General features: G+C 66.2%; 106 protein-coding genes and 1 pseudogene. 76 read left to right on the top strand and 31 right to left on the bottom strand.

Annotation, left to right across the window (positions count from 1 at the left end; translation table 11 throughout):
* From AB7F11_RS17470 to AB7F11_RS17425, 10 genes and pseudogenes are all read left to right on the top strand, one after another.
* A pseudogene (locus AB7F11_RS17470) lies at positions 1-233 on the top strand (ABC transporter ATP-binding protein); the annotation flags it as partial.
* 42 nt (positions 234-275) lie between these two features.
* A complete protein-coding gene (gene nirB, locus AB7F11_RS17465; RefSeq protein WP_428288963.1) occupies positions 276-2,825 on the top strand; it encodes a nitrite reductase large subunit NirB in 2,550 nt (849 codons plus the stop codon).
* Complete coding sequence (nirD, locus tag AB7F11_RS17460; RefSeq protein ID WP_428288962.1) at positions 2,822-3,205, top strand: nitrite reductase small subunit NirD; 384 nt, start codon at positions 2,822-2,824, stop codon at positions 3,203-3,205. The genes nirB and nirD overlap by 4 nt, the downstream gene beginning before the upstream one ends.
* Entirely contained in the window at positions 3,202-6,051 is a 2,850-nt protein-coding gene (locus AB7F11_RS17455) for a molybdopterin-dependent oxidoreductase (protein WP_428288961.1), read from the top strand. Before nirD ends, AB7F11_RS17455 begins: the two co-directional genes overlap by 4 nt.
* A 47-nt stretch (positions 6,052-6,098) precedes the next feature.
* Positions 6,099-7,028, top strand: coding sequence for a DNA-binding protein YbiB (gene ybiB / locus AB7F11_RS17450; RefSeq protein WP_428288960.1), 930 nt, complete (start codon positions 6,099-6,101; stop codon positions 7,026-7,028).
* On the top strand, positions 7,012-7,797 hold the full coding sequence (cobA, locus tag AB7F11_RS17445; protein WP_428288959.1) for a uroporphyrinogen-III C-methyltransferase: 786 nt from the start codon (positions 7,012-7,014) through the stop codon (positions 7,795-7,797). Before ybiB ends, cobA begins: the two co-directional genes overlap by 17 nt.
* A 67-nt stretch (positions 7,798-7,864) precedes the next feature.
* Positions 7,865-8,992, top strand: a complete 1,128-nt coding sequence (locus tag AB7F11_RS17440) for a sterol desaturase family protein (RefSeq protein WP_428288958.1) — start codon at positions 7,865-7,867, stop codon at positions 8,990-8,992.
* Positions 8,993-9,004: 12 nt separating this feature from the next.
* A complete protein-coding gene (locus AB7F11_RS17435) occupies positions 9,005-10,204 on the top strand; it encodes an NAD(P)/FAD-dependent oxidoreductase (protein ID WP_428289017.1) in 1,200 nt (399 codons plus the stop codon).
* Between the two features lie 227 nt (positions 10,205-10,431).
* Complete coding sequence (gene rpsU, locus AB7F11_RS17430; protein ID WP_056273869.1) at positions 10,432-10,644, top strand: 30S ribosomal protein S21; 213 nt, start codon at positions 10,432-10,434, stop codon at positions 10,642-10,644.
* Positions 10,645-10,751: 107 nt separating this feature from the next.
* Positions 10,752-11,198 carry a GatB/YqeY domain-containing protein gene (locus tag AB7F11_RS17425; protein WP_428288957.1) on the top strand — a complete coding sequence of 149 codons (447 nt, stop codon included), beginning with the start codon at positions 10,752-10,754 and terminating at the stop codon, positions 11,196-11,198.
* Here the strand turns inward: AB7F11_RS17425 and AB7F11_RS17420 are convergent.
* On the bottom strand, positions 11,195-12,082 hold the full coding sequence (locus AB7F11_RS17420) for a DMT family transporter (protein ID WP_428288956.1): 888 nt from the start codon (positions 12,080-12,082) through the stop codon (positions 11,195-11,197). The genes AB7F11_RS17425 and AB7F11_RS17420 overlap by 4 nt on opposite strands.
* 4 nt (positions 12,083-12,086) lie before the next feature.
* On the bottom strand, positions 12,087-13,514 hold the full coding sequence (gene pmbA, locus AB7F11_RS17415; RefSeq protein ID WP_428288955.1) for a metalloprotease PmbA: 1,428 nt from the start codon (positions 13,512-13,514) through the stop codon (positions 12,087-12,089).
* A gap of 71 nt (positions 13,515-13,585) precedes the next feature.
* Here pmbA and yjgA point away from each other — a divergent pair, with 71 nt between their 5' ends.
* The 3 genes from yjgA to AB7F11_RS17400 are packed head-to-tail and all read left to right on the top strand — an operon-like array spanning position 13,586 to position 15,343.
* Positions 13,586-14,242 (top strand): ribosome biogenesis factor YjgA, encoded by a 657-nt coding sequence (gene yjgA, locus AB7F11_RS17410; protein WP_428288954.1) that lies wholly within the window; start codon positions 13,586-13,588, stop codon positions 14,240-14,242.
* Positions 14,239-14,844 carry a molybdopterin adenylyltransferase gene (gene mog / locus AB7F11_RS17405; RefSeq protein WP_428288953.1) on the top strand — a complete coding sequence of 202 codons (606 nt, stop codon included), beginning with the start codon at positions 14,239-14,241 and terminating at the stop codon, positions 14,842-14,844. Before yjgA ends, mog begins: the two co-directional genes overlap by 4 nt.
* A gap of 22 nt (positions 14,845-14,866) precedes the next feature.
* Complete coding sequence (locus AB7F11_RS17400) at positions 14,867-15,343, top strand: FKBP-type peptidyl-prolyl cis-trans isomerase (protein ID WP_428288952.1); 477 nt, start codon at positions 14,867-14,869, stop codon at positions 15,341-15,343.
* Positions 15,344-15,406: 63 nt separating this feature from the next.
* Here AB7F11_RS17400 and cysE read toward each other — a convergent pair whose 3' ends face one another.
* Positions 15,407-16,171 carry a serine O-acetyltransferase gene (gene cysE, locus AB7F11_RS17395; RefSeq protein ID WP_428288951.1) on the bottom strand — a complete coding sequence of 255 codons (765 nt, stop codon included), beginning with the start codon at positions 16,169-16,171 and terminating at the stop codon, positions 15,407-15,409.
* A 10-nt stretch (positions 16,172-16,181) separates the two neighbouring features.
* Positions 16,182-16,916, bottom strand: a complete 735-nt coding sequence (locus AB7F11_RS17390; RefSeq protein ID WP_428288950.1) for an RNA methyltransferase — start codon at positions 16,914-16,916, stop codon at positions 16,182-16,184.
* Between the two features lie 118 nt (positions 16,917-17,034).
* Here AB7F11_RS17390 and AB7F11_RS17385 point away from each other — a divergent pair, with 118 nt between their 5' ends.
* Positions 17,035-17,940, top strand: coding sequence for an inositol monophosphatase family protein (locus tag AB7F11_RS17385; protein WP_428288949.1), 906 nt, complete (start codon positions 17,035-17,037; stop codon positions 17,938-17,940).
* Between the two features lie 7 nt (positions 17,941-17,947).
* Here AB7F11_RS17385 and AB7F11_RS17380 read toward each other — a convergent pair whose 3' ends face one another.
* Positions 17,948-21,256, bottom strand: coding sequence for a PAS domain-containing protein (locus tag AB7F11_RS17380; protein WP_428299951.1), 3,309 nt, complete (start codon positions 21,254-21,256; stop codon positions 17,948-17,950).
* Positions 21,257-21,710: 454 nt separating this feature from the next.
* Here AB7F11_RS17380 and AB7F11_RS17375 point away from each other — a divergent pair, with 454 nt between their 5' ends.
* On the top strand, positions 21,711-22,844 hold the full coding sequence (locus AB7F11_RS17375; protein ID WP_428299949.1) for a zinc-binding metallopeptidase family protein: 1,134 nt from the start codon (positions 21,711-21,713) through the stop codon (positions 22,842-22,844).
* A gap of 45 nt (positions 22,845-22,889) precedes the next feature.
* On the opposite strand, the gene AB7F11_RS17370 is transcribed toward AB7F11_RS17375, so the two are convergent.
* Complete coding sequence (locus AB7F11_RS17370) at positions 22,890-23,765, bottom strand: EamA family transporter (protein ID WP_428288946.1); 876 nt, start codon at positions 23,763-23,765, stop codon at positions 22,890-22,892.
* A gap of 204 nt (positions 23,766-23,969) precedes the next feature.
* Here AB7F11_RS17370 and mutS point away from each other — a divergent pair, with 204 nt between their 5' ends.
* Genes mutS through AB7F11_RS17350 form a run of 4 tightly spaced genes read left to right on the top strand, consistent with a single transcriptional unit; the run spans position 23,970 to position 30,269 of the window.
* Positions 23,970-26,624, top strand: a complete 2,655-nt coding sequence (gene mutS, locus AB7F11_RS17365; RefSeq protein WP_428288945.1) for a DNA mismatch repair protein MutS — start codon at positions 23,970-23,972, stop codon at positions 26,622-26,624.
* The gene (locus AB7F11_RS17360; RefSeq protein ID WP_428288944.1) at positions 26,621-27,448 is read left to right on the top strand and encodes a peptidase; all 828 of its coding nucleotides are present in this window, start codon (positions 26,621-26,623) and stop codon (positions 27,446-27,448) included. Before mutS ends, AB7F11_RS17360 begins: the two co-directional genes overlap by 4 nt.
* Positions 27,449-27,457: 9 nt before the next feature.
* A complete protein-coding gene (locus tag AB7F11_RS17355; RefSeq protein WP_428288943.1) occupies positions 27,458-28,318 on the top strand; it encodes an alpha/beta hydrolase in 861 nt (286 codons plus the stop codon).
* A gap of 43 nt (positions 28,319-28,361) precedes the next feature.
* Positions 28,362-30,269: a PAS domain S-box protein gene (locus AB7F11_RS17350; protein ID WP_428288942.1), complete on the top strand. Its 1,908-nt coding sequence runs from the start codon at positions 28,362-28,364 to the stop codon at positions 30,267-30,269.
* Between the two features lie 4 nt (positions 30,270-30,273).
* On the opposite strand, the gene AB7F11_RS17345 is transcribed toward AB7F11_RS17350, so the two are convergent.
* From AB7F11_RS17345 to AB7F11_RS17335, 3 genes are read right to left on the bottom strand one after another with little or no spacing between them, the layout of a single operon-like run.
* Positions 30,274-31,506, bottom strand: coding sequence for an ABC transporter permease (locus AB7F11_RS17345; RefSeq protein ID WP_428288941.1), 1,233 nt, complete (start codon positions 31,504-31,506; stop codon positions 30,274-30,276).
* Positions 31,503-32,213 carry an ABC transporter ATP-binding protein gene (locus AB7F11_RS17340; protein ID WP_428288940.1) on the bottom strand — a complete coding sequence of 237 codons (711 nt, stop codon included), beginning with the start codon at positions 32,211-32,213 and terminating at the stop codon, positions 31,503-31,505. Before AB7F11_RS17340 ends, AB7F11_RS17345 begins: the two co-directional genes overlap by 4 nt.
* A 21-nt stretch (positions 32,214-32,234) precedes the next feature.
* Positions 32,235-33,551 carry an efflux RND transporter periplasmic adaptor subunit gene (locus AB7F11_RS17335; RefSeq protein ID WP_428288939.1) on the bottom strand — a complete coding sequence of 439 codons (1,317 nt, stop codon included), beginning with the start codon at positions 33,549-33,551 and terminating at the stop codon, positions 32,235-32,237.
* On the opposite strand from AB7F11_RS17335, the gene AB7F11_RS17330 reads away from it, so the two are divergent.
* From AB7F11_RS17330 to yjjJ, 5 genes are all read left to right on the top strand, one after another.
* Positions 33,550-34,134, top strand: a complete 585-nt coding sequence (locus AB7F11_RS17330) for a DUF2306 domain-containing protein (protein ID WP_428299948.1) — start codon at positions 33,550-33,552, stop codon at positions 34,132-34,134. The genes AB7F11_RS17335 and AB7F11_RS17330 overlap by 2 nt on opposite strands.
* 47 nt (positions 34,135-34,181) lie before the next feature.
* Positions 34,182-34,481 carry a 2TM domain-containing protein gene (locus AB7F11_RS17325; RefSeq protein ID WP_428288937.1) on the top strand — a complete coding sequence of 100 codons (300 nt, stop codon included), beginning with the start codon at positions 34,182-34,184 and terminating at the stop codon, positions 34,479-34,481.
* A gap of 35 nt (positions 34,482-34,516) precedes the next feature.
* The gene (locus tag AB7F11_RS17320) at positions 34,517-35,548 is read left to right on the top strand and encodes a sensor histidine kinase (protein ID WP_428299947.1); all 1,032 of its coding nucleotides are present in this window, start codon (positions 34,517-34,519) and stop codon (positions 35,546-35,548) included.
* 4 nt (positions 35,549-35,552) lie between these two features.
* Positions 35,553-36,344, top strand: a complete 792-nt coding sequence (locus AB7F11_RS17315) for a LytR/AlgR family response regulator transcription factor (RefSeq protein ID WP_428291617.1) — start codon at positions 35,553-35,555, stop codon at positions 36,342-36,344.
* An 87-nt stretch (positions 36,345-36,431) separates the two neighbouring features.
* Positions 36,432-37,733, top strand: coding sequence for a type II toxin-antitoxin system HipA family toxin YjjJ (gene yjjJ, locus AB7F11_RS17310; protein WP_428291618.1), 1,302 nt, complete (start codon positions 36,432-36,434; stop codon positions 37,731-37,733).
* A gap of 12 nt (positions 37,734-37,745) precedes the next feature.
* On the opposite strand, the gene AB7F11_RS17305 is transcribed toward yjjJ, so the two are convergent.
* Positions 37,746-38,147 (bottom strand): hypothetical protein, encoded by a 402-nt coding sequence (locus AB7F11_RS17305; RefSeq protein ID WP_428291619.1) that lies wholly within the window; start codon positions 38,145-38,147, stop codon positions 37,746-37,748.
* 142 nt (positions 38,148-38,289) lie between these two features.
* Here AB7F11_RS17305 and AB7F11_RS17300 point away from each other — a divergent pair, with 142 nt between their 5' ends.
* On the top strand, positions 38,290-38,916 hold the full coding sequence (locus tag AB7F11_RS17300) for a DUF924 family protein (protein WP_428291620.1): 627 nt from the start codon (positions 38,290-38,292) through the stop codon (positions 38,914-38,916).
* Between the two features lie 143 nt (positions 38,917-39,059).
* Complete coding sequence (locus AB7F11_RS17295; RefSeq protein WP_428291621.1) at positions 39,060-40,877, top strand: choice-of-anchor I family protein; 1,818 nt, start codon at positions 39,060-39,062, stop codon at positions 40,875-40,877.
* Between the two features lie 315 nt (positions 40,878-41,192).
* Here the strand turns inward: AB7F11_RS17295 and AB7F11_RS17290 are convergent, their stop codons facing one another.
* Complete coding sequence (locus AB7F11_RS17290) at positions 41,193-42,446, bottom strand: DUF2157 domain-containing protein (protein WP_428291622.1); 1,254 nt, start codon at positions 42,444-42,446, stop codon at positions 41,193-41,195.
* Positions 42,447-42,751: 305 nt separating this feature from the next.
* Here AB7F11_RS17290 and AB7F11_RS17285 point away from each other — a divergent pair, with 305 nt between their 5' ends.
* The 6 genes from AB7F11_RS17285 (at position 42,752) to AB7F11_RS17260 (ending at position 47,383) form a co-directional block, all read left to right on the top strand.
* The gene (locus AB7F11_RS17285) at positions 42,752-44,584 is read left to right on the top strand and encodes a glutamine--tRNA ligase/YqeY domain fusion protein (protein WP_428291623.1); all 1,833 of its coding nucleotides are present in this window, start codon (positions 42,752-42,754) and stop codon (positions 44,582-44,584) included.
* 26 nt (positions 44,585-44,610) lie between these two features.
* Positions 44,611-44,973, top strand: a complete 363-nt coding sequence (locus AB7F11_RS17280; protein WP_428299945.1) for a restriction endonuclease — start codon at positions 44,611-44,613, stop codon at positions 44,971-44,973.
* 147 nt (positions 44,974-45,120) lie between these two features.
* Positions 45,121-45,678, top strand: a complete 558-nt coding sequence (locus AB7F11_RS17275; RefSeq protein ID WP_428299944.1) for a hypothetical protein — start codon at positions 45,121-45,123, stop codon at positions 45,676-45,678.
* 23 nt (positions 45,679-45,701) lie between these two features.
* Positions 45,702-46,109, top strand: coding sequence for a phage holin family protein (locus AB7F11_RS17270; RefSeq protein ID WP_428288930.1), 408 nt, complete (start codon positions 45,702-45,704; stop codon positions 46,107-46,109).
* A gap of 55 nt (positions 46,110-46,164) precedes the next feature.
* Positions 46,165-46,677, top strand: coding sequence for a helix-turn-helix domain-containing protein (locus AB7F11_RS17265; protein WP_428288929.1), 513 nt, complete (start codon positions 46,165-46,167; stop codon positions 46,675-46,677).
* Positions 46,667-47,383 carry a nucleotidyl transferase AbiEii/AbiGii toxin family protein gene (locus tag AB7F11_RS17260; protein ID WP_428288928.1) on the top strand — a complete coding sequence of 239 codons (717 nt, stop codon included), beginning with the start codon at positions 46,667-46,669 and terminating at the stop codon, positions 47,381-47,383. The genes AB7F11_RS17265 and AB7F11_RS17260 overlap by 11 nt, the downstream gene beginning before the upstream one ends.
* Here AB7F11_RS17260 and AB7F11_RS17255 read toward each other — a convergent pair.
* The gene (locus tag AB7F11_RS17255) at positions 47,375-48,406 is read right to left on the bottom strand and encodes a phosphotransferase enzyme family protein (RefSeq protein ID WP_428288927.1); all 1,032 of its coding nucleotides are present in this window, start codon (positions 48,404-48,406) and stop codon (positions 47,375-47,377) included. The genes AB7F11_RS17260 and AB7F11_RS17255 overlap by 9 nt on opposite strands.
* Positions 48,407-48,479: 73 nt before the next feature.
* Here AB7F11_RS17255 and AB7F11_RS17250 point away from each other — a divergent pair, with 73 nt between their 5' ends.
* Positions 48,480-48,806, top strand: a complete 327-nt coding sequence (locus AB7F11_RS17250) for a hypothetical protein (protein WP_428288926.1) — start codon at positions 48,480-48,482, stop codon at positions 48,804-48,806.
* 9 nt (positions 48,807-48,815) lie between these two features.
* Here the strand turns inward: AB7F11_RS17250 and pcp are convergent, their stop codons facing one another.
* Together pcp and AB7F11_RS17240 are read right to left on the bottom strand one after the other, a co-directional pair.
* On the bottom strand, positions 48,816-49,454 hold the full coding sequence (pcp, locus tag AB7F11_RS17245; protein WP_428288936.1) for a pyroglutamyl-peptidase I: 639 nt from the start codon (positions 49,452-49,454) through the stop codon (positions 48,816-48,818).
* A gap of 13 nt (positions 49,455-49,467) precedes the next feature.
* On the bottom strand, positions 49,468-50,325 hold the full coding sequence (locus AB7F11_RS17240; RefSeq protein WP_428300795.1) for a DUF3014 domain-containing protein: 858 nt from the start codon (positions 50,323-50,325) through the stop codon (positions 49,468-49,470).
* 161 nt (positions 50,326-50,486) lie between these two features.
* Between AB7F11_RS17240 and AB7F11_RS17235 the strand changes: the two genes are divergently transcribed.
* On the top strand, positions 50,487-50,960 hold the full coding sequence (locus AB7F11_RS17235; protein ID WP_428288924.1) for an SRPBCC family protein: 474 nt from the start codon (positions 50,487-50,489) through the stop codon (positions 50,958-50,960).
* Here the strand turns inward: AB7F11_RS17235 and AB7F11_RS17230 are convergent.
* Positions 50,923-51,744 carry a tRNA-uridine aminocarboxypropyltransferase gene (locus tag AB7F11_RS17230; protein WP_428288923.1) on the bottom strand — a complete coding sequence of 274 codons (822 nt, stop codon included), beginning with the start codon at positions 51,742-51,744 and terminating at the stop codon, positions 50,923-50,925. The genes AB7F11_RS17235 and AB7F11_RS17230 overlap by 38 nt on opposite strands.
* Positions 51,745-51,931: 187 nt before the next feature.
* Between AB7F11_RS17230 and AB7F11_RS17225 the strand changes: the two genes are divergently transcribed.
* The 7 genes from AB7F11_RS17225 to AB7F11_RS17195 all read left to right on the top strand — a co-directional run bounded on the left by AB7F11_RS17225 (position 51,932) and on the right by AB7F11_RS17195 (position 55,955).
* Complete coding sequence (locus AB7F11_RS17225) at positions 51,932-52,300, top strand: hypothetical protein (protein ID WP_428288922.1); 369 nt, start codon at positions 51,932-51,934, stop codon at positions 52,298-52,300.
* 134 nt (positions 52,301-52,434) lie between these two features.
* Positions 52,435-53,655: a hypothetical protein gene (locus AB7F11_RS17220; RefSeq protein ID WP_428299943.1), complete on the top strand. Its 1,221-nt coding sequence runs from the start codon at positions 52,435-52,437 to the stop codon at positions 53,653-53,655.
* Positions 53,656-53,725: 70 nt separating this feature from the next.
* The gene (locus tag AB7F11_RS17215) at positions 53,726-54,217 is read left to right on the top strand and encodes a TerB family tellurite resistance protein (RefSeq protein WP_428288920.1); all 492 of its coding nucleotides are present in this window, start codon (positions 53,726-53,728) and stop codon (positions 54,215-54,217) included.
* A 110-nt stretch (positions 54,218-54,327) separates the two neighbouring features.
* On the top strand, positions 54,328-54,771 hold the full coding sequence (locus tag AB7F11_RS17210; RefSeq protein WP_428288919.1) for an RcnB family protein: 444 nt from the start codon (positions 54,328-54,330) through the stop codon (positions 54,769-54,771).
* 66 nt (positions 54,772-54,837) lie between these two features.
* Positions 54,838-55,434: a thioredoxin fold domain-containing protein gene (locus AB7F11_RS17205; protein WP_428288918.1), complete on the top strand. Its 597-nt coding sequence runs from the start codon at positions 54,838-54,840 to the stop codon at positions 55,432-55,434.
* Positions 55,435-55,522: 88 nt separating this feature from the next.
* A complete protein-coding gene (locus AB7F11_RS17200; RefSeq protein WP_428288917.1) occupies positions 55,523-55,663 on the top strand; it encodes a hypothetical protein in 141 nt (46 codons plus the stop codon).
* A gap of 10 nt (positions 55,664-55,673) precedes the next feature.
* Entirely contained in the window at positions 55,674-55,955 is a 282-nt protein-coding gene (locus AB7F11_RS17195) for a DUF427 domain-containing protein (protein WP_428288916.1), read from the top strand.
* 30 nt (positions 55,956-55,985) lie between these two features.
* Here the strand turns inward: AB7F11_RS17195 and ylqF are convergent, their stop codons facing one another.
* Entirely contained in the window at positions 55,986-56,927 is a 942-nt protein-coding gene (gene ylqF / locus AB7F11_RS17190; RefSeq protein WP_428288915.1) for a ribosome biogenesis GTPase YlqF, read from the bottom strand.
* 92 nt (positions 56,928-57,019) lie between these two features.
* Between ylqF and AB7F11_RS17185 the strand changes: the two genes are divergently transcribed.
* The gene (locus tag AB7F11_RS17185) at positions 57,020-57,490 is read left to right on the top strand and encodes an SRPBCC family protein (protein WP_428288914.1); all 471 of its coding nucleotides are present in this window, start codon (positions 57,020-57,022) and stop codon (positions 57,488-57,490) included.
* Between the two features lie 10 nt (positions 57,491-57,500).
* On the opposite strand, the gene AB7F11_RS17180 is transcribed toward AB7F11_RS17185, so the two are convergent.
* The 3 genes from AB7F11_RS17180 to AB7F11_RS17170 are packed head-to-tail and all read right to left on the bottom strand — an operon-like array spanning position 57,501 to position 61,069.
* On the bottom strand, positions 57,501-58,397 hold the full coding sequence (locus AB7F11_RS17180) for a dienelactone hydrolase family protein (RefSeq protein WP_428288913.1): 897 nt from the start codon (positions 58,395-58,397) through the stop codon (positions 57,501-57,503).
* A gap of 53 nt (positions 58,398-58,450) precedes the next feature.
* Positions 58,451-60,034, bottom strand: a complete 1,584-nt coding sequence (gshA, locus tag AB7F11_RS17175; RefSeq protein ID WP_428288912.1) for a glutamate--cysteine ligase — start codon at positions 60,032-60,034, stop codon at positions 58,451-58,453.
* 33 nt (positions 60,035-60,067) lie between these two features.
* Positions 60,068-61,069 (bottom strand): tRNA dihydrouridine synthase, encoded by a 1,002-nt coding sequence (locus tag AB7F11_RS17170; protein ID WP_428288911.1) that lies wholly within the window; start codon positions 61,067-61,069, stop codon positions 60,068-60,070.
* A gap of 63 nt (positions 61,070-61,132) precedes the next feature.
* Here AB7F11_RS17170 and AB7F11_RS17165 point away from each other — a divergent pair, with 63 nt between their 5' ends.
* The 6 genes from AB7F11_RS17165 to AB7F11_RS17140 all read left to right on the top strand — a co-directional run bounded on the left by AB7F11_RS17165 (position 61,133) and on the right by AB7F11_RS17140 (position 65,346).
* Positions 61,133-61,621, top strand: coding sequence for a HugZ family protein (locus tag AB7F11_RS17165; protein ID WP_428288910.1), 489 nt, complete (start codon positions 61,133-61,135; stop codon positions 61,619-61,621).
* Positions 61,618-62,274: an RluA family pseudouridine synthase gene (locus tag AB7F11_RS17160; protein ID WP_428288909.1), complete on the top strand. Its 657-nt coding sequence runs from the start codon at positions 61,618-61,620 to the stop codon at positions 62,272-62,274. Before AB7F11_RS17165 ends, AB7F11_RS17160 begins: the two co-directional genes overlap by 4 nt.
* Positions 62,275-62,283: 9 nt before the next feature.
* Positions 62,284-63,060 carry an SDR family NAD(P)-dependent oxidoreductase gene (locus AB7F11_RS17155; protein ID WP_428288908.1) on the top strand — a complete coding sequence of 259 codons (777 nt, stop codon included), beginning with the start codon at positions 62,284-62,286 and terminating at the stop codon, positions 63,058-63,060.
* A 12-nt stretch (positions 63,061-63,072) separates the two neighbouring features.
* Complete coding sequence (locus AB7F11_RS17150) at positions 63,073-63,648, top strand: histidine phosphatase family protein (RefSeq protein WP_428288907.1); 576 nt, start codon at positions 63,073-63,075, stop codon at positions 63,646-63,648.
* Between the two features lie 81 nt (positions 63,649-63,729).
* Positions 63,730-64,914 carry a beta-ketothiolase BktB gene (gene bktB, locus AB7F11_RS17145; RefSeq protein ID WP_428288906.1) on the top strand — a complete coding sequence of 395 codons (1,185 nt, stop codon included), beginning with the start codon at positions 63,730-63,732 and terminating at the stop codon, positions 64,912-64,914.
* Between the two features lie 42 nt (positions 64,915-64,956).
* Positions 64,957-65,346 carry a hypothetical protein gene (locus AB7F11_RS17140; RefSeq protein WP_428288905.1) on the top strand — a complete coding sequence of 130 codons (390 nt, stop codon included), beginning with the start codon at positions 64,957-64,959 and terminating at the stop codon, positions 65,344-65,346.
* Positions 65,347-65,367: 21 nt separating this feature from the next.
* On the opposite strand, the gene AB7F11_RS17135 is transcribed toward AB7F11_RS17140, so the two are convergent.
* Entirely contained in the window at positions 65,368-66,108 is a 741-nt protein-coding gene (locus tag AB7F11_RS17135; RefSeq protein WP_428288904.1) for a 2OG-Fe dioxygenase family protein, read from the bottom strand.
* 121 nt (positions 66,109-66,229) lie between these two features.
* Between AB7F11_RS17135 and AB7F11_RS17130 the strand changes: the two genes are divergently transcribed.
* Positions 66,230-66,739 carry a bacteriohemerythrin gene (locus tag AB7F11_RS17130; RefSeq protein WP_428288903.1) on the top strand — a complete coding sequence of 170 codons (510 nt, stop codon included), beginning with the start codon at positions 66,230-66,232 and terminating at the stop codon, positions 66,737-66,739.
* Positions 66,672-67,475, top strand: a complete 804-nt coding sequence (locus AB7F11_RS17125) for a DUF2189 domain-containing protein (protein WP_428288902.1) — start codon at positions 66,672-66,674, stop codon at positions 67,473-67,475. The genes AB7F11_RS17130 and AB7F11_RS17125 overlap by 68 nt, the downstream gene beginning before the upstream one ends.
* A 5-nt stretch (positions 67,476-67,480) precedes the next feature.
* Here AB7F11_RS17125 and AB7F11_RS17120 read toward each other — a convergent pair whose 3' ends face one another.
* Genes AB7F11_RS17120 through AB7F11_RS17110 form a run of 3 tightly spaced genes read right to left on the bottom strand, consistent with a single transcriptional unit; the run spans position 67,481 to position 70,470 of the window.
* Positions 67,481-68,479 carry an MDR family oxidoreductase gene (locus tag AB7F11_RS17120; protein ID WP_428288901.1) on the bottom strand — a complete coding sequence of 333 codons (999 nt, stop codon included), beginning with the start codon at positions 68,477-68,479 and terminating at the stop codon, positions 67,481-67,483.
* Positions 68,480-68,489: 10 nt separating this feature from the next.
* On the bottom strand, positions 68,490-68,723 hold the full coding sequence (locus AB7F11_RS17115; RefSeq protein ID WP_428288900.1) for a hypothetical protein: 234 nt from the start codon (positions 68,721-68,723) through the stop codon (positions 68,490-68,492).
* A 4-nt stretch (positions 68,724-68,727) separates the two neighbouring features.
* A complete protein-coding gene (locus AB7F11_RS17110) occupies positions 68,728-70,470 on the bottom strand; it encodes a long-chain fatty acid--CoA ligase (RefSeq protein WP_428288899.1) in 1,743 nt (580 codons plus the stop codon).
* 304 nt (positions 70,471-70,774) lie between these two features.
* Here AB7F11_RS17110 and AB7F11_RS17105 point away from each other — a divergent pair, with 304 nt between their 5' ends.
* The 12 genes from AB7F11_RS17105 to AB7F11_RS17050 all read left to right on the top strand — a co-directional run bounded on the left by AB7F11_RS17105 (position 70,775) and on the right by AB7F11_RS17050 (position 82,896).
* On the top strand, positions 70,775-71,806 hold the full coding sequence (locus AB7F11_RS17105; RefSeq protein WP_428288898.1) for an amino acid ABC transporter substrate-binding protein: 1,032 nt from the start codon (positions 70,775-70,777) through the stop codon (positions 71,804-71,806).
* A gap of 93 nt (positions 71,807-71,899) precedes the next feature.
* Positions 71,900-73,078, top strand: coding sequence for an amino acid ABC transporter permease (locus AB7F11_RS17100; RefSeq protein ID WP_428288897.1), 1,179 nt, complete (start codon positions 71,900-71,902; stop codon positions 73,076-73,078).
* A gap of 4 nt (positions 73,079-73,082) precedes the next feature.
* On the top strand, positions 73,083-74,186 hold the full coding sequence (locus AB7F11_RS17095; RefSeq protein ID WP_428288896.1) for an amino acid ABC transporter permease: 1,104 nt from the start codon (positions 73,083-73,085) through the stop codon (positions 74,184-74,186).
* Between the two features lie 13 nt (positions 74,187-74,199).
* On the top strand, positions 74,200-74,943 hold the full coding sequence (locus AB7F11_RS17090; RefSeq protein WP_428288895.1) for an amino acid ABC transporter ATP-binding protein: 744 nt from the start codon (positions 74,200-74,202) through the stop codon (positions 74,941-74,943).
* Positions 74,944-74,985: 42 nt separating this feature from the next.
* Positions 74,986-76,074 carry a glycerophosphodiester phosphodiesterase gene (locus AB7F11_RS17085; RefSeq protein ID WP_428288894.1) on the top strand — a complete coding sequence of 363 codons (1,089 nt, stop codon included), beginning with the start codon at positions 74,986-74,988 and terminating at the stop codon, positions 76,072-76,074.
* A gap of 101 nt (positions 76,075-76,175) precedes the next feature.
* Complete coding sequence (locus AB7F11_RS17080) at positions 76,176-76,922, top strand: DUF1223 domain-containing protein (RefSeq protein ID WP_428288893.1); 747 nt, start codon at positions 76,176-76,178, stop codon at positions 76,920-76,922.
* 48 nt (positions 76,923-76,970) lie between these two features.
* Positions 76,971-77,327, top strand: a complete 357-nt coding sequence (locus tag AB7F11_RS17075) for a hypothetical protein (protein ID WP_428300794.1) — start codon at positions 76,971-76,973, stop codon at positions 77,325-77,327.
* Positions 77,328-77,406: 79 nt separating this feature from the next.
* Positions 77,407-78,804 carry a hypothetical protein gene (locus AB7F11_RS17070; RefSeq protein ID WP_428288891.1) on the top strand — a complete coding sequence of 466 codons (1,398 nt, stop codon included), beginning with the start codon at positions 77,407-77,409 and terminating at the stop codon, positions 78,802-78,804.
* 13 nt (positions 78,805-78,817) lie between these two features.
* Entirely contained in the window at positions 78,818-80,206 is a 1,389-nt protein-coding gene (locus AB7F11_RS17065; protein ID WP_428288935.1) for a multicopper oxidase family protein, read from the top strand.
* A 13-nt stretch (positions 80,207-80,219) separates the two neighbouring features.
* Positions 80,220-80,735: a cupredoxin domain-containing protein gene (locus AB7F11_RS17060; protein WP_428288890.1), complete on the top strand. Its 516-nt coding sequence runs from the start codon at positions 80,220-80,222 to the stop codon at positions 80,733-80,735.
* Positions 80,736-80,756: 21 nt separating this feature from the next.
* On the top strand, positions 80,757-81,485 hold the full coding sequence (locus AB7F11_RS17055) for a copper-binding protein (protein ID WP_428288889.1): 729 nt from the start codon (positions 80,757-80,759) through the stop codon (positions 81,483-81,485).
* Between the two features lie 85 nt (positions 81,486-81,570).
* Entirely contained in the window at positions 81,571-82,896 is a 1,326-nt protein-coding gene (locus AB7F11_RS17050; RefSeq protein WP_428288888.1) for a TAXI family TRAP transporter solute-binding subunit, read from the top strand.
* Here AB7F11_RS17050 and AB7F11_RS17045 read toward each other — a convergent pair.
* The 3 genes from AB7F11_RS17045 to ettA all read right to left on the bottom strand — a co-directional run bounded on the left by AB7F11_RS17045 (position 82,893) and on the right by ettA (position 87,458).
* The gene (locus tag AB7F11_RS17045; RefSeq protein WP_428288887.1) at positions 82,893-85,016 is read right to left on the bottom strand and encodes a DUF1631 family protein; all 2,124 of its coding nucleotides are present in this window, start codon (positions 85,014-85,016) and stop codon (positions 82,893-82,895) included. The genes AB7F11_RS17050 and AB7F11_RS17045 overlap by 4 nt on opposite strands.
* 117 nt (positions 85,017-85,133) lie before the next feature.
* On the bottom strand, positions 85,134-85,679 hold the full coding sequence (locus tag AB7F11_RS17040; RefSeq protein ID WP_428288886.1) for a DUF1415 domain-containing protein: 546 nt from the start codon (positions 85,677-85,679) through the stop codon (positions 85,134-85,136).
* A 117-nt stretch (positions 85,680-85,796) separates the two neighbouring features.
* The gene (ettA, locus tag AB7F11_RS17035; RefSeq protein WP_428288885.1) at positions 85,797-87,458 is read right to left on the bottom strand and encodes an energy-dependent translational throttle protein EttA; all 1,662 of its coding nucleotides are present in this window, start codon (positions 87,456-87,458) and stop codon (positions 85,797-85,799) included.
* A 255-nt stretch (positions 87,459-87,713) separates the two neighbouring features.
* Between ettA and AB7F11_RS17030 the strand changes: the two genes are divergently transcribed.
* The 3 genes from AB7F11_RS17030 to AB7F11_RS17020 all read left to right on the top strand — a co-directional run bounded on the left by AB7F11_RS17030 (position 87,714) and on the right by AB7F11_RS17020 (position 91,283).
* Complete coding sequence (locus AB7F11_RS17030; RefSeq protein WP_428288884.1) at positions 87,714-89,471, top strand: DEAD/DEAH box helicase; 1,758 nt, start codon at positions 87,714-87,716, stop codon at positions 89,469-89,471.
* A 98-nt stretch (positions 89,472-89,569) separates the two neighbouring features.
* Entirely contained in the window at positions 89,570-90,568 is a 999-nt protein-coding gene (locus tag AB7F11_RS17025) for an endonuclease/exonuclease/phosphatase family protein (protein ID WP_428288934.1), read from the top strand.
* 64 nt (positions 90,569-90,632) lie between these two features.
* Positions 90,633-91,283: a hypothetical protein gene (locus tag AB7F11_RS17020; RefSeq protein WP_428288883.1), complete on the top strand. Its 651-nt coding sequence runs from the start codon at positions 90,633-90,635 to the stop codon at positions 91,281-91,283.
* Positions 91,284-91,331: 48 nt separating this feature from the next.
* Here the strand turns inward: AB7F11_RS17020 and cphA (AB7F11_RS17015) are convergent, their stop codons facing one another.
* Both cphA (AB7F11_RS17015) and cphA (AB7F11_RS17010) read right to left on the bottom strand, forming a co-directional pair.
* Positions 91,332-93,953, bottom strand: a complete 2,622-nt coding sequence (cphA, locus tag AB7F11_RS17015; RefSeq protein ID WP_428288882.1) for a cyanophycin synthetase — start codon at positions 93,951-93,953, stop codon at positions 91,332-91,334.
* Between the two features lie 35 nt (positions 93,954-93,988).
* On the bottom strand, positions 93,989-96,214 hold the full coding sequence (cphA, locus tag AB7F11_RS17010; protein ID WP_428288881.1) for a cyanophycin synthetase: 2,226 nt from the start codon (positions 96,212-96,214) through the stop codon (positions 93,989-93,991).
* 164 nt (positions 96,215-96,378) lie between these two features.
* On the opposite strand from cphA (AB7F11_RS17010), the gene AB7F11_RS17005 reads away from it, so the two are divergent.
* Both AB7F11_RS17005 and AB7F11_RS17000 read left to right on the top strand, forming a co-directional pair.
* Positions 96,379-98,658, top strand: coding sequence for an ABC transporter transmembrane domain-containing protein (locus tag AB7F11_RS17005; RefSeq protein ID WP_428288880.1), 2,280 nt, complete (start codon positions 96,379-96,381; stop codon positions 98,656-98,658).
* Positions 98,655-99,137, top strand: a complete 483-nt coding sequence (locus AB7F11_RS17000; protein ID WP_428288879.1) for a DUF1854 domain-containing protein — start codon at positions 98,655-98,657, stop codon at positions 99,135-99,137. Before AB7F11_RS17005 ends, AB7F11_RS17000 begins: the two co-directional genes overlap by 4 nt.
* Positions 99,138-99,147: 10 nt before the next feature.
* Here the strand turns inward: AB7F11_RS17000 and AB7F11_RS16995 are convergent, their stop codons facing one another.
* Positions 99,148-99,531 (bottom strand): hypothetical protein, encoded by a 384-nt coding sequence (locus tag AB7F11_RS16995; RefSeq protein ID WP_428288878.1) that lies wholly within the window; start codon positions 99,529-99,531, stop codon positions 99,148-99,150.
* Between the two features lie 83 nt (positions 99,532-99,614).
* On the opposite strand from AB7F11_RS16995, the gene AB7F11_RS16990 reads away from it, so the two are divergent.
* The 7 genes from AB7F11_RS16990 to AB7F11_RS16960 all read left to right on the top strand — a co-directional run bounded on the left by AB7F11_RS16990 (position 99,615) and on the right by AB7F11_RS16960 (position 105,744).
* Positions 99,615-100,277, top strand: coding sequence for a response regulator transcription factor (locus AB7F11_RS16990; protein WP_428288877.1), 663 nt, complete (start codon positions 99,615-99,617; stop codon positions 100,275-100,277).
* Positions 100,274-101,617, top strand: coding sequence for an ATP-binding protein (locus AB7F11_RS16985; protein ID WP_428288876.1), 1,344 nt, complete (start codon positions 100,274-100,276; stop codon positions 101,615-101,617). Before AB7F11_RS16990 ends, AB7F11_RS16985 begins: the two co-directional genes overlap by 4 nt.
* Before the next feature lie 99 nt (positions 101,618-101,716).
* Entirely contained in the window at positions 101,717-102,649 is a 933-nt protein-coding gene (locus tag AB7F11_RS16980; RefSeq protein ID WP_428288875.1) for a LysR family transcriptional regulator, read from the top strand.
* A gap of 103 nt (positions 102,650-102,752) precedes the next feature.
* Positions 102,753-103,541, top strand: a complete 789-nt coding sequence (locus tag AB7F11_RS16975) for a hypothetical protein (protein ID WP_428288874.1) — start codon at positions 102,753-102,755, stop codon at positions 103,539-103,541.
* Positions 103,542-103,602: 61 nt separating this feature from the next.
* Positions 103,603-104,169 carry an RNA polymerase sigma factor gene (locus AB7F11_RS16970; RefSeq protein WP_428288873.1) on the top strand — a complete coding sequence of 189 codons (567 nt, stop codon included), beginning with the start codon at positions 103,603-103,605 and terminating at the stop codon, positions 104,167-104,169.
* Positions 104,166-104,936: an ankyrin repeat domain-containing protein gene (locus AB7F11_RS16965; protein ID WP_428288872.1), complete on the top strand. Its 771-nt coding sequence runs from the start codon at positions 104,166-104,168 to the stop codon at positions 104,934-104,936. Before AB7F11_RS16970 ends, AB7F11_RS16965 begins: the two co-directional genes overlap by 4 nt.
* Positions 104,937-104,958: 22 nt before the next feature.
* Positions 104,959-105,744 (top strand): SDR family NAD(P)-dependent oxidoreductase, encoded by a 786-nt coding sequence (locus tag AB7F11_RS16960; RefSeq protein WP_428288871.1) that lies wholly within the window; start codon positions 104,959-104,961, stop codon positions 105,742-105,744.
* Between the two features lie 249 nt (positions 105,745-105,993).
* Here the strand turns inward: AB7F11_RS16960 and AB7F11_RS16955 are convergent, their stop codons facing one another.
* The gene (locus AB7F11_RS16955) at positions 105,994-107,229 is read right to left on the bottom strand and encodes an MFS transporter (protein ID WP_428288870.1); all 1,236 of its coding nucleotides are present in this window, start codon (positions 107,227-107,229) and stop codon (positions 105,994-105,996) included.
* Positions 107,219-107,683, bottom strand: a complete 465-nt coding sequence (locus tag AB7F11_RS16950; protein WP_428288869.1) for a MarR family winged helix-turn-helix transcriptional regulator — start codon at positions 107,681-107,683, stop codon at positions 107,219-107,221. The genes AB7F11_RS16955 and AB7F11_RS16950 overlap by 11 nt, the downstream gene beginning before the upstream one ends.
* Positions 107,684-107,732: 49 nt before the next feature.
* Here AB7F11_RS16950 and AB7F11_RS16945 point away from each other — a divergent pair, with 49 nt between their 5' ends.
* The gene (locus tag AB7F11_RS16945) at positions 107,733-108,275 is read left to right on the top strand and encodes a PaaI family thioesterase (RefSeq protein ID WP_428288868.1); all 543 of its coding nucleotides are present in this window, start codon (positions 107,733-107,735) and stop codon (positions 108,273-108,275) included.
* Between the two features lie 5 nt (positions 108,276-108,280).
* Positions 108,281-108,646 (top strand): lactoylglutathione lyase (gene gloA, locus AB7F11_RS16940; RefSeq protein WP_428299940.1); only part of this gene is annotated, 366 nt, incomplete at its 3' end.

Below are 108,646 nucleotides of genomic sequence, written 5' to 3'. Positions count from 1 at the left end.
GGGCCCGCAGCCAGGTCACGGCCATGATGGTCACGCACGACGTGGACGAGGCCATCCTGCTGGCCGACCGCGTGGTGATGATGACCAACGGCCCGCGCGCGAAGATCGGCAAGATCATGGACGTGCCGCTGCCTCGCCCACGCACCCGCGAGGCGCTGCTGAGCCACCCGCGCTACTACGAGTTGCGCGAAGAGCTGATCGGCTTTCTCGAAGACTGCGGTCGCCAGCACTGAACGGCGCCGCCCTCGGACCCCATCCCCACCAGGACGCTCACCATGAAAAAGATGAAGCTCGTCATGATCGGCAACGGCATGGCCGGCGTGCGCACGCTCGAAGAGCTGCTCAAGATTGCGCCCGACCTGTACGACATCACCGTCTTCGGCGCCGAGCCGCACCCCAACTACAACCGCATCCTGCTCTCGCCGGTGCTGGCGGGCGAACAGACATTGGATGAGATCGTGCTCAACGACTGGGCCTGGTACAGCGACAACGGCATCACCCTGCACGCAGGCAAGACCGTGACCACCGTGGACCGTGTCAGGCGCATCGTGCGCGCCGACGACGGCCAGGGTGGCGTGATCGAAGCGCCGTACGACCGCCTCATCCTGGCCACCGGCTCCAACCCCTTCATGCTGCCGGTTCCAGGCAAGGACCTGGCAGGCGTGCTGGCCTACCGCGACATCGCCGACACGCAGGCCATGATTGACGCCGCTGCGCAGTACAAGCATGCGGTCGTCATCGGCGGCGGCCTGCTGGGACTGGAAGCGGCCAATGGTCTGATGAAACGCGGTATGACCGTGAGCGTGGTGCATGTCGCCCCCTGGCTCATGGAGCGCCAGCTCGACGACGTGGCGGGCAAGCTGCTGCAACAGTCGCTGGAGCAGCGTGGCATGAAATTTCTCATCGGTGCACAGACCGAGGCCCTGCTGCCTGCTGTTCGCCCGGAGCCTGGCGAAGGGCTTACCGATCCGTTGGCGCAAGGGCTTCGACAAGCTCAGCCCGAGCGGGTGATGGCTCAGCCCGAGCGGGTGGGGAGCATCCGCTTCAAGGACGGCACCGAGCTGCCGGCCGACCTCGTGGTGATGGCGGTGGGCATCCGTCCAAACACGGCGCTTGCGGAATCCATGAACCTGCACGTGAACAAGGGCATCGTCGTCAGCGACACCTTGCAGACCGTGACCGACCCGCGCATCTACGCGGTGGGTGAATGCGCTGCTCACCGCGGCATTGCCTATGGCCTGGTGGCACCTTTGTTCGAGCAGGGCAAGGTGCTGGCCACGCACCTGGCCGAGTTCGGCATCGGCCGATACGTCGGTTCGCTCACGTCGACCAAACTCAAGGTCACGGGCATCGACCTCTTCAGCGCCGGCGACTTCATGGGTGGCGAGCACACCGAAGAGATCGTGATGAGCGACCCCTCGGGTGGCGTGTACAAGAAGCTCGTCATCAAGGACGACAAGCTCGTGGGTGCCTGCCTCTATGGCGACACCGTCGATGGCAGCTGGTACTTCAAGTTGCTGCGCGATGGGCGCAGCGTGGCCGACATCCGCGACCGGCTGATGTTCGGAGAGTCCAACATCGGCGACGTGGGCCACCAGGGCCACAGCAAGGCCGCAGCCATGGCCGACACCGACGAAGTCTGTGGCTGCAACGGCGTGACCAAGGGCAGCATCTGCAAAGCCATCAAGGACAAGGGGCTGTTCACCCTGGAAGAGGTGCGCAAGCACACCAAGGCCAGCGCGTCCTGCGGTTCCTGCACCGGCCTGGTGGAACAGATCCTGATGTTCACCGCCGGTGGGGACTATTCCGCCACGCCCAAACTGAAGGCCATGTGCGCCTGCACCGACCACGGCCACCAGGCCGTGCGCGACGCCATCCGGGAAAGCCGGCTGCTGAGCATCGGCGAGGTGTTTCAAGGCCTGGGCTGGCGCACGCCCAACGGCTGTGCCACCTGCCGTCCCGCCGTCAACTACTACCTCATCAGCACCTGGCCCAAAGAAGCCAAGGACGATCCGCAGAGCCGCTTTATCAACGAGCGCGCGCACGCGAACATCCAGAAGGACGGGACCTACAGCGTGATCCCGCGCATGTGGGGCGGCGAAACCACCGCCGACGAGCTGCGACGCATCGCCGACGCGGTGGACAAGTACCAGATCCCCACCGTGAAGGTGACGGGCGGCCAGCGCATCGACCTGCTGGGCGTGAAGAAAGAAGACCTGCAGGCGGTGTGGAGGGACATCGGCATGCCCAGCGGCCATGCCTACGCCAAAGCGCTGCGCACGGTGAAGACCTGCGTGGGCAGCGAGTGGTGCCGCATGGGCACGCAGGACAGCACCCAGATGGGCAAGGACCTGGAGCGCGCGATGTGGCGCATGTACGCACCCCACAAGGTGAAGTTCGCGGTGAGCGGCTGCCCGCGCAACTGCGCAGAGGCGGGCATCAAGGACGTGGGCATCATTGGCGTGGACTCGGGCTGGGAGATGTACGTGGCCGGCAACGGCGGTATCAAGACCGAGGTGGCCCAGTTTTTCACCAAGCTCAAGACCGCTGAAGAAGTGCTGGAATACACCGGTGCGTTCATGCAGCTCTATCGCCTGGAAGGCTGGTACCTGGAGCGCACGGTGCACTATGTGAACCGTGTCGGCCTCGACCACGTGAAGAAGAAGATCCTGGACGACCACGAGGGACGAAAGGCGCTGTGGGAACAACTGCAGTTCGCGCTTGACGGCGAGCCGGACCCCTGGTTCGAGCACCAGAAAGCAGCGGTGGACACGCGCCAGTTCATCCCGATCAGGGCGGTGGCTCTTGAAGGGAGCGCAGCATGAACCGCTGGATCGCCATCGCCCGCGTGGACGACATTCCGGTGCTGGGTTCGCGCTGCGTCGAGCGCGAACACGGCCTGGATGTGGCGGTGTTCCGCAACGACCAGAACGAGGTGTTTGCCTTGCTCGACCGCTGCCCGCACAAGGGTGGTCCCCTGAGCCAGGGCATCGTGTTTGGCACCCACGTGGCGTGCCCCATGCACAACTGGACGATCGGCCTGGACAGCGGGTGCGCCAGAGAGCCCGACGAAGGCTGCACGCCGAAGTTCGCCGTCAAGGTCGAAGACGGTGTGGTGCACCTGGACGCCCAGGAACTGGCCAGCCACGCCACCGATCTCACCCGCCCCCTCGCGGGCCCCGCTCGACGAACCGAAGCCGCATGATCCCGACCACCACCCGCTCAACCTGCCCTTACTGCGGCGTGGGCTGCGGGGTGCTGATCGACAGCGTGGGCAGCCAGATCACCGCTGTACGCGGCGACCCGCAGCATCCGGCGAACTTTGGCCGACTCTGCACCAAGGGCCAGACGCTGCACCTCACCGCGTCGCCCGCTGTCACGCAGCAGGCGCGCCTGCTGCAACCGATGAGGCGCCTGCGACGCGGTGCGCCTGCGCAGCCCGTGACATGGGACGCGGCGCTGGACCTTGCGACCGATCGTTTTTCGACAGCCATCGCCACCCACGGTCCCGACGCGGTTGGCTTCTATGTCAGCGGCCAGCTGCTCACCGAGGACTACTACGCCTTCAACAAGTTGGCCAAGGGCCTGATCGGCACCAACAACATCGACACCAATTCGCGCCTGTGCATGAGCAGCGCGGTGGCTGGCTACAAGCTCACGCTTGGGGCCGACGCGCCACCGGCCTGCTACGACGATGTGAACCATGCGCAATGCCTTTTCATCGTCGGCAGCAACGCGGCGTTCGCCCATCCCGTGTTGTTTCGCCGGATCGAGGAAGCCAAGGCGAAGAACCCGGCGATGAAGGTGATCGTGGCCGACCCGCGCCGCACCGACACCGCCGGCTTTGCCGACCTGTTTCTACCGCTGCAACCCGGCAGCGACGTGATGCTGTTCCACGGTCTGCTTCACATCATGCTGTGGGAGAGCTGGATCGACCACGCGTACATCGCTGCCCATACCACCGGTTTCGATGCGCTCAAGGCGCTGGTGCGTGAATACACGCCCGAGCGTGTGGCACAGGCCTGCGGACTCAGCAGGGAAGACCTGTTTACCGCCGCGCGGTGGTTTGCCACATCGTCCGCCACGCTGAGCCTGTATTGCCAGGGCCTGAACCAGAGCAGCAGCGGTACAGCCAAGAATGCCACGTTGATCAACCTGCACCTGGCCACCGGCCAGATCGGCAAACCCGGTGCCGGTCCGTTCAGCCTGACCGGTCAGCCCAACGCCATGGGCGGGCGCGAGGTCGGCGGCCTGGCCAACCTGCTGAGCGCCCACCGCGACCTGTCCAACCCACAGCACCGCGCCGAAGTGGCCGCGCTCTGGGGCGTGCCCGCCGTGCCAGAGAAGCCCGGCAAGACCGCCGTGGAAATGTTCCAGGCCGCCGCCGACGGCGAGATCAAGGCTCTGTGGATCGCCTGCACCAACCCGGCGCAATCCATGCCCGACCAGGCCACCGTGCGCCGCGCACTGCAGCGCGCCGAGTTCATCGTGGTGCAAGAGGCCTACGCCACCGCCGCCACCTGCGACTTCGCCGATCTGCTGCTCCCCGCCACCACGTGGGGCGAGAAGGACGGCACCGTGACCAACAGCGAACGCCGCATCAGCCGCGTGCGACCGGCCGTGCCCGCGCCCGGCCAGGCACGGCACGACTGGCGCATTGCGGTCGATTTTGCAAGGCGCCTCGAGCGCAGGCTTCCCGTTCGGGCTGAGCCTGTCGAAGCCCCTGCCAACGAAGGCCATGAAAAGGCTTCGACAGGCTCAGCCCGAGCGGATACGTCACTCTTTTCTTGCGACACGCCCGAATCCATCTGGCTCGAACACCGCGAATCGACGCGCGGACGCGATCTCGACATCACCGGCCTCTCGTACGCGATGCTCGAACAACAAGGCCCGCAGCAATGGCCCATCCGGCCGGGTGAGGCAGAGGGAAAACAGCGTCTCTACGAAGACGGCGTCTTCCCCACGCCCGATGGCAAGGCGCGCTTTGCGGCCCTGCCCTTCGTGCCGCTGGCCGAGCCCCGCGAATCGCGCTACCCGTTCTCGCTCACCACCGGGCGCCTGCGCGACCAGTGGCACGGCATGACACGAACCGGCACACTGGGCCGGCTGTTCGGCCACGTGGCAGAGCCTGCCGTGCAATTGAACCCGCAGGACATGGAACGCAGGGGCCTCCATGAGGGCGACCTGGTGCACGTGACCAGCAAGCGCGGCTCCATCCTGGTGCCGGTGCAGGGTTCGGACGACATAGGCCTTTCGCAGGCTTTCATGGCCATGCACTGGGGTTCGGAATTCCTGAGCGGCATCAGCAGCACGGGCGAGGTGCTCGCGGGCGTGAACGCGCTCACCACCTCGGCGCATTGCCCCACGTCGAAACAACCCGAGCTCAAGCACGCAGCGGTGAAGGTGCTCAAGGCCGAACTGCCATGGGCGCTGCTGGCGGTGGCCTGGTTGCCCGAGGCACAGGCGCTGAACGCGCGCGAGGGACTGCGAGCCCTGATGGCGCGGTTTCCCTACGCATCCTGTGTGCCCTTCGGCAGGGAGCGCACCGGCGTGCTGTTTCGCGCCGCCGCGCACCAAGCGCCCGAGCCTGCCCTGGTCGAGCACATCGAAGCCCTGCTGGGCCTGGCCACCGCCGACGCGCTGCGCTACGCCGACCGGCGCCTGGGCCAGCGCCGCACCGCGCGTCTGGTGCGCGGCGGCGAGTCCACCCGGCTCGAAGGTTTCGTGCTCGCAGGCGACACGCGCGCCGAGGTCTGGATCAAGCCCCTACTGCAGGACGAGATGCCTGCCGCCGCCTACGGCCGCCTCCTCCTCATGCCAGGTGCCAAGGCGCCCGTGGCCATCGAGCGCAAGGGCCGGCAGATCTGCACGTGCTTCAACGTGACGGAAGACGCCATCCGCGGCCGCCTCCAGACATGCGAAGGGAGCGAGGCCGAGCGCCTGGCGGCCCTGCAGGACGGGCTGAAATGCGGCACCAACTGCGGGTCCTGCGTGCCAGAACTCAAACGCATGGTCCGCGAGACCTTGCCCACGTCCGCAACGGTCATATAACGCGAAGTCATCAAACTTCCCGGACAATTCGCGAAACAACGACACCCATGGGTATCAGCCACTACATCAAGGACATCGGCCGCGGCAAGGAAGGCGCCCGCTCGCTCACCCGCGAGCAGGCCGCCGACCTGCTGGGCCAGGTGCTGGATGGCGCGGTGAGCGATCTGGAGGTCGGCGGCTTCTGCCTTGCGATGCGGATCAAGGGCGAAACGCCGCAGGAAATGGCCGGCTTCCTGGACGCGGCCCACGCGCGGCTGCTGCGCCTGCCTGACATCGGCCCCGCCACGGTCGTGCTGCCCAGCTACAACGGCGCGCGCAAGCTGCCGGTGCTCACGCCGCTGCTGGCCCTGCTGCTGGCGCGCCAGGGCGCCGCCGTGCTGGTGCATGGCACCGCCACCGAAGACAAGCGCGTGCCCGTGGACCAGGTGTTCGCCGAACTCGGCATCAAGCCCGCGAGGCAGGTGGCTGCGCTTCCGGCCGGCGAACTCGCCTTCGTGCCCACCGAGGTGCTCTCGGTCAGCCTCAAGCGGCTGCTTGACGTGCGCCGCGCGGTCGGCCTTCGCAACCCGGCGCACAGTCTCGTCAAGCTCATGAACCCTTGCGCGGGCCAGGCCTTCATCGTCGGCAGCTACACCCACCCCGAGTACGCGAGCTCCATGGCCGCCACCTGGACGCTCACTGGCGCCCACGCGCTGCTGCTGCGTGGCACCGAGGGCGAGCCGGTGGCCGACGCGCGCCGCACGCCGCGCATGGAGGTGTTCCGCGACGGTCGGCGCTCCGAGGTGCAGACAGCGCACGAGGGTCCCCTGGCGCACCTGCCTTCGCTCCCCTCCACGGACGCCATTCAAACGGCCGCGTACATCCGCGCCGTGCTCGACGGCACACAGCCCGTGCCCACGCCCATTGCCTTGCAGGTGGAACACATCTTGCGAGAGCTACACCACCATGAATCCGCAGCCCATGCCATCGCCGTCTGAGTTCCTTCCCGGCACCGTCTCGCTCGTCGGCGCCGGACCGGGCGACCCTGAGTTGCTCACGCTCAAGGCCGTCAAGGCCATTTCTGCGGCCACGGTGCTGCTGGTCGACGACCTGGTGAGCGAAGGCGTGCTGGCCCACGCTCGCCCGAACGCACGCATCGTGCACGTCGGCAAACGCGGCGGCTGCAAAAGCACGCCGCAGGCCTTCATCGAGAAACTCATGGTCATGGCAGCGCGCGAGGGCGAAGTGGTGGTGCGCCTCAAGGGTGGTGATCCGTTCATCTTCGGGCGTGGCGGCGAAGAGGTGGAACACCTGCGCGAAGCCGGCATCGAGGTGCAGGTGGTCAACGGCATCACCGCCGGCCTGGCAGGCCTCAGCTCGCTCGGCGTGCCGCTCACGCACCGCGAACACGCGCACGGCGTGGTGTTCGTGACCGGCCACGCCAAGCCCGGCGACAAGGGCACCGACTGGCAGGCCCTGGCCACCACGGCGCGCGATGCGAAGCTCACACTCGTGATCTACATGGGCGTGGCCAGCGCCGCGCAGATCCAGCAGGACCTGCTCACCGGGCTGCCCGCCGACACGCCGCTGGCCGTGATCCAGCACGCCACGCTGCCCCAACAGCGACACGCCGTCACCAGCCTGGGGCAACTGCGCGCCACCATCGAGCGCGAAGATCTGGGCAGCCCGGCGGTGATCGTGGTGGGCGACGTGGTCAGCGGCATTGCCGCCCTGCAAGTACCCCTGCCGATCATCCGAAGCGCCTGAAACGGCCATCCTGTGCCCGCTACACTGCGGCACCCGCGCCCGTCGGCGCCAGGGGGGAGCGAGCGGCATGCTCAAAAAACTGAACGATTTCACCGAGAGCCATGGCACCCTGCGGCCCGGCCGAGGCCTGGTCACCGGCGTGATTGCGCTGACCCTGGCCATCCTGTGTTTCCTGGGCGTGATGGCCTTTCATTTTCCGCAGTACCTGACCACGCCCGAGTTGCGCAAGCAATATGACGTGGCGCTGATGCGCCAGCTGCTGTTCGGCGCCCTGGTGGCTGCTGGCGGCCTGAGCCTGGTGAACGTGCTGTTCAACCGGGCGCGCTGGCTCTCGGCCTTCGCCTTCGCGCTGGTCCTGCTCAGCGCGCTGCTGGGTGGGCACCAGGTCGAAGTGGATCCGAACTTCCCCGAACACACACCGTACATCGGCATGGACTGGTTCATCCTCGACCTGCTGGGTTCTGCGCTGGTCTTCATCTTCGTCGAGAAGCTGTTCGCCCTGCGCAAGGACCAGCCGGTGTTCCGCCCCGAGTGGCAGACCGACTTCCATCACTTCATCGTCAACCACATGGTGATCGGCTTCATGCTGCTGGCCACCAATCTGCTGGTGCACAACCTCTTTGGCTGGGTGCCGGTGGACGGCGTGCGCGGCTGGATCGCGGCGCTGCCATTCTGGGCCGCGCTGCCGCTCATCATCCTGGTGGCCGACCTCGCCCAATACTGGACACACCGCGCCTACCACGAGGTACCACTGCTGTGGCGCCTGCACGCGGTGCACCACAGCACCAAGCACATGGACTGGATGGCTGGCTCGCGCCAGCACATCCTGGAGACCATCATCACGCGAACGCTGGTGCTCGGCCCGATCTACCTGCTGGGCTTCTCCAAGGAAGTGATCGACGCCTACATCATCGTGGTGGGCTTCCAGGCCGTGTTCAATCACGCCAACGTGAGCGTGCGCCTGGGACCACTGCGCTACCTCATCGTCACACCCAACTTCCACCACTGGCACCACAGCCAGGATCAGGAGGCGCTGGACAGGAACTACGCGGCGCACTACGCCTTCCTGGACCACCTTTTCGGCACCGCCGTCAACAGCCCCAAGGTCTGGCCAGAGCGTTACGGCGTACTCGGCGACTACGTGCCCAAGGGATTCCTGCGGCAGCTCGCCTTTCCGTTCACCTGGAAGGGCTGACAGGTGAGCGACATGTGGGACGCCGTGGTGATCGGTGCGGGTGCCGCCGGGCTTTTCTGCGCCGGCATCGCGGGCCAGCGCGGCCTGCGCGTGCTGGTGCTCGACCACAGCGAGAAGGTGGCTGAAAAGGTCCGCATCTCGGGCGGTGGCCGGGCGAATTTCACCAACCGCGACCTTGACCCGCAGGCGCCTCACAAGCACTTCATCAGCGCCAACCCCCACTTCTGCCGTTCGGCGCTTTCGCGTTACACACCGGCCGACTTCATCGCGCTCGTACAGCGCCACGGCATCGCCTTTCACGAGAAACACAAGGGCCAGCTCTTCTGTGACCGATCCGCCGAAGACCTGATTCAGATGCTGCTGCGTGAATCTGAAGCCGGCGGCGTGCAGCGCTGGCAGCCCTGTGGCGTGAAGGCCATGCGGGTCGCAGGCGACGGCACTTTCGAGCTCGACACCGACCAGGGTGTGGTGAAAAGCCGCGCGGTGGTGGTGGCCACCGGCGGCCTGTCCATCCCCAAGATCGGCGCCACCGACTTCGGCTACCGCATCGCAAAGCAGTTTGGTCTGAAGTCGGTGGAAACACGCCCAGGCCTGGTGCCCATGACTTTCGATGGCGACGGCTGGGCACCCTACGGCGGGCTTGCGGGACTGGCGCTGCCCGTGCGCATCGAGACCGGCGACAAGAAGAGCCGAACGGCTTTCCTCGAGGACCTGCTGTTCACCCACCGGGGCCTGTCTGGCCCGGCTGTGCTGCAGATCTCCAGCTACTGGCGCGAGGGCGCTCCCATCCGCCTGAACCTGGCGCCCGAAGCCGACCTGCCCGCCGCGCTGGCGCGCGCCAAGGCCACCTCCCGCAAGCTGCTGTCCAACGAACTCGCCGCACTGGTGCCCAGCCGCCTGGCCGAAGCCTGGGTGCAGCAGGACGCCGACTGGCAGCGCCCCGTGGCCGAGGCCTCCGACAAGGCGCTGGCCCGGCTGGCGGAGCGACTCTCACGCTGGGAGATCACACCCACCGGCACCGAGGGCTACAAGAAGGCCGAAGTCACGCTGGGCGGCGTGGATACACGCGAACTGTCCTCGCAGAGCCTGGAATCGAAGCAGCCGGGTCTGTACTTCATTGGCGAGGTGGTGGACGTGACCGGCTGGCTGGGTGGCTACAACTTCCAGTGGGCCTGGTCCAGCGCCCATGCCTGCGCACAGGCCCTGCCCTGATCGCCCCAGCCGCGCTGCGCCAACGGGCGGCGTCCCGTTGGCGGGCGAGGCGCCCCGATGATCTGCACAATCTTGCCTGGTGCCCAGGAATGGCTATAATGCTAGGCTTTGCTGGCAAATCCCCGTCGGCCAATACCAGTTAATGACGGGACATTTTTGCGGAAACGACGCTCGGGCCCGATCTTCCCGACCATCCTCTTCCCGCGCATTCTGGACAACCTTCGCCCATGACGACCATCCGTGTAAAAGACAACGAGCCCTTCGACGTCGCCCTGCGCCGTTTCAAGCGCACCATCGAAAAACTCGGCCTGCTGACCGATCTGCGCGCCCGCGAGTTCTACGAAAAGCCCACTGCCGAGCGCAAGCGCAAGAAGGCCGCTGCCGTCAAGCGCCACTACAAGCGCGTGCGCTCCATGCAGTTGCCCAAGAAGCTGTACTGAGCCAGCGCCACCGGGGCAACCCGGTCGCCCGAAAGCCCGCTGGAGGACGCTCGAGCGGGCTTTTTTGTTGGCCCCACTTCCTCCCGAATCACCACCCGGAGCACCCCATGAGCCTGAAAGAACAGATCACCGAAGACATGAAGGCCGCCATGCGCGCCAAGGACAGCGAGCGTCTGGGCACCATCCGCCTGCTCACCGCTGCCATGAAGCAGAAGGAAGTGGACGAGCGCGTGGAGCTGGACGACGCGATGGTCGTCGCCATCGTGGACAAGCTGGTCAAGCAGCGCAAGGACAGCATCGAAGCTTTCACCAAGGCCGCTCGCCAGGACCTGGTGGACAAGGAGACCGCCGAGATGAAGGTGCTGCAGGCCTACCTGCCGGCGCGACTTTCGGCCGAAGCAGTGGCTGCGGAGGTGCAAGCCATCGTGGTTGAACTGGGTGCCAAGGGCCCGGGCGACATGGGCAAGGTCATGGGGGTGGTGAAAGCGCGTCTGGCCGGCAAGGCCGACATGGGCCAGGTGTCGGCAGCCGTGAAGGCCGCGCTGGCCGGCTAGGAAAGAATCATCGCGGTGCCAGCCACCGCGAGCCCGGCACCGAGCCAGGCGCCCATCGCCGGACGCCGCCGGTATACGATCCAAAGCACTGGCAGGATCAGGATCGGCGTCACCGAGGACAGCACGGCCACCAGCCCGGCCTGGCCGTGCTTCATGGCCTGCAGGATCAGCGTCATGCCCAGCGCCATGGCCACGGCAGCGCTGCCGAAAATCAGGGCCGCGTCCTTCATGCGCACGGGCGCCAGCGATCGGGCACCGGCCCAGCCAGTGGCAAACAGGAGACCGTGAGCCACCAGCGCCATGCTCATTCGCATGGCCGAGCCAGCCACCGCGTCGATGCCGGTGGTCATGAGCGGTTTGAGCATGAGCGTGGCCACCGACTGGCACAGCGCGGCCAGCAGCCCCAGGACAACGCCCACAGCCAGCCGGCCGCGCGTCTGTTCCCAGCCATGCTGCTCGTCGCCACGGCGGCCCCACACGATGGCCAGCATCACCCCACCCACCAGCAAACCGCTGCCCGCCAGCGCCCAGCCCCACAGGCTCTCACCCAGGAATAGCCAGGCCAGCACCGCAGAGAACAGGGCGTGGGTGGCAAACAGCACGCCGGAGCGGCGTGGCCCCAGGCGGTTCATGCAGGCAAATAGCGCGGTGTCGCCGATAAAGATGCCGATCAAGCCGGAAGCCGCGAGCAGGCCAAAGGCCGACGCATCCAGCGTGCGCCAGCCACCGGTGACCAGTGCAATGAGCCAGAGGATGAGACTGGCAAAGAGCATCCGCCAGCGGCTGAAGGTAAACGCTCCGAGGCGCTGCGAAGCGGGTGCCGAGAACAGCGCCGCCACGGCCCAGCACGCGGCAGCGAGCAAGGCCAGGGCTTCAGGGCGCAAGAAATCAGCTCCCTGCGATCTTCATGCGGTTCACAAGGATCGAGCCAGTTGTCTTGGCTCCGTAGTTGTAAGCGTCCGCACCGACTGCCTCGATGCCCAGCAGCATGTCCTTCAGGTTGCCAGCGATGGTGATCTCGTGCACCGGGTAGGCGATCTCGCCGTTCTCCACCCAGTAGCCGGAGGCGCCGCGCGAGTAGTCGCCGGTCACGTAGTTGACGCCCTGGCCCATGAGCTCGGTGACAAAAAGGCCTCGCCCCAGCTTTCTGAGCATGGCACGCAAATCATCGCCCGGCTGCGTGAGACGGCTCTTGAGCGTGAGGTTGTGCGAGCCGCCAGCGTTGCCGGTGGTGCGCAGGCCCAGCTTGCGTGCCGAGTAGGTGGACAGGAAATAGCCCTGCACGCGGCCGGCCGACACCACTTTGCGCTTCGAGGTGCGCACGCCTTCATCGTCGAACGGCGAGCTGCCCTTGCCGTTGCGCACGTGCGGGTCCTCCTCGATGTCGAGGTGCCTGGCAAGCACCCGCTTGCCCATGCTGTCGTGCAGGAAGGTGGTGTTGCGGTAGAGCGCACCGCCGCTGGTGGCCTGCACGTAACTGCCCAGCAGGCCGGCAGCCAGGGGTGATTCGAACAGCACCGGGCATTCGGTGGTGGCGATCTTGCGGCCGTTCAGGCGCGCCAGCGTGCGTTCGGCGGCGTAGCGGCCCACCGCTTCGGGCGTGGCCAGGTCCTGGGGTGCGCGCATGGAGCTGTACCAGTAGTCGCGCTGCATGTTCGAGCCCTTGCCCGCGATGGGCGCCACCGAAAGGCTGTGGCGCGAGCTGGCGTAACCGCCGCTGAAGATACCGGCCTTGCCGCGTTCGCCGCCGCGCAGGTGCGCCGCAAAGAAATGCGACTGCTGTGCCGACACGCCAGCGCCTTCGCTGTTGTTGATCTTTTTGCTGGTGGAGAAAGCGGCGGCCTCGCAGGCCAGGGCGATGCGTGCGGCGTCTTCCGAGTTCAGCGACCAGGGGTGAAAGAGGTCGAGATCGGTGTAGGTGTCCGCCACGTCCTGGGCATCGGGCAGGCCGGCCATGGGGTCTTCTGCGGTGAAGCGCGCGATGTCGTAAGCGGCCTGCACCGTCTGGCGGATGGCCGCAGCGGAAAAGTCGGAGGTGGAGGCGTTGCCGCGCTTGTGGCCCAGGTAGACCGTGACGCCGAGTGACTTGTCGCGGTTGCGCTCCACGTTTTCCAGTTCGCCCTTGCGCACCGACACGCTCAGGCCTGCGCCTTCGGAGACCTCGGCCGCCGCATCGGCCGCGCCGAGCTGTTTCGCGTGCGAAAGCGCCAGGTCGATCAGTTCCTCGAACTGGCTGCGGGCGTACTGGAATCCGGGAAGGGGGTTGCGAGGATCGGCTGCCGGGCCGGAACCGAGGGCTTGGGAGGGTTTTTTCATGTCGACGGCTATGATACTTGCCGCCCCTCCTGGCCGCTGCCATTCGAGCAGATGCCCATTTCACGAACCACATGTCCCGCAAACCCACCAAAGGCTATTTCGTCCGTGGCCAGTTCGTCGCTCTCGGCAGCGAACTGGACCAGGAGCTCAAGCGCGAGCTCAAGGGTTCGGCGGAGATGAGCAAGACCGACCTCAAGAAATACAGTGACCGCCTGCAGCAACTGGGCGAGAGCCTGCTGACCCTGCGCACGGACCTCATGCAGAAGCTCGATCTGTCCGAGAAGCTGCAAGACGCCGTGGCCGAGGCCAGGCGCATCACCAACTTCGAAGGCCGACGCCGCCAGATGCAATACATCGGCAAGCTCATGCGGGGTGTGGACGAAGACACGCTGGCTGCCGTGGAGGCCGCGCTCGACGAACAGAACAAGGGCTCGGCCAAGGGCACGCTCTCGCTGCACCTGGCCGAGCAGTGGCGCGATCGCCTGATCGCCGACGACGAGGCACTCACGCAATGGCTGCAGCTCGACGCTGGCGCCGACGTGCAGCAACTGCGAGCGTTGATCCGCCAGGCGCGCAAAGACGCACAGGCCACGCAGGCGCAGGAGCGTCCCGGCGAAGCCGTGCGTCACGGCAAGGCTTACCGCGAGATCTTCCAGACCGTCAAGGCGGCACTGAACCAGGACGCCGGCCATCCGGCCGGCTCCACCGAGAACGAAGAACATCCATGACCGACACAGCATCCAGCGGCTCCGATCCGGTGCGCATCGGCATCGTCTCCATCAGCGATCGCGCCAGCAGTGGCGTGTATGAAGACAAGGGCCTGCCCGCGCTGCAAGACTGGCTCACGCGGGCGCTGAAGAATCCCGTCGCCTTTGAGCCGCGCCTGATTCCCGACGAAGCCGAGCGCATCAGCGCCACGCTGATCGAGCTGGTGAACGCTGGCTGTGCGCTGGTGCTCACCACCGGCGGCACCGGCCCCGCCCTGCGCGATGTGACCCCCGAGGCCACGCTGGCCGTGGCGCACAAGGAGATGCCCGGGTTTGGCGAACAGATGCGCCAGATCAGCCTGACCTTCGTGCCCACCGCCATCCTCTCGCGCCAGGTCGCCGTGGTGCGCGAGCGCAGCCTCATCATCAACCTGCCTGGCCAGCCCAAGGCCATCGCCGAAACGCTGGAAGGCCTGAAGAACGCCGATGGCACGCAGAAGGTCAACGGCATCTTTGCCGCCGTACCCTATTGCATCGACCTCATCGGCGGGCCCTACCTCGAAACGAACGACGAAGTCTGCAAAGCCTTCCGTCCCAAATCTGCCATGCGCCCCGCGCGCTGAAACTTTCATTCCAGAGAACGCCATGAAGATCGCCAAGGACACCATCGTCACCCTCACCTTCCGCGCCACCGATGCCAGAGGCAAGGTGCTCGAAGACGGCAAGACCCCACGCGCCTACCTGCACGGCGGCTATGGCAACACGCTGCCCGGCGTGGAAATGGCGCTCGAAGGCCAGGAAAAGGGGTTTGCCACCACCGTGAAGCTGCTCCCTTCGCTGGCCTTCGGCGACCGCGACGAAAGCCTGGTGACCACCATCTCCAAGAAGAACTTCCCGCCGGGCGTGAAGGTGGGTGGCCAGCTTGAAGGCAGCAACGAGCAGGGCGAGCGCCAGGTGTTCACGGTGACCAAGATCAAAGGCGACACCGTTTACCTGGACGGCAACCACCCCTTGGCGGGTGAAGAGCTCACCTTCTCGCTGAAGGTGATGGATGTGAAGGCCGCCTCAGCCGAGGAAATCTCGCATGGCCACGCGCATGGTGATCACGGTCATCATCACTGACCACCACGTCCGATCGCCCTGAGCCTGTCGAAAGGGGCTTCGACAGGCTCAGCCCGAACGGACTTACTTGCCCACCAGCTGGTTGAGCTTTTCAGCCTCGAAGCACTCCTTGAGCGCCGCATCGCTCGGCACGCAATCCCCGTCGCGAGCCCCGGCCAGCTTCTCGATCGCCTGCCACAGCAACGCGATCTGGTGTTCCTGGCTGGCGGTGCTGTCGATCAGGCCACGCATGGCCTGCGACAGAGGATCGTCTTCCTGCGTGATGCCATAGGCCTGGAACTTGGGGTCGGTCACATCGGCGCTTTCGCCGGTCTTGCTCGGAATGATGCGTGCCGGAATGCCCACCGCCGTGGCGCCCGCTGGCACGGGCTTGATCACCACCGCGTTGCTGCCAATCTTGGCACCATCGCCCACCAGGAAACCGCCCAGGACCTTCGCGCCGGCACTCACCACCACGTCCTTGCCCAGGGTGGGGTGGCGCTTGGTGCCCTTGTAGAGCGAGGTGCCCCCCAGCGTGACGCCCTGGTAGATGGTGCAGCCATCGCCAATTTCAGCGGTCTCCCCGACCACCACACCCATGGCGTGATCGAAGAACACACGCTCGCCCAGCCTGGCGCCCGGATGGATCTCGATGCCGGTGAACCAGCGCGAGAGGTGCGAGATGAAGCGGCCCGCCCATTTGAAGCCGTGCGTCCAGCACCAGTGCGCCGGGCGGTGCAGCCACACGGCGTGCAATCCGGGATAGCAGGTGATCACCTCCCAGGTGCCGCGCGCGGCTGGGTCGCGGTCAAGGATGCACTGGATGTCGGATCGGATGCGGGCAAACATGGCGCCGAGTCTAGCCCTTGCCACGTTCGGTGGCTTGCAGCATGGCTTTGGCGACACCTCGAAGAATGTGGATTTCCTCTTCGCTCGGTGCAGCGCGGTTGAAAAGCTGGTTCAGCCGTGGCATGAGCTTCTTGGGCGCCTGCGGGTCGAGAAAGTCCACCGCCACCAGGGCACGTTCCAGGTGTTCGAGCATGCCGGCAAGTGCTCTCGCGTCGGCATGCGGCCGCTCGGCCACCACCACCGGCGCAGCAAAACCACCCAGCGCCAGGCGCCAGTCGTAGGCAATGAGCTGCACCGCAGCGGCCAGGTTGAGCGAGCCGAAACCGGGCGCGGTGGGGATGGACAGCGCCACATGGCAACGGTAGACGTCCTCGTTGCGCATGCCGAATCGCTCGGAGCCGAACAGGAAGGCCACGCCCCCGGGGGGATCGCCCGCGCTCAGCAGGCCGGTGAAATGCTCACGCGGGGCGAGCGTGGGTGGGCCGAAGTCGCGCGGGGTCATGGCAGTGGCGCAAAGATGGCTCATGCCGTCCAGCGCCTCGTCGAGCGTGTCCACGATGCGGGCCTTGGCCAGCACGTCGTTGGCACCACTGGCGCGCTGGATGGTCTCTTCTCGGCGCAACACGTTGGCCCAGCGTGGCTGCACCAGAACCAGGTCGTCGAAACCCATGACCTTCATGGCGCGGGCCACGCCGCCCACATTGCCGGCGTGACTGGTCTGGATGAGAACAAAACGGGTGCGCATGCAGCAAGGGCCTGGGACGGTAAAATCCCGGCTATTGTCGCCGCCCGCATCGCCGGGCCTTCCCTCCCGCTCATCCCCTGTCGCGCCCGCCTTCGCGGTGCGCCGAGGTACACAATTCATGTCGTCCACACTCCACCCCATGCTCAACGTGGCCATCAAGGCCGCACGCACCGCTGGCACCCTCATCAACCGCGCCGCGCTGGACGTGGAGTCGGTCCGGGTCTCGGTCAAACAGACCAACGATTTCGTGACCGAGGTCGATCAGGCCGCCGAGGCCGCGATCATCGACACCCTGCTCACCGCCTATCCCGACCACGCCATCTGGGCCGAAGAATCGGGCAAGCGGCCGGGCAAGCACGGCGGCGCAGACCATGTCTGGATCATCGACCCGCTGGACGGCACCACCAACTTCATTCATGGCTTTCCGGTCTACTGCGTGAGCATTGCACTCATGGTGGGCAACCGGATCGAACAGGCCGTGGTCTACGACCCTTCGCGCAACGACCTCTTCTGCGCCACCCGTGGGCGCGGCGCGTACATGAACGACCGCCGCGTGCGCGTGGCCAAGCGCACCACGCTGCGCGACTGCCTGCTCTCCACTGGGTTTCCCTTCCGCCCGGGCGACTCCTTCCAGACCTACCTGCAACTGTTTGGCGATGTGATGCCGCGCGTGGCCGGCCTGCGCCGCCCCGGCTCAGCTGCGCTCGATCTGGCCTACGTGGCCGCCGGATTCACCGACGGCTTCTTTGAAACCGGCCTGTCTCCCTGGGACGTGGCCGCTGGCGCGCTGCTGGTCACCGAAGCGGGGGGGCTGGTGGGCAACTTCACTGGCGAGTCCGACTTCCTCGAACAGAAAGAATGCCTCGCTGCCAACCCCAAGATCTACGGCCAGCTCGTCGGCCTGACGGGCAAATACAGCAAATTCGCTAGCGCAGGAGACAAGGCCGCTGTGCGCCAGGCCAGGAAGGACGCCGCCAACGCGGCACCGGAACAGCAAAGCGCCAGCGAAGACCCGGCTGCCTGAGCGCGGTTCAGGCCTGCGGCAACCGGAAAAAGAACGTGGCGCCCTGGCCGGGCGCCGATTCGGCCCAGATGCGGCCGCCATGGCGCTCGATGATGCGCGCCACAATCGCCAGCCCCACGCCCATGCCCGGCACCTCACTGCCGGGGTGCAACCGCTGGAACAGGCCAAACAGTTTTTCCGCGTGTGCCATGTCGAAGCCCATGCCGTTGTCCCGAACGAAATAGGCGCGCTGGTTCGCGTCGAAACCCGCCACCACATGGGGGATCGGCTGGTGGTGCGAGTACTTCAGCGCGTTGTCCATCAGATTGGAGAAAACCTGGCGCAACAGCGTCGCATCACCCATCGCATGGGGCAACGTCCCCACATCGATGCGGGCCTGTGGCACCTGGGGTGACAGCGCCTCGGACACCGATAGCGCCAGTTCCCGCATATCCACTGGCACGGCGTCCAGCTCCACGCGGACCACGCGCAGCAGTTCCAGCATGTCGGTGAGCATCTGCCCCATGTTGCGGGCGGAGCGGGCGATGCGCTGGAACATATCGCGCCCCTGGGCACTCAGGCGATCGGCCTCCTCCTCCAGCACGATGGCCGCGAAACCATTGACCGAGCGCAGCGGCGCGCGCAGGTCGTGCGCGATGGAATATGAAATGGCTTCCATGTCGCGCATCGAGCGCTCGAGCGCGGCGGTTCGCTCGCTCACGCGTTGCTCCAGGCTCGCATTCAGGGCGCGCACCTGCTCCTGGGCGGCCACACGTTCCGAGATGTCGATGTGCGTACCCGACATGAACAGCGCGCGCTCCTGGTCGTCACGCTGGTGCACGCGCCCCCGGGTGTTGACCCAGACCCAGTGCCCGAGCTTGTGGCGCATCCGGATGTCGCATTCGTAGTAAGGCAGTTGCCCGGCGAGATGGCGGTCCCGGATGTCGTCCGCTCGCCGCAGGTCGTCGGGGTGCACCAGTGCCTCCCAGGTCTCGTAGCGCATAGGCTGCAGTTCCCGCAAGGTGTAGCCCAGCATTTCGGCCCAGCGCTCGTTCACCGTCAGCGTGTGTTCGACCAGGTTGGTTTCCCAGATGCCGGGGCGCGTGCCCTCCAGCACCCACGCCAGTCGCTGGCGCTGCTCCCGCAGGGCTTCCTGGGCCTCGAAATAGGAGCTCACATCGGTGAAGGTGCGCACCAGCCCGCCATCGCTCAGGCGACGCGACCGAATGTCCAGCGTGCGGCCATCACGCGTCTTGCGCCAGTAGTAGTCGGGCGATTCCACGTCACCGGGTCTTTTCAGGTAACCGTGTGCCTCGGGTTCCACCAGCCGCATGCCGTCGCCAAAATCGCCACGCTCGCGCTGGAACTTCACGATGTCTTCGTTGGAAGGGCGGCCCCGCAGCAGTTCCTCGGGCAGGTCCAGCAATTCCAGCACGCGCTGGTTGTAGATCAGGATGCGGCCGCTGGCGTCGACCTTGGTCAGGCCCTGGCTGATGCTGTCCAGCGTGGCCTGCAATGCGGCGCTTTTTTCGGCCAGCAAGCGGCTGGTGGCCTCCAGCTCCTGACGCGTGCGTCGGCGCTCGGCGTGGCCACGCCAGGCCAGAACCAGCTGGCGCACCGCCCCCAGCAAGGGTTGCAGGAATTCGATGTCCTCGACGTTGTAGCCATCGGGCTGATTGGCCAGGCCCACCATCGCGATCAGCCTGTCTCCAACGGCCAGGGGAATGCCGAGAAAAGCGTCCATGGGCGGATGGCCTGGCGGCAGGCCACCTGCGCGCGCGTCCTGGCGCGGGTCGTTGGCGATCACCGGCTCCCTGGTCACCATCGCTACGCCGAACAAGGTGCGCAAGTTGCGAAACGCCATGCCAGCGTCCATCTGATCTTCATAGGTGCGACGCGATGCCTCGTCCCACGCAATGTTGGTGATGGCATGGGTCCTCAGATAGGGCTGATCCTGTCCGTCGTAAAGCACTTCGCCCACGAAACCATAGGAACTGCCGGTCACGCTGAGAAAAGCGGTCAGCAGGCCCTCGAAAGCGCGGCGTTTGTCGTCCGCCTCGATGTACTCCGCCTGCGCCAGGCGAACCGCTTCGAGCATGCGGTGCTGGCGTTCGAGCTTTTGTGCCGCGATGCGCGCCTGCGTCACGTCGGTGGTGAATCCGTGCCAGACCACGGAGCCGTCGGGCTCAGCCTGAGGCACCGCCTCCACGCTGTACCAGCGCGTGTGCCCACTGGGAAGACAGACCCGGTAGGTCTGGCGCCAGGACGTGAGCTCCTGCGCCGACCTCTCCAGCGAGCGGATCACCGAAGGCCGGTCGTCCGGATGCACCCGATCAAACAGAATTCCCGCATCGCTCTGCAGCGCCTGGGGCTCTATCTCCAGCATCTCGCGCGCTGCGTCGTTCACATAGGAAATCACGCTGCGGCCATCCGGCAGACGGCGCGCCTGGTACATCATGCCGGGCACGCGGGCTGCGATGTTCTGGAGCAACTTGAACTGCTCGGCCAGGCGCTTGTTGGCCTCGCGCTCGGCGGTGATGTCCTGCACCACACCAAAGTCGGTCTGCGGGTTGCCCGCCACAGTGGTCTGGCCGATGCGCGTGCGGAACCAGCGCTGCTGGCCATCGGGGCGAAGCCAGCGGAACTCCACTTCCCGACCGTCCATGGCGGCTCGTGCGGCCAGCCAGGCGGGCTTGTCGTCAGGGTGAATGCCGCCTCGCCCATCGCGGCGGCGGATGCGATCCTGCGGCTCCAGGCCAGCGATCTCGTAGAGCCCGAGCGACCAGATGACCTCGTCTTCGTTCTCGGCATTGGTCCAATGGCCGACGCCCGCCATCCTCTCGATGGCAGCGTGCAATTCGACCTGTTGCTGCAGCTCCACATTGGCGCTGCGCAAAGCCGCCTCGCTCTGGGCCCGGGCTTCCTCCGCCTCGTACTCGCGCGTGGCCTCGGTCAGATAGACCAGCGCCAGCGGTTCTGGCAAGGTGTCCAGCACCGTGGTGTGCAGCCGCACCCTGTGCTTCACGCCATCGCGAAGACGCAGGTAGTGCACCGGCGCCGCCGAGGGCAATTCGTTGACGTAGCGATCGCGCTCATCCACGCTCGGCCAGTGGCCAATCTCCACCGTCGTGCGTCCGATGGCGTCTTCGCGGCGCATCCCCGTGAGTGCGACCCAGGCATCGTTGACAGCGACCAGCCGCCCATCGCTCAGTTGCGACACGGATGCCGCGATCGGCGAGGCCATGAACAGGGCATCGAATGGCAGGGCCGGCGCAATGGGCAGGGATGTCATGGCGTCTGCCGGTATCGACTGGGTGGCGGGAACGGCTTCGGCCATGCGCTCGTGGATGGAAATGAAGTGGAGACCAACGTTCAAATTGTGCCGGACAGTTCCGACAGAAAGCCTTCGATCAGCCTGCTAAAGTGCCCGCTTGTTCGGGTTCCGGAACCAAACCATGGCCCCGCAACGCACCGCGCCGCTCATCTGCATGCTTTTGATCTACATCGTGGAGCGGCGCGTTTCGGTTCGGGAGCACATTGAACATGTCGCTGCACGGCTTTTGACCCTTCTCGCCAGATCCGCCTGGCTGTGACACTTCACCGGCCTGGTTCTGCCGCCGCGGCGTCACACCGTTGCCCAGCCCGTGTTCACGGTGGGCCTCCACCGCGCGGTGATCGCCCTTGAACCCGGGCCTGGCACACAACCTGCCCCCGCGAAAAGGCCCCCAGCCTCGCGGATGGCTTTCGCCACCCCCTACGACCCTCCACCCGAACACAGGAAAATCGTCCCGATGAACCGTGCCTTCACCTGTGTCTGCCAACAACCCATCTTTTTCCGCAACAGCGTCTGCCTGGCGTGCATGAAACCACTGGGCTACGACGCCCTGCGTGGCAAGCTGCTGCCGCTGGAACCTGCAGACAACCCGGGGCTGTGGCGCAGCGTGGAAGGCGGCACTCGCGCGCGACTCTACCGGCGCTGCATGAACCTCTCCACCGCCGCAGCCTGCAACTGGATGGTGCCGGTGGCATCGGCCGAGGAGTCGGCGCACGACCTGTGCCTGTGTTGTCGGCTCACGCGCACCTTGCCCGATCTCGGCACGCCCGAACATGCCGAGTGGTGGGGTCGAATCGAACTGGCCAAGCGGCGCCTGGCGTCGTCGCTGCTGGCCTTGCGCCTGCCCCTGGTGCCCAGGAGCGAAGACCCCGCGCGTGGACTGGCCTTCGACATTCTGGTCGGCCTGCCAGGTGGGTCCCCGGTGTTCACCGGACATGAAGATGGCGTGATCACACTGGACGCTCACGAAGCAGACGACGCCACCCGCGAGCAGCGCCGCACCTCGCTGCGTGAGCCCTACCGCACCCTGCTGGGCCATTTGCGCCACGAATCGGGCCATTACTTCTGGCAGCGCCTGGTGGATGGATCACCCTGGCTGACATCGTTTCGCCACGTCTTTGGCGATGAGCGCGCCGACTACAGGGCGGCGCTGGAGACCCACTACCACCAGGGCGCACCGGCGGACTGGAGCACGCGCCACGTGAGTGCCTACGCCAGTTGCCATCCCTGGGAAGACTGGGCCGAGACCTGGGCCCACTACCTGCACATGCGAGACACGCTGGGCACCGCACGGGGGTTCGGCATCCGGGGCAATCGGGTGGAACTCGCCTGCGAGCCCTTTGATGCATCGGTGCTGCAGGAAGGCGAGGGAGACGAGCACACCAATGCGCGCTTCCTGAGCTGGCTCAACCACTGGATGAAACTCACCGTGGCGCTCAACGAAATTTCGCGCAGCATGGGCGTGATGGACATCTATCCTTTCGTCCTCTCCCAGCCCGCGGTGCGCAAGCTGCACCTCGTGCACCGCATCATCGTTCACAAAGCACCACGCGGCGGGCGCCGCCGCAGCGCCCTGCCCCTTCAGTCGTAGGCGCGCGGCAGGAGAAAGGCAGGTTCTGGGCGATGCGGTGTGCGCTCAACCCAGCCGCAGCGCCATCACACCCGCCACGATCACCACCGTGCCCAGAGCACGTTGCAGGCCGAACCGCTCCTTGAGCAGCAGCGTGCCCATGACGGCGGCGAACAGCACCGAGGTTTCGCGCAGTGCCGCCACGCTGGCCACCGGCGCTCGCGTCATGGCCCACAGCGCAATGGCGTAGGAAGCGATCGACGCGGCAGCGCCCATGGCCGCCATGGGCCAGCGCCTCCGGGCATAGACCAGCATCTCCGCGCGAGCGGGCGGTGTGCGCCGCCACCACACCAGCAGCGGATAGGCAATGCCATTGAGCACGAACAGGAGCAGCACGTAGCGCAGGGCATTGCCGCCAGAGGCCGCTTCGGCGCGCACACCCAGGCCATCGACCAGCGTGTACAGGGCAATGATGCCGGCGTTGGCGAACGCGTACAGCAGCGCCTTGCGGTGGTGCAAGGCCTCTCCCGGGTGGGCCAGTCCCACCATGGCCACCCCCGCGGTAACACCGATCACCCCTGCCCATGCCGCCACACTGGGCGACTCGCCCAGGAAGCTGCCACTGGCCAGGGCCACGAGCAAGGGCGCGAAACCGCGCATGATGGGGTACGTCAGCCCGAGCTCGCCGTGTTGGTAGGCGCCGACCAGCGCGATGTAGTAACCCAGGTGAATGCCCACCGATGCGGCGAGGAAGGGCAGGCTGTCCGGTCCTGGCAGCCCCGTTAGCCACAGCACCGGCAGGGCTGCCGCCGAACCCACCATATGCAGCAGCGCCGTGTCCAGCGCCTTGTCGCCGCTGCTCTTGACGAGTGCGTTCCACGCGGCATGCAGCAAGGCACCCACCAGCACGGCGGCCACCACGGGCCAGGTGAGCGTCAGCACAGGGAAAATTCCGCAGGATGAGAGGACGGCATGGGTGCGTGCGATGCGGGCCGAGGATCGCCGATTGTCAACCAGATGGCGCAGCCGGCCTGGCGTCGGCCGCAGCCCTTGGCAGCGGTGCTTCGCGTTCAGGGCCATCCCATAAGATAGGCCTCGCGGAGAAAGTCAGCGTCGACGAATCTCGCCGAAGAGCCCAAGTCATTGATGAAACCTGATTTTTCAGACAGCGCCACCACCCTGGCTAACCTGTCCCAGCACACACCCATGATGCAGCAGTACCTGGCCCTCAAGGCCGGGCACCCGGACACGCTGCTGTTCTACCGCATGGGCGATTTCTACGAACTGTTCTTTGCCGATGCCGAGAAAGCCGCGCGACTGCTCGACATCACGCTCACGCAACGCGGCCAGTCCGCCGGCGAGCCGGTGGTCATGGCTGGCGTGCCCTTTCACTCCGTCGACACGTACCTGGCGCGCCTCATCAAACTGGGCGAGTCGGTCGCCATCTGCGAACAGGTGGGCGATGTGGCCACGGCCAAAGGCCCCGTGGAACGCAAGGTGGTGCGGGTGGTCACGCCCGGCACGCTGACCGACAGCGAGCTGCTCTCCGACAAGACCGAAGCGCTGCTGATGGCCGTGCATCCCGGGGCGCGCACCGGCTGCGGCCTGGCCTGGATGTCGGTCACGCAGGGCATCGTGTTCCTGGCCCAGTGCGCCAGCGACGAACTGGCCGACTGGGTGGCCCGCATCGGCCCTGGCGAACTGCTCTACAGCGCCGAGGCCACGCCCGCTTTCGAACGCGCGGTACAGACCCTGGCAAGCCAGAGCAGCGGCAACGGCGGGCGCCTGGTGGCGGTGTTGCGCCCGGCATGGGCCTTCGACGCCGGCCTGGGCCAGCGCAAGCTGCTGGAACAATTGCAGGCCGCCAGCCTGGCCGGCTGGGACGCGCAGGACCTGCCCGACGCCCACGCCGCTGCAGCGGCCCTGCTTCAATACGCCGAACACACCCAGGGCCGCGCCCTCACCCACGTGCGCAGCCTGCAGGTGGCACGCAGCGGCGAGCGCATCGACCTGCCCGCCAACACGCGCCGCAACCTTGAACTCACGCAGACGCTGCGCGGCGAGAGCAGCCCCACGCTGTTCTCGCTGCTGGACGTGTGCTGCACTGGCATGGGCAGCCGCGCATTGCGGCAGTGGCTGCTCGAACCCCGGCGCGACCGCGCTGAAGCCCGCGAGCGGCTGGGCGCCATCGCCGTGCTGCGCGGCGGCCTGTGGCAGAGCCTGCGCCAATCGCTCAAAGGTGCGAGTGATGTGGAGCGCATCACCGCGCGAATCGCCTTGCGCCAGGTGAAACCACGCGAGCTGGTGGGCCTGGGCCAGACGCTGGAGCGCGCGCAGCAACTGGCGCGCCAGCTGGGCGATCAGCCCGCCAGCTCACTGCTGCAAGGCATCGGCCAGCACCTCACTCCACCGCAGGGCTGCGCCGACCTGTTGCGCGCTGCACTGCTGGCCGAACCGGCCGCGCTGGTGCGCGATGGCGGCGTCATCGCCGATGGCTTCGACGCCGAGCTCGACGAACTGCGTGGCATCCAGAACAACTGCGACAGCTTTCTGGTGGACCTGGAGCAGCGCGAACGCGCACGCACCGGCATCGCCAACCTGCGCGTGCAGTTCAACAAGGTGCACGGCTTCTATATCGAGGTCACGCAAGGCCAGGCGTCCAAGGTGCCAGACGACTACCGCCGCCGCCAGACGCTGAAGAACGCCGAGCGCTACATCACGCCCGAACTCAAGGCCTTCGAGGACAAGGCCCTGTCGGCACAGGACCGCGCCTTGGCGCGCGAAAAATGGCTGTACGAGCAACTCCTCGACCAGCTTCAGGATGACGTGGTACCGCTCGCACAACTGGCCCGCGCCATGGCCGCGCTGGACGCGCTGTGCGCGCTCACCGAACGCGCGCTCTCGCTGAACTGGTGCGAACCGCAGTTCGTGCCCGAGCCCTGCATCCACATTCGCGGCGGGCGCCACCCGGTGGTGGAAGCGCGCCTGAACGAAACCAGCAGTGGCAGCTTCATCGCCAACGACACGGTGCTCGGACCGAAGCAGCGCATGCAGGTCATCACCGGCCCCAACATGGGCGGCAAAAGCACCTACATGCGCCAGGTTGCGGTGATCGTGCTGCTGGCCAGCATGGGCAGTTGCGTGCCGGCCACCGCCTGCCGCCTCGGCCCCATCGACGCCATCCACACCCGCATTGGCGCGGCCGACGACCTGGCCAACGCGCAGTCCACCTTCATGGTGGAGATGACCGAAGCCGCGCAGATCCTGCATGCCGCCACGCCTGAGAGCCTCGTGCTGATGGACGAGATCGGGCGCGGCACCTCCACCTTCGACGGCCTGGCCCTGGCCGGTGGCATCGCCACCCACCTGCACGACAAGTCGCGCGCCTTCACGCTGTTCGCCACCCACTATTTCGAACTCACGGAATTCCCGGCCAGTCACCACGCCGCGGTGAACGTACACGTGAGCGCGGCCGAGGCCGGTGGCAAATCGGGGGGCATTGTGTTCCTGCACCAGATCGAGCCCGGTCCGGCCAGCCGCAGCTACGGCATTCAGGTGGCGCGTCTGGCCGGCGTGCCCGCGGGCGTGGTGCAGCATGCGCGCCACGCCCTGGCCGCGCTGGAGGCTCAGAGCGAGGAAAGCCGCAGCCAGGTGGACCTGTTCGCGCCGCCACCTGCGACACTGGAGCCTGAGGCACACCCGCTGCAAGCCGCGCTGGAGGCCATCGACCCCGATGCACTGAGCCCGCGCGAGGCGCTGGAACAACTCTACACATTGAAAAAACTGGCCAACCCATCATGACCTACTGCGTCGCCGTGAAACTCAATGCCGGCATGGTTTTCCTGTCGGACTCCCGCACCAATGCAGGTCTCGACCAGATCAGCACCTTCCGCAAGATGATCGTCTACGAGAAACCGGGTGACCGCTTCATGTGCCTGCTCTCGGCCGGCAACCTGAGTGTGTCGCAGTCGGTGCGCGAGATTCTGCAGATCGAACAACTGGAAGACGCCGATGGCGGCGAGCCCATCACGATCTGGAACGCGAAAAGCATGTTCGACGCAGCGCGGGTGCTCGGCTCGGCGGTGCGCCACGTCTATGAGCGCGACGGCGACTCGCTGCAGCGCGCGGGTGTGGAATTCAACGTGTCCATGATCTTCGGCGGCCAGGTCCAGGGTGAGGGCATGCGGCTGTTTCAGGTGTATTCGGCGGGCAACTTCATCGAAGCCACCTCCGAAACACCGTTCTTCCAGATCGGGGAATCCAAGTACGGCAAACCCGTGCTCGACCGCGTGATCACACCCGAAACCCCGCTGGACGAGGCCGCCAAGTGCGTGCTGGTCTCCATGGACTCCACGCTCAAGTCCAACCTGTCGGTCGGCCTGCCGCTGGACATGGCCGTCTACGAGGTCGACCGCCTGCAGTCGGACAAGATCACCTGCATCGACGACAACAACCCCTACTTCCGCATGGTGCACAACACCTGGGGCCAGAAGCTGCGCGAGGTGTTTGACAGCATCGAGGACCCGACCTGGGACGGCGCTCACACCGAAGTGCCACTGCTGTGCAGCACGCCGCGCAGCCAGCCGCTGAAAAAGATCACGAACGCGCGCGAGAAACTCATCTGAGGCTTCGCGTTGTCCCTGATCGTCTTCTCCCACGCCAACAGTTTCCCCGCCAGCACCTACGGCGTGCTGTTCAAGTCGCTGCGCGCGCGCGGCCACGCGGTGCGTGCGGTGGACCGCTTCGGCCACGACCCGCGCTACCCCGTCACCAGCAACTGGCCTCACCTGGTGCAGCAGCTGGCCGATTTCGCCGCTCCCGAGGTCCAGCGCCACGGCCAGGGTGCGTGGCTCGTGGGACACTCGCTGGGCGGCTTTCTCAGTCTCATGTGTGCCGCTCGCCACCCGCGCCTGGGTGGCCACGCGGTGAGGGGCGTGGTGCTGATCGACTCGCCTGTGCTGGGTGGCTGGCGCGCCCGCGCGCTGGAGCTGGTCAAGCGCACGCAGCTCGTGGGTTCGATCACGCCCGGCAAGGTCAGCCGGCGGCGCCGCAACGCCTGGCCCGACAGCGCCACCGCGCATGAGTACTTCCTCTCCAAGCGGGCCTTTGCCGACTGGGACCCCCAGGTGCTGCGCGACTACATCCACCACGGCACCCACGAACACACCGACGCGCAGGGCCAGTCTCAACGGGTCCTGGGCTTCGACCGCGACATCGAGACCGCGATCTACAACACCCTGCCCCACAACCTGGACCGTCTGCTGCGCCGCCACCCGCTGGGCTGCCCGGTGGGGTTCATCGGCGGCACGCGCTCGCAGGAGATGAAGCAGGTGGGCATGGCCATGACGCAACGGCTGGTGGGCAAGGACCATCCCGAGCGCCTGCTCATGGTGGAGGGCAGCCACCTGTTTCCCATGGAAAAGCCACAGGAAAGCGCCGACGCCATCGACACGATGTTGCAGGCGCTCACCCAGAAACGAGGCCATCCGGTATAACGCGGTGAACCCAAGCCGATCCGCCCTTGCCAGCCCACGCCCCATGACCACCTCCGACCCCAAGGGGAATCTGGCGCAACGGTACTGGCAAATGCTGGTGGACTGGCAGCCGGAGCGGCGCAGCAGCCTGAACCGTTACGGTGTGGCCCTGATCGTCACGCTGGTGTCGGCCTGGCTGCGCGTGGAGCTGGCGCCAGCCGAATCGGGCGGGCGCTTCATCACCCTGTCGCTGGCGGCCGCCATCTCGGCGCTCTATGGCGGTTTCCGCGTCGGCATGTTCAGCACCTTGATCGGCATGCTGCTGATCAACTTCATGCTGGTCCAGCCCTACTTCAGTTTCGCCATCGACAACCCGGTCGAAGCCTTCTGGCTCAACCTGTGGCACCTCATCACCCAGATCGTGGTGGTGGGCGCCATTGCGCTGATGCAGCGACGCAACCGCGACTTGCGCGCAGCCACCACGCTGCTGGAAGAGAACAAGCGCAAGCTCGAGGACACCTTCGAGCAAGGGGCCACGGGCATGGCACACAGCCACATCGACGGTCGCTGGATTCGCGTCAACCAGACCTACTGCGACATCGTGGGCTACACCAAGGCGGAAATGCTGGGCATGCATTTCCGCGACTTCACGCACCCGCAGGACCTGGCGCTGGACATGAAACAGCTTCAGCGCACGCTCGACGGCGAGATCACGCACTACAGCTTCGAGAAACGCTACATCCACAAGCAGGGCCATACGGTGTGGGTCTATCTCACGCTCTCGCTGGTGCGCACCGAAGCTGGCGAGCCTGACTATCTCATTGCGGTGGTGCAGGACATCAGCGTCCGAAAGGCCATGGAAGAGGCGTTGCGCACCAGCGAGCAGTTGCTGCGCCAGGCTCACACCATGGCGGGCCTGGCCAGTTGGCAGGCCGACGTGGCCACGCGCCGCTTCAGCACGCTGGCGGAATCTCACGGCATCCTCCACCTGCCCTCGCCCGCCTTCACCGACGATGAACTGCTCGCGCGCACGCACCCCGAAGACCGGCCCCGGGTGCTGGAGCGCTGGGCGGAGGCCATCAAGGGCTCCCTCAAGTACGACATCGAATACCGCATGACCTTCGACGGCGAGGAACGCTGGTTCTCGGTGCAAGCCGAGTTCGAACGCAACGCGCAGGGGCGCGCCGTGCGGGCGCTGGGGGTCACACAGGATGTGACCGAGCGAAAACGCAACGAGATGGAAATCCAGCGGCTCAATGCCTCGCTGGAACAGCGCATCCGCCTTCGCACCCAGGCGCTGGAGGCGGCCTACGAAGAGTTGGAGAGCTATTCCTATGCGGTGGCGCATGACCTGCGTTCGCCCCTGCGCATCATCAACGGCTTTGCACAGGCGCTGCGCGAAGACAACCCTGCCATGGACGCCGAGAGCCAGGCCCACCTGGAACGCATCATGGCGGCCAGCAAGAAGATGGGCGAACTCATCGACGGCCTGCTCACGCTCTCGCAATTCGCACGCGGCGAACTGCGGCGCGAGCCGGTGGACATCAGCGCCATCGCCACACGGCTGCTGGAGGAATTTGCCGCCACCGAGCCCCAGCGCCACGTGCAGTGGCGCGTGGACCCGGGCCTGCAGGCCATGGGCGACCCGCCATTGATCGAAGCCCTGCTGCAGAACCTGCTTCACAACGCATGGAAGTACACCGCTCAGACGCCGCTGGCTTCGGTGCGCGTTTTCGCGCAGCGGCGCGAGGGCAAGTCCTGGTTTTGCGTCAGCGACAACGGCGCGGGTTTCGACATGGCGCGCTCGGCCAAGCTGTTCCAGCCGTTCCAGCGTCTGCACATGCCCCACGAATTCAGCGGCCTGGGCATTGGCCTGGCGACCGCGCGGCGCATCGTGCAGCGTCATGGCGGCGAGATGCAGGCCGAAGCCGCGCCCGGCGAAGGCGCCACCTTCAGATTCACGCTGGGCTGAACGCCTACTCGTGGCGCAGCGCCTGTATGGGCAGCAGCCGCGAAGCCCTGCGCGCCGGGTAAAAGCCGAAGAACACGCCCACGCTGGCCGAGAAGCCTGCGGCGAGCGCGATGGACTCCAGCGTCATGCTGACCTGCCAGCCCGCAAAATGACCCAGCGCCCAGGTGGCGATGGCGCCCAGGGCGACGCCGGCCAGGCCGCCGATCAGGCTGAGCGTGATCGCCTCCATCAGGAACTGCGTGAGGATGTCGCGCCCACGCGCACCCACGGCCATGCGCAGACCGATCTCTCGGGTGCGCTCGGTCACGCTCACCAGCATGATGTTCATGATGCCGACGCCTCCCACCAGCAGGCTCACGCCGGCCACTGCCGAGAGCAGCAGCGTCATGGTGCGGCTGGATTCTTCGCGCGCCTGCAGCATTTCGGTGAGGTTGCGGATGCGAAAAGGTCCGTCGGCACCGGGCTGCACGCGCAGGCGCTGGCGAAGCAGGTCCCGGATGTTTTCCTCGGCCACCTTCATGTCGTGGCCATCGCGCACTTTGATCAGGATGCTGTTGATGCGCTGGAGGCGCCCGCCGGCGTTGCCCTGCAGGCGGCTGCGGAAGGTGCTGAGTGGCACCATCACCACGTCGTCCTGGTCGTTGCCCCACATGTTCTGACCTTTGCGTTCGAGCACGCCCACCACCGTCATGGGCACGCTGCGCACACGGATCACCTGGTCCAGCGGGTCCTGATCGCCAAACAGTTCGCGCGCAATCGTTTCGCCGATCAAGGCCACCTTGGCGGCGCCCTGCATTTCTGTGGCCTCGAACAGGCGTCCGGCCGAGAGCGGCCAGTCCATCACTTCCAGGTGCGCATTGCCGGTACCAAACAACACCGTGTTCCAGTTGACGCCGCCATGCACCACCTGCGACATGGTGCGTGAATTGGGAGCGGCCACCTGCACTTCGGGCACTTCCTGCGCAATGGCCCAGGCATCGGCCTCGGTGAGCGCCTGCCCGGTCTGCGCACCCTGGCGAACGCCACCGGTGTTCACGCTGCCGGGGTGCACCAGGATGACGTTGGACCCGAGCGTCTTCATCTGTTGGTGCACCCGATCGGTGGCGCCCTGGCCGATGGCGATCATGGCAATGACCGCTGCCACGCCCATGATGATGCCCAGCATGGTCAACAGGCTGCGCAAGGGATTGGCCACCAGCGCACGCCAGGCGCTGCGCAGCGCCGCCTGCAGGTTCATGCGGACGCCTCCTGGAGCGCGTGGCCAGGCTGGGCGGCGTCCTCGATCAGCAGTCCATCGCGAAACACCAGTCGGCGCCGCGCCCAGGACGCCACTTCGTGTTCGTGGGTGACCAGAATCACCGTGATGCCCTGGGCATTGAGGGCAGCGAGCAAACCCATGATGTCCTCGCTGGTGCGGGTGTCCAGCGCGCCGGTGGGCTCGTCGGCCAGGATCAGCTGAGGCAGGTTGACCAGCGCTCGCGCAATGGCCACGCGCTGCTGCTGGCCACCGGAGAGTTCGGCCGGCGTGTGTCCGCTGCGGTCCTCCAGGCCCACGCGCTGCAAGGCCTCGCGCGCACGGCGCTGCCGTTCCGCGGTGGGCACGCCGGCATAGACCATGGGCAGCTCCACGTTTTCCAGCGCGCTGGTGCGCGGCAACAGGTTGAACTGCTGGAACACGAAACCGATGCGGCGGTTGCGCACGGCGGCCAGCGCATCGGAGCCCATGCGCTGCACTGGCTCGCCGGCCAGCCGGTATTCACCCGAGTCGGGCAGGTCCAGGCAACCCAGGATGTTCATCAGTGTCGATTTGCCGGACCCGGAGGAGCCCATGATGGCCACAAACTCGCCGGCCTCGATGTCAAGCGACACCCCTGCCAGCGCATGCACCGTCTGATGGCCCATGGCGTAGCGCCGGGTGAGGGATCGAGCTTCGATCAGCGGCATGGAGGGCTTCCCATCCAGCGATCAGAACGACATGCGCGGGCCACCGCTGCGCGCATTGGCGGCCTGCGCCGTGACGCCGGTGATCACCATGGCGCCTTCCACCAGCGCTTGCGCCTCGGGTGATTCCGACGCCAGCAGCAGCTCGGTGGCGGTGCCGTCGCTCACGCCCAGGCGCACCGCGTAGGCCACGGGCTGGCCATCGCCGTCCAGCAGGAAGAGCCGTCCGGCGCGACCGGCGGCGGCCTGAGGTGGTGCGGGCGCGTCCGCCGGGCTGGCCGGCGCCACGGCAGGTTCCACGCCTGCGATGCGCACGCGCAGCGCCGCATTGGGTACCTTGAGAACGTTCTCGCGGGCATCGGTCACCACCCGCACGCTGGCCGTCATGCCGGGCAGGAGCCGTCCGCTGTGGTTGGCAAATCCCACCACAGCCACATAGGTCACCACGTTGGACACATTGGTGGCGGCCTTGCGCACCTGTCGCACCTCGCCCTCGAAGCGCTGGCCGGGGAACGCCTCCACCGTGAAGCTCACCTTCTGGCCCGGACGGATGCGGCCGACGTCGGCCTCGTCCACGCTGGCGTCCACCTGCATGTCCGAGAGGTTGCGGGCGATCACGAACAGCTCCGGCGCCTGCAGGCTCGCGGCCACCGTCTGGCCGCGCTCCACGGTGCGCTTGATCACGATGCCGTTGACGGGTGAGGTGATGCGGGTGCGCGAGAGGTCGATGCGCGCCTGCGCCAGCGCCGCCTCGCGCTGCGCCACGTTCGCCTGCGAGCTCTGAATCTGCGCCTGGCTCACGCCCACCAGCGCTTCAAGCGCATGGAGCGACTCCTGCGCCGAGTTCACCGCTGCGTTCGTGCGGTCGGCCTCGCTCTGGGCAATGAATCCCTGTGCGACCAGGCTCACATTGCGCACGTGTGCGCGTTTCGCTTCGGCCAGGTCGGTCTGGGCCCGGGACACATTGGCCCGGCTCGACGCCGCATTGGCCGTGGCGATCTGAACCGCCGCGCGCGCGGCGTCCACGTCGGCCTGTGCCGAGCGCACCCGGTATTCAAAGGTTTGCGGGTCGATTTCCGCAATGAGCTGGCCGGCCTTGACCTCGGTGTTGAAGTCCACGTAGACGGCTCGCACCTGACCCGAGACCTGGGTTCCCACCGACACCTGCGAGACCGGGTTCACCGTACCGCTGGCCGACACGCTGGCCTGCAGCGACCCGCGTTCGATGGGTGCGGTGCGGAACTGGACAGCGGCCTGCGCCTGGCGCTGGCTCCACCACCAGCCCCCGCCAGCCGCCAGGGCCAGCAACAACGCGCCAGAGATCCAGGTCGATTGCTTCATGTATCCGATTGTAGGAACGCACCCGCTGCGCCGGGCGCGGCTGGCCGATGCCCTGCATTTCACGCCGCCAGAAGGCATTTCGCGGCACGCCATCGCGAACCTGTCGCAATCTGCTGGAGCGTTGTGCAGGCCATCGGCACAGTCCGCCACACCCCTCACCGTCCAGGAGTTCCCCATGCAGCTCACCCCCGCCATTGCCATCCACCTGGCCGCCGCGCTGGCCGCGCTGGCCATCGGCCCGCTCGCGCTCTGGGCACGCCGTCCGGCCGCAGGCCTGCCGCGCCCTCGCCTGCACCGCGCCGCCGGCTACGCCTGGGTCACCCTCATGCTGGTGACCGCGATCTCGGCCATCTTCATCAGTGACCCCCACATGCCCAACATCGCCGGCTTTTCACTGGTCCACCTGCTGGTGCCGGTGGTCCTGGGCGCCCTGTTCTTCGCTTTCCGCTTCCTGCTGCGCGGCAATGTGCGCGGCCACCGCATCACCATGCTCTCGCTCTACCTGGCGGGCTGCGTGGGTGCAGGTGCCTTTACCCTGCTACCCCACCGCACGCTTGGCCAGCTGGTCTGGGGCTGGGTGTAAACCCGCTTCGCATCGTCCGCTGCGCCATTCAATCCAAGGAGATCACCATGCATTCAACTTCCCGCCCCCTGTCCGATGACGAACTCGACCGCCGCGCGCGCCGCCGTGCCGGTGCCCGCATGGGCTGGTACGCCCATGCCATCGTCTTTCTGGCGGTCAACGCCGCGCTGGCGGCCATCTCGTTCACCAGCGGCCGGCACTGGGCCATCTACCCCGCCCTCGGCTGGGGCCTGGGCCTGCTCATCCATGGCACGGTGGTGTGGGTCGTGCTGGGCGGTGGTGGCCTGCAGGAACGCCTGGTGGCACAGGAGCGCGAGCGCCTGATCCGCGAGCGCAGCCTGCGGTGAGCGCGGCGGCGCCGGCCATGCGGGATACTGCGGCCATGCCACCGCTCAAGCCCGCCGCCATTGCCCGCCGTGCCCTGGCGGCCGTGGTGTTCAACACCGTGATCGCGCTGGCCATCACCGCGGTCAGCGGCGAAACCTTCGCCGTGAACCTGCTGTATTCGCAGTTCATCGGCCTGTGCATCTGGGTGTTCATCGACGGCGGGCGCTACCTGCTCAACGCCGGTGGCTGGCCGGGCGGCCCGGCCATGGCCGCACTGGTGGTGGTGTCGGTGCTGGCCTCATACCTCATCGGCAGCGTATTGGCCAACCTGCTGATGGGCCGCGAACTGCTGCTGGGTCTGAACAACTTTCCCCGCGCCACGCTGGGCTTCGTGCTCATGTCGCTGTCGGCCGGCGGCTTTGGCGCGTATTTCTTCACCAGCCGCGAAATGCTGGCGCGCGCGCGACTGGCCCAGGAAGAAGCGCAGCGCCAGGCCAGCGAGGCGCGCCTGAAGCTGCTGGAATCGCAGCTCGAGCCGCACATGCTGTTCAACACGCTGGCCAACCTGCGCGCCCTGATCGGCACCGACCCCGAGCGCGCCACCGCCATGCTCGACCGCCTCAACAATTTCCTGCGCGCCACGCTCAAGGCTTCGCGCACCGAGGCCACCGCCGGGCGCCACACCCTGGCCGACGAATTCGCGCGGCTGCGCGACTACCTCGAACTCATGGCCGTTCGCATGGGCCCGCGCCTGCGCTACACGCTGGACCTGCCCGAGTCCCTGGCCGGCCAGAGCGTGCCGCCCCTGCTGCTGCAACCGCTGGTCGAGAACTGCATCCGCCACGGGCTCGAACCCAGCCGCGAAGGCGGCGAAATGCGCGTGAGTGTGCGCCAAGGCCCAGGCGGGCTGGAGCTGGAGGTGAGTGACACCGGCGTCGGCTGCGAACCCTCACCCCAGCCCGGCTTCGGCCTGAGCCAGGTGCGCGAGCGGCTGGACACGGCCTACGCCGGCCGGGCCCGACTGGACTGGCACAGCCACCCCGGCGGTGGCACGCGCACCCTGCTCACCCTGCCGCTGACAAAGTGAAGACATGAACGCCATCGCACTGATTGCCGAAGACGAACCGCTGCTGGCCCAGGCCCTGCAAGCCGAGCTGGCCCGCGCCTGGCCGGCGCTGCGCATCGCCGCCGTGGTGGGCGACGGGGAATCCGCCGTGGCGCAGGCGCTGTCCTGCCGGCCCGACGTGCTGTTTCTCGACATTCGCATGCCCGGCCTGAGCGGGCTGGAGGCCGCCGCCGAACTCGCCGACGAATGGCCCGAAGGCACTCCGTTTCCCGTGCTGGTCTTCGTGACCGCCTACGACGCCTACGCCGTGCAGGCCTTCGAGGCGCAGGCGGTGGACTACCTGCTCAAGCCAGTTCAACCCGAGCGCCTGGCGCGCGCGGTGCAGCGCGTGCAGGCCCTGTTGGCAGCCCGCCAGCCTGCGCCGGCTGCACTCGATACTTCGCTGGCCCAGTTGCGCGCCCTGCTGGCAGGCGGTGAAGCGCCCGCCGCGCCCCGGCTGCAGATGATCCCCGCCAGCGTGGGCCAAGGCATCCGCATGGTGCCGATCGGCGAAGTGCTGGTGTTCGAGGCGGCCGACAAATACGTGCGCGTGCTCACCGCCACCTCCGAGGTGCTGATCCGCACGCCGCTCAAGGAACTGCTGCCGCAACTGGACCCCGCAGCGTTCTGGCAGATTCACCGAGGCACCGTGGTGCGTGCCGACGCCATCGACAGCGTGACCCGCAACGAGGCCGGTCGCCTGAGCCTGCGGCTGCGCGGCCGGCCGGAGGCGCTGGCGGTGAGTCGGCTGTACGCAGACCGGTTTCGGGCGATGTAAAAGAATCTATTCAAAATCCGCCAGAATTCTTTTTCTACAAGAATGAAATATGATATTCACATATCTATTCATATATTCATTCAAAAAATGACCGTTCACCTGCTGGACGTCTTGCGCTCGATGGGTGGCGTGGCCACCAGCCCCGAACTGCAGGCGCGGCTGGGCGTGAGCCAGCCCACCGTGTCGCGCGCGCTCGCCCCGCTGCTGCGTTCGGGGCAGGTGCTCCGGGCCGGCGCAGCGCGCTCGCGGCGCTACCTCTTGCCGCGACCGATCGAAGGCGTGGGCAACGAGGTGCCGATGATGCGGGTGGATGCCCTGGGCCGGGCTTCGGCTTTCGGCCGCATGGTGCCGCTGCCGGGTGGCCGCTTCTGGGTGGACGAGGCCGACGGCCTGAGCGAACTGCACGAAGGGCTGCCCTGGTTCCTTCAGGACATGCGGCCGCAGGGGTTCATGGGCCGCACCTTCGCCCATGCGCATCCTGAACTGCGTCTGCCGGGCGATCTGCGCCACTGGAGCGACGACGACGTGCTCAAGGCGCTGGTGCAGGCGGGCGACGACCTGCCGGGCAACCTGATCGTCGGCCAGCCCGCCTTCGAGCGGTTTCACACCCTGCCGCAACGCCTCTCGCGCGTCGGCAACCCGGATGTCGAGTACCCCCGCCTGGCCGAGCAATCCATGCAGGGCACCCTGCCCGGCTCATCGGCGGGCGGTGAACAACCCAAGTTCTGCACCACGCTGGCGGGCCGGTCGGTCATTGTGAAATTCTCGCCCGCAGGCCAAGCCCCCTCCGAGTTGCGCTGGCGCGACCTGCTGGTGTGCGAACACCTGGCCCTGCACACGCTGGCTCAACACGGCGTGCCCGCCGCCGAGACCCGTATTGTCATCGCCGGCGGACGCGTGTTTCTGGAAGCCCAGCGCTTTGACCGCACCGAGCGTGGGCGCATTGGCATGGTGTCGCTGCTGGTCTACGACGGGCAATACGTCGGACAGATGGACGAATGGGCGGCGACCTCGCAGCGCATGGCCGAACGGCGGTTGCTGGTGGAAGAGGATGCGGCCCACCTGCGCCTGCTGGACGCGTTTGGCGCCCTGATCGGCAACACCGATCGGCACTACGGCAACATCTCCCTGCTGCTGGACGATGACGATTGGCGGCTGTCTCCCACCTACGACATGCTGCCGATGCTGTACGCGCCCGTGAACGGGGAACTGGTCACACGGGATTTCAATGCCAGGCCCCTGGCGCCCACCGTTCACACCGTGAACGAATGGCCCAGGGCGTGCGAGCTGGCGGCAGCGTTCTGGGCGATGGTCACCGACGACGAACGCATCAGCCCGGGGTTTCGCGAAACGGCTCGCCACAACCGGGACACCGTGGCCCGGTTGTAGCTTCCAGCACGATCAGCGATGACCGTGCCGGTGACCGCGATGGCCTCGGTTGCCGTGGCCGTGACGGCGGTCATCAAAGCGCGGGCCGTGCCCCCAGTAGGAACGGTAGACCGGACGCGGCGCGTAATACACCGGTGGCGGTGCGTAGTACACGGGCGGCGGCGCGTAGTAAATTGGCCGGGGCGCGTGGTAGACCGGGCGAGGTGCGTAGTACACCGGTGGCGCGTTGGACACGCCGACGGCCACGCCGGGAGAGTTGACGCCGATGGACCAGTACACGTCATTGCCGCGGGCCTGTGCCTGCGTGCCGATGCCGGACAAGGCCCAGGCACCAGCGGCCAGGGTGGCGATGGTGAGACCGCGTGCCCAGCCCGAGCTGCGGCTCCAGGCGGTGTTGAACGACAAGGCTTTCATGTGGGGCTCCTTTTGACAGGGCAGACAGGCACCCTGTGAACGTATTACAGGATTTTCCGCGCTACCCTGTTCCACATGCACGGTCAAAGTCGTAGCCAGACGTAACGACACCGGTAAAGGTATCCATCCTCTAGGGAAAACCATGAATACACCCACCTCCACCACCCCGCCCGGCGCACAGGACGTGCTCGACTTCTGGCTCGGCGACGGCCTTCAGCGCGGCTGGTGTTCGGACAACCGCGACGCCCTGTGGTTTGGCGGTGGCCCGGCGCTCGACGCCAGCATCCGCGAACGCTTCGGCCCCCTGGTGGAGCAGGCGATCGGTGGTGGGCTGCGCGATTGGGAGCCCCACATCGAGACTCGGCTGGCGCTGGTGCTGCTGCTCGACCAGTTCCCGCGCAACATCCACCGCGGCCAACCCCACGCCTTCGCCGGCGATGCGCGTGCGCAGCAACTGGTGCGCGAAGCCCTGACCAGCGGGCTCGACCAGCCGCTCGCCACGGTGGGCCGCGTGTTCCTCTACATGCCGCTGGTGCATGCCGAAGACCTCGCCGCGCAAGACGAGAGCGTGGCGCGCTTCCAGCAGTTGCTGGACACCAGTCCGGCCGAACTGCAAGAGAACCTGAGCCGCAACCTGCACTTTGCAAAACTGCACCGCGAGATCGTGCTGCGCTTCGGCCGCTTTCCGCACCGCAACGCCGCGCTGGGGCGCACCAGCACGGCAGAGGAATCCGCCTTCCTCAAGGACGGCCCGCGCTTCGGCCAGTAGCGCCGAGCACCTGGCGTCTTGGCGCCGACACGGTTTCGTCACGCCAACGTCACGGCGGGTCCATACAACCGGGGGTTTCCACCCCGACCGTAAAACCCGCCATGAGACCACCCACCCTTCGCTTGCTCACCACCTCCCTCGTCATGACCGCCGCCCTCGCCGCCTGTGGCGGTGGCAGCGACGACACGCCCGCTCCCGGCCCCCTGCCCGAAGCCACGCCAGTGAGCCTGACGCTGGAGAAAATCGGCGGATACAGCACCGGTCAGTTTGGCGTGAGCGCGGCCGAGATCCCGGCGTTTGACGCCGCGAGCAAGCGCCTCTTCGTGGTGAACGCCCAGCTCGGTGCGGTGGACGTGCTCGACCTCAGCAACCCCGCCAACCCAACCAAGATCAACGTGCTCGACGCCACCGCCATACTGGCCGGCGCCGAAATCAACAGCGTGGCGGTGTTCAACGGCGTTGTCGCCGTGGCCATTCAGGCCCCGGTGAAGACCGACCCGGGCCGCATGGCGCTCTACCGCGCGTCCGACCTGAGCCTGATCAGTTCGGTGACCATTGGTGCCCTGCCCGACATGGTGACCTTCACCCCCGACGGCAAAACCGTGCTGGTGGCCAACGAAGGCGAGCCCAGCGACGACTACCAGATCGACCCGGAAGGCAGCGTGAGCGTGATCGACGTGCGCGATCTGGCCACCCCCGTGGTGCGCACCGCCGGCTTCACCGCCTTCAACGGCCAGGAAGCCACACTGCGCGCACAGGGCGTGCGCATCTACGGCCCCGGCGCCACCGCTGCGAAAGACCTGGAGCCCGAGTACATCGCCGTCTCCGCCGACGGCACCACCGCCTGGGTGACGCTGCAGGAGAACAACGCCCTGGCGAAGGTGGACATCGGCACCGCCACCGTCACCGCCGTGCTGCCGCTGGGCTACAAAGACCACGGCGTGGCGGGCAACGAACTCGACGCCTCCGACACCGACGGCGCGACCATCAACATCCGCACCTGGCCCGGCGTGCGCGGCATGTACCTGCCCGACAGCATGGCCTCGTATTCCGCGGGCGGCCAGACCTACCTGGTGACAGCCAACGAAGGCGACGCACGCGCCTGGGGCGAGGACAACGCGGACTACTGGAACGGCGACGCCAGCAAAGGCTTTGTGGAAGAGTTCCGCGTGAAGCACCTGGTGAACAAGAACGGCTGGTCCGGTCGTTCAGGCGACGACCTGCCACCGCAACTGAACGCGCTGGCCGCCGGTGGCCTGCTCGATCCCGCCACCTTCAGCTACTGCGGCGCCATCGCCGGCGACCCGTTGGGCTGCCGCGCCGATGCCGCGCTGGGCCGACTCAACATCAGCTGGACCATGGGCTACCGCACCAACCCCGACGGATCGCCCATGAAGTTTTCCGCCGCCGGCGTGGCCGATCCGGGCGGCGACCGCCTCATGTACGACCACCTCTACAGCTACGGCGCACGCTCCTTCAGCATCTGGAACGCCAACGGTTCGCTGGTGTGGGACTCGGGCTCGGCCATCGAGAAATACCTGGAAAGCGCAGACTGCAAGCTCGGCAAGGACCGCAACATTCCTTGCGCCACGTACTTCAACTCCGGCCACGACGAAGGCGATGCCAGGGACAGCCGCAGCGATGCCAAGGGCCCCGAACCCGAAGGCCTGGCGCTGGGCAAGATCGGCAACAAGACCTTTGCGTTCATTGGCCTGGAGCGCATGGGCGGCGTGCTGGTGTACGACATCACCAACCCGTTGGCACCCACGCGTGTGGACTACCTGAACACCCGCGACGAATGGCTGACCGACCCGCCGGACCTGGCCACCGCCGGCGACCTGGGTCCCGAAGGCCTGGTGTTCATCGCCGCGAAAGATTCACCGAACGGCAAGCCGCTGCTGGTGGTGGGCAACGAGGTGAGCGGCACCACCGCTGTGCTGCAGCTCAATTTGACGTACTAGCACCAGACGCCTCCGTTTGACGTGCCTGCACCGAGACTTCCCCGTTCGCCCTGAGCCTGTCGAAGGGCTCGCCCAGGTGTGGGCATGGCTTCGACAAGCTCAGCCCGAACGGAGGGCTCAGCCCGAACGGAAGGCTCGGCTCGAACGGAGGGCTCAGTTCGAACGGAGGGCTCAGCTCGAATGGAGGGCTCAGCTCGAACGGAGGGCTCGGCTCGAACGGAAGGCTCGACTCGAACGGAGGGCTCAGCTCGAACGGAGGGCTCAGCTCGAACGGAAGGCTCGGCTCGAACGGAGGGCTCAGCTCGAATGGAGGGCTCAACTCGAATGGAAATCGTTCGCCAGCGGCCGCAATGCCGCTGGCAGCCAACTCGCCAGCCGCGCATGGATGGCGATTTCGTTGCGCTGCCACCAGATGCCGAGCGCCACCACCGCCAGCCCCAGCAGCGTGAGCGCAAAAGGAAACAACAGGCTGTTCTCGAACACGCGGTAGGCGAGGTAACCCAGGTAACCCGCCACGCCGAAGCCACCCAGCACGGTGAACACGCGCCGGCCAATGGCAGCCCCCAGGAACACCAGGAACACGTTGATCAGCGCGTAGAGGAACTTGTTGAGTTCCGATTCGCTTTCGCGCAGGCTCAGGCCACACCAGAACATGATGGCGCCGAAGAGGTAGAGCCAGAAAGCGAAGTCCTGCCGGTCTTCGGGGTTGGTAGCGGTGCGGCTGCGCAGATCGACCCAGACCGCGAGCGCACAGGTGGCCAGGCCGAACACCAGCGACACATCTCGCGTGAATGCCCAGTCAAAGCCTTCCTTCTGCATCAGCATGTGCGCCACATCCATGCTGAGGTACCAGATGGTCACCGCCACTGGCATCACCATGAAAGGCAGCTTGTAACGCCACAGCAGCACCACTGCGGCGGCCAGCGTGGCCAGCTCCAGCGTGAGCCAGCGCCAGTCGATGTAGCGGTGGTAATCGCGGTAGCTGTCGGGTCCGCCCTCGGGCCACAGCCCCATGCCCGACTGCAGCGCCCACACCGCCAGCGGAACCAGGCACACCGCCAGCGTGGCCAGAATGCCGGCCGGTGTGCGCAGGCCCTTCTGCAGCAGGTTGCCCGCCACCGCCAGCGCGCCAACGAGGTAACCCACCGAAAGCGCAAACACGCCCCAGGCACCAAACAAAGCCCAGCCCAGGTTCATGAACATCGTCATGGCGCCAATGGCCAGCATGCCGCCAAAGTAATACAGCGTGTTGGTGAATGAAAACACCGGCCCGCCGTGCACGGGCTCGGGCCGCAAAGGTGCGACAGGCGTTGCCAGGGCTTCCAGCGGCTGCGGCTGCGTGTCCACCGAAGGCGGAGCCGCCACCCGCAGCGGGCTGCCGGGCATGGCCCACGAGGCCCAGAGCGCATGCGCCTCAGCCGGCAAGATGGCGCCCTGCTCCACAGCGGCCTCCACATCGCGCCAGGTGAGCTGCACGCGCACACTGGGTAGAAACACGTCCTCCGTCTCGGTGATCTCCCAGCGCGGGGGGTCCTCGCCAGGCATGGTGTCGGGGTTGTCGTTGTTCATTGGGGTTTCCTCATCCTGAAGGAAAGACGATACCAGCCCTCCCGTTCCGGCGACCCCCCCACCAGTTCGGCCTGACCCCCCACCCATTCGTGCTGACCCCACCCGTTCGGGCTGACCCCACCCGTTCGGGCTGACCCCCCACCCGTTCGGGCTAAGCCCCACCCGTTCGGGCTGAGCCTGTCGAAGCCCTCACCTGCGTGCAGGCGAACCCTTCGACAGACTCAGGGCGAACGGTTGCCAGAGAACTCAACAGTTGCCGGAGAACTCAGGGCGAACGGACATAAGGCACATCAATAGAATGCGTCATGAGCTCCACCACCCCCGCCCACAAACCACAACCCCCCGCCGAAGACGGCGAACACAAGGTCAGCAACTTCCTGCGCCAGATCATCGAACACGATCTGGACAAAGGCACCTACGCGAGCCGCCGCTGGGCCGGCAGCCCGGGCGACGCCGCCCACCACGCCAAAGGCCAACCCGACCCGGCAAAAATTCGCACCCGATTCCCGCCTGAGCCCAACGGCTACCTGCACGTGGGCCACGCCAAAAGCATCTGCCTGAACTTTGGCCTGGCGCGCGACTACGGCGGCGTGTGCCACCTGCGCTTTGACGACACCAACCCAGAGAAGGAAGACACCGAGTACGTAAACAGCATCATCGACGCGGTGAAGTGGCTCGGCTTCGACTGGCAGGCCCACGGAGAGACCCACCTGTACCAGGCCAGCGACTACTTCGACTTCATGTACCGCGCCGCCGAATACCTGGTGGAGGCAGGACACGCCTATGTGGACGAACAGACCACCGAGCAGATGCGCCTGAACCGAGGCGACTTCGGCAAGCCCGGCGTGGACAGCCCCTACCGCAGCCGCACACCCGCCGAGAACCTGGCGCGCCTGCGCGAAATGCGCGACGGCCAGCACGAAGACGGCAGCATGGTGCTTCGCGCCAGGATCGACATGGCCAGCCCCAACATCAACCTGCGCGACCCGGCGATTTACCGCATCCGACGCGCCACACACCACCACACGGGCGACAAGTGGTGCATCTACCCCATGTACACCTTCGCGCACCCGATCGAGGACGCGCTGGAACAGATCACCCACTCCTTCTGCACGCTCGAATTCGAAGACCAGCGCCCGTTTTACGACTGGCTGCTGGAGCGCCTGTGCGAAGGCGGTTTGCTCAAAACCCCGCCGCCACGGCAGTACGAATTTGCGCGCCTGAACCTCACGTATGTCATCACCAGCAAACGCAAGCTCGCGCAGCTGGTGTACGACCACAAGGTGAACGGCTGGGACGACCCACGCATGCCCACCATCGTCGGCCTGCGCCGGCGCGGCTACACACCCGAAAGCATCCAGATGTTTGCCGAACGCATCGGCGTGACCAAGAGCGATTCCTGGATTGATTACGGCACGCTCGAAGGCTGCCTGCGCGAAGACCTGGAAAACAAGGCCCACCGGGGCATGGCCGTGCTCGACCCGGTCAAGCTGGTGCTCACCAACTGGGGCGAGGTGTTTGGCAGCGATGCCCACACCGAAGACTGCACCCAGCCTGCCCTGCCCCACAGCGCGATTGCAGAGGGTCAAACCCCGCCACCCGAGCGCGTGTTCAAGATCGGCAAGGAAGTGTGGATCGAACGCGAAGACTTTGAAGAAGTGCCACCCAAAGGCTACAAGCGCCTGTTTCCCGGCAACGTGGTGCGCCTCAAAGGCGGCTACGTCATCGAATGCACCGGCGCGGGCGCCAAAGACGCAAATGGAACAGTGACCGAGGTCCACGCCAAGGTGATCCCCGACACCAAGAGCGGCACCCCCGGCGCCGACAGCGTAAAAGCCAAAGCCGCCATCACCTGGGTGAGCGTGGCCGACGGTGTGCAAGCCGAAGTGCGGCTGTACGACCGACTGTTCCTGGACGCACAGCCGGACGCAGGTGGAAAGGATTTCATCGAGGCATTGAACCCGGACAGTTTGAAGGTCGTCACCGCCTACGTGGAGCCGTCACTGGCGGCGGCGAAGCCGGATGAAAAGTTCCAGTTCGAGCGGCACGGTTACTTTGTGGCGGATCGGGCAGATCATGAGATTGGGGAGCCGGTGTTCAATCGGGTGACTGGGTTGAAGGACAGTTGGGGGAAGTAGATACCCTTTTTCTTTTGATACAGATCATGACGAAGAGACGCAATGCAAAGAATGCCATCCCCAGAATGCCGAAACAAGGCCGCGCATATGAGGAAGCAGTGGCTTCGATTTTCTGTAAGCTTTTTCCGGACTCCGACGTATCTCGTAGCGTGTGGGTAGAGGGCCCCGACGGCCGGAGAGAGCTTGATATACAGGTACGAGTTCGAGACAAAATTCACAGTCAATTTGGACTGATCGAATGCAAGGATTTTGATCCCCAGAAAACTGGCCCCGTTGGAATTTCTTACATTGACGCACTTGACTCAAAACGACGAGACCTCAATGCCACTTTTGCAATGATTTGCAGCAACTCGGGATTTACAAAAGATGCAATAAACAAGGCTCGCTGAGTAAACATAGAATTGATTGCAGCGAGCACCAACAGGGACAAGAGGATCAGGTTCTCGATTGTGGATGAGATATATGTACGGCATATTGAATTGAGGAAAATTCAACCTTCGATTAAATGCGACAATCTATACGGATCTCATGGGTCGATGGAGAATCTGAACTCCATCTCTGCATTTGGAAAGCCTTTAAACCGATGGATAGATAAAAAAATATTCGAATTCATTCACCGAAATAGACTTATGGTAAATGGAACGATCGAATGGAATCTTCTGTGCAAAACCCCTCTGCCTGTGACTTGGCCAAACGGGCAATGCAATTTATTAGGAATTCAGATAAATTTCAAATTTGTCGGCGCTTGGTATAAGCAAAGAATTCAAATCGCCTCATCGCCCGGAATATACTCATGGCTGCGGAAAAAGCTGCGATTGACATTGGATGCAGAAAAGCAAATTCAACTTCAGAATGTTGATTTTTATGGAGGCACCTGGATTGAATATCCAGATTCTTTGATTGAACTTGAATCAAAACTACAAAAAGACGAATTCGACTTCGGAATTACGTTAATTCACACTAATTTAGATTGCGAAGACGCTCCGAATATTGAAACCTATTTCACTCCAGACACTTCATTTCCTCAGCCGATAGAGTTGACTAGCACTCACATGAAGTCCACGGCGGGAATACGATCTGAAAGACGAGTGTGACCTGACGCCTTAATACCGATCGTATGCTCACCAACCTGACCCCCTTCCTCCTTCACTGGGCCATCACCGCCCTCTCTCTCTGGGTGGCGAGCCACCTGTTCAAGGGCATCCGGTTCGGCAGCACTTCGGCGCTGGTGGTGTCGGCGCTTTTGCTCGGCCTGGCCAATGCCATCGTGCGGCCGTTGCTGGTGTTGCTCACGCTGCCCTTGACGCTGCTCACCTTCGGCCTGTTCCTGCTGGTCATCAACGCGCTGATGCTTTTGCTGGTGGCGAAGATCGTGGACGGCTTCAAGGTGGATGGGTTCTGGACGGCGTTCTGGGCCAGCCTGTTCATCGCAGTGCTCAGCTTCGTGCTGGGGGCCTTCGTGCTGGGCGGGTCGCCGGAGTTCACGATTGACACCGGGCCTGGGGATGGGCGGGTTTGGTTGTGATTTTTTTGTTTCTCATAATTGACAAAACGCCAGATTTGATCAAAATGAGAAACAAATGCCAGCCGCCACCCCGCCCATCACCGAAGCCAGCATCGCCCAGCTCCAGTCGATGGGCTTGCAGATTCGTGCTCGGCGCAAAGCACTGGGCGTGAGTGCCACGGCGGCTGCAGAGGCGGCGGGTGTTTCGCGCGTGACGTTGCACCGGGTAGAGAAGGGCGAGCCCTCGGTGGCCGCCGGGGCCTGGGGCAATGTGCTTGCGGCGCTGGGCATGGAGTGGCATGCACGCCCCATTGGGCAACTGGCGGACGTGGAATCGGAGCGCCAGGACCGCAAGGGCTGGATCCCCGCACGCGTTCACCTCGGCGATTACCCTCAACTCCGCGCCCTCGCCTGGCAGGTGCATGGCACCGAGACGCTCACGCCCATGGAGGCACTGGGCATTTACGAACGCAACGCGCGTCACATCAACGCGCAGGCCATGTCGGCCGAAGAGCAAGACTTGCTCGACGCGCTTCGGCTCGGGCTGCAAGACCAGCGGCCTGCAATGGAAAAGCCCGGTGGCGTTTGAGCGGCCTCATCACCAGCGCATTGCGCATGTGCTGGCCGCACTCGACGGCGAAAAACTGCGACAGCACGCTTGCCTGTTTGGCGGTGGTACCTGCATTGCCCTGCAGCATGGCGAATACCGCGAATCGGTGGACATCGACTTTCTTGTATCGGACGCGGCGGGATACCGAGAACTGCGGCAGTTGCTAACCGGGCCCACCGGGTTGGGCACCATCACACGGGCCGGCGCGCAGCCACTGGTGGTGCTGCGCGAGATCCGGGCGGACCAGTACGGCATTCGCACCGAGGTGCAGATGGACGGGCATACCATCAAGTTCGAGGTCGTCCGGGAAGCGCGCATTGAACTGGAACCACCGCAGATGGGCGACAACATTTGCGGCGTTAGCACCCTCACCACGCTGGACTTGGCGGCCTCCAAGCTGCTCGCCAACTCAGACCGGCAGGCGGACGATGGCGTGTTCAACCGCGACGTGATCGACTTGGCGATGATGAGCTTGCCGCTGCGCACATTGCGTGCCGCCAGCGCCAAGGCCGAGCAGGCCTATGGCCCTGCCATCGGGCGCGATCTGGCAAAGGCAATCGACCGCTTGCAGAACCGCAAAGGCTGGCTGGAGCGCTGCATGCAGGCGATGGACATGCAGATGCCCAAGGCGTTGCTGTGGCAAAAAGTGCGGGCTTTGCGCCGGTTGGATAAGGCTTCAGCCTGAAGCGTCCGCAGCAGCGAGCCCCGGCACCGCCAGTGCCAGCCCCTCCCACTGCGTCAACACCTTCACCTGCCGCTGCAAGTAATCGAGCGGCATGGCCTGCGATCCCCACACGGGCACGCGCCCGGCGTATTCGCCCAGCAGCCAGAACTGGCGCACCGCCACGAACATGGGCAGGGCGGCCACGTCGGCGTCACTCAGGGGGCGAACCGCCTGATAGGCGGAGATGAAGCAATTCCACCGCGCCAGCGCCTTCTCGCTCCAGACGCCGTCCACATTGCGCGGGTGCAGCCACCATGGGTACACCGCGAGTTCGTAGGCCAGGCAGCCCGGGCCGGTGTCGTCGAAATCGAAGAACACGGCCTGTCGGTCACCTGCCTCGTTCACGGTGATGAAGTTGTTGTCGCTGTGCGCGTCGCCGTGGCAGAGCACCTGGGTAAGCTCGCCGAGCGCTGCGATGCGGTCGTGCAACCGCAGGCCCAGGGCTTCGAACTGCGGACGGAGATCGGCGGTCATGGTGGGTGCGCGCAGCAGGTGTTGCAGCGGGCGCAGCAGCAGGTGATCGAGATCCAGCGTGTAGTGGGGCGCGTCGCTCTGCAATCCTTCACCCGCCGCGTGCAGTTGCGCAAGGCCCCGGCCGAAGGCCTCGACATTGGCGGGCAGGTCGGTGGTGGCCTCGCCGTCCAGGTGTTCGAACAGCATCACTTCGCGCTCGCCTTCGGGCAGCGTGATGCGCACGGCCACGTCGCCTTTGGTGTTGGGCAGGCTTGCAGCCACGGGGCAGCCGCGTGCGCGCAGGTGCTCCAACACATCGGCTTCGAACTGAAGGCGAGGCTCGCCGCGCGGGCGCTCGGCACACAAGCGGGCCACCACGCGGCGGCCGCCCGCCAGCGTCAGGCTATACACCTGGTTGAAGCTGCGCCGCAAGAATTCAGCTGCCACCACATCGCCCAGCGGGTAGTGGGCCTGCACCACGCGGGCCATGGCGGCGGCCGTGGGTGTGGACTGCGCAATCTCCAGATGCATGGCTGGGCCCCGTTGAGAAAAAGGGCGCGATTATAGAGAGCGACCCATAATGGCCGCCGCCCCGCCACAAGCCATGAGCCGTCGCCCCCACCACCACGTCTACGTCATCGAGCTGCACAAGGACGTGCTGCTCGAGCACAAGTTCCGCCAGTGCAACCCTGGCTACGTAGAAGGCAAGCCCTGCGTGTACGTGGGCATGACCGGCCTGGACCCGGACGTCCGCTTCGACAAGCACAAGGCGGGCATCCAGGCCAGTTCGTACGTCTTCAAATACGGTTTGCGCCTGCTGCCCGACTTGTACGAGGGCTTCAACCCGATGCGCTACGAAGACGCGGTGGACAAGGAGATCGAGGTGGGGATTGATCTGCGGTCGGCAGGGTTCGGGGTGTGGCAGGCCTGAGGGCCCCATTCAGTCCGTCGCGCCCGCCCCCATCACCCGGTCTTCCCGCACTTTCAGCGCGCACCGCATCGCCACCGCCAGCCCGCGCACGATGTCATCCAGCGACATGTTGGGCGTGCCTTGCTCCGGCAGCCAGGGCACATGCACGAAGCCGCCGCGTGTGTGGCGCAAGGTGCGGCTGGTTGCCAGGGTTCGCATGAGGCCATAGAACACGTGGTTGCAGACGAAGGTGCCGGCGGTTTGTGACACTTCGGCGCGCACGCCTTCTTTCTGCAGGGCAGCGAGCATGGCCTTGATGGGCAGGCCAGTGAAGAAGGCCGCCGGTGCGCCGCGCACCACCGGGGTGTCGATGGGTCTTTTGCCAGTGTTGTCGGCAATCGGTGCGTCGTTCACGTTGATGGCCACGCGTTCGAGCGAGATCGCGTGCCGACCGCCGGCCTGCCCCACGCATATCACCAGCTCGGGCTGGTGCTCGCGCAGCAACGCATTCAACACGCGCAGCGAATCGTCGAACACGGTGGGCAACTGTGCGGACACTGCAGTTCGGCCCAGCATTCTTCGGCCGTGCAGCGCCTTCACGGCGAGCCAGCTCGGGTTGATGGTTTCCCCGCCGAAGGGTTCGAACCCGGTGAACAACACCTTCCGGATGGGCGCCACCATGTCAGCGTCGGGCCACGCGGGCGCGAATATCGACGAGCTTGGCGCGCAGGCGCTGGTGGTTGTCTGCACCGGTTCGCATCAACATCTTCTGCCCCGCCGACATGGATTGCAGCGCGGGGTCGGCAAACTCGTAGCGCACCCACGGCCGAGTGGATGGCACTTCGCCCTTCACCTCCACCAGTGTCACGGCGAGCGGTGCGGCCTGCACCGGTGTGGCGATGAGGTGATCCAGCACCAGCACGAGCCGGTCGTTGAAGTAGCGGCCGGGGAAACCCAGCTCTTCGTAGGCCTGCTGAAACAGCGGGTAGAGGCGGCGGTACACCGCCACCGCCCTGGCCGTGTCCACGGACTCGACCATCAGCACAAAGGGCAGGTAGCGGCGGCTGTTGTCCGGGTGGATGGTGTCCTGCCCGGCGTCGCTGCGCTGCGTGGTGAAGCGCTGGGGCGTGGGGTACACGGGCCACGCCATCAGCGGCGCGTGTTCACGCGGGAGGTTGTCTACCGTGGCCACCGCGCGGCGGATGAATCCGTCCATCTGCAGGAAGGTGAGCACGTTCTTGCTGGTGAGCAGATCGCTCAGCAGTTCTTTGACCAGCGAATCGGCGTCGGCCAGCTGGGGCAAGGGCGTGGGTTCGACGGCAGTCTCGCTGGCGGGAGGTTCCACGGGGTGCTGGATGGCGGGTTCGGCGGCGGGGGCCGAAGCGGCGGCTGGCGCTGGTGCGGCGGGCGTCGTCACCGCGACGGGCGGGGCGGGCATCTCATTGCGCTCGAAATGCCGCCAGCCGAAGTAGCCGGCCACCGCCAGCACCACCAGCGCGGCGATGACGGCGGGCATTCGGGATGGGGGACGTTCTGGCATGGCCTCTGGACCTCGGGAAGGGTTAGGGGCTTCCCATGCTACGCCCCTGCTTTTTTCGCACCGGCGGACAAGGCTATTCTGTGCAGGTTGTCGGCGCATGTCGAAAGCAGGCCGTTGGCTTCGTCGTAGAGGTGTCGCCACACCATTGAAAGGATTTCGCCATGAGCAAGACCCAGAAGGCCACCACCGGCACCGGCACCGTCACCCTGCACCGCGTGCTGCCGGCCCCGCCCGAGCGTGTGTTTCGTGCCTTCATCGACCCGGACGCGATGGCCAAATGGTTGCCACCGCACGGCTTCACCGGCCGCGTGCTGCACATGGATGCGCGCGTGGGCGGGCGCCATCGCATGCAGTTCACCAATTTCAGCAACGGCCAGTCGCACGCTTTCGGGGGCAAATACCTGGAGCTCGTGCCCAACGAGCGCCTGGTGTACACCGATGTGTTCGACGACCCGAACCTGCCGGGCGAAATGCGCGTCGCCGTCACGTTCAAGGCGGTGTCGGTGGGCACGGATCTGCGTGTGGAGCAGACCGGCATTCCGGAAGTGATTCCGGCAGAGGCTTGTTACCTGGGCTGGCAGGAATCGCTGCAGTTGCTCACGCTGCTGGTGTCGGCAGAGATTCCGGCGGAGTAACACCCCCCGCGATGGCCAGCGCCTGCAAGCGCTGGTGCGCCTCGCTCTCGCGGTTGAGCGGTGTGCTGAGCCGCAAGCTCATGTATCGCTCGCTGAACACATCGAACCACGCGGCCAGAGCCTGCGCCGCCCGCTCTTCGCCTGCCAGCGCCAGGCACAGCGCAGCCACTTCCGAGGTGCAGAAATGGCCGCCGCAGGAAGACCGGCGCAGGCGGTAATTCGACACCACGTGCTCAGGGCTCAGACTGAGCACGGGCAGGTGGTCGAGGTAGGGGCTCTTGCGGAACATCTTGCGTGCCTCCGACCAGGTGCCATCGAGCAACACGAACAAGGGCTTGCGGGCATTCTGCTGCGCGGTCGGCGCGCTGCGGTCGGCCAGCACGGCCGTGACCACGCGCGCAGCCGCCGCGAACTCGGCTGGAAACACCACATAGGGTTGCCACTGCGGATCGGCCAGCAAGGCGAGCAGGCCCGGATCCACCGCCGTGCGCGACCAGCCAAACGCCCAGGTGTCGGGCACCACGTCGGCCACCAGCCAGCCGGTGTTGGTGGGTTTGAGCGCTTCAATGTCACCCATGACCAGGCACACCCCCGCCTGCGTGGGCACCCGAGGTCGCAGGGCGCACAGGCAATGGCTCACGATCAGCCGGCAGCCCGCGCAGCGCAGCAGGCCCGAGCCGCGCGCCAGGTAGGGCTTTGCACTCGCGGCCAGGCGCGCGGCGCGCAACCGCGAGACGGCGTGAGCGGGCGAGGCCGGCGGGGAAAGAACTGGGGGCAAGGTCATGCGGCAAATGTAGGCGCATTGCGCACGCCTTTTTCTTACTTGCCCCCGGGTCACTCACACCAAGGCATCACCCCCGGTTGCGGCCAGCCGGCCAATCGCCCGTTTCGTCGGCCTGCGGTGCGCCACCCATCGGCGCTGCCGCATGATCCCCGCAAGACACCAACACCTGAAACGATCTCCGCGCGACATGAGCAAGACGAAGAAGCCGGCACGCCGCCGATCCAGCCGCAGAACTCCGCCGTTGCTGGCCAATGGCGTGGGCGCCACGGCAGCCGGCATGGCGCTGTGGCTGCTGTCACTGGTGATGGAAGCCAAGGGACTGCCCGGCATGGCCTCAAAGGCCCTGCTGGCACCCGCCTGGATGGCCATCGGCATCGGCATTGCGCTGCTGGTGCTTCACATGCTGGAAAAGCGCCGCACCCAGGCCGAGGCCAACATGCTGTTGCGCCAGCATTCCACGTTCCTCGAACCCATGCCCCGGCTCAAGCCCCGGCCGAAAGAAGGCGAGCAGCGCCAACGTGCTTCCGCCCGCACGACGGCGGCGGGGCGGGGTTGATGCGCTGTTTCGACGCCCGTCACCGCGCTCTTTTTCGCGGTGAGGGAAAGTACGCCCCAAGGCGCCCCCACTTACCCTGTCAAAGTGTGCAATAGGTCCACGGGAGCTCTCCGGGCGGCCACCATAATCCGCGCATGTCCATTTCTGAGATCGCCGTCTGGTCGGCCATGCTGGGGGGGCTGCTGACCCTTGCGGCGCTGGCATTGGCCGACGTGCTGGACAGCCGCACCCGAGGCTCCGTGCGCAACCTGTTTTTCGTTCTGATCACCGGCACGAGCTGTGTGGTCATGACGGGATTGCCCGAGGTGTTTTTTCCTGCGCTGCCCGAGCGGCTGATGATGGTGCTCAAGGCCAGCCTGGGTCCCACGGCCGGGGCGATGGCGCTTTATTTCCTGGGCAACTGGCTGGGCGGCGTGCGTGAAGACGCGCTGATGCACCGGCTCACCACCTGGGGCTCTGCGGTGCTGATGCTGGCCTCGCTGAGCCTGGCTGCGGTGGCCACGCAAGCGCCACTGGAACACTTTCGACCGCTGCTGTGGACTGCTGCCGGAGTCAACCTGGTGCCGGTGCTGCTCGCCTTCCTGGCGGTGGTCCGGGCGACCAAGCTGGGCGACCCGCTGGCGCGCTGGATGTTGCTGGCCGTCGGCTTTCTGGCGCTGATGACAACCGGGCTGTACCTTCGCGGCCTCGAAGTTTCGGGCCTCGGCCTGGGTGTCTGGGTGCTCACTGCCGCAGTCACGCTGGTGTATTTCCTCATGGCCTCGGTGCTGGGTCTGCTGCGCAACCGGCACAACCGGGAGCTCTCGCGCCTGTCGCGCCTGCAGCAAGGTGCCGATTCCGCCACCGGACTGCCCACAGGCTCGGCCCTGATCGCTCAGGTGGAGCACGCCTTCTGGCGCACCACGCGCCAGCATGGCGAGTGCACGGTGGTGTGCCTGTATGTGAGCAACCTGTATGAACTGGCCGAAACCGCCGGACCGGGGGTGGAGGGGCAGATCCTCGTGACGCTGGCTGCACGCATCCGCCGCGCTGCGGGCTTCCGCTGCGTGGTGGGGCTCTACCATCCGCGCTGCTTCGTGGTGGTGACGACCGCCGATCGACACCAGCCGCCGGTGGCGGAGATGCTGGTCCATCTTCGCAGCGCCGTGTCGCACCCTTTGACAGTGATGGACGAGAAGAAAACGCGCCAGTTGTTCAGGCCGCGCCTGGGCTTGGGTGTGGTCACCCTGGACCCGGAAGGCGTGAGCCCGATGGACGTGCTCAACGATGCCGAGCGCCATGCCCTGGCCAAGGTGCTCATGCCCAGCCGCCTGACCGAGAATGACATCGAGACGGTGCCGATGCAACTGAGTTGAGGGGCGGTCGGGGGAACTCATGCGCGCGAGCGACGCTCCCACCGGTCTGTCTCGTTTGTAAAGCTTCCCCATGCTCAGAAATCTCAAGGACCTCTTCGACAACCTCGCCACAAGCCTGAACGCGCCCCCGGGTGCGCAGGCGCCGGCCGAGCTCGATCATTCGCTGCAACTGGCCACCGCCGTGCTGCTGGTGGAGGTGATGCGCGCCGAGCCGACGATGCAGGACGCGGAGCGCGATGCGGTGGTGCTGGCGCTGCGAAGCAAGTTCGATCTGGCCGACGACGAGTTGCAGCGCCTGTTGGAACTGGCGCACGAGACCGCGCGCACCGCCTACGATTACCAGCGTTTCACCCGCAGCCTGAACGAACGTTTCACCCAGGAACAGAAGATCCGCGTGGTGGAAGCGATGTGGGAAATCGCCTTCGCCGATCACCATCTGGATGCCCATGAGCACCATGTGATCAGCAAGGTGGCAGGGCTGCTGCACGTGACGCACGGCGAGTACATTGCCGCCAAGTTGTACGCGCAGGAAACCGTGAAGCAGCGCACCGGCAGGCATTGAGCCGGCCCCACAAACTGGTACGCAACTTTGCGCGCCGCTCGCTCGCTGTTTACGCGGGCGAAACAGGCGGGGAACACCATGGAGGCTCACCAACCCCAGGAGTCACCTCCATGAAAACCCGAAACCTTGTTGTCTATGCCGTCGCCGCCGCCACGCTGGGCATGAGCACCATGTCTTTCGCCCAAGGCCGTTTCGATGGACCCCGTTTTGAGGCGCCCAGGATCGTGCAGGTCGACGACCGGCGCGACGACCGCCGGGACTTCCGCGCGGATCGGCGCGACGACCGCCGGGACTTCCGTGAAGAACGCCGCGAGGACCGCCGCGATTTCCGCCACTCGCGGAACATGCGCCACTACAACGCACGCGGTCCGGAGTTCCGTCGCGGCCATTACATTCCGCGTGAATACCGCAGTCGCCAATACGTGGTCACAGACTACCGCTCGCACCGCCTCTATGCGCCCCCGCGTGGTCAGCAGTGGGTGCAGGTGGGAGGCGACTACGTGCTGGTGGCCATCGCCACGGGTCTCATCGCTCACCTGATCCTGAGCCGTTGACGATGGCCGGGGACGGGGCATCTCTGCGATGATCTCGTTCAGCGCAACTCCCTGTCCCTGCACGCCATGCAACGCCGAAACTTCTCCCTGTCCCTGATCGCCACTTCCCTCACGCTGGCCCTGGCGGCCTGTTCGAAGGAAGAGAAAGGCGCCAGCCCCGCCGCACCCGCAGCCACTCCGATCGCACCGGGCCAGGCCCTGGATGTGCTGGCCAGAGAGGGCAAGGGCTTCACCGTCGGCGCGCTCATGAGCGCCCACACCGTCTATGTGCTGTTCGATCCCCAGTGCCCGCACTGCGCGCACCTCTGGCAGGCGTCGATCCCGCTGCAGAGCAAGGTGAAATTCATCTGGCTGCCGGTGGCCATCCTCAACGCCAAGAGCCTGCCTCAGGGCGCGGCCATCATGACCGCCGCCAACCCGGCAGAGACCATGAACAACCACGAACGCGAGCTGCTCGCCAACGGTGGTGGCATCGGGGCATCGGCCAGCATCGCGCCCGAGGTGGAGGCCGCCATCAAGACCAACACCGCCCTGCTCGATCGCCTGGGAGCCACCTCGGTGCCCTTCGTGGTGGCAAAGCACCAGGGCAGCGGGCAGGTGGTCACGCGGGCCGGCTCCATGGGCACCGAAGCCCTGGCCCAGTTCCTCGGCATGGGCGCCTGAAGCGCCGTGCAGGCGCGCTCAAAACGCCCATTTTGTCGCTTACCATCGCCGGATCAAGCCGCGCGTCGCGGCTGTCATCGGAGGCCCCATGGGCAAGGAACAGCGCAACGAAAAGATGAGCAAGAAACCCAAGAAGGACACCTCGGCGCCCAAGGGTCCGGTCAGCTCCGACCGCCCCGTGCCGCCCGTGACCGCCGTCATGCCGCGGGGCAAGGAAAAGAACAAATGAGGCCCGCCGCATGAGGGCCACCTGGAACGGTGTGGTGGTCGCGGAGAGCGACGACACGGTGGTGGTGGAAGGCAACCACTACTTCCCCGAAAGCGCGCTCAAGCGCGAATTCGTCACCTTCAGCAATCACCGCACCAGTTGCCCCTGGAAAGGCCAGGCCAGCTACTACTCGCTGCTGGTCAACGGCGAACTCAATGCCGATGCCGCCTGGTACTACCCGGACCCCAAGCCCGAAGCCGACATGGTGCGCGGGCGGGTGGCGTTCTGGAAGGGTGTGAAGGTCGCGGCCTGAGCCGGGCCATGGACACCGATGCCATCGGCGTCAGCGCCGGTCGGGCTTGCGCGCCTTCGGTAGGCGCGATTTCTTGCGGTCCTGCCGAGCCTCATCGGCCTGGAGGCCTGCACCCAGCCAACGGGTGAACTCCTCGGGTGTTTCCAGCGTGATGCGCCCCAGTGCGCCGCTGCGGAAATCGGCAATGACCAGTTCCGCCGCCTTCTGCCCGTTGACCGCACCACCTCCGGCCAGGGCTCCGCGTTTGCGGCCAATCGCTTCCAGCAGTTCGTCGTCGTGCAGGGCACCAATGGCTGACGCGCTCAGACCAAGGCGGTAGCGCGCCTCCAGCATTGGCGCATAGGCGTGCTTGAGTTTGGCCAGCAACTCCAGAGCGACCTCCTGGTCGTCGTAAGCGTTGCGCCCCACGGCGCCACTGGCGGCCAGGTTGAAACCGCTTTCTGGCACGACGATGCGCGGCCACAGCATGCCGGGGGTGTCGAACAGGTAGAAGTCATCGGCCAGCGCAATGCGCTGTTCGTTGCGGGTGATGCCGGCCTCGTCGCCAGTCTTGGCGGCGCGCTTGCCCATGAGGGTGTTGATGAGCGTGGACTTGCCCACGTTGGGGATGCCGCAGATGAGCACACGCATGGGCTTGACCATGCCGCCGCGCAAGGGCGCAAGCTCGAAGCAGGCGGCAACGATGGCACGCGCCGGGGCCGTGACGCTGGCATCGAGCGCGATGGCGCGTGTGTGGGGCTGTGCGTTGTAGTGCGCCAGCCAGAGCGCGGTGCGCGCGGCATCGGCCATGTCCTGCTTGTTCACCACTTTCAGCGTGGGCTTGCCACTGGTGAGTTCGGCCAGCAGCGGGTTGGCACTGGAGCCGGGCAGGCGTGCGTCGAGCATTTCGATGACGACGTCGATGTCTTTCACGCGCTCGGTGATTGCCTTGCGCGTGAGGTGCATGTGTCCGGGAAACCACTGGATGCTCATGGCGGCGATTGTGCCTTGGTGTAACTCCCGGGTACGGGCCCCCTGGCCCTCCCTACAATCGTTTCCACTTCAACACCCCGCAGAGGCGCCTCATGAGCATCACCGTCAAGATCGACCTGGGCTACGAGTTCGACGTCAAGGCCAAGGCGGCCGAGGTGTTCGAGGTGCTGTCGGACGTGCCCGAGTCGGTCAGCCATTTCCCCAAGGTCGAAAAACTCACCGACCTGGGCGGTGGCGTGTACCAGTGGGAAATGGAAAAGGTGGGCACGGCGCAGGTCAACATCCAGACCGTCTATGCCAGCAAATACGTGAGCGACAAGGCGCGCGGCACGGTGAAGTGGACCCCGGTCAAGGGCGTGGGCAACGCGCAGGTCGGCGGCAACTGGAAAATCGTGGACAACAAGAAGTCCACCGGCCTCACCCTGGCCATTCAGGGCGAGATCGAGGTGCCGCTGCCCGGCCTCATGAAGATGGTGGTGGCGCCGGTGGTGGAAGGCGAATTTGAAAAGCTCGTCGAAAAATACATCGCCAACCTGATCAAGCGCTTCGGCGGCGAAGCCTGAAGGCGCTCGTTCATGCCGTGAGGTTCAGCTTGAAAAACGCCAGCGTGCGGTCCCACGACAGCTTGGCGGCCGCTGCGTCGAAGCGTGGCGTGGTGTCGTTGTTGAAGCCGTGCTGCGTGCCCGGGTACCGGTGGGGCGTGTAGCGCACGCCAGCGGCCTTGAGGGCGGCCTCATAGGGGGGCCAGGCGGTGTTGATGCGTTCGTCCATGTCGGCAAAATGAATCAGGAGCGGCGCCTTCACCCTGGCCGCCGCCTGGACGGGCGGGTGGTTGCCGTAGTAGGACACGGCGGCCGAGAGATCGGGCAGTTCGGTGGCAAGCATGTGCGCGATGCCTCCGCCGTAGCAGAAGCCCACCACGCCCACGCGGCCGGTGCCATCGGGCCGGGCCTTGAGCGCTGCGGCGGTGGCCAGGAAGTCCTCCCGGGTCCTGTCCTGGTCGAGCTGGGCGAACAGGGCCCTCGCCTTGTCCTCATCGCCCGGGTAGCCGCCCAGCGGCGTGAGCGCGTCGGGCGCGAAGGCAAGGTAGCCTTCCAGGGCGAGGCGCCGCGCCACGTCCTCGATGTGCGGGTTCAGCCCTCGGTTTTCGTGCACCACCAGCACGCCGGGCAGGCGTCCGCCCGGCGGAGGCAGGGTGGGCCGCGCCACGTAGACCTTGACCGTGCCGTGGCCCTGCGGCGATGCCACGCTGACCATCTCGGTCTTCACGCGAGGGTCGTTGGCCGGAATCACCTGGGCGGCGGCGAAATTCGGGCTGAGCGCCGCGAGCAGGCCCGCCGCAGTCACACCGCCCACCGCGAACTTCGAAGCCCGGTCCAGGAAGGTCCGGCGGTCCACGTCGCCGTGTACGTAGGCATCGAAAAGGATCAGCAGTTCCTGGTCGAAGTCGGCGGCGGTGAGTCGGGTCATGGGCGTCTCCGGCGAAAGCCGCAGAATAGCCCGGAGCACCCCGCCGGGCCGATTCACCGTGCGATGGTGAGGGCTTCTGGAGCCAACGCTGCGACCGGTTGCGTCTGTGGACGACCCAGGCGCGATGGCGAGGTGTATTCCTGCCGATAGATTTCAAATGGCATGGAGTCTGCGGCCTCGATGGCGCGCTGGTCCTGCACCGACTTGGCCGCCATGGCCTCAAAACGTGCCTGCTGTTTGGCGCTCCAGTCCAGGGCCAGCAGGTGCTGGTGCGTGACGAGGGACTGTGCCCGCACAAAGGCGATGAACGCGTCGCCATGATCTGCCTGTATGGTCTGGAGCACACGCGCCGAAGGCAGGCGCTGCGGGTCCTGCAGCGCGGCACGCGCTTGCGCCACGGCGTCGGCATGCTCGGCGCCGCCGTGCGTGCGGTCGAGCGCTGCGGCAATGGGCACGAGCTGGTCGATGATGTCCAGGCCCCACTGCACCAGGGGCACCGCCTGGCCATCTCGCAGCAGGTCAAGCCCCGGTTCGCGGCCGCGCGCAGCGGTCAGGTGCTGGTTGTGGGCCAGTTCACGGATCTCGGCAGGCGTGTCCGGCGGGCTGTCCGAGAGCAGGCAATGCAGCAGGAACACGTCGAGAAAACGCAGGGTGGACGCACCGATGCCGATGGGCTCGAAGGGATTGAGGTCCATCAGACGCACCTCGATGTACTCGACGCCACGCTCGCGCAGCGCGTGCAGCGGGCGCTCACCAGGGTAGATCACGCGCTTGGGGCGGATGGTGCCGTAGAACTCGTTTTCGATCTGCAGCAGCGTGGTGGCGAGCTGGTTGTAGTCGCCACCCGGGTTGCGGATGCCCACTGCCTCGTAGGCCGGCCAGGGCCGGGTGAGCGCGTCGTGCAGCGAAGCGGCGTAGCCCTCCAGCCCGTTGTAGCTCACGGCCAGCGTGGCCTGCGCCTCGCTCTGATAGCCCAGGCGCCCCATGCGCAGCGAGGTGCCGTGCGGCATGTAGAGCGTGCCGCTGTCGCCCAGCTTTTGCAGTTCATGCTGGCGTCCTTCGACGAAGCTGGAACACAAGGCCGGCGAAGCACCGAACAGCGTGAGCAGCAGGAAGGCGTGGCGGCGGAAATTGCGGATGAGTGCGAAGTAGCCGTCGTTGTCCACGCCGGGCAGCGACCAGTTGTAGTGGATGCCCGAGATGGTCTGCATGCGCCGGCCGTAACGGTGTCCCAGTCCCATGCGGTAGACGCTTTTGGCGCGGCCCACGTTGGACGAGCCGTAGCGGCCGAGCGGAATGGTCTCGTCGGTGGGCAGGCCGCACGGCATGCTGGACGCCCAGAGCATTTCGTCGCCCGCCGCGCGCAGGCTGCGCACGGTGTACTGGTGTACCTCGGTGAGCTCGGCCAGGCACGCCTCGACGCTGGCGTGCACCCCGGTGATGAGTTCGAGCTGGGACTCGCTGTAGTCGGTGGTGATGTGCGGGTGGGTGAGCGCGCTGCCCAGGGCCGCCGGGTGCGGCGTGAGGGCCAGGCGGCCATCGGGCTGGGCACGCAGGCTTTCCTTTTCAAGGCCGCGCCGCATGCCACGCAATTGCTCAGCCGTGAGCGTGTCCAGCCGTTGTTGGAGGGGGGTCATACAGGCGTCTTGAAGCGGGTCCGGGGCCGGAAGTTAACACGGCTGGCCCAATTCTGCTGGCGGCAACGGGATCGGCTCTGTGGTATGGGGCGCATCGGCACGGGAGCGCAGCAGCCAGGCGTCGATGGCTGCCGGGTCGTTCACCAGACGCAGTTCGTCGAACGCCGCCTGCGCCTGGGGATGGCGGCGGCGCAACAGGTTGAGCCATTGCTTGAGGCGCCCGGCGCGGTGGCGCCGCTCGACCCGCGCACTCACCCGCTCCCAATACACCGTGAGCAGCGGTTCGATCCGCCACCAGGGCACCTCACCCTGCCCCCGGATGGCCAGCGCGAGGCCTGGGTCGCTGACCATGCCGCGACCGATCATGAGTGCATCGCAGCCGCTCACCGCCCGGCAGCGTGCCGCGTCCGCGACGCTCCAGATTTCGCCATTGGCAATGACGGGAATGCGGCGCCCCGCCGGCAGGGCTTCGCGCACCTGTGCAATGCGCTCCCAGTAGGCAGGCGGCCGGTAGCCATGCGCCTTGGTGCGGGCATGAACCACCAGTTCGTCGGCGCCGGCTTCGGCTATAGCCTGGGCGCAGGCTTCGGCCACCGTGTCGTCGTTGAAGCCCAGGCGCATCTTGGCCGAGACCGGAACCCCGGCGGGCACGGCGCGGCGCACCGCCGCCACGATGCGGCCCACGAGCTCAGGCTCGTCGAGCAGCACCGCACCGCCCCGGCTCTGGTTCACGGTTTTGGCCGGGCAGCCGAAGTTGAGGTCGATGCCCGGTGGGTTCAGCCCGGCCAGCCGGGCCGCGTTTTCGGCCAGGCAGACCGGGTCGGAGCCGAGAAGCTGCGGACGCACCGGCACGCCAGCGCGGGTGCGTCCGCCGTTGAGCAGCTCGGGCACCACGCGGACAAATGCACGCTCAGGCAACAGCGTGTGGGTGACGCGGATGAACTCGCTCACGCAGCGGTCGATGCCACCCGTGCGCGTGAGCACATCGCGCAGGGTGGCATCCAGCAGACCTTCCATGGGCGCGAGCAGCAACATGCGGGTATTTCACCACGCCGACGCCTCCACAGCCGGGCTGCGCCGCGCTACCATGGCCGTGCCATGCCCCACCAACCCCGCCTGACCCAGGCCCTGCGCGAACTGCTGGCGCGCCAGCGGGTGGGGTCGCTTGGCAGCCTGGGCATGGACGGCGCGCCCTGGGTCTCGCTGGTGCCCTTCGCGGTGGACAGCGCCTTGCGCGTGATCGTCATCCACGTGAGCGCCCTCGCCTCGCACAGCGCCAACCTGAGGCGCGAACCCCGAGCTTCGCTGCTGGTGGCGCAAGCCGAGGTGGCGGGCGAGCCGGTGCATGCGCTGCCCCGGGTCATGCTGGTGATGCAGGCCCAGACACTCGAGGCCGGTGGCGACGCCGAAAAAAGCGCGTGCGCGGCTTACCTGCTGCGTTTCCCGGAAGCCTCGCACATGACGATGCTGGGCGACTTCAGCTTCGTCGCGCTGACCCCGCTGGGCGCGCGCCAGGTGGCCGGCTTTGGCGCCGCGCGCAGCCTGGAGGCCGACGAGGTGGTGCGCGCGCTCGGGCCGCCTTCGTGAGCTTGCAGGTCGTCCATGAAGACGACGCCCTGATCGTGCTGGACAAGCCCGCCGGCCTGCTGGCCGTGCCCGGACGCGGGCCCGACAAGCAGGACTGTCTGAGCGCCCGTGCCCAGGCGCGCTGGCCAGACGCCCTGGTGGTGCACCGTCTCGACATGTCCACCTCGGGACTGGTGGTGATGGCGCGCGGGCTGGACCACCAGCGCACCGTGTCCCGCGCTTTCGAGACACGCCAGGTTCACAAGCGCTACACCGCCGTGGTGGCCGGCGCCCTGGCCTCCACGCAGCCCGGCCACGACTGGAACCTCATCGACCTGCCGCTCACCGTGGACTGGCCGAACCGGCCGCGCAGCATCGTCAGCCGAGAACTGGGCAAACCCAGCCTTACTCGCTGGCGGCTCGATGCCAGTGAAAGTCCGGCGCAGCACGCGGGCATCACAACCCGGTTAGAACTGGAGCCGGTCACCGGGCGCACGCATCAGTTGCGCGTGCACCTGCAGGCCATCGGCCACCCCATCGCGGGCGATGCGTTGTACGCGAATGCGCAGCAACAGGCCCTGGCCGATCGCCTGCTGCTGCACGCCCACTGGCTGCAGCTGCCGCACCCGCGCGACGGTCACACCCTCGAATTTCACAGCCCCTGCCCTTTCTGAATCACGCCCATGACCACGACCCGACACCTCACCATCCTCACCGGCGCTTCGCGCGGCATGGGCCTGGCCATGGCCAGGCAGCTGCTGACGCCTGACCTGCAGCTGTTGTGCATCTCCCGCCGCGCCAGCGACGAGCTGAACGAGCTGGCCAAAAAGAAAGGCGCAGCGCTCACACAGTGGACACAGGACCTGGCCGATACCGGGGGCGCGGCTGCACGCCTGCAAGCCTGGCTTGAAACGCTTGACACGAAAACGCTGCAAAGCGCCACGCTGATCAACAACGCCGGCGTGATTCCCCGCATCGGCCCGCTGGAGGACTGCCCGCCCGAGGACCTGGCCAACGCCTTGCGCGTGGGCCTGGAGGCGCCCATGCAGCTCACGGCCGCGTTCCTGCGCGCCACCGGCGCCTGGGTAGAGAAAGGCTGGCGCGGCCCGCGCAAGGTGCTCAACATTTCTTCCGGCCTGGGGCGCAATGCCATGGCCGCGCAGGCCCCCTACTGCGCAGCCAAGGCCGGCATGGACCACTTCACCCGCTGCAGCGCGCTCGACGAAGCGCGCCGCGAGCACGGCGCGCGCCTCGTTTCGCTGGCCCCGGGCGTGATCGACACCGACATGCAGTCCCAACTGCGCGCGGGCGACCCGGCGGCCTTTCCGGATCGGAGCCGTTTCGTGGAACTCCAGCGCCAGGGCCAGCTCACATCGCCAGACGACGCAGCCACCCGTGTGCTCGCCTGGTTGCAGCGAGCCGACTTTGGCACCCAGCCCGTGGCCGACGTGCGCGACTGAAAGAAATCCACCATGCCCCACGACCTGCTTTCCCGCCGCCAGTTCACTGCGGGCACCGCGCTGGCGCTCTCCAGTGGCCTCTCTCTGGCGCAGCCGGGTGCCGCAGGGTTCTGGACCTTGCTGCGCGAGGGCGGCTGTGTGGTGCTGATGCGCCACGCCCAGACCGAATCCGGCATCGGCGACCCGCCCAACTTCCAGCTCGGCGAGTGCAACACCCAGCGAAACCTGAGCGAGGCCGGTCGCGAGCAGGCCCGCCGCGTGGGGGCGGCCTTTATTCGCGAGCGCGTCCAGCTCGCCCAGGTGCGCTCCAGTGCCTGGTGCCGCTGCGTGGATACGGCCATGCTGGCCTTCAAGGAAAACACGGTCTGGCCGCCGATCAACTCCTTCTTTGGCGGTGAAGGGCGCGATAGCCAGACCCGCGAGGTGCTGGCCGCCGTGCAGGGCTGGAAGGCGCCGCGCAATCTGATGCTGGTGACGCACCAGGTCAACATCACCGCCCTCACCGGCGAATACCTGGCCATGGGCGAGGTGTTCGTGACGCGACCCGACGTCGGGCGGCTGCGCGTGCTGGCCCGCCAGACCTTCTGACCGCCTGACCCAGGTCAAGACGGCGCCCGCCACCAGGGGTAGGATGGCAGCCGAACCCATTCATCACCTGGAGAACACCTCATGAGCAGAGAAGTCGTGGTCGTCAGCGCCGTACGCACCGCCATCGGCACCTTCGGCGGCAGCCTGAAGGACCAAGCCCCCACTGAACTTGGCGCCCTCGTGGTGCGCGAATCGCTGGCGCGCGCCGGCGTGGACGGCAAGGACGTGGGCCATGTGGTCTTTGGTCACGTGGTCAACACGGAGCCGAAAGACATGTACCTCTCACGCGTGTCGGCCATCAATGGCGGCTGCGCGGAGGGCACGCCTGCGTTCAACGTGAACCGCCTCTGCGGCTCGGGGTTGCAGGCCATCGTGTCGGCTTCACAAAGCATCTTGCTGGGAGACACCGACATCGCCATCGGCGCGGGCGCGGAGAACATGAGCCGCGCGCCTTTCGCCAGCCTGAACATGCGCTGGGGTGCGCGCATGGGCGACACCAAGATGGTGGACATGATGGTCGGTGCGCTGCACGACCCCTTCCATGCCATCCACATGGGCGTGACCGCAGAGAACATCGCCGCCAAGTGGGGCATCACCCGCGAAGACCAGGACAGGCTGGCGGTGGAAAGCCACAACCGCGCGCAGCGCGCCACCGAGGCCGGCCACTTCAAGGACCAGATCGTGCCCGTGATGCTCAAGAGCAAGAAGGGCGAGGTGGCTTACGCAACCGATGAGCACTTCCGCCCCAACGCCACGATGGACGACCTGGGCAAGCTCAAGCCCGTGTTCCTGAAAGAGAACGGCACCGTGACCGCCGGCAACGCCTCGGGCATCAACGATGCCGCTGCCGCGGTGGTGCTGATGGAAGCCGGTGCCGCCAAGGCGCGAGGCGCCAGGCCGCTGGCGCGCCTGGTGGCCTACGCCCACGCGGGGGTGGACCCCAAGTACATGGGCATCGGCCCGGTGCCGGCGACGAAGATCGCGTTGCAGAAGGCCGGTCTGACGGTGAAGGACCTGGACGTGATCGAGGCCAACGAGGCCTTCGCTGCCCAGGCGTGCGCCGTCACGCGCGACCTCGGCCTGGATCCGGCCAAGGTCAACCCCAACGGCTCAGGCATATCGCTGGGCCATCCCATCGGAGCGACCGGCGCGCTGATCACGGTGAAGGCGATCCACGAGCTGCACCGCATTGGCGGGCGATACGCGCTGGTGACCATGTGCATTGGCGGCGGCCAGGGCATTGCGGCGATCTTCGAGCGGGTCTGAGCAAAGCCGTTGCATGCCACCCACCTCGTCCCGGGAGCACCCATGAAACTCGCCAGATGGAGCGTTGGCCGGATGCCATTCCTGATGATCGCCGCCGCCGTGTTCCAGGCGCCGGTTTCGTCCGCTCAGACGGTGCTCACAGCGGATGAAGTCAAGGCGACCATTGCCGGCAACACGGCCGAAGCGCAACGGCCCAATGGATCTCGCTTTCTGGCGTACTACGAACCCGGTGGCCTGTGGCTCAGGTGGGAACGGGGCATCGTCACAGAAGGCAAGTGGCGCGTCATGGACAACGGAGATCAATGCGTGACTGTGGGCAAGGAAGACAGCTGCGCCCAGGTTCAGAAGAACGGCGACGGCACCTACACCCGCATGCAGAACGGCAAGCCCCAGTTCAACTGGCTGAAGGTGATGCCCGGAAAGGGCTTCTGACGATCGCGACGGCGCGAACGCTCAGTCGCCTTGAAACCCGCCTCGCCGATACGTCACCACCAGCGTGTCGCGCCAGCCCAGCGCATCGCCCTCCAGAGGCTGAATCGGCGTGCTCTCGTGGATCACACGCGAATCGTCGAGCAGCAGCAGGGACCAGGGCTCGCGCAGGGTGAAGCGCTGGCCGGCCGGACCGTTGGCTTCGAACACGCGACTCTCGCCGCCCTTGATGCCGTGCCGCTCCACCATGAACACGGCCACCAGGTCCACCCCATCGCGGTGTGCACCTTCGGGAGTTGGCCGGCCAATACCGTCGGTGGTGTCGATGCGAAACAGGTGAGCCTCGGCGTACCAGGGCTGCGGTCCGCGCAGGTTGCTCGCCACGTCGCCCAGCCGCTCGAGCAGGCGGCCCCACACCGGCAAGGCCACGGTGCCCGCTTCCATGGGTTCGAACCAACGCTGCATGCCGCCATGCAACGCGTTGTATTCCAGGGGTTGCCAGTGCGCGCGGTGCGGCACCTGCTGCACCTGCGTTCCGTCGACCATGAAACAGCTGTGGCGCCGGCTGCGGTAGCGCCCGCCATCCTTGAGGTATGCGTCCGGCGGCAGTGCGTCCCAGCCTCGGTGCAGGGCCTGCAGGTCGTGCGGCTGGGCCGCCAGCCAGGCCAGGACATCGGCCGCGCTCAACAGGGCGAAGCCGGTGGACTTCAAGGTCTCGCCAAGTGAGGGCAAGGGTACATAAGGTGGCTGAAATTCACTGGTCATGGGCGGGCAGTTTAGGGCCAGTTCACACCGCAGGCGACAGACCGAGGCTTTTCTGCGCTGGATCAAATGCGTGTGCTCCAAGGGCTGCGAAGCTGTCGCCATGAACACGGAGGAATGGCACATGGAAACCGCAAACTGGAGCCCCGCGCTGCTGCTGGGCTACAACCCCATGGACGAGGCGCACCGGACATTTGCAAATCTGCTGGCGCAGGCGCAGGCCGCGCCGGACCATGCCCTGCCTGGGGCGTGGGCCGACCTGGTGACGCACACCGAACAGCATTTCGGGCAGGAAGACGAGTGGATGCAGACGACCGCGTATCCCTCGGCCACCCAGCACACGCTGGAACACCGCGTGGTGCTCAATCTGATGCGTGAGGGGCTGGGCCAGGCGCAAGGCGGAGAGCTTGCGCCAGTGCGGCAGATGGCCAACGAACTGTGGGCGTGGTTTCTGCGGCACACGCAGTCGCTCGACGCGGCGCTGGCGCTGCACCTGCGCCGTGTACAAGTGGCCGGATCGCCCATGCCGACATTACCCCAGGCAAGCATACAGAGAGGAGACCACCATGGCGCAGAGCACTCAGCCACCCGAGGAACAGACACCGCCCGAAGAACGCCGCGCCTCGGTATTTGACTTGCGCCTGGCCGATCTGAACGCGGGCGATCCGGTGCGCTGGTTGCGCCAGGGCTGGACCGACTTCGCGCAATGCCCACGCATCGGCGTTTTCTATGGCCTGTGTTTCTTCCTGATGGGACACGCGCTGCTGGCGGTGTTCCGGGCTGCGCCAGCCTACGTGCTGGCGCTGAGCGCCGGCTTCCTGCTGATGGGGCCGTTTCTGTGCCTGGGCCTGTACCACGCCAGTCGCACGCTGCAGCAGGGTGGACGACCTTCGTTGCGCGATTCGTTGATGGCCTGGCGCCCCACACTGGGCACCATGGCCATCTTCGCCGGTGTGCTGCTGATTCTGGAAATGCTGTGGGGGCGCGCCTCGCTCGTGGTGTTCGCCGTCACCTTCAACACCATGCCCTCCACCGAGAACCTGCTGGCCCAGCTGGTGAACCCGGAGAACATCGAGTTCCTCATCACCTACACCGTGGTGGGCGCCTTCTTTGCCGGGTTCATTTTCGTCACCAGCGCGATCTCCATTCCCATGATCCTCGACCGCCGGGTGGATGCGATCTCGGCCGCGCTCACCAGCATTCGTGCTTGCCTGCAGAACCCAGGGGTGATGCTGTGGTGGGGCGCGCTGATCACCGCACTGACCGTGCTGGCGATGCTGCCCTTGTTCATGGGCTTGTTTGTGGTGGGCCCGGTGGTGGGCCATGCCACCTGGCACGCCTACCGGCAGATCGTGCCGATCACGGACTAAAAAAACTACGCGTTCACGTTCACGACAAGGCGACCACGCACTTGCCCGGCGAGGATCTCGCTTGCTGCACCCACAGCGTCGTTCAAACCTATCTCTCGCGTGATGGCGGCCAGCTGCTGGCGGTCCAGCGTCTTCGCCAGCGCCTCCCACGCCGCCACCCGGCGTGGCATGGGCGCCATCACGCTGTCGATGCCGTAGAGCGTGACACCACGCAGGATGAAGGGTGCCACACTGGCCGGCAGGTCCATGCCTTGCGCGAGTCCACAAGCCGCCACGGCACCGCCGTAGCGCGTGCTGGCACAGGCGTTGGCCAGCGTGTGGCTGCCCACCGAATCCACCACACCGATCCAGCGCTCCTTCTGCAGCGGCTTTCCTGGTGCGCCGAGTTCGTTGCGGTCGATCACGCTGGCGGCACCGAGCGACTTCAGGTGGTCGGTTTCCTGCAAGCGGCCGGTGGACGCCACCACGGTATGGCCGAGGCCGGCCAGCAGCGAAACGGCCACGCTACCGACGCCGCCGTTGGCGCCAGTCACCAGCACCTCGCCGCTGCCGGGCGCCACGCCCGCATCGGCCCAATGGCGTTGCAGGGTCTGCACGCACAGCATGGCGGTGTAGCCTGCGGTGCCGATGGCCATGGCCTCGCGCTCGCTCAAGGTCGCAGGCAGGGCCACCAGCCACTCGCCCTTGACGCGCGCCATCTGCGCCAGACCTCCCCAGTGCGTTTCACCCACGCCGTAGCCATTGAGCAGCACTCGATCGCCCGGTTTCCATCGCGGGTTGTCGCTCTGCGTCACGCTGCCCGCAAAGTCAATGCCGGGCACCATGGGAAAACTGCGCACCACCGGCGACTTGCCGGTGATGGCCAGGCCGTCCTTGTAGTTGAGGGTGGACCAGGCCACGCGCACGGTCACGTCACCCGAAGCGGGCAGTTGCGCTTCGTCAATGGCAGCGCATTCACACCGGTAGCCAGACTCGGGCCTGGTGATCACAAGGGCATTGAACATGTAGCGTTTCCTATGGTGATGGCTTGGGGTCCCCCTCACGCCAGAGCCGCACGGTCAACCACCAGCCGAGGAGGGAGTTGGTCAGTGCAAAGAGGCTCACCACCAGGCGAATGCCGGTGGGCGGATCGTTCAGGTGAATGAACCCGACCATGAAGGACGAGAGCGCGTTGAACCCGAGCGCCAGCCAGAACAGGCCTTTGCGCGGTTGCCACAGGCGGCGGATGGCTTCGGCGATCAGCGACATGGCGTCATTGTGAGGACGCGCCGGCACGCGCCGCCTCCTGTTCCTGCAACAGGCGCCACATCACCTTGCCGCTGCCGCTCTTGGGCAGTGCAGCGACGAACTCCACGGTGCGTGGACATTTGTAGACCGCCATGTGCTCGCGGCACCAGTCCACGATGTCCTGTTCGCGCGTGGTGCCGCGCGCCGCGTCGCGCAGCACCACCACCGCTTTCACGCTCTCGCCCCGGTAGGGGTCTTGCGTGGCAATCACGCAGGCCTCGGCAATGGCCGGATGCTTGAACATCAGCGCCTCCACCTCGGCAGGCCAGACCTTGAAACCGCTCGCATTGATCATTCTCTTCAATCGGTCGGTGATGAAGAAATAACCGTCTTCGTCGATGCGCCCGAGGTCGCCGGAACGAAAGAAACGCTTGCCGTCCAGGGTGATGAAGGCCGCTTCGGTGGCCTCGGGGCGCTTCCAGTAGCCATCGAACACCTCGGGGCCGTGGATGATGATCTCGCCGGCCTCTCCCTGTGGCATCTCCTGCAGCGTGACGGGGTCCACCACGCGCGCCTCGGTGCTCAGAAATGGAATGCCCAGGCACTGCTGCTTGGGGTGGTCGGGTGGGTTGTTGTGGGAGGGCGCGGCGGTCTCGGTGAGACCGTAGCCTTCCGAATACCGAAGGTCAAACTGTTCGAGCAGGCGCTGCGCCACCGCCTGCGGCATGGCAGCGCCGCCGCCACCGATATGCACCAGGCTGGAGAGGTCGTACTGGTCGAAGCGGGGGCTGGCCAGCAGGTCGATCACCATGGTGGGGATGTTGGTCCAGTGGGTGATGCGCCAGCGTGAAATGAGCCGTCCGGCGAGTTCGCGGTCCCAGCGGGGCATGAGCACCATGGTGGCGCCAAGGTAGATGGCTGCGTGCATGCCGGCCACCATGCCGGTGATGTGGAACAGGGGCACCACCAGCAGGCCGATGTTTTCGCAGGTGCTGTTGGACCACAGACCGGCAGCCACGGCGTTGTGCATGAGCGAACGGTGCGGGTGCATGCAGCCCTTGGGCAGGCCGGTGGTGCCACTGGTGTAGGGCAGAACGGCCAGGTCGTCCGGGCCCCGGTTGTGCGGAGGCGCCGAGCCCGCGCAGGCCAGCGCGTCAGCCCAGAGGCTCACGGTGCCGCTGGACAGCATGGGCACGGGATGGCGCTCGCCCAGCCACTGGCTCCAGGCGGGCGGCACCTCGGCTGCCGGGCCATAACATTCGCTGTAGTGCGTGACGACCAGGTGGCGCAACCGGGCCTGCTCGGGAACCGCCTCATTGGCTTTGTGCAACTCGCCCGCCAGATCGGCCGCGCAGATGGCCACGCGCGCATCCGGGTCGGTGATGTAGTGCTGCAACTCGTCGGCGCGGTTCATGGGATTGACCGGCACCACCACCGCGTTGGCGCGCAGGATGGCGAAATGGGCCACCACCCATTGCGGGCAGTTCTGCATGTACAGAATGACACGGTCACCGTCCTGCACGCCTTGTTCCCGCAGGTGCGCAGCCAGTCGCTCCACCTGTCCATGCAGTTCGCGGTAGGTCGTGATGCGGTCGAAGAACACCAGCGCCGTCTTGTCCGGGTAGCGCAGCGCGCTGACGGCCAGGTTGTGCCAGAGCGAGGTGGCCGGCGGTGTGATGCGATGGGGCAGTCGCGTGGGCCAGAAACGGTGGTGTGGCCCGGTTCCGGGCGCGGCCGATGCCTCAACGGCAAGGTTGCTGCTGCTCATCGCTGGTCTCCAGTGTTCTTGAGGCGAAGCATACGGGCCGCATCCCTTCCAGGGAACGCGGCTTGTCGCGCGAGGGACCTTGGCGCGTTCGACGATGGCACGGAACCTGCGAGTTTGTGCGTCCGAAGCCCGGCCTGGGACTTTCACCATGGCGTCATAAGAATATTGCATGGCTTTCCCACGTAAACCCCGATCCCTCGCGCAAAAGGGCGGCGATACATTCAGTTGCGGCCCCGGGCTGCACCCAAACGGTGCGGCTCTTGCCCGGCGGATTTCTTTCCAACCACGAACACGGAGTAAACCGATGAACATGACTTCCCTGAAACTGGCGGCCCTGGGCCTGAGCGCGGCGGCAGCCACCCTGGTGGCCCTTCCTGCCCATGCCGGCAAGGACCTCGATGCGATCAAGAAACGCGGCGAGCTGATCTGTGGGGTGAGCACGGGCCTGGCGGGTTTCTCTGCTGCCGACAGCCAGGGCAAATGGAGCGGGCTCGACGTGGACGTCTGCCGCTCGGTCGCTGCGGCCGTGCTGAATGACGCCAACAAGGTGCGGTACGTGCCCCTGAACGCGGCGCAACGCTTCACCGCACTGCAATCCGGCGAGGTGGACGTGCTGCCTCGAAATACCACCTGGACGCTGACCCGCGACGCCTCGCTGGGCCTGCACTTCACTGGTGTGAACTTCTACGACGGCCAGGGGTTCATGGTGCCGAAAAGCCTGAAGGTCAAGAGCGCCAAGGACCTCAAGGGCGCCACGGTCTGCGTGCAGGCAGGCACCACCACCGAACTCAACCTGAGCGACTACTCACGCTCCAACAACCTGAACCTGCGTCCCATCGTGTTCGCCGAACTGGCCGCCACCAACGCCGCGTACTTTGCGGGACGCTGCCAGGCATACACCACCGACGCTTCCGGCCTGGCTTCGATCCGCTCGAAAGAAGCCGCCAAGCCCGATGACCACATGATCCTGCCCGAGCTGATCTCCAAAGAGCCTCTTGGCCCGGCCGTGCGCCGCGGCGACGACGAATTCTTCGCCATCGTGAAGTGGGTGGGTTACGCGCTGCTGGAGGCCGAAGAACTTGGCATCACCGCCGCCAACGTGGACGCCATGAAGAAGGACAGCAAGAACCCCAACGTGCTGCGCCTGCTGGGCGGCGGCACAGAGGACACCGGCAAGCTCCTGGGCCTCGACAAGGACTGGGCCGTTCGCGCCATCAAGGCCGTGGGCAACTACGGAGAAGCCTACGAACGCAACATCACCCCGATCGGTCTGCCGCGCGGCGTCAATGCGCTGTGGAACAAGGGTGGCCTGATGTACCCGATGCCCGTTCGCTGATCTCGCGAAGCAGTTCGACAGCGCCGGCTTGGGTTTCCTGCCGGCGTTGTCGCATCTGGGGCCTGCGGCCCCCTCCTCCACCAGGAGATTTTCTTGACTCCCGTCACCAAACCCCCAAGACCCGCCTGGTCGTGGCACAGCCGCGCCGCACGGGGCCTGATCTACCAGGCCCTGGCCCTGGTACTGATCGGCCTGGGCGTGTGGTTCCTTGCGCACAACACGCAGGAGAACATGCGCATTCGCGGCATCCAGAGCGGCTTTGACTTCCTGGGCGCCTCCGCCGGCTTCGACATCGGCGAGACCCTGATCAACTACAACCCCAGTGAAACCTATGGCAAGGCGATCTGGGTCGGTGTGCTCAACACGCTGCGCGTGGCCGTCATCGGCATCGTGCTCACCACGATCCTCGGCGTTCTGCTGGGCGTGGGGCGTTTCTCTCGCAACGGGCTCGTGCGCGGCATCTGCTACGGCTACGTCGAGCTGTTTCGCAACGTGCCCATCCTGCTGCAGATGCTGATGTGGTACCTGTTTTTTGTCGAGGTGCTTCCCGTGCCGGGCGAGGCCTGGAACCTGGTAGACCTGTTCTACCTCAGCAAGGACGGTTTCGCTTTTCCCCGGCCCATGCAGGGCACCGGCTACCTCGTGATGCTGGCCGGCCTGGTGGCCGGTGTTCTCCTGGCCTGGGTGTGGCGCCGCTGGGCGCTGCACGAGTTCGAGAAAACCGGCCGCCTGCGCAAGCCGGGATGGCCCACGCTGGGTATCGTGCTCGCTGGCACTTTCGCCGGCTGGCTGGCCGGTGGCATGCCCACGGAATGGGCCGTGCCTGAGGCGGGCCGCTTCATGATCGAAGGTGGTGGCAGCGTCTCGCCCGAGTTCATGGCCGTGCTCATCAGCCTGACCTTCTACACCGCCGCCTTCGTGGCCGAGGTGGTGCGCGGCGGCATCCAGTCGGTGAGCCTGGGACAGAAGGAAGCGTCGGCCGCGCTGGGTCTGGCGCCCAGGCAGACCATGAACCTCATCGTCTTGCCGCAGGCCATGCGCGTGATCATTCCGCCGCTGACCAATCAGTACCTGAACCTCACCAAGAACTCTTCGCTCGCAGTGGCTGTGGGTTACCCCGACGTGGTCTCCATCGCCAACACCACGCTGAACCAGTCTGGCCGTGCCGTGGAGTGCATCGCCATCATCATGCTGGTCTACCTGACCACTTCACTCTCCACCTCGTTGTTCATGAATTGGTACAACAACCGCATGGCCATCAAGGAGAGGTAAACCCATGCAAGACACCTTCGTTCCAATTGCCCCGCGCCCGTCACCGGTGCGCACCAGCGGCTTCGTGCCCTGGATACGCAACAACATGTTCGGCGACGTCCGCAGCAGCATCACGTCGATCTTCCTGCTGGCGCTGGCGGTCTACATCTTGCCCAGCCTCTACAGCTGGGGCCTCGGAAACGCCATCTTCGGCGCCAATGCCGAAGCCTGTCAGAGTGTGCGCGGCGTCGGCGCCTGCTGGGGCGTGGTGGCCGAAAAGTACCGCCTGATCCTGCTTGGCCGCTTCCCTTTCGACGAGCACTGGCGCCCGGTGCTGGCCACCGGCCTCATGCTGGCCGCGCTGGTGGTCAGTTGCATCCGCGCGTTCTGGAAGCCCTGGCTGGCGGTGATGTGGGTGGCGGTCATGGCCATCTTCTTCATTCTCATGGGTGGTGGCGTGTTCGGCCTGAGCGAGGTGCGCACCGATCTCTGGGGCGGCTTGCCCCTGACGGTTCTGCTGGCCACGGTGTCGATCTTCCTGGCCTTCCCGCTGTCCGTGGTGGTGGCACTGGGGCGGCGCAGCAACCTGCCGGCCATCCGTTCGGCCTGCATCGTCTACATCGAACTCATCCGTGGCGTGCCGCTGATCTCCGTGCTGTTCATGGCCTCGTTCATGTTTCCGCTGTTCATGCCGCAGGGCGTCACCATTGATGTGCTGGTGCGCGTGGTGGTCGGCATCACGCTGTTTGCAGCAGCCTACATGGCTGAAATCATTCGCGGCGGCTTGCAGGCCATACCGAAAGGGCAGCTTGAAGCGGCCGACACGCTGGGCCTGAGCTACTGGCAGACACAGCGCAAGATCGTTTTGCCGCAGGCTCTGGCGATGGTGGTGCCCAGCATCATGAACAACTTCATCTCGATCTTCAAAGACACCTCGCTGGTGACCATCGTCTCGATGTACGAACTCACCGGTGCGCTGTCACTGGCGCTGAACTCCGACGTGAACTGGCGTCCGTTCAAGATCGAGGCCTACCTTTTCATCACCGTCGTCTACTTCATTTTCTGTTTCGCCATGTCGCGCTACAGCCTGTGGGTCGAAAAACAACTCAGCGCCAGCAAGGCTCGTTGAAGGAACTCAAAACATGTCTGAACCCATCATCCGATTCGACAAGGTCAACAAGTGGTACGGCAACGACTTCCATGTGTTGCGTGACATTGACCTGGACGTGGCCAAGGGCGAGCGCATCGTGGTCTGCGGGCCCTCAGGCTCGGGCAAGTCCACGCTGATCCGCTGCATCAATCGGCTCGAAGAACACCAGCAAGGCCATCTGATCGTCGATGGCATCGAGCTGACCGACGACATCAAGGCCATCGACCGCGTCCGCAAGGAAGTGGGCATGGTGTTCCAGCAGTTCAACCTGTTCCCGCACCTCACGGTGCTGGAAAACCTCACGCTCTCGCCCATGTGGGTGGGCAAGCTGCCGAAGAAGGAAGCCGAGGAAAGAGCGATGCAGCAACTGCAGCGCGTGCAGATTGCCGAGCAGGCCAGCAAATACCCGCTGCAACTCTCCGGCGGGCAACAGCAGCGCGTGGCCATCGCGCGCGCGCTGTGCCTCACCCCCAAGATCATGCTGTTCGACGAGCCCACCTCGGCACTCGACCCGGAGATGATCAAGGAGGTTCTCGATGTGATGATCGAGCTGGCCAACCAGGGCATCACGATGATCTGTGTGACCCACGAGATGGGATTCGCCAAGGCGGTGGCTGACCGCGTGATTTTCATGGACCAGGGCCAGATCGTGGAGCAGAACACGCCCGAAGCGTTCTTCAACAACCCGCAGAACGAACGCAGCCGGGATTTCCTCTCCAAAATCCTGGGGCACTGAGCTGTCTTGCATCGGTCATGGGGCGCTGTCACACTGCGTCCCATGACCGAGACCTCCCCACCTGGCGTGCAGCGCCTGACCTGGATTCGCTGGAGTTGCACCACTGCGCTGGGCCTGTCGCTGTGGTGCGCCGGTGCAGCGCTGGCCTTCGACGTGCAGGGTCATCGCGGTGCGCGCGGCCTCGCACCTGAAAACACCATTGTGGGCTTCGAGCGCGCACTGGCCATTGGCGTCTCCACGCTCGAACTCGACGTGGTGCTCAGTGCCGATGGCGTGCCGGTGATCTCGCACGACACCACGGCCAACCCCGACATCACGCGCGATGCCCGTGGCCAATGGTTGCAGGCGCGCAGCCAGCCTTTCCATCGTCTCCCGCTGGCCGAGTTCGCTGGCTGGGACGTGGGCCGCATCAACCCTGCAAGCCGCTATGCGCGCGATTTTCCGCAGCAGGTGGCGCGAGACGGCCAGGGCATTCCCACGCTGGCGGCGCTGTTTGATCGCGTCCGCCAGATCGGCGCGCGGCACGTGCGTTTCAACATCGAACTCAAGCTCCGCCCCGACAGGCCCGACGAGTCGCCCGATCCGCAGTCCTTCGTGCGCGCGGTGCTGGACGTGATCGCAGCCCACGGCATGACGCAGCGAGTAAGCCTGCAGAGTTTCGACTGGCGCATCCAGAAAGTGGCCCGCCAGCTCGCACCCGAGCTGCCGCTGTCCTACCTGTCGGCGCAACTACCGCGCTTCAACACCCTGGTGAACGGTGAGTGGACGGCGGGGCTGCGCCTGGCCGATTTCGAGGATGCCCCGGCCATGGTGGCTGCAGCCGGCGGCAAGCTCTGGTCGCCGCACTTTGGCGACCTTGACCAGCGGCAACTGGAACGCGCCCGCGAACTGGAGTTGCGCGTGGTGCCCTGGACCGTCAACGAACTGCAGGACATGGCCCGCCTGATCGACTGGGGCGTGGACGGCATCATCACCGACTACCCCGATCGCTTGCGCACGGTGATGGAGCGGCGTGGCATGACTTTGCCACCCAGGATCGCGCTGCCACCTCTGGCTGGCCAGGAGCGGCCGAGTGCCATCGCGCCATCGACCGACCCCGTGCCCTTTGGCGTGGCACCCCATCTGCGCTAAAGCGGGGGGGCGCCTGGCACCTCACCTCTCGGGAAAACCTTCGGTGTAAGAAGGTCGTCGCCACATCGACCAATCCACTCCACCGCTTTCCGGAGTCGACCATGCACCCGACCCTTCGCCACACCACGCGCGCCCTGCTCGGTGGCTGCACCCTGCTCGGCCTGACAACCGCTGCCTTGGCGCAAACCTGCACCGTGAGTTCTGGTGCCAGGCCGCCAGCCGTCGTGGAGCTCTACACCTCGGAAGGCTGTAGCTCCTGCCCGCCGGCCGACCGCTGGCTCTCCACTCTCAGGCACCAGGCTGGCGTGCTCGCGCTGTCTTTCCATGTGAACTACTGGAACCACCTCGGTTGGCGCGATCCGTTTGCCACCACCGAAACCACCGCACGGCAATACCGCCTGAAGGAGGCTCTGGGCGGCAAGTACGTGTACACGCCCCAGGTGGTGCTCAACGGGCGCGACTACCGCGATTGGCATGGTCAATCGCCTCAGCAGCTCTCACCACTGCCCGCCACCGCTGCACCTGGGCTGCGCCTGAGCCGTCAGGGCAACGTCGTCACGGCCCAGCTCGAGCCGAGCGCCGCCTATCCCCGCCTCGCTGGCTATTGGGCGGTGCTGCAGGATGGTCTGGTGAGCCGGGTCACGCGCGGCGAGAACGCGGGTGAGAACCTGCGCCACGACCATGTGGTGAGTCACTACCAGCCGGTCGAGGCCTGGCCGGCCCATCAGCCGCACGCCACGCTGCTCACCCTGCCGGGCGGCATCACCACTGCGCGCGTCGCCTTCGTGGTCACCAACCCCGATCTCACGCGGCCCATACAAGCGCTGGTTCTGCAATGCCCCTCCTGAGCACCCCGGCGGGTCGACCCGATGAGCCGCGAACGTATCATTGACCCCATGCGCCACCTGCTGCTTGCCCTGCTGATCGCCCTGCTGCCCTTGCGGGCATGGGTGAGCGACGCCATGGCGGTGTCGATGATTGCCGCCGCGCCAGTGCACGAAGCCATGGCGACGGGCCAGGCCGACGCAACGCCGTGCCCCGACCATCTCATGGCGGGACAAGACATGGACTCGTCTTCGGCCGATGACGGCAGTCACGAGCACAGCGCCTGTGACGTCTGCAATGGCCCGGCCATGTCCCTGTCTTCGCAGGCCGCGCTGGCCTTGACAGTCGCACATGGGCAAATCGTCGGCTCCCCTGAGCGCTTTGCCAGCCTGAGCGTGCCAGCTGGCACCAAGCCACCCATTTCCTGAAAACCACGCCACAGGTGCGTCCGGCGTTACCCGATCGGGTTGCCTGCCGGACGCGAAAACGTGTTTTCAGGAGATTTTCATGGCCTTTTTTCGGTGGCCTGCGCCGCCTTCAACTCTCATCGCAGCCGCCGCGGTCGCTTTGGGCCTGGCCCTGGCTGCCAGGCCTGCCAGCGCCCAGGCCTCCGAAGCGCTGAGCGCATCGGACCCCGGGCGCCATTCTGTCGCTGCACCGCTGCAATTCCCTGCCCTGACCAGCACCCAGCCGGTCGCACAGCCAGCCGATATGGAACAGGCGCGCACGATCTGGCTGCGCGCCAATGAGCGAGTGGCCGAATTCCCGCGCGGCCACATCGACCTGCTGCGTTGGGAAACGCGGCAGCCAGCGCCCGCTGCTGATGGAACCCGGCCCGTCCCGGCCAGCGAAGCCCCCCTGTCCCTGGCTGAGGCGCTGCGTCAATCGTTGCGGCACCGCCCCGAACTGTTTGTTCGCGCAGGCATGAACGCGACTGAAACCGCCAGGGTCAGGGTGGCGTTTGAGCTGCACGTGCGCGAGCTGCAAGGCGCGTGGACCGATGCCGTGTCGACACGCCAGCGATTGCGCCTTCAGATCGAATTGCTGGAGGCCACGCGGGCCGGCAGCGAACTCGGCCAGCGCATGGTGAACGCTGGCAACTGGAGCCAGGCGCGCCTGACCCGCGAACGTCTGGCGCAGGCCAGCACCTGGCAAGACGCCGTGGAGGCGCAAGCCGCAGCCATCGCCGCACAGGAAAGGCTTGCGCGGCTGCTTGGAGTCTGGCAGGCGGACGCCGTGGCAGCACTCGGAGAACGGTTGCCCGTCGGCCTGCCTGAGGTGCCATCCAGCCTGAGGCCAGGACCCGGCCCGGACGATGCCTCGCTGGAGGCGACGGTGCTGCGCAGCCATCCCACGCTGGCGCGAGAGCGACTGGAGGCCCAACGCCAGTTCAGCGCCCTGAACAGGGCGCGCTGGCAAGACTGGCGCCAGGCGGTGGACAACGCGTTGCGGGCCATGCCCGAACCGGACGCCGCCGGCGTGCTCGAGCCTCCCCGCATCGACGACCTCAGTCTGCTGCGGGACCATGCGCTGGAACGCGCGGTCATGGCCGAGTCCGAACTGTTGAGCCGCGTCACGGAGCGCCGTTCCATGACGCGCGCGGCCAGGGTCCAGCTGCAAGTGCGCCACGCGAGTGCACAGCACGCGCAGGACGTGGTGGTTGAACTTCAAAGCGCCCTGGCGCAGGACAGCCTGCTTCGCTACAACGGCATGCTGCAAAGCACGTGGGAGTTGCTGGCCAGCGCACGCGAACGCCTGCGTGCGCTTGACGATGCCGTTCAGGCACGTCGGGAATTCTGGCGTGCCCAGGCCGACTGGCAGGCCCTCCTCGCGGGCACCGACTACACGCGCGACGAAACCGCCGCCTCTTCCAGCAGCGCCGCCACCGCACCCGCAGGACACTGACATGACCCAATCCCTGAACCGCAGACACTTCTTCGCAGGTGCCGCCGCAACCGCCATGGCAGCCACGGGCGTGAGCCGCGTGGCGCTCGCCGCCATTCCCGAGGCCGTGCAACAGACCTCGGCCGACACCGCTGGTCCCTGGACGCCACCCGGCGTGACCGGGGCCGGGCGGCCCTACAACCCGGTGGTCACGCTCAATGGCTGGACCGCACCGTGGCGCATGAAGGACGGCGCCAAGGAATTCCACCTGGTGGCCGAGCCGGTGGTGCGCGAGGTGGCACCTGGCTTTCTGGTGAACATGTGGGGCTACAACGGCCAGAGCCCGGGGCCGACCATCGAGGTGGTGGAAGGCGACCGCGTGCGCATCTTCGTCACCAACCGTTTGCCCGAGCACACCACCATCCACTGGCACGGCCAGCGCCTGCCCAACGGCATGGACGGCGTAGGTGGCTTGAACCAGCCGCAGATTCCGCCAGGCAAGACCTTCGTGTACGAATTCGTCGCCCGTCGGCCCGGCACCTTCATGTACCACCCGCACGCCGACGAAATGGTGCAGATGGCCATGGGCATGATGGGCCTGTGGATCACGCACCCCAGGCAGAAGCACCCCTTGATCGAAGACGTTCAGCGCGACTACGCTTTCCTTCTGGCGGCATTCGACGTCGAGCCCGGCAGCATGACGCCGCAGGTCAACACCATGCTGGAGCAGAACATCTGGACCTTCAACAGCCGCGTGTTTCCGGCCATCTCGCCGCTGGTGGCGCGGCTCGGTGAGCGCGTGCGCGTGCGCGTGGGCAACCTCACCATGACCAACCACCCGGTGCACATCCATGGCATTGAATTCGAGGTGACCGGCACCGACGGAGGCCCCACACCCCGGGGTTCACGATGGCCCGAAGTGACCACCGACGTGGCCGTGGGCCAGATGCGGCAGATCGAGTTCATCGCGGACGAACCCGGCGACTGGGCCATGCACTGCCACAAGAGCCATCACACCATGGGTGCCATGGGGCATGGCGTGCCGACCATGATCGGCGTGGATCACCGAGGCCTGGTGAAACCCTTGCAGCGCGCCGCGCCCGATTACATGGTGATGGGTGAGCGCGGCATGGCCGACATGGGCGAGATGCAGATGGAGCTGCCCGCCAATACGTTCCCCATGATGACCGGCACCGGTCCCTACGGCCCGATCGAGATGGGCGGCATGTTCACCCTGCTCAAGGTGCGCGCCGGGCAAAAGGCCGGCGACTACAGCGACCCGGGCTGGTACGAGATGCCACCGGGCACACAGGCACGAGAGGTGGACAACGGCAACGCGCCCGCACCCACCCGACCCACCGCCCCCGCGCAGCCTGCCAGCGGCAGCGCGCGCAAACCTTCCGCATCTGGCCATGCACACTGACAAGGACACTTTCATGCCCTACCCGAACACCAACCGCCGCCATTTCCAGCTCACCCTGATCGCCCTGCCCTGGGCGCTCGCGGCCACCGGCGTCCGCGCCCATGGCGAGCAGCACGGCAAAGCCAGCGCAGCCGTGGTGAAAGAGCAAAAACCCTGGGGGATTGCCGGCGAACCGCGCGAGGCGAAACGCACGGTAGAGATCCGCATGACCGATGACATGAAGCTCTTGCCCAACCACCTGGAAGTGCGCGAGGGCGAGACGCTGCGCCTTCGCGCTGTGAACAAAGGCAAGCTCATGCACGAGATCGTGATCGGCACCACCGAAGAGCTGAAAGCCCATGCCGACATGATGAAGAAGCACCCGGGCATGGAGCACGATGAACCCTACATGGCGCACGTGCCACCGGGGCGCCGCGGCGACATCGTCTGGACCTTCAACCGCGCCGGCGACTTCGAGTTCGCCTGCCTGATCGCTGGCCACTTCGAGGCCGGCATGCGTGGCACCATCCGCGTCAAGCCCAAAGCCTGACGCCACTTTCAGGAGACCCTCATGCAACGACGACATCTTCTCCACGCGGCCCTGGGTCTTTCCCTGGCCAGCACAGGTGTGCGCGCTCAAGCCGCGCTGCCACCGCTTCAGGTCTGGAAGGACCCCAATTGCGGCTGCTGCAACGACTGGGTCGCGCTGCTGCGCGCCGACGGCTTTCAGGTGCAGGTGTTCGACAGCGGCAACACAGCCGTTCGCCAGCGCCTGGGCCTGCCAGCGAAGTACGGCTCATGCCACACGGCACTCGTCGGCGGTTACGTGGTCGAAGGCCATGTGGCGGCCGGCGAGATCCGCCGCCTGCTGGCCGAGAAGCCTGTCGCCATTGGCCTGGCGGTGCCCGGCATGCCGGTGGGCAGTCCTGGCATGGACGGCCCGGTGTATGGCAACCGCCGCGACACGTACGACGTGCTCCTGGTACAGCGCGACGGCAGCTCGCGCGTTTTCCAGCACCACGCCGGATCCGCCACCGGTGGCATGAAGCGCACGTCGGGCGATGCGGCTGGCGCACTGCCTTCTGCGCAGGCGGAAGTTCGCAAGGTCGACGCGCGCGCAGGCAAGATCACGCTCAGGCATGGGGAAATCCCCAACCTGGACATGCCGCCCATGACCATGGTGTTCCAGGTCAGCGATCCGGCGTTGCTGAGCCGGGTGAAACCGGGCGACAAGGTGCGCTTCACCGCCGACAAAATCAAGGGGGCCTACACCGTGATGAGCATCGCGCCCGCGCCTTGAGGATCGACACAGTCTGAAACAACCGACCTGGCCCGCGGCGCGGCGGGCCGGGCGTTTCCGCAGACCGGCGTGCTAATGTCTCGCCATGCCCAAGACCCTGCGCTACACCCTGCTGTCCTTGCGTGAAATGCTGCTTTCCGCCGGGCCCTTCGCGATCCTGACCATCGCCCTGCTGGGTGTGACCTACTGGTGGCTCGACCCCAATCCACCCAAGCGCGTGGTGCTTGCCACCGGCCCGGCACAAAGTGCTTATGAAGAATTTGGCAAGCGTTACGCCGAGTCGCTGGCGCGCTACGGTATTCAGGTCGAGCTGCTCTCCACCGAAGGTTCCTCGGACAACCTGGAGATGCTCCGGACCGGCCAGGCCGACCTGGGCTTCGTGCAGGGCGGTACCGCCGACATCGGCTATGACCAGGAAGACACGCTCACCTCGCTGGGCAGCCTGTTCGTGGAGCCGCTGTGGCTGTTCTACCGCGAAGACTCGGCGCGTCGACTGCGCAAGGATCCGGTGGTGAAGCGCCTGTCCGAGCTTGAGGGCTGGCGTGTGAACGTGGGCACCCCCGGCAGCGGCGTACCACGCCTCTTCAATACCCTGCTTGACGTCAATCGCATCGAGCCCGGCCAGCTGAAGTTGAGTCGCCTCGAACAGACGCCAGCCACGGTCGCATTCCTGGACGGCGAGCTGGACGCCGTGGTGTTTGCCTCGGCCCCGGAGTCACTCATGGTGCAGATGTTGTTGCAGACACCTGGGGTCCGACTGCTGGACTTCGCGCAGAGCGAGGCGTACTCGCGCCGCTTCGGGTACCTCACACCCGTGTCCATGCCGCAAGGCGTGGTGGATCTGGCCAAGAACATTCCCGCACGCAACGTGCGACTGGTGGCCTCCACCACCAGCCTTCTCGCCCACAGCAACACCCATCCGGCCATCCTGCAGCTCTTTGCCCAGACCGCCACGCAATTGCACGGCGGCGCAAGCTGGTTCAGCCGCGCGCGTGAATACCCGAGCCTGGAACACAGCGAGGTGCCGATTTCTGCGGAGGCGCAACGCGCCATCAGGAACGGCCCGCCCTTCCTGCAACGCTACCTGCCATTCTGGCTGGCGAATCTGATCGAGCGCGTGTGGCTGGCCATGGGCCTGATCATCGTGCTGGCCTTGCCACTCTCACGCATCGTGCCCCCGCTCTACGCCTTCCGCATCCGTTCGCGCGTGTTCCGCTGGTACGCCGAGCTCAGGGATGTGGAACAGCGCCACGAAAGTGACGGCGCCAGCACACAGGATCTGCTGGAGCAGCTCGATGCGATGGAAGGAAAAGTGGAGAAGATCGTGGTCCCGCTCTCGTACACCGACGAGCTCTACGCGCTGCGCAACAACATCCACCTGGTGCGCAAGAAGCTGCTCAGGAAGTCCTAAAGGCCATCGGCCTTGGCGGAGTTCAGCCAGGCCTGACGGGCGACTTCGTCCAGTGCCTCGTCCACCACGCCGTGGTCGGCCACCACGCGCAGGCGGTTCTGTTCCTGCAGACGCTCCAGGCCGCGCTTGGTCATGGAGAGCGAGCGACCGTTGGCGCCCGTGAACAGGAAAAGCGTGCCGTGCGGACTGGCCCAGGTGATCTGCCAGCGGACCGCATGGCCGTCCTGCGAAATGTCGACCCAGGTGCCCACCGGCAGGTTGGCCGCATGCTGCCCGGCCATCTCGGCCTTGAGATCGGCCCAGTCGCGCTGCATGGGACGGGTTTCGAGAAAGGCCGGTTGGGTGGACGTCAGGGGCGAGTCGAGGAACACATCGTCCATCAGGCAGGAATCGCGCGCCTCCGTGCGTTGCATCCAGGGTTCGTCGTCCATCTCCGGCTGGATGCTGACGGGCTCGTCCACCACGGGTGGCTCGTTGCGCTGTGTCTTGTACGCCGCCTCATGCAGTCCCATGAGTGCCTGAAAGAAAGCCTCGGTCTGCTCACGGGGGTACTCGATGGAATCCAGCCCTTCACGCAGCGTGCGCAGCACCGTGGGAATGACTTTGACCAGGCGAGGCCGATTCAGGCTGGCCAGGGCCAACTGGCTCGACCACAGCAGGTCGGGCAGCACTTCGCTGTAGCGGAAAGCGGGCGAGTCCGCCGGCTTGATCGAAGGTGTCTCCGACACTTCCAGCCGCGCCTGCGCGATCACCTGTGACCACGCACTGGTGAGGAAGCGGCGGACCACGCCCGGTGACTTCTCGAAATCGTTGCGATGGCGGATCTCGGCCGCCACCCGTTCGGCCAGCAGGTTGCGCTGCTCCACCCGCACCAGGGTCTGCACCGCCAGGCCACGCGCCTGCACCTGCGCAGGCGCTACCGCTTCTGCCTGGGAACGGTTCAGGTCTTCCAGCAATTGCTCCAGACGTACGGAGATGTCCGGCCCTGGCATCTTCAGGGCCTTGAGGATGTTGCGCACCTGGTTCGAGAAGGGGCCGTAGCCACGGTCCTGCTCGCTGGTGAATGCCAGGCTGCGCTCGGTGATGGCGTCGAGCATGCGCCGCGCGGGATTCTGGCGATCGGCAAAGAAGCGTGGCTCGCTGCGCGCGAGTTGCAGCAGGGCGGGCTTCATCTCCTGAAGCATTTCGCGAACCGGAGGCAACAGGCGTTCATCGGCTGCAATGCGCTTGAGCATGAGGGAGACCACTTCGCTCGCCAGCGTGCGCACCATGGCATTGCCCGAGCCCGAGGCGCCCTGGTCGCTCGGTGCATCGCCGCTCTGGTCCAGGTTGCCCACCAGCAACTGATGCAGATGGTCCAGCGTGAGCAACGCGTCGCTGCTCAACACCTCTTGCCCAGGCTCTTCATCGCCGCGACCCAGCGCCTTGCTGGCACCCGAAGCCAGACTGGCATTTGGAACCGGGCGGCTCTCGGGCGCCTGGATGACGGCGTAGGCAGCAGGCTCGATGCCCGCCTGGCCGAGCATCATGCCCAGCTGAAGGTACATGTCGCGCAGCTCGCTGCCCAGCGACAGCGCACCCGCCTGCAGCCAGCGCGCACGCACGGCGGGCTCCACGTGAAGACCTTTGAAGGTCTTCATCAGGGCGGCAACGATCACCTCGGCGCGCAGCGGGTTGGCATCGGCGTTGACGAGCTCGTATCCCTGTGCCGTGGACAGCAGCGCCGTGAGCGCAAGCTGCTCCTCGTCCACCGACATCTGCACGACCTGCTGCACTCGGGCCAGCTCCACTGTCTCCTGAACCTGATCGTCGCCCATGAGTTCGAGCTCATCAAAGCTGACCGACCGAGGTCCGCGCGAACTGCTGCCCGAACGCGGAATCGCCTGTTCAACCGCTTCGGCCATCGCTGTCAGGAAGCCCGCCACAATGCGGTCACGGTGGGATTCCAGTGCGTTGCGCGCTCGCATCAGCCCCTGCTTCTCACCCATCTGGCCCGTCGAGGATTCGCGGTCCTTGAGCACGGTCTGCAACTGCGTGAGCCAACGCGGCATCCACTCGCGGGTCTGGGCGAGGGCTTCTTTCAGGCAATCGTCAAAGGCCTGGGTATCGCGGGCGTCCATGCAGACGGTGTCTTTCTATCAGGGGGCGGAACGGCAGACAGGGCATAGCTTGCCATTGATTGTGCCCAACAGGTTACCTCGGCAAACCCGGAAAAGGAACCTGTAAACCCTGACAGTTCAGGCTTTAGACCACAGCGCCTGCCAGCCGGCAAAGCCCAGCTGACGCAAGGTGGCGAGGTTGCGCTCGACGATGGCATCGGCATCGCCACCCTCTGTGGCCACGGCGCGCTCCACGCTTTCTTCCCGCAACAGGTGCAAGGTGGGGTAAGGCGAGCGGTTGGTGCAGTTGGTCACGTCGCCCGGTTCGGTACCACCAAACTGGAACTGCGGGTGGAACGGCGCCACCTGGATGACGCCCTCGAGCTCGTGCTCGGCCACCACATCGTCGACCACGTTGAGAAAGTCGTTGAACACCTCGAAATCGGGAAACAACGTGGGATGCACCAGCAGCGTGGTGTCGATCTGCTCGGCGGGTGTGTTCACCAGCAGGTCGAGCTCGCGGTCGAGGTCGTCAAGGAACGCATCCAGGTGCCGCGCCGTGCTCACCACGATGCGCACCTGGTTCTTCACGTACACCGCGCGCGCAAACGGACACAGGTTCAGGCCAATGACGGCCTTCTCGATCCAAAGGCGTGTGTCAGCGAGGACTTGATCGTCGGTCATGGCAGAGGCGGCAGATGTGATGGACTGTCGTTCCAGAATGCCGCAGGTTCGGGTTTCCCGGCCTGCAGGCATTGCCCCCTGGGGGGTGACGCGCCGCAGGCGCGGCGCGGGGAGCGTTCACTTCAAGGCTTTGAAGCGCATGCGCCTGGGCTTGGCACCTTCTTCGCCCAGGCGCTTCTTCTTGTCGGCCTCGTATTCCTGGTAGTTGCCGTTGAAGAACACCCACTGGCTGTCCCCCTCGGCCGCCAGGATGTGGGTCGCGATGCGATCGAGGAACCAGCGGTCGTGGCTGATGACCAGCGCGCAGCCGGCGAATTCGAGCAGCGCGTCTTCCAGCGCGCGCAAGGTTTCCACGTCCAGGTCGTTCGAGGGTTCGTCCAGCAGCAGCACGTTGCCGCCCTCGGCCAGGGTCTTGGCCAGGTGCAGTCGCCCGCGTTCACCGCCCGAAAGGCTGCCCACGCGCTTCTGCTGGTCGCCGCCGGAGAAATTGAAGCGGCCGCAATACGCGCGGCTGGGCATCTGGAACTTGCCCACCGTGATCATGTCCAGCCCGCCCGAAATGTCTTCCCACACGGTCTTGTCGCCGTCCAGGCCTTCGCGGCTCTGGTCGACGAAGGCCATCTTCACGGTCTGGCCGATCTTCACTTCGCCGCTGTCGGGTTGCTCTTTGCCGCTGATGAGCTTGAACAGCGTGGACTTGCCCGCACCGTTGGGGCCGATGATGCCCACGATGGCGCCGGCCGGAATCTGAAAGCTCAGGTTGTCGATCAGAAGGCGGTCGCCAAAGGACTTGCTGACGTTCTTGAACTCGAACACCTCATTGCCCAGGCGCTCAGCCACAGGAATGAAGATTTCGTTGGTCTCGTTGCGCTTCTGGTAATCCACATCGCTGAGTTCCTCAAAGCGGGCCAGGCGGGCCTTGCTCTTGGCCTGGCGGCCCTTGGGGTTCTGGCGCACCCACTCCAGTTCCTTCTTCATGGCCTTGGTGCGGGCATCTTCGGTGCGCTGCTCCTGCTCCAGGCGGGCTTCCTTCTGCTCCAGCCAGGTCGAATAATTGCCCTTGTAGGGAATGCCGTGGCCCCGGTCGAGTTCGAGAATCCACTCGGCGGCGTTGTCCAGGAAGTAGCGGTCGTGCGTGATGGCGACCACGGTACCGGGAAAACGCGCCAGGAACTGCTCCAGCCAGTCCACCGATTCGGCGTCCAGGTGGTTGGTGGGCTCGTCAAGCAGCAGCATGTCGGGCTTGGACAGCAGCAGGCAGCACAACGCCACGCGGCGCTTCTCGCCACCGGAGAGCACGCCCACCTTGGCATCCCAAGGGGGCAGGCGCAACGCGTCGGCTGCGATCTCCAGCTGGTGTTCGCCGTCGGTGCCCGACGTGGCGATGATGGCTTCGAGCTGCGCCTGTTCGGCTGCGAGGGCGTCAAAATCGGCGTCTTCCTCGGCGTAGGCGGCGTACACCTCATCCAGGCGTTTCTGCGCAGCGCGCACGCCACTCATGCTGGCCTCGATCGCCTCGCGCACGTTTTGCTCCGGATCGAGCTGAGGTTCCTGGGGCAGGTAACCGATGCGGATGCCCGGCATGGGAATCGCTTCGCCTTCGATCTCCTTGTCGATACCGGCCATGATTTTCAGCAGCGTGGACTTGCCCGAGCCGTTGGTGCCGAGCACGCCAATCTTGGCGCCAGGGAAGAACGAGAGCGAGATGTCCTTGAGAATCTGCCGTTTGGGCGGCACGATCTTGCCGACCCGGTTCATGGAAAAGACGTATTGAGCCATGTGGTGTTTTGCCTGAGAAAGCTGCGCGCAAATGGGGCGCCAAACCCATGATTATCCGCGCATGCGACAATACGGGCTGTCGGGCACTTCAGTTGGTCCGGCACCAGCGCTTGGCTGGGGTGTGCGCAAACCGCTTGCGGCCACCAACTTCCTGAATCCATCTGCCCCAGACTGACCGGGCGCCGCTGCCACCCAGGCAACGGCAATCGGAGTGGCCGATGCCCCCAGCGCCCTGGACGGGCGCCTCATCACAACATGACCTTTGACGATCTGAACCTGGCCCCGGCCATCGTGCAAGCTGTGCGCGAACATGGTTACGAAACACCCACCCCCATCCAGGTAGAGGCCATTCCGGCCGTCCTGGCCGGACGCGACCTCCTCGGGGGCGCCCAGACCGGCACCGGCAAGACCGCCGCCTTCACGCTGCCCATGCTGCAGCGCCTTTCCAGCACCGAGCGCGCCAAGAGCCGCTTTGGCGGCGTCGGCGTGCGTGCCCTCGTGCTTACGCCCACACGCGAACTGGCCGCCCAGGTTGAGGAGTCGGTGCGCGTCTATGGCAAACACCTCTCGCTGAGCTCCACCGTGGTCTTCGGCGGCGTCGGCATGAACCCGCAGATCAATGCCATGAAACGTGGTGTCGACATTCTGGTGGCCACGCCGGGCCGCCTGCTCGATCTGCAACAGCAAGGTTTCCTGGACCTGTCCACCGTGCAGATGCTCGTGCTCGACGAGGCCGACCGCATGCTCGACATGGGCTTCATCCACGACGTGAAGAAGATCCTGGCGCTGGTGCCGCGCGACAAGCAGAGCCTGCTGTTCTCGGCCACCTTCAGCGATGAAATTCGCGACCTCGCCAGCGCCCTTCTCAAGGACCCGCTGCACATCCAGGTCACGCCGCGCAACACCACGGTGCAGCGCATCACGCAGGTGATCCACCCGGTGGGCCGTGGCAAGAAGAAGGCCCTGCTGGTCCACATCATCAACCAGCACAACTGGAGCCAGGTGCTGGTATTCACGCGCACCAAGTTCGGTGCCAACAACGTGGCCGAGTACCTCACCAAGAACGGCATCCACGCCATGGCGCTGCACGGCAACAAGAGCCAGGGCGCCCGCACCCAGGCGCTCGCCGGCTTCAAGAGCGGCGAGATCCGCGCGCTGGTGGCCACCGACATCGCGGCACGCGGCATCGACATCGACGAGCTGCCGCACGTGGTGAACTACGAAATCCCCAACGTCTGTGAAGACTACGTGCACCGCATCGGTCGCACGGGTCGCGCCGGCAACAGCGGTGAAGCGGTGAACCTCGTGAGCCTGGACGAAGAAGGCTTCATGATGGACATCGAGCGCTTCACCAAGCAGCAGATTCCGGTGCAGATTTTCCCCGAATTCATGCCCGAACCGGGCGAGAAGGCCGAGCCCATCGCCATGGGCCGACAGACCATCTGGGGCGGCGCCGGCAAGCCACCGAGCCGCGAGGTGATGGCCGCCGCCGCCAAGGCCGCACGCACCGAGATGCTGCAGCGCGTGCGCGAAAAGAAGGCGGGCGAGCCAGGCCAGGGACGTGGCAACGGCGGTGGCCAGCGGCAACGCCAGGCCGGTGATGGCGCCCAGGCCGATGGCCCGCGCGGTGAGGGCCGTCGTGGCAATGGCAACGGCGGTGGTCAGCAACGCCATGGCGGCAACCGAAATGGCGCGCAGGGGCAGCGCCCCCCGCGTCAGCACGCTGACCGTGCGGACCGCCCGCCACGCGAAGACCGCGGGCCACGTGAGGACCGCGAATCCGGTGCCGAGCGCCAGCCGGGCCCCAACGCCCACCTGGGCAGCCTGCGCATCAAGGAGCCGCGTCCCCGCGCCGCGAATCCGGGCGGCCAGCCCGATCCGCTGCGCACCAGCATCGACGCCATGCGCACCGGCAACCGGGGTGGCAAGGGCAAGGGCGGCGGTGGTGGTCAACGCGGCAACGCAGGCGGTCCGGCCGATCCCCTGCGCACCAACTACGGACGCATCCGCTGAACTACAGTGAGGTCATGCAACCTGACCTCACGCTCCCCTCCTCCAGCGCCCCGCTGGCCCTTGACGGCCACGGGGCGTTGCCACGTTGGGCCACGCTCATGGTGGCCACCTGCAACGTGCTCAACCTGGCGCAACCCGGTCGGCACTTCTACGAGGGCCAGGACCCCTACACCCAGAATGAGTTCGATCGCAAGGTCGACTGGCTGGGCAACCGCTTCAAGGCACTCAACGCGGATGTGATCGCGGTGCAGGAGGTGTGGGATGAACTGGCCCTTCGCGCGGCGGTGGCGCGCAGTGGCTTGCAGTATGGCGTTGTTTCGGTGCCAGGCGCGGAGAACGGACCCGGACAGCACGGCGCGCAAGGCACGCCACGCGTGGGCATCGTCACGCGCCTGAAAGTGGAATCCCTTCAGTCGATGGTTGACTTCTCCCCGGCCGCCGTGGTGCAGGTACCGGGTCTCGGACTGCACGCGCGCTTCGAACGCCCGCCGCTGATCGCGCAGCTGCGCCTCAAGCACGGGCAGCCGCTGTGCGTGATCACGGCGCACCTCAAGAGCAAGCGACCGAAATTTCTGGAAGATGCAAAAGGCAGGATCAACGAAGACACCGCCGATCCTTCCGTGCAGGCGCTGGCGTCTCTGCGCTCGCTCATCATGCGCGCCGGTGAAGCGCTGGCGCTGCGGCTGAAGGTGGTCGAGCTGCTGCACCAGACGCGCACGCCGCTGGTGCTCATGGGCGATCTCAACGACAGCCCGCACAGTGTGACCACGCAGCTCATTGCCGCCACTTCGCAGGTGGCCTACGACAAGGGAGCGAACGACCACGCGCTCTTCAGCGCCTGGGATGTGCAGGGCGAGGCGGCGTTGCGCCGCGACGTGGCCTACTCCCACATCCACCAGGGCTACCCCGAGGTGCTGGACCAGGTGCTGGTGAGTGAGGAGTTTCTGGCCACGAGCCGCCGCACCCTGGGCGACGTGCGGCGTGTGGAGGTGTTCAATGACCATCTTTTCGAAGGGCGCGACCGCAGCCGCAGCGACCACGGCTTCGTTCGAGCGCTGCTCAGGGTGCGACTGCCTGAGCGCGAGACCGGGGGGTAAACACCCGGGCTCATGCGGACGGCCCTTCCTACAATCCGCCCATCGAATCCAAACAAGGAACGCCATGGACTTCCGCCATGTTCTGGTCACCACCTGGGCGTTTTGCGCAGTTCTCGGAACAGGGGCGTGCCTTGCACAGGCCAGCTTGCCGATTGAACGCCCGGAGCTCAAGGTCGGCGACACCTGGATCACCCGGGCGCTCGACGGCTGGAACAACAGGGAAACCGGGCAGTTCACACTGACGGTCTCAGGCTTCGAGAACGGCCGGACGCTGGTGCGGACCCACGCCCTACCCGCCGATCAGACCTACACCCGGATGTTCACGCCCGACTGGCACATCTGTCGCAGCATGCGCAACAGTACCGAGGCCGTGTGCGGGGGACCCCTTCTCTTCCCATTGACCGACAGCTATCGGCACAGCTACAGAAGACTGCCCAACAACAGTGGCGTGTCGTATTACGACGGTGACTGTGAGGGCCGTGGCTTTGAAAAGGTGCGCGTCCCGGCAGGCGAATTCGACGCCTTCAAGGTGGAATGCACCGGCACCTGGACGCGCGTGTTCGGCGGCTCGTCCACCGGTCGGTATGACGAGACCTTCTGGTACGCGCCCTCCGTGCGCAACCATGTGAAGCAGGTGTTCAACAGCCGACTGACCAGCGGATCGCCCGACATCAGGCTGATCGTCGAGTTGATCGAATTCAAGCCCGCGCCTTGAAGACCATCCGGGCGCTGCGAATGGCAACGCTCAACGAGCCGGATGCGGTCAGGTCGCTGCCGAGTGCGGCACAGAGCCCACGCCTGCGGTCTGCGCCTCGCCCTCGCGCACACGCTGGTCCAGGTGGGCCAGCGCCTCTTCGACCTGATCCACCAGAATCAGGCAGAGATCGCCAGGTTGCAAGCGATCCAGGGCCGTGTCGATGGCAATGAATTCGCCACGGATCTCCAGCACATCGCGGGTGCGGCTGGCGCCTTCGAGGCCCTGGCGCAGCAAGGCGAGCACTTCGCCATCCTCCCGCCCGCGCTGGCAGGCGTCCTGAAACAACAGCACCTCGTCGAAGGCGGTGCCCAGGATGGCAGTCTGCTCGCGGATGTCTTCGTCGCGTCGGTCTCCCGCACCGCTGATGACCACACTGCGCCGGCGCGCGGGCATGGCCGCGACCGCCTCGACCAGCGCGCGCATGGCGTCCGGGTTGTGCCCGTAGTCGGCGATCACCGTGGCGCCCCGGTAGTCCATGACGTTGAAGCGGCCCGGCGCGTTGTCGGCGTCGTTGGAGAAGGTGGCCAGGCCACGCGCGATGGTGTCCCAGTCCAGGCCCGCGCACCACGCAGCGCCGATGGCCGCCATGACGTTGTCTTTCTGAAAGCCAATCGTGCCCCCGCGCGTGATCGGTACGCCCTGCAGGGGAATCTGCACCCGCCAGCTGCCTTCGGTGACGAGGATGCGATCACCTTCCACGCAGATGGTGCGGCGCCCTTGCACGCGGTGCGCGGCGAGCACGGGGTGATCGTGGTCCTGCGCGAAGAACACCACGCCGCCAGTGCACTTGGCGGCCATGGCCGCGACGATGGGATCGGCCGCGTTGAGCACCGCATAACCCGTGGGCGCGACGTTCATCACGATGACGCGCTTGAGCACCGCCAGGTCCTCGACCGTGGTGATGTAGTTCAGCCCCAGGTGGTCGCCCGATCCCACATTGGTCACCACCGCCACGCTGCACTGATCGAACCCCAGTCCCTCCCGGAGCATGCCGCCTCGCGCGGTCTCCAGCACCGCGGCGTCCACGTCCGGGTGCAGCAGGACGTTGCGCGCACTCTTGGGGCCAGAGCAGTCGCCGCTGTCGATCTGGCGACCATCGACGTACACGCCGTCGGTGTTGGTCATGCCCACCCGCTTGCCACTGGTCGCCATGAGGTGCGCAATCAGCCGCGTGGTGGTGGTCTTGCCGTTGGTGCCGGTCACGGCAATCAAAGGGATGCGCCCATCGTCACCGGCTTCGAACATGTGCGACACCACCGCCTCGCCCACGGGACGGCCTTTGCCGTACGAGGGCGAAAGGTGCATGCGCAGGCCAGGCGCGGCATTGACCTCGACCACGCCACCGCTCTGCTTCTCCAGCGGCACGTGCACACTTTCGCAAACCACGTCAACACCACAGATGTCCAGTCCCACGGTCTGGGCAGCGGCCACGCAGCGGGCGGCCACGTCGGGGTGCAGGTCGTCGGTCACATCGGTGGCGGTGCCGCCGGTGCTCAGGTTGGCATTGTTGCGCAGCACGACGCGCCGACCCATCTCGGGCACCGAATCGGGTGTGAGGCCCTGGACGCCCAGGCGCGCCAGCGCGATCTCGTCGAAGCGGATCTTGGTGAGCGAAGTGGCGTGGCCATCACCGCGCCTGGGGTCGGCATTGACGATATCGACCAGCTCGCGCACGGTGTGCTCGCCGTCACCGATCACATGCGGCGGATCACGGCGAGAGGCGGCGACCACGCGATCGCCCACGACCAGCATGCGAAAGTCGCTGCCGGGCAGGTATTTCTCGACCATCACTTCGCCAAAATCGGCCGCGGCGCGGAAGGCGATTTCCAGGTGATCGCGCGAGACGATGTTGACCGTGACGCCTTTGCCCTGATTGCCATCCTGCGGTTTGACCACCACCGGCAGGCCGATCTCCAGCGCCACCGCCCAGGCGTCGTTCACATCATTCACCGGCCGGCCCTGGGGCACCGGAACGCCGGCGGCCGCCAGCAGTTTCTTGGTCAGGTCCTTGTCCTGCGCGATCGACTCCGACACCGCGCTGGTGCTGTCCACCTCGGCCGCCCAGATGCGCCGCTGGCGCGAACCCCAGCCCAGCTGCACCAGGCTGCCCGAGGTCAGGCGACGGTAGGGAATGTTGCGGGCCACGGCGGCGTCCACGATGCAGCCGGTACTCGGGCCCAGACGGACGTCTTCATCGAGCGCACGCAGACGGTCGATGGCGGCCTGCACATCAAAGCCCTGGGGCTCGCCGGCGCGCACCGCCACCAGCAGTTCGCGCGCAAGATCGAAGGCCAGCCGTCCCACCACCTCCTCGCTGTATTGCGCCACCACCTGGAACACGCCTGCGTCCAGTGTGGCCGCGACACGGCGGAAGGTCACCGGGCAACCGGCCTGCGCCTGCAATGCCAGCGCCACGTCGGCCAGCACGTGTGCCAGCGAGAGGGGTTCTTGTGGATTGCCGGGTTGCAGGGCGCCCACGGCGGGGAAGAGTTCTCGCAGCCGGCGTTCAAAGCCGGGCAGTGCCTGAAGATTCAGTTCGCCCGCCTCGCACGCCACGATGGCCTCGATGCAGGTGTGGCGGCTCCAGAGGTTGGGGCCGCGCAGGGTCCGGATGCGGGAAACGTCCATGAACGGGGGGGTGTGGGTTGGACCGGATCAGCGGTTCAGGGCACCGAGACGGCGGCGGCCGCTTCGGCGTGCTCGGGCGGGGGGGCCGCGCCATAGCCGCAGGACTCCATGCCGGCGGCGATCAACTCGGGCGACACCGCCAACGCCCAGGCGGCGGCGGCCACGGCCAGCAGCGTGTGCAAGCCCAGTTCTTCGACCAGGCGCTGTACCACGGGGGCATCCATCTTCACGCGATGTGCCTTGCGCGTGCCCTCGGCCAGCACCAGCTCGCCACCCGACACCGACACGGTGCGCAGACCGAGGGCGCGGTGCTTTTCCAGCAGCGAGGCTGCGCCGTCGAGTCCGTAGAAAACCACGTCGCCATCGCACAGGCTGGCCATCTGTGCCACGCGCGCGTCGTCGGCGTTGAGCACGGCCACGCCATCGGGCAGCACCACGTCCACCTGCGTGCGCAGCACGCGGTAGAGCTGATCGACATCGCGCACGTCGTAGCGCTCCAGCCCCTGGATGTCGTCGAGGTCGGTGACCACGCCGACAGCACAACGGTCGTAGGCCAGGCCATCCTGCAGGATGGCTGCGGCGCCGTTCTCAAGCACCACGGCGTCCACCTCTCGGTTCATCAGCAGCCGCTGGCCAGCCTCCCAATGGGCGCTGGGTCGGGCATCGACCTTGCGGGTGCCGAGGAAGAGACCGTCGCGGCAGGCCAGGCCCACCTGGTGCCCACTCAGGTGCAGGAGCCAGGCCACCAGGCGAGCGATGGCGCCACCATGCCGCGAACCGGCCACGCCCACAATCGGCACGCGGCCATTGCCGCCCTCGTCAAAAAGGTGGTCCACGATGTCGCGACCCACGGGTCGCGACATGCCGGTGGCGGGCTTGAGGTGCATCAGGAGCCCGGGGCCAGCATTGACCTCCACCACCGCACCACCCTGCTCCTGCAAGGGGCGCGAGATGTCCTGCGCGACCACGTCGACACCCGCCACGTCCAGGCCCACCACGCGAGCGGCCAGCGAAACCGCGTGCGCCACTTCGGGATGCACGTCGTCGCTGCAGTCAATGGCCACATTGCCATTGCGTTGCACCAGCACGCGACGCCCCGCCACCGGCACGGCCTCGCCCGACAGGCCTTGTCGCTCCAGCAGCAACCGCATGACGGGTTCGCGATCCAGGCGGATGGTCTCCAGCGGGAATTCTTCGGCCTCACCCCGTCGCGGGTCGTTGTTGAGCTGCTGGTCGATAAGCTGGGCCACGGTCGAACGACCATCGCCCACCACCGACAGGCTTTCGCCCCGTGCGGCGGCCACCACCCGGCCGCCGACGACCAGCAGGCGATGTTCATCGCCGCGCACGTAGCGCTCGACCATGACCTCGCTGCCCTCGGCATCGGCCACGGCGAATGCCTTTTCGACGTCGCCGCGTTCGGACAGGTCCAGGCTCACACCGCGACCGTGGTTGGCGTCCGACGGCTTCACGACCACCGGCAGGCCGATGTCCTGCGCAGCCTCCCAGGCGGCTTGAGGACTGTCCACCACCTGGCCTTCGGGCACCGGCACGCCGCAGGCGGCGAGCAGGCTTTTGGTGAGGTCCTTGTCGTGCGCGATGTTGCCGGCGATCGCGCTGGTGCGATCGGTCTCGGCGGTCCAGATGCGGCGCTGGCGCCTTCCGTGGCCGAGCTGCACCAGGTTGCCGTCGTTCAGGCGCAAATGGGGGATGCCGCGATCGGTGGCGGCGGCCACGATGGCAGCGGTACTGGGGCCCAGGTAACTGCGGTCGATCTGTTCGACGATGCGCGTCACGGCGCCAGACACATCGAAGCGGGCCGCGCCTTCGCGCTGGTGGATGGCGGCGAGCAACAAGGCATGCGCCTCGGCCAGCGCCGCACGCGCCACCGCCTCGTCGCGCGCCCGGAACACCATGCGGTAAACGCCGCGCCGGGTGGTCTCGCGCGTCTGGCCAAAGCCGGTGGGCATGCCCGCCAGGTTGAGCAGTTCGATGACGACATGTTCGAGGATGTGCCCCGCCCAGGTGCCTTCCCGCAATCGCTCGATGAAGCCGCCGCGCTCGCCCACGCCGCAGTGGTGCTCTTCCAGCGCAGGGAGCCATTCGAGCAGGCGATCGGTGAGACCGGGCAGCTTGTTGGACGGCAGGTCCTCCAGGTCGCCGAGGTCGAGCCAGACCTCGAGCACCGAGCGGTACGTCCAGATGTTGGGGCCGCGCAGGTAATTGACGCGCAGCAGCTTGATGTCGTGTCGAGAGCTCATGTCTCCAGCGGGACTCGTTTTTCTGGTCAACGGGTGTTGCATCGGCCTGGGTGCAGGGAAGTTCGATGCTTCAGCAATCGTGAACCCGACATCGGTGAAAATGCCATGTTCCCAAGTGGGAGCATGCCCGTTCTCGCGGTCGACGCCACGCAGCCATCTTCACCATGCTTTCACAAAATCCAGCTGAATCCTCAGCTCGAGGAGCCGATCCAGCGCGAAACACCCAGCGGAACGCGTTGACCCGGCTGGGGGGCGATGATAGCGCCGTCGCCACCTTGGCGCTGGACTTGGACGACCATTTACATTTCCGTACGCGCACCCTGTTGTTAAGCCGCCAACGCCTGTCGCTCGAAGACGAGGCCTGGTCACTGACTCCGGACATGGAACTGCGGCTTGGAGACCATGCCGGGGTCGGCACACTGGAATTGATGAACGCACAGGGTCGCCTCGCGGTCTGGCGTTTCACCCTGGCCGCACAACCCCGGGCGGCGCGCCTGGTGGCGCAGTTCCAGCGCATCGTCGCGCAGCTCGACACCGCCAACAACCTGGCGCTCGACGAGCCCGCCCGCACCTGTCCCCAGTGCCAGGCCACCCTGCCTCCGGACAGCGATGAATGCCCCGACTGCGCGCAGGACACCCCTCAGGCCCCGCCGTCGACATGGGTATTGCTGCGCCTGTGGCGCTTCGCCCGTCCCTACCGCTGGACCCTGTTCACGGGTTTTGCGCTGACGCTGGCGTCCACCGCCGCCACGCTGGTGCCACCCTACCTCACCATCCCGTTGATGGACCGGGTATTGATCCCGTTCCAGAACGGACAGGACATCGACTCTGGCCTGGTGCTGCTGCTGCTTGCGGGCCTGCTGGGTTCTGCCCTGCTGGCCTGGGGTCTGGGCTGGGCGCGCACGTGGCTGCTGGCCGTGGTGTCCGAGCGCATCAGCTCGGACCTGCGCACCACCACGTTCGACCACCTGCTCGAACTCTCGCTGGACTACTTTGGCAGCAAGCGCACCGGTGACCTGATGGCGCGCATCGGCAGCGAGACCGACCGCATCAGCGTGTTCCTGTCGTTGCACGCGCTCGACTTCGTCACCGACGTGCTGATGATCAGCATGACGGCCGTGATCCTGTTTTCCATCAACCCCTGGCTGGCGCTGGTGACACTGCTGCCGCTGCCCTTCATCGGCTGGATGATCCACCTCGTGCGGGATCGCCTGCGCACCGGCTTCGAGAAGATCGACCGCGTGTGGGGCGAAGTGACCAATGTGCTGGCCGACACCATTCCTGGCATCCGGGTGGTGAAGGCGTTCGCCCAGGAAGCCCGCGAGGCACGCCGCTTCAAGCGCGCCAACGAGCACAACCTGGCCGTGAACGACCGGATCAACAAGACCTGGTCGCTGTTCACGCCGACGGTCACGCTGCTCACCGAGATCGGGCTGCTGGTCGTGTGGGCGTTCGGCATCTGGCTGGTCAGCCAGAGCCAGATCACGGTGGGGGTTCTCACCGCGTTCATCGCCTACATCGGGCGCTTCTACGGGCGGCTCGACTCCATGAGCCGCATCGTCTCGGTGACGCAGAAGGCAGCCTCGGGCGCCAAGCGCATCTTCGACATCCTCGACCACGTCTCCAACGTGCCCGACCCTGCCCAGCCCGTGCCGCTGCCCAGGGTGCAGGGCGGCCTGGAGATGGAGGACGTGAGCTTTCGCTACGGCAGCCGCACGGTGATTCGCAACCTCAGCCTGGAGATCCATCCGGGCGAGATGATCGGGCTGGTCGGCCACAGCGGTTCGGGCAAGAGCACGCTGGTCAACCTGCTGTGCCGCTTCTACGACGTGAGCGAGGGCACCATCCGCATCGACGGCGTGGACATCCGCCGCGTCGCCGTGGCCGAGTTTCGTCGCCACATCGGCCTGGTGCTCCAGGAGCCCTTTCTCTTCTTCGGCACCATTGCCGAGAACATCGCCTACGGCCGACCCGGCGCCACGCGGACCGAGATCGTCGCCGCAGCGCGCGCAGCGCATGCGCACGAGTTCATCCTGCGCCTGCCACAAGGCTACGACTCGCTGGTGGGCGAGCGCGGCCAGGGTCTGTCGGGCGGCGAACGCCAGCGCATCAGCATTGCGCGCGCGCTCCTGATCGACCCGCGCATCCTGATCCTGGACGAAGCCACCTCCTCGGTCGACACCGAGACCGAGAAAGAAATCCAGAAAGCGCTGGACAACCTCGTACAGGGCCGCACCACCATTGCCATTGCGCACCGCCTCTCCACGCTGCGCAAGGCCGACCGCCTGGTGGTGATGGACCGGGGCCAGGTCGTCGAAGTCGGCCCACACGATGAGCTCATGGCCCTGCGTGGCCACTACTGGCGTCTCTACGAGGCGCAGGCACGCAAGGAGCAGGAAGCCGCCGCCCTGCTCGACGCGGACATGCCGGAGGGCGCGCCATGAACGGGTTCACCACCGCGCCTTCCTGGCGCCTGCTGCGCAATCCATTCGGCCGACTGGTCCTCACAGAGGCTGGCGGCTTGGACCACGTCGGTGTGGTGCCGGTGCGCGCCTTCCCCATCGGAGCGCCCGACGAGGGTCTGTCGCTGCTGGGAAGTGACGGCCATGAACTGGTCTGGGTGGACCGCCTCTCGACCCTGCCGCCCGACACGCGAAGCCTGATCGAGGAAGAACTGGCGCAGCGCGAATTCACGCCCGTGATCCAGCGCATCGACTCGGTGTCCACCTTCTCCTCGCCCAGCACCTGGGAGGTCACGACCGACCGGGGAGCGACCCGCTTCGTGCTGCGCAGCGAGGACGATATCCGCCGGCTCGAAGGCCAGGCCCTGCTGATCCAGGCGAACCACGGCGTGAGCTTCGCGGTGCGCGACCGGCTTGCACTGGATGCGCATTCCCGGCGGTTGCTCGACCGGTTTCTCTGACGGGCCCTCTTCAGCCGCGAACGAACAAGGTCACGAGCGGTTCGTCGCCCACCTGCCGGCTGCGATGACCGTGCAGTTCGGGGTCGAAGGCCGCACCCTCGGGCAGCGTGTCGGCCGAGTAAAAGTGCTGGCCCGGCCCAAAGGCGCGCCAACTGCCGTCCTGCAGGCCAATCTCCATGCAGCCTTGCAGCACGAACAGCCATTGCGGTGCGCCGGTGCAATGAAACTCGCTGCGAAAACCCACGGGGCTCTGGCGCAACTGGCAGCCGCTGGCGGGCAGCATGGCCGAGAGACGGGCGGCGGGCGAACCTTCGTCCAGGGCGATGCCAGCGTCGCGAAAACGTGCGCGACCATCGGTATCGGTGTACAGAATCACTTGCGTAAATGTGGTCAAGGGCAGTCTCCGGAGTGGGTCAGAAGTTGTACCAGACTCATGAACTCTCTTCTCGCGCCGGATTTCGCCGACACTCACCACCCATGAAGGTACTGCTTGCCGAAGACGACAGCATGCTCGGCGCCAGCATGGAACGAGGGCTGCGCATGGCCGGCTTTGCCGTGGAGTGGGTGCACGATGGTCTGCAGGCGCAGGTGGCGCTGCAAGGGCAGGCCTACGACCTGCTGCTGCTCGACATCGGCCTGCCCGGCCAGGACGGGTTGCAACTGCTGCACTGGCTTCGCGCAGAACACCTGCCCGTTCCCGTGCTGGTGGTGTCGGCGCGTGATGCGGTGGGCGATAGGGTGGCTGGCCTGAACCTGGGCGCCGACGACTACCTCTCCAAGCCATTCGACCTCGACGAACTGATCGCGCGCATGCACGCGGTGGCGCGCCGCGTCAGTGGCCGCGCGCCATCCGAAATGCAGCTGGGTCGGCTGGTGATGCGGCCATTGCGGCGCGAAGCCCTGCTCGACAACCAGTTGGTGAACCTGTCCACGCGGGAATACGACCTGTTGCTCGCCCTCATGGAGCGACCAGGCAATGTGCTGTCCCGCGAACAACTGGAGACCCAGCTCTATGGCTGGCAGGACGAAGTCTCCAGCAACGCGGTGGAAGTGCATGTGCACCACCTGCGCCGCAAGCTGGGCAGCGCCTGGATCAAGAACGTGCGCGGGGTGGGCTACAAGCTGGTCGAAGCGCAATGAACTCGATCCGCCAGCGCCTGCTGTTCTGGCAGATAGGCGCGCTGATCATCACCTGCATTCTGGTCAGCGTGCTGACCTACCAGCTGGCCTGGCAAGCGTTCAACCGCGAGCGCGATTTCGCCATGGAGCAGATTGCCCACTCGGTGGTGCGACATGGCGTACGGCCCCGGTCCTGGCCGGCGACTCCGCCCCCAGCGCCCGAAGCGGCCAGCGACCTGGGGCGCTTCATCAGCCAGATCTGGTCCCCCCAGGGCGAGATTCTCTACAGCTCGATCAACCGCATCGGGCCGCCCTTGCAGTTGGCCGGTTTTCACGAAGTGGACTGGTCCGGCGAGTCCTGGCACATCTACACCCTGGTCGATGCGCAACAGATCGTTCAGGTGGCCAAGACCTCCAGCGACCGGACCAGCGGCTTTGCCGAGCTGGTGCCGTGGCTGCTCGTGCCCACCGGTCTGCTCGTGGTGGTGCTTGGCGCCTTGATCCATGCCGCCGTCAGCCGCGTGCTGGTGCCACTGGACTCGCTGGGGCGCGACATCCAGCGGCGCGACGAAAAGGACCTCCATCCTGTGCCCACGCAAAACCTCCCGGAGGAACTGACGCCGCTGGCGCAGGCACTGAACCAGTTGCTGGGTCGGGTGGGTGGCCTGCTCACGCGCCAGCGCCAGGTGCTGGCCGACGCCGCCCACGAACTCAACACGCCACTGGCAGCGGTCAAGCTCCAGGCCCAGCTCGCCCGCCGCTCGGACGACGTGCACCGCAAAGCCGCGCTGGACGAACTCGACAAGGGCATTGAACGCAGCACGCACCTCGTGGCCCAACTGCTGCAGATGGCCAGGCTGGAGCCCGATGTGCACCAGAGGCATCCCAGGCCTGTGCGTTGCGATCAGTTGGCGGCGGAGGTGGTCGGCGCGTTTTCCGCGCGCGCCGAAGCATGCGGCATCGACCTGGGCCTGGAAACCAGCGACGCGGCGACCGTGTGCATGGACCCGGAAGACTTTCGCGTGCTGCTCAACAACCTGGTGGACAACGCACTGCGCCACACGCCATTGGGCAGCCGGGTTGACATCCGCGTGCGGCAGACCGGCTCAACGGTCACGCTCACCGTCAGCGACAACGGCCCGGGCATCGCCCCGGCAGAACGCTTCCGCGCACTTCAACGGTTCGTTCGACTCAACCCCCAGGACACCACGGGCAGCGGCCTCGGGCTGGCGATCGTGGCGCAGATCGCTGAACACTATCAGGGCAGCATCGCCCTGGCAGACAGTCCGGATGGCGGGCTGGCGGTGATGGTGCACCTGCCCGCACATCCGGGCCATGCCGGCGCCACCGTTCGGTCTTAGCATTTCGATTGCCATTCCTGGCGTCATGCAACCCTGTCGCCCGTACTGTGTTTCGGTTTCAGCAACAATGAGGCCGCCCGAAACCTCCCGAGAAACCCCATGGACCGCCTTGCCTCGATGCGCGCCTTTCAGAAAGTGGTCGACGAGGGCGGCTTTGCAGCCGCCGCCCGCGCACTGGACATGTCGCCCGCCGTGGTCACGCGCCTCGTGGCCGACCTGGAGGAGCACCTGGGCACGCGCCTGCTTCACCGCACCACGCGGCGAGTTTCGCTCACTGAAGCGGGCGACGCTTACCTGGAGCGCGTGCGCGTCATCCTGCAGGAGCTCGACGAGGCGCATGCGCTGGTGAGCTCGCACACCAGCGAGCTGGCCGGCGTGTTGCACCTGCTGGCGCCGCCGGTGCTGGCCACGCACGTGCTGGCACCGCTGGTCAGCGGCTTTCGGCAGGCCTACCCCAAGATCCTGCTCGACATCGCGGTGGAATCGCACCGCGAGCCCCCCATCGAAGACTACGACATCACGCTCATGGGTGCCAGCGACAGTTTTGACGCCAATGTGATCGCTCGCAAAGTGATTTCCACCGAAGCCATCCTGCTGGCCTCTCCCGGCTACCTGAAGCGAAAGGGCATGCCGCAGTCGCCTGAAGAACTCAGCCAGCACGACTGCCTGCGGCTCAAGCCCACCACGGGGCGCAGCCGCACCTGGCGCCTGCTGCACGCGCTGGACGTGGACCGGCATGTGGACATCGACGTGCAGCCCGTGCTGTGGGCCAACCACAACGACACGCTCATGCACGCGGCGCTCGACGGTGCGGGCATCACCGCGACCACGGTGGAGCTGGCCGCCCCCCTGCTGCAGAACGGCGATCTGGTGCGCGTGCTCAACCCCTGGATCACGGGTCGTCTCACGATGTACGCCGCGCTGCCCAGCCGCAAGTTCATGCCACGGCGCACGCAGGTGTTTCTGGACTACCTCACCGAGCAGACGCGCATGCGCGTGGGCAGCGCTCTGGCCACTTGCGAAAGCTGCTGAACACGGCAGCGCACAGGCCGTTACAACTTCCCGCGGGTCGGTGAACCCCGCGGTAACCTCTGGTTCGTTTCAACCGGCTCCATCCACTTCCTACGGAGCCCGCATGAATCCCCAGCCCGCCATTCGCGCCACCCTTGTCCTGGTGGCCACCCTGGCCTCACTGACCTCCCTGCCCGCCCAGGCTGTGGGCGGTCTGACCGACGTACAGGTCATCGACCGCGACAGCGGCGAAACGCTCACCGTCTACCGCCACCAAGGCGAACACTGGGTGGCGGGCCGACCCGGCGCACGCTACGCCGTCTCGGTGCGCAACGCCACGCCGGGCCGGGTGCTGGGCGTGGTCTCGGTGGATGGCGTCAATGTGATCTCGGGCGAGACCGCCGCCTGGCGGCAGACCGGCTACGTGCTCTCGCCCTGGCAGCAGCACGCCATCACCGGCTGGCGCAAGAGCGACACCGAAGTGGCCGCTTTTCACTTCACCGCGTCCAGCGACTCCTATGCCGAACGCACTGGCCGGCCGGCTCACGTCGGCGTCATCGGCGTGGCAGTGTTCCGCGAGAAACCCTTGCCACCACCGCCACCCGCCATCGCACCCTCACCCCTGACGCGAGAACAGGGGGCCGCGCAGGAAAGCCGTTCGTCCGCGCCGGCGAGCGCCGCCGACATGGCCAGGCCGCGCCTGGGCACCGGCCACGGCGAACGCGAGACCTCGGTGGTGGGACACACCACCTTCGAGCGCCGCAGCCAGCGGCCCGACGAACTCATCCGCATCCGCTACGACAGCCGTGAGAACCTGGTGGCCATGGGCATCATCCCGATGCTGCCCATGCCACCGAGGCCGAATCCATTCCCGGGCGCGGTGCTTCCAGGCTACGCACCCGATCCGGGCTGATGCTCGACCCCCACGCTGCGCCGCTGTTCTCCGGGACGGAGACTCTCCATAATCCAGCGGCATGACCGAGCCCGCCGACGAATCGCTGATGCTGGCCTACGCGGGCGGCGACGTGGACGCTTTCGAAACCCTGTACGACCGCCATGCCCTGCCGGTGTGGCGCTTCGTGCAGCGCAGCGTGCGCGACAGCGCGCTGGCCGACGACCTGGTGCAGGATGTGTGGTTTTCGTTGCTGCGCCACGCACCGCAGTACGAGCCACGCGCGAAGTTCAGAACCTGGCTTTTCACGCTGGCACACCACCGCATGGTGGACCATTGGCGCACGCACAAGCCGCACACCAGCCTGGACGCGTCCACCGAAGAAGGTGCGGCACTGGCCGACACCCTGGCAGCGGATTCGGGCTTCGGCCCGGTGCGGCAACTGCAATCGCGCGAGCAGGCGCAGGCGCTGCTGGACGCCCTGGCCCACCTGCCCGCAGCACAGCGCGAAGCCTTTCTGCTGCAGGCCGAAGGAGGCCTGAGCGTTGCCGAGATTGCAGCGGCCACCAGCGTGACCCACGAAACGGCCAAGAGCCGCCTGCGCTATGCACGCGAGCGCCTGCGCCAAACGCTGGAGACCCTGGCATGACACCCGACGATCCGTTGCTTGAACGCTACCACGAGGCCAACGCGCTGGACCCCGCGAGACCCTCGCCCCGCCTGCGCGAGAACGTGCTGAACCGCGCACGCACCATGGAGAAGACCGCCCCCGGACAGACCCGTCGGGCCGCTGCCAACGACGCGTCCTGGCGCTGGCGCGCGCTCGGTGGCCTGGCGGTGCTCGGACTGGCCACGCTGGTCGTGCTCCAGTTCGATCGCGGTCCTGCCGAAGACCGAGAAGCCGCGCTCGGCCGAGCCCCTGCACCGGTTGCCGCACCGACTCCCAAACCCGCTTCAGAACCGGCAGCCGCCACACCATCCGCCAACACGCCGGCCCGGGAGCGCTCAACCGTCGCCCCCAATCCCGCCGCCCCACCGCGCAGCGAGAGCGCCCCGGCGGCCACGCCACCTCCTGCTCCGGTGCCTGCTCCGGTGCCAGCACCGGCTGCCACCCAGGAACAGGCCGTTCGCGCCGAGGACCTCGCCGAAAGCACCTCGCGTGCGCAGGCGCGGTCGGCAGCACCCGCAGCGCTGGCCCCGGGCTCCGACGTGAACGCGGCCGACGCGCAAGGCCGCACCGCGCTCATGCGCGCCGCGATGCAGGGCGACGCCGCACAGGTGCGGCGGCTGCTGGCTGCCGGCGCCGACCCCCTGCGCCGCGACCGCGATGGCCGCCTTGCCGCGGACCTGGCGCGCGAGGCCGGGCACGACGCCTTGCTGCCTCTCCTGGAAGCGGCCGCGGCACCGCCACGCTGAACCAGCCGCTACCATGCGGCACATGAAAACTCACACGCCCTCCCCCGTGCATTTCGGCCACCAGGGCCGCGTGGTCCTCATCACCGGCGGCGCACAGGGCATCGGTGAAGCCTGCGCCCGCCGCTTCGCGCGCGAAGGCGCGAAGGTGGTGCTGGTGGACCTGGCCGACGAGCGCGGCCAGACACTGGCCACCGAACTGGATGCGCTCTACCTGCACGCCGATGTGGGCCACAAGCCGGAGGTGGACGCCGCCGTGTCGCGAACCCTCGATGCGCACGGCCGCATCGACGTGCTGGTCAACAACGCCGGCATCTTCAAGGCGGCGGATTTCCTGGACGTGACCGAGGCGGACTTCGACGCCGTGCTGCGCGTGAACCTCAAGGGCGCCTTCCTCATGGGGCAGGCGGTGGCCAGAGCCATGGTGAACACCGGTGGCGGCAGCATCGTGAACATGAGCTCGGTCAACGGCGTGCTCACCATCCCCAGCATCGCCAGCTACAACGTCAGCAAGGGCGGCATCAACCAGCTCACGCGCGTGATGGCGCTCGCACTGGCCGACCGGGGCATCCGTGTGAACGCGGTGGCGCCGGGCACCATCGCCACCGAGCTGGCGGCCCAGGCCGTGCTCACCAGCGAGGACGCCAAAAGCCGCATCCTGAGCCGCACGCCCATGAAGCGACTGGGCGAACCCGGCGAGATCGCCGACGTGGTGGCCTGGCTCTCCAGCGATGCCGCCAGCTATGTGACCGGCGAGATCGTCACGGTCGATGGCGGGCGCATGACGCTGAACTACACCGTGCCGGTCTGAAGCGGGGCCCTGGCGCCTGCATGCCGGGCATACGGACTCGAGTTCTGCGCTGTCAACAGAAGATCGACCGGCAGCGTCACTGGTGGACGTGCAGCAGCCATTCATGACGCGAAATCCACGCGATCCACCGAGCCACGGATGCATGCCCTCTCCGCATGCCCCCCCTGTCCGAACCGAAGACCGGTTTCTTCTGGTCAGATGAAGTCGCGTGCCGCGCTCCCGATGGCGGCTGGAAGCCGCGATCAACACTCAGGCCGGCTGCTGCGCCCGCATCACCACTGACTCACGGATCGGCAGGTGGATCAGCGCCGCACCCACCGCGAGCACGATGTCGATGTACCAGACCCAGTCGTAGCTGCCAGTGGCCTCGAACACCTGACCGCCCAGCCAGGCGCCCAGAAAGCCACCGACCTGATGCGACAGCATCACGATGCCAAACAGCATGGCCATGTTGCCGGTGCCAAAGAACTTGGCCACCAGGCCCACGGTGGGTGGCACGGTGGAGAGGAAGGTCAGGCCCATCACCGCGGCGAAGGTCAGCATCACGGCCTCGGTCTTGGGCGCCAGCAGGAAAACGAGAACGGCCAGGGCGCGCGTGGCATATACCAGCGAGAGCAGCGACTTCATGCGCCAGCGCCCCACGGCCCAGCCCATGGCCAGGCTGCCGATGATGTTGAAGAGCCCGATGATGCCCAGCGCCCAGGCGCCCACCGGCGCAGGCAGCCCACAGGCCGCCACCACGCCGGGCAGGTGCGTGGCGAGAAAAGCGACGTGAAAACCGCAGACGAAAAAGCCCGCCGAGAGCAGCAGGTAGCTGGGGTTCTTCAAGGCCTTGCCGATCGCCTCGCGCGCGGGCAAGGCCACGGGTGCCGGGGCGGCGCCAGCCTTGGCGGCCGGGCCGGGGCCGCGAAGCACCCACGCCGCTGGCAGCGCCAGCAGCACGATCAGACCCAGCACCTGCAAGGCGTTGGCCCAGCCCAGACCGAGCGTCAGCGCGGCAGCCACCGGCGCCATGACGAACTGCCCGAACGATCCACCCGCGTTCACGATGCCGGTGGCCATGCCGCGGCGTTCGGCAGGGATCAGGCGGGCGGTGGCGGCCATCAGCACCGAGGGCCCGGCCATGCCCGCACCGCCGGCCGCCAGAACCCCGATGGCGAAGATCAAGCCCCAGGTGGTGGTCATGAACGGCGTGATGAAGGTGCCCAGCGCCACCAGCGCGATGCCCACCAGCAACACGCGCCCGGCGCCCACGCGGTCGGCCACCGCACCCGCAAAGGGCTGCGTGAGACCCCACCAGAGCTGCCCGAAGGCAAACGCCAGGCTGATGCTGCCCACCCCCAGGCCGGTGGCGGTGTTCAGAGGCGAGAGGAAGAAGCCCATGGTCTGGCGCGTGCCCATGGTGAGCGCAAAGGCGCCCGCAGCGGCCAGCAGCACCAGCCACCAGACGGCGGGTGGGTGTGAGGGTGTGTGTTCAGATTTCATGTGAATCTCCCTCATGGAAAGCGGCAAGCCCCCGGTCCAACAACGCGTGCAAGGCCATGACGGTGGTGGGTCCCAGCTTGTCGTTCAAAGACAGTTGGGCGGCTTTCCACCGGCGCTGGGCCTGTCGGCGCATCTCGCGGCCCGCTTCGGTGATGTGCACGAGGCGGCTGCGCGCATCGTGCCCCTCGCCCATCTCGAGCCAGCCCGCCAACACCATGGGCTGCAGGTTGCGCGTGAGCGTGGAGGCACCCATGTCCATGCGCCGAGCCAGCTCGCCAGGCGCCAGCGGCCCGAGGCGGTCGACATGGCTGAGCAGTGAATACTGGGTGATCCTGAGCCCCACCGCCGAGAGGTGCTGGTCATAGTGTTGCGTGACGCGCCGGGTGAGCTGGCGCAACTTGAAGTTGGTGCAGCCCGACGGGGTCGCTGGTGTCACCGGTGTGTCCGAATTCATTCAATGATTGTAGCTACAATCATTGCAACTGCAATCATGAGGAATTCGAATGACCCCCGAAGAGACCCTGAGCCTTTGGAACCGCCAGTACGAGGCAACCACACAACGCCAGAAGGCCGGCGCGGGCGTGGGCCTGGCCAGGCCGGAGGACCTTGCCGGTTTGAATGGCCTGCAGCAGATGCAGGCCATGCTCGACGGCCGGCTGCCCTACGCTCACATCGCTGACACGCTGGACTTCTCGCTGGTGGAGATCGGCGAGGGCCGGGCGGTGTTTCAAGGTACGCCCCAGCTCAAGCACTACAACCCTCTGGGCACGGTGCACGGGGGCTGGTACGCGACCCTGCTCGACTCGGCGGTGGGATGCGCGGTGCACACTGTGATGCCGCAGGGCCGTGCCTACACCACGGCCGAGTTGAGCGTGAACATCGTGCGTGCCGCTTCCCAGAAAAGCGGGCCGCTGCGCGCCATCGGCACGGTGGTGCATGCCGGCCGCCAGCTCGCCACCGCCGAGGGCCGTATCGTCGGAGCCGACGGCAAACTCTACGCGCATGCCACGACAACCTGCCTGGTCTTCGAGATGCCCGCAAAATAGCGCCCATGCGAATCCTTCACACCATGCTGCGCGTGGGCAACCTGCAGCGCTCGATCGACTTCTACACCCAGGTGCTCGGCATGCAGGTGCTGCGCACCTCCGAAAACCCGGAGTACAAGTACTCCCTGGCCTTCGTGGGCTATGAGGGCAATCCAGCGCAGGCAGAGATTGAACTCACCTACAACTGGGGCACCGACAGCTACGACATCGGCACAGCCTACGGCCACATCGCCCTGGGCGTGCCCGATGCCTACGCGGCCTGCGCGAAGATCAAGGCGGCCGGTGGCAACGTGACCCGCGAGGCTGGCCCGGTCAAGGGCGGCACCACCGTCATTGCGTTCGTGACCGACCCCGATGGCTACAAGATCGAA

This window comes from Hydrogenophaga sp., from assembly GCF_050250835.1.
Classification (GTDB): domain Bacteria; phylum Pseudomonadota; class Gammaproteobacteria; order Burkholderiales; family Burkholderiaceae_C; genus Hydrogenophaga.
The sequence above is the reverse complement of the archived record's forward strand: the minus strand, read 5'-3'. Positions and strand labels throughout refer to the sequence as shown.

What these genes read in the sequence shown, in the direction of transcription:
- nirB (WP_428288963.1), top strand. Translation starts at nt 276, where the DNA reads ATGAAAAAGATGAAGCTCGTCATGATCGGCAACGGCATGGCCGGCGTG.
- nirD (WP_428288962.1), top strand. Translation starts at nt 2,822, where the DNA reads ATGAACCGCTGGATCGCCATCGCCCGCGTGGACGACATTCCGGTGCTG.
- AB7F11_RS17455 (WP_428288961.1), top strand. Translation starts at nt 3,202, where the DNA reads ATGATCCCGACCACCACCCGCTCAACCTGCCCTTACTGCGGCGTGGGC.
- ybiB (WP_428288960.1), top strand. Translation starts at nt 6,099, where the DNA reads ATGGGTATCAGCCACTACATCAAGGACATCGGCCGCGGCAAGGAAGGC.
- cobA (WP_428288959.1), top strand. Translation starts at nt 7,012, where the DNA reads ATGCCATCGCCGTCTGAGTTCCTTCCCGGCACCGTCTCGCTCGTCGGC.
- AB7F11_RS17440 (WP_428288958.1), top strand. Translation starts at nt 7,865, where the DNA reads ATGCTCAAAAAACTGAACGATTTCACCGAGAGCCATGGCACCCTGCGG.
- AB7F11_RS17435 (WP_428289017.1), top strand. Translation starts at nt 9,005, where the DNA reads ATGTGGGACGCCGTGGTGATCGGTGCGGGTGCCGCCGGGCTTTTCTGC.
- rpsU (WP_056273869.1), top strand. Translation starts at nt 10,432, where the DNA reads ATGACGACCATCCGTGTAAAAGACAACGAGCCCTTCGACGTCGCCCTG.
- AB7F11_RS17425 (WP_428288957.1), top strand. Translation starts at nt 10,752, where the DNA reads ATGAGCCTGAAAGAACAGATCACCGAAGACATGAAGGCCGCCATGCGC.
- pmbA (WP_428288955.1), bottom strand. Translation starts at nt 13,514, where the DNA reads ATGAAAAAACCCTCCCAAGCCCTCGGTTCCGGCCCGGCAGCCGATCCT.
- yjgA (WP_428288954.1), top strand. Translation starts at nt 13,586, where the DNA reads ATGTCCCGCAAACCCACCAAAGGCTATTTCGTCCGTGGCCAGTTCGTC.
- mog (WP_428288953.1), top strand. Translation starts at nt 14,239, where the DNA reads ATGACCGACACAGCATCCAGCGGCTCCGATCCGGTGCGCATCGGCATC.
- AB7F11_RS17400 (WP_428288952.1), top strand. Translation starts at nt 14,867, where the DNA reads ATGAAGATCGCCAAGGACACCATCGTCACCCTCACCTTCCGCGCCACC.
- cysE (WP_428288951.1), bottom strand. Translation starts at nt 16,171, where the DNA reads ATGTTTGCCCGCATCCGATCCGACATCCAGTGCATCCTTGACCGCGAC.
- AB7F11_RS17390 (WP_428288950.1), bottom strand. Translation starts at nt 16,916, where the DNA reads ATGCGCACCCGTTTTGTTCTCATCCAGACCAGTCACGCCGGCAATGTG.
- AB7F11_RS17385 (WP_428288949.1), top strand. Translation starts at nt 17,035, where the DNA reads ATGTCGTCCACACTCCACCCCATGCTCAACGTGGCCATCAAGGCCGCA.
- AB7F11_RS17380 (WP_428299951.1), bottom strand. Translation starts at nt 21,256, where the DNA reads ATGGCCGAAGCCGTTCCCGCCACCCAGTCGATACCGGCAGACGCCATG.
- AB7F11_RS17375 (WP_428299949.1), top strand. Translation starts at nt 21,711, where the DNA reads ATGAACCGTGCCTTCACCTGTGTCTGCCAACAACCCATCTTTTTCCGC.
- mutS (WP_428288945.1), top strand. Translation starts at nt 23,970, where the DNA reads ATGAAACCTGATTTTTCAGACAGCGCCACCACCCTGGCTAACCTGTCC.
- AB7F11_RS17360 (WP_428288944.1), top strand. Translation starts at nt 26,621, where the DNA reads ATGACCTACTGCGTCGCCGTGAAACTCAATGCCGGCATGGTTTTCCTG.
- AB7F11_RS17350 (WP_428288942.1), top strand. Translation starts at nt 28,362, where the DNA reads ATGACCACCTCCGACCCCAAGGGGAATCTGGCGCAACGGTACTGGCAA.
- AB7F11_RS17345 (WP_428288941.1), bottom strand. Translation starts at nt 31,506, where the DNA reads ATGAACCTGCAGGCGGCGCTGCGCAGCGCCTGGCGTGCGCTGGTGGCC.
- AB7F11_RS17340 (WP_428288940.1), bottom strand. Translation starts at nt 32,213, where the DNA reads ATGCCGCTGATCGAAGCTCGATCCCTCACCCGGCGCTACGCCATGGGC.
- AB7F11_RS17330 (WP_428299948.1), top strand. Translation starts at nt 33,550, where the DNA reads ATGTATCCGATTGTAGGAACGCACCCGCTGCGCCGGGCGCGGCTGGCC.
- AB7F11_RS17335 (WP_428288939.1), bottom strand. Translation starts at nt 33,551, where the DNA reads ATGAAGCAATCGACCTGGATCTCTGGCGCGTTGTTGCTGGCCCTGGCG.
- AB7F11_RS17325 (WP_428288937.1), top strand. Translation starts at nt 34,182, where the DNA reads ATGCATTCAACTTCCCGCCCCCTGTCCGATGACGAACTCGACCGCCGC.
- AB7F11_RS17320 (WP_428299947.1), top strand. Translation starts at nt 34,517, where the DNA reads ATGCCACCGCTCAAGCCCGCCGCCATTGCCCGCCGTGCCCTGGCGGCC.
- AB7F11_RS17315 (WP_428291617.1), top strand. Translation starts at nt 35,553, where the DNA reads ATGAACGCCATCGCACTGATTGCCGAAGACGAACCGCTGCTGGCCCAG.
- yjjJ (WP_428291618.1), top strand. Translation starts at nt 36,432, where the DNA reads ATGACCGTTCACCTGCTGGACGTCTTGCGCTCGATGGGTGGCGTGGCC.
- AB7F11_RS17305 (WP_428291619.1), bottom strand. Translation starts at nt 38,147, where the DNA reads ATGAAAGCCTTGTCGTTCAACACCGCCTGGAGCCGCAGCTCGGGCTGG.
- AB7F11_RS17300 (WP_428291620.1), top strand. Translation starts at nt 38,290, where the DNA reads ATGAATACACCCACCTCCACCACCCCGCCCGGCGCACAGGACGTGCTC.
- AB7F11_RS17295 (WP_428291621.1), top strand. Translation starts at nt 39,060, where the DNA reads ATGACCGCCGCCCTCGCCGCCTGTGGCGGTGGCAGCGACGACACGCCC.
- AB7F11_RS17290 (WP_428291622.1), bottom strand. Translation starts at nt 42,446, where the DNA reads ATGAACAACGACAACCCCGACACCATGCCTGGCGAGGACCCCCCGCGC.
- AB7F11_RS17285 (WP_428291623.1), top strand. Translation starts at nt 42,752, where the DNA reads ATGAGCTCCACCACCCCCGCCCACAAACCACAACCCCCCGCCGAAGAC.
- AB7F11_RS17280 (WP_428299945.1), top strand. Translation starts at nt 44,611, where the DNA reads ATGACGAAGAGACGCAATGCAAAGAATGCCATCCCCAGAATGCCGAAA.
- AB7F11_RS17275 (WP_428299944.1), top strand. Translation starts at nt 45,121, where the DNA reads ATGGAGAATCTGAACTCCATCTCTGCATTTGGAAAGCCTTTAAACCGA.
- AB7F11_RS17270 (WP_428288930.1), top strand. Translation starts at nt 45,702, where the DNA reads ATGCTCACCAACCTGACCCCCTTCCTCCTTCACTGGGCCATCACCGCC.
- AB7F11_RS17265 (WP_428288929.1), top strand. Translation starts at nt 46,165, where the DNA reads ATGCCAGCCGCCACCCCGCCCATCACCGAAGCCAGCATCGCCCAGCTC.
- AB7F11_RS17255 (WP_428288927.1), bottom strand. Translation starts at nt 48,406, where the DNA reads ATGCATCTGGAGATTGCGCAGTCCACACCCACGGCCGCCGCCATGGCC.
- AB7F11_RS17250 (WP_428288926.1), top strand. Translation starts at nt 48,480, where the DNA reads ATGAGCCGTCGCCCCCACCACCACGTCTACGTCATCGAGCTGCACAAG.
- AB7F11_RS17240 (WP_428300795.1), bottom strand. Translation starts at nt 50,325, where the DNA reads ATGCCAGAACGTCCCCCATCCCGAATGCCCGCCGTCATCGCCGCGCTG.
- AB7F11_RS17235 (WP_428288924.1), top strand. Translation starts at nt 50,487, where the DNA reads ATGAGCAAGACCCAGAAGGCCACCACCGGCACCGGCACCGTCACCCTG.
- AB7F11_RS17230 (WP_428288923.1), bottom strand. Translation starts at nt 51,744, where the DNA reads ATGACCTTGCCCCCAGTTCTTTCCCCGCCGGCCTCGCCCGCTCACGCC.
- AB7F11_RS17225 (WP_428288922.1), top strand. Translation starts at nt 51,932, where the DNA reads ATGAGCAAGACGAAGAAGCCGGCACGCCGCCGATCCAGCCGCAGAACT.
- AB7F11_RS17220 (WP_428299943.1), top strand. Translation starts at nt 52,435, where the DNA reads ATGTCCATTTCTGAGATCGCCGTCTGGTCGGCCATGCTGGGGGGGCTG.
- AB7F11_RS17215 (WP_428288920.1), top strand. Translation starts at nt 53,726, where the DNA reads ATGCTCAGAAATCTCAAGGACCTCTTCGACAACCTCGCCACAAGCCTG.
- AB7F11_RS17210 (WP_428288919.1), top strand. Translation starts at nt 54,328, where the DNA reads ATGAAAACCCGAAACCTTGTTGTCTATGCCGTCGCCGCCGCCACGCTG.
- AB7F11_RS17205 (WP_428288918.1), top strand. Translation starts at nt 54,838, where the DNA reads ATGCAACGCCGAAACTTCTCCCTGTCCCTGATCGCCACTTCCCTCACG.
- AB7F11_RS17200 (WP_428288917.1), top strand. Translation starts at nt 55,523, where the DNA reads ATGGGCAAGGAACAGCGCAACGAAAAGATGAGCAAGAAACCCAAGAAG.
- AB7F11_RS17195 (WP_428288916.1), top strand. Translation starts at nt 55,674, where the DNA reads ATGAGGGCCACCTGGAACGGTGTGGTGGTCGCGGAGAGCGACGACACG.
- ylqF (WP_428288915.1), bottom strand. Translation starts at nt 56,927, where the DNA reads ATGAGCATCCAGTGGTTTCCCGGACACATGCACCTCACGCGCAAGGCA.
- AB7F11_RS17185 (WP_428288914.1), top strand. Translation starts at nt 57,020, where the DNA reads ATGAGCATCACCGTCAAGATCGACCTGGGCTACGAGTTCGACGTCAAG.
- AB7F11_RS17180 (WP_428288913.1), bottom strand. Translation starts at nt 58,397, where the DNA reads ATGACCCGACTCACCGCCGCCGACTTCGACCAGGAACTGCTGATCCTT.
- gshA (WP_428288912.1), bottom strand. Translation starts at nt 60,034, where the DNA reads ATGACCCCCCTCCAACAACGGCTGGACACGCTCACGGCTGAGCAATTG.
- AB7F11_RS17170 (WP_428288911.1), bottom strand. Translation starts at nt 61,069, where the DNA reads ATGTTGCTGCTCGCGCCCATGGAAGGTCTGCTGGATGCCACCCTGCGC.
- AB7F11_RS17165 (WP_428288910.1), top strand. Translation starts at nt 61,133, where the DNA reads ATGCCCCACCAACCCCGCCTGACCCAGGCCCTGCGCGAACTGCTGGCG.
- AB7F11_RS17155 (WP_428288908.1), top strand. Translation starts at nt 62,284, where the DNA reads ATGACCACGACCCGACACCTCACCATCCTCACCGGCGCTTCGCGCGGC.
- AB7F11_RS17150 (WP_428288907.1), top strand. Translation starts at nt 63,073, where the DNA reads ATGCCCCACGACCTGCTTTCCCGCCGCCAGTTCACTGCGGGCACCGCG.
- bktB (WP_428288906.1), top strand. Translation starts at nt 63,730, where the DNA reads ATGAGCAGAGAAGTCGTGGTCGTCAGCGCCGTACGCACCGCCATCGGC.
- AB7F11_RS17140 (WP_428288905.1), top strand. Translation starts at nt 64,957, where the DNA reads ATGAAACTCGCCAGATGGAGCGTTGGCCGGATGCCATTCCTGATGATC.
- AB7F11_RS17135 (WP_428288904.1), bottom strand. Translation starts at nt 66,108, where the DNA reads ATGACCAGTGAATTTCAGCCACCTTATGTACCCTTGCCCTCACTTGGC.
- AB7F11_RS17130 (WP_428288903.1), top strand. Translation starts at nt 66,230, where the DNA reads ATGGAAACCGCAAACTGGAGCCCCGCGCTGCTGCTGGGCTACAACCCC.
- AB7F11_RS17125 (WP_428288902.1), top strand. Translation starts at nt 66,672, where the DNA reads ATGGCGCAGAGCACTCAGCCACCCGAGGAACAGACACCGCCCGAAGAA.
- AB7F11_RS17120 (WP_428288901.1), bottom strand. Translation starts at nt 68,479, where the DNA reads ATGTTCAATGCCCTTGTGATCACCAGGCCCGAGTCTGGCTACCGGTGT.
- AB7F11_RS17115 (WP_428288900.1), bottom strand. Translation starts at nt 68,723, where the DNA reads ATGTCGCTGATCGCCGAAGCCATCCGCCGCCTGTGGCAACCGCGCAAA.
- AB7F11_RS17110 (WP_428288899.1), bottom strand. Translation starts at nt 70,470, where the DNA reads ATGAGCAGCAGCAACCTTGCCGTTGAGGCATCGGCCGCGCCCGGAACC.
- AB7F11_RS17105 (WP_428288898.1), top strand. Translation starts at nt 70,775, where the DNA reads ATGAACATGACTTCCCTGAAACTGGCGGCCCTGGGCCTGAGCGCGGCG.
- AB7F11_RS17095 (WP_428288896.1), top strand. Translation starts at nt 73,083, where the DNA reads ATGCAAGACACCTTCGTTCCAATTGCCCCGCGCCCGTCACCGGTGCGC.
- AB7F11_RS17090 (WP_428288895.1), top strand. Translation starts at nt 74,200, where the DNA reads ATGTCTGAACCCATCATCCGATTCGACAAGGTCAACAAGTGGTACGGC.
- AB7F11_RS17085 (WP_428288894.1), top strand. Translation starts at nt 74,986, where the DNA reads ATGACCGAGACCTCCCCACCTGGCGTGCAGCGCCTGACCTGGATTCGC.
- AB7F11_RS17080 (WP_428288893.1), top strand. Translation starts at nt 76,176, where the DNA reads ATGCACCCGACCCTTCGCCACACCACGCGCGCCCTGCTCGGTGGCTGC.
- AB7F11_RS17075 (WP_428300794.1), top strand. Translation starts at nt 76,971, where the DNA reads ATGCGCCACCTGCTGCTTGCCCTGCTGATCGCCCTGCTGCCCTTGCGG.
- AB7F11_RS17070 (WP_428288891.1), top strand. Translation starts at nt 77,407, where the DNA reads ATGGCCTTTTTTCGGTGGCCTGCGCCGCCTTCAACTCTCATCGCAGCC.
- AB7F11_RS17060 (WP_428288890.1), top strand. Translation starts at nt 80,220, where the DNA reads ATGCCCTACCCGAACACCAACCGCCGCCATTTCCAGCTCACCCTGATC.
- AB7F11_RS17055 (WP_428288889.1), top strand. Translation starts at nt 80,757, where the DNA reads ATGCAACGACGACATCTTCTCCACGCGGCCCTGGGTCTTTCCCTGGCC.
- AB7F11_RS17050 (WP_428288888.1), top strand. Translation starts at nt 81,571, where the DNA reads ATGCCCAAGACCCTGCGCTACACCCTGCTGTCCTTGCGTGAAATGCTG.
- AB7F11_RS17045 (WP_428288887.1), bottom strand. Translation starts at nt 85,016, where the DNA reads ATGGACGCCCGCGATACCCAGGCCTTTGACGATTGCCTGAAAGAAGCC.
- AB7F11_RS17040 (WP_428288886.1), bottom strand. Translation starts at nt 85,679, where the DNA reads ATGACCGACGATCAAGTCCTCGCTGACACACGCCTTTGGATCGAGAAG.
- ettA (WP_428288885.1), bottom strand. Translation starts at nt 87,458, where the DNA reads ATGGCTCAATACGTCTTTTCCATGAACCGGGTCGGCAAGATCGTGCCG.
- AB7F11_RS17030 (WP_428288884.1), top strand. Translation starts at nt 87,714, where the DNA reads ATGACCTTTGACGATCTGAACCTGGCCCCGGCCATCGTGCAAGCTGTG.
- AB7F11_RS17025 (WP_428288934.1), top strand. Translation starts at nt 89,570, where the DNA reads ATGGTGGCCACCTGCAACGTGCTCAACCTGGCGCAACCCGGTCGGCAC.
- AB7F11_RS17020 (WP_428288883.1), top strand. Translation starts at nt 90,633, where the DNA reads ATGGACTTCCGCCATGTTCTGGTCACCACCTGGGCGTTTTGCGCAGTT.
- cphA (WP_428288882.1), bottom strand. Translation starts at nt 93,953, where the DNA reads ATGGACGTTTCCCGCATCCGGACCCTGCGCGGCCCCAACCTCTGGAGC.
- cphA (WP_428288881.1), bottom strand. Translation starts at nt 96,214, where the DNA reads ATGAGCTCTCGACACGACATCAAGCTGCTGCGCGTCAATTACCTGCGC.
- AB7F11_RS17005 (WP_428288880.1), top strand. Translation starts at nt 96,379, where the DNA reads ATGCTTTCACAAAATCCAGCTGAATCCTCAGCTCGAGGAGCCGATCCA.
- AB7F11_RS17000 (WP_428288879.1), top strand. Translation starts at nt 98,655, where the DNA reads ATGAACGGGTTCACCACCGCGCCTTCCTGGCGCCTGCTGCGCAATCCA.
- AB7F11_RS16990 (WP_428288877.1), top strand. Translation starts at nt 99,615, where the DNA reads ATGAAGGTACTGCTTGCCGAAGACGACAGCATGCTCGGCGCCAGCATG.
- AB7F11_RS16985 (WP_428288876.1), top strand. Translation starts at nt 100,274, where the DNA reads ATGAACTCGATCCGCCAGCGCCTGCTGTTCTGGCAGATAGGCGCGCTG.
- AB7F11_RS16980 (WP_428288875.1), top strand. Translation starts at nt 101,717, where the DNA reads ATGGACCGCCTTGCCTCGATGCGCGCCTTTCAGAAAGTGGTCGACGAG.
- AB7F11_RS16975 (WP_428288874.1), top strand. Translation starts at nt 102,753, where the DNA reads ATGAATCCCCAGCCCGCCATTCGCGCCACCCTTGTCCTGGTGGCCACC.
- AB7F11_RS16970 (WP_428288873.1), top strand. Translation starts at nt 103,603, where the DNA reads ATGACCGAGCCCGCCGACGAATCGCTGATGCTGGCCTACGCGGGCGGC.
- AB7F11_RS16965 (WP_428288872.1), top strand. Translation starts at nt 104,166, where the DNA reads ATGACACCCGACGATCCGTTGCTTGAACGCTACCACGAGGCCAACGCG.
- AB7F11_RS16960 (WP_428288871.1), top strand. Translation starts at nt 104,959, where the DNA reads ATGAAAACTCACACGCCCTCCCCCGTGCATTTCGGCCACCAGGGCCGC.
- AB7F11_RS16955 (WP_428288870.1), bottom strand. Translation starts at nt 107,229, where the DNA reads ATGAAATCTGAACACACACCCTCACACCCACCCGCCGTCTGGTGGCTG.
- AB7F11_RS16950 (WP_428288869.1), bottom strand. Translation starts at nt 107,683, where the DNA reads ATGAATTCGGACACACCGGTGACACCAGCGACCCCGTCGGGCTGCACC.
- AB7F11_RS16945 (WP_428288868.1), top strand. Translation starts at nt 107,733, where the DNA reads ATGACCCCCGAAGAGACCCTGAGCCTTTGGAACCGCCAGTACGAGGCA.